This window comes from Flavobacterium sp. HJ-32-4, from assembly GCF_022532105.1.
Classification (GTDB): Bacteria; Bacteroidota; Bacteroidia; order Flavobacteriales; family Flavobacteriaceae; genus Flavobacterium.
The window spans coordinates 57,672-173,014 of sequence record NZ_CP092832.1; the positions used below are offsets into that span (position 1 = coordinate 57,672).

Annotated in this window: 101 protein-coding genes, 2 tRNA genes, 1 pseudogene and 1 riboswitch (2 of these 105 cut by a window edge); of the genes and pseudogenes, 37 read left to right on the forward strand and 67 right to left on the reverse strand. The window is 50.4% G+C overall.

Going from position 1 to position 115,343, the window contains the following annotated elements; translation table 11 throughout:
• A protein-coding gene (locus tag MKO97_RS00100; protein ID WP_241104043.1) for an Ig-like domain-containing protein crosses the window boundary here: on the reverse strand, positions 1-8,490 show its 5' portion. 33,741 nt of this gene lie to the left of the window's left edge; 8,490 of the gene's 42,231 nt are visible here — the first part of the coding sequence; its start codon is at positions 8,488-8,490; the stop codon falls past the left edge of the window.
• Between the two features lie 360 nt (positions 8,491-8,850).
• Between MKO97_RS00100 and MKO97_RS00105 the strand changes: the two genes are divergently transcribed.
• The 3 genes from MKO97_RS00105 (at position 8,851) to MKO97_RS00115 (ending at position 11,613) form a co-directional block, all read left to right on the forward strand.
• Positions 8,851-10,440, forward strand: a complete 1,590-nt coding sequence (locus MKO97_RS00105) for a peptide chain release factor 3 (protein WP_241104044.1) — start codon at positions 8,851-8,853, stop codon at positions 10,438-10,440.
• A 163-nt stretch (positions 10,441-10,603) separates the two neighbouring features.
• Positions 10,604-10,819: a hypothetical protein gene (locus tag MKO97_RS00110; protein WP_241104045.1), complete on the forward strand. Its 216-nt coding sequence runs from the start codon at positions 10,604-10,606 to the stop codon at positions 10,817-10,819.
• A gap of 53 nt (positions 10,820-10,872) precedes the next feature.
• Complete coding sequence (locus MKO97_RS00115) at positions 10,873-11,613, forward strand: tyrosine-protein phosphatase (protein WP_241104046.1); 741 nt, start codon at positions 10,873-10,875, stop codon at positions 11,611-11,613.
• On the opposite strand, the gene MKO97_RS00120 is transcribed toward MKO97_RS00115, so the two are convergent.
• The 37 genes from MKO97_RS00120 to recR form a co-directional block, all read right to left on the reverse strand.
• Positions 11,610-14,021: a tyrosine-protein kinase gene (locus MKO97_RS00120; RefSeq protein WP_241104047.1), complete on the reverse strand. Its 2,412-nt coding sequence runs from the start codon at positions 14,019-14,021 to the stop codon at positions 11,610-11,612. The two genes, MKO97_RS00115 and MKO97_RS00120, sit on opposite strands and share 4 nt — an antisense overlap.
• Entirely contained in the window at positions 14,021-14,788 is a 768-nt protein-coding gene (locus tag MKO97_RS00125; protein ID WP_241104048.1) for a polysaccharide biosynthesis/export family protein, read from the reverse strand. The genes MKO97_RS00120 and MKO97_RS00125 overlap by 1 nt, the downstream gene beginning before the upstream one ends.
• A 33-nt stretch (positions 14,789-14,821) precedes the next feature.
• Positions 14,822-16,747: a nucleoside-diphosphate sugar epimerase/dehydratase gene (locus tag MKO97_RS00130; RefSeq protein WP_241104049.1), complete on the reverse strand. Its 1,926-nt coding sequence runs from the start codon at positions 16,745-16,747 to the stop codon at positions 14,822-14,824.
• Positions 16,748-16,829: 82 nt separating this feature from the next.
• A complete protein-coding gene (locus MKO97_RS00135) occupies positions 16,830-17,981 on the reverse strand; it encodes a DegT/DnrJ/EryC1/StrS aminotransferase family protein (protein WP_241104050.1) in 1,152 nt (383 codons plus the stop codon).
• 23 nt (positions 17,982-18,004) lie between these two features.
• Positions 18,005-18,637, reverse strand: a complete 633-nt coding sequence (locus MKO97_RS00140; RefSeq protein WP_241104051.1) for a sugar transferase — start codon at positions 18,635-18,637, stop codon at positions 18,005-18,007.
• On the reverse strand, positions 18,634-19,254 hold the full coding sequence (locus tag MKO97_RS00145; RefSeq protein ID WP_241104052.1) for an MBL fold metallo-hydrolase: 621 nt from the start codon (positions 19,252-19,254) through the stop codon (positions 18,634-18,636). Before MKO97_RS00145 ends, MKO97_RS00140 begins: the two co-directional genes overlap by 4 nt.
• 1 nt (position 19,255) lies before the next feature.
• Positions 19,256-20,641 carry an AMP-binding protein gene (locus MKO97_RS00150; protein WP_241104053.1) on the reverse strand — a complete coding sequence of 462 codons (1,386 nt, stop codon included), beginning with the start codon at positions 20,639-20,641 and terminating at the stop codon, positions 19,256-19,258.
• Positions 20,641-21,372 (reverse strand): SDR family NAD(P)-dependent oxidoreductase, encoded by a 732-nt coding sequence (locus MKO97_RS00155; RefSeq protein ID WP_241104054.1) that lies wholly within the window; start codon positions 21,370-21,372, stop codon positions 20,641-20,643. Before MKO97_RS00155 ends, MKO97_RS00150 begins: the two co-directional genes overlap by 1 nt.
• Positions 21,372-21,611, reverse strand: coding sequence for an acyl carrier protein (locus MKO97_RS00160; RefSeq protein WP_241104055.1), 240 nt, complete (start codon positions 21,609-21,611; stop codon positions 21,372-21,374). The genes MKO97_RS00155 and MKO97_RS00160 overlap by 1 nt, the downstream gene beginning before the upstream one ends.
• Before the next feature lie 46 nt (positions 21,612-21,657).
• Positions 21,658-22,740 (reverse strand): 3-oxoacyl-ACP synthase III family protein, encoded by a 1,083-nt coding sequence (locus tag MKO97_RS00165; protein WP_241104056.1) that lies wholly within the window; start codon positions 22,738-22,740, stop codon positions 21,658-21,660.
• An 11-nt stretch (positions 22,741-22,751) separates the two neighbouring features.
• The gene (locus MKO97_RS00170; RefSeq protein WP_241104057.1) at positions 22,752-23,732 is read right to left on the reverse strand and encodes a hypothetical protein; all 981 of its coding nucleotides are present in this window, start codon (positions 23,730-23,732) and stop codon (positions 22,752-22,754) included.
• A gap of 17 nt (positions 23,733-23,749) precedes the next feature.
• Positions 23,750-24,382, reverse strand: a complete 633-nt coding sequence (locus tag MKO97_RS00175; protein WP_241104058.1) for a NeuD/PglB/VioB family sugar acetyltransferase — start codon at positions 24,380-24,382, stop codon at positions 23,750-23,752.
• 4 nt (positions 24,383-24,386) lie between these two features.
• Entirely contained in the window at positions 24,387-25,130 is a 744-nt protein-coding gene (locus MKO97_RS00180; protein WP_241104059.1) for an SDR family NAD(P)-dependent oxidoreductase, read from the reverse strand.
• Positions 25,131-25,139: 9 nt separating this feature from the next.
• Positions 25,140-25,367, reverse strand: coding sequence for an acyl carrier protein (locus tag MKO97_RS00185; protein ID WP_241104060.1), 228 nt, complete (start codon positions 25,365-25,367; stop codon positions 25,140-25,142).
• A 48-nt stretch (positions 25,368-25,415) separates the two neighbouring features.
• Positions 25,416-26,036, reverse strand: a complete 621-nt coding sequence (locus MKO97_RS00190) for a sugar transferase (RefSeq protein ID WP_241104061.1) — start codon at positions 26,034-26,036, stop codon at positions 25,416-25,418.
• Positions 26,036-27,175 carry a glycosyltransferase family 4 protein gene (locus MKO97_RS00195; protein WP_241104062.1) on the reverse strand — a complete coding sequence of 380 codons (1,140 nt, stop codon included), beginning with the start codon at positions 27,173-27,175 and terminating at the stop codon, positions 26,036-26,038. The genes MKO97_RS00190 and MKO97_RS00195 overlap by 1 nt, the downstream gene beginning before the upstream one ends.
• Before the next feature lie 46 nt (positions 27,176-27,221).
• Positions 27,222-28,157 (reverse strand): hypothetical protein, encoded by a 936-nt coding sequence (locus MKO97_RS00200; protein ID WP_241104063.1) that lies wholly within the window; start codon positions 28,155-28,157, stop codon positions 27,222-27,224.
• Complete coding sequence (locus MKO97_RS00205; protein WP_241104064.1) at positions 28,154-29,236, reverse strand: glycosyltransferase; 1,083 nt, start codon at positions 29,234-29,236, stop codon at positions 28,154-28,156. The genes MKO97_RS00200 and MKO97_RS00205 overlap by 4 nt, the downstream gene beginning before the upstream one ends.
• Complete coding sequence (locus MKO97_RS00210) at positions 29,220-30,335, reverse strand: hypothetical protein (protein WP_241104065.1); 1,116 nt, start codon at positions 30,333-30,335, stop codon at positions 29,220-29,222. Before MKO97_RS00210 ends, MKO97_RS00205 begins: the two co-directional genes overlap by 17 nt.
• The gene (locus tag MKO97_RS00215) at positions 30,332-31,465 is read right to left on the reverse strand and encodes a hypothetical protein (RefSeq protein WP_241104066.1); all 1,134 of its coding nucleotides are present in this window, start codon (positions 31,463-31,465) and stop codon (positions 30,332-30,334) included. The genes MKO97_RS00210 and MKO97_RS00215 overlap by 4 nt, the downstream gene beginning before the upstream one ends.
• Positions 31,462-32,001: a DapH/DapD/GlmU-related protein gene (locus MKO97_RS00220; protein WP_241104067.1), complete on the reverse strand. Its 540-nt coding sequence runs from the start codon at positions 31,999-32,001 to the stop codon at positions 31,462-31,464. The genes MKO97_RS00215 and MKO97_RS00220 overlap by 4 nt, the downstream gene beginning before the upstream one ends.
• Before the next feature lie 9 nt (positions 32,002-32,010).
• Positions 32,011-33,243 carry an EpsG family protein gene (locus MKO97_RS00225; protein WP_241104068.1) on the reverse strand — a complete coding sequence of 411 codons (1,233 nt, stop codon included), beginning with the start codon at positions 33,241-33,243 and terminating at the stop codon, positions 32,011-32,013.
• A 3-nt stretch (positions 33,244-33,246) separates the two neighbouring features.
• Positions 33,247-34,437: a glycosyltransferase family 4 protein gene (locus tag MKO97_RS00230; RefSeq protein ID WP_241104069.1), complete on the reverse strand. Its 1,191-nt coding sequence runs from the start codon at positions 34,435-34,437 to the stop codon at positions 33,247-33,249.
• Between the two features lie 5 nt (positions 34,438-34,442).
• The gene (gene murB / locus MKO97_RS00235; protein ID WP_241104070.1) at positions 34,443-35,297 is read right to left on the reverse strand and encodes a UDP-N-acetylmuramate dehydrogenase; all 855 of its coding nucleotides are present in this window, start codon (positions 35,295-35,297) and stop codon (positions 34,443-34,445) included.
• The gene (locus tag MKO97_RS00240; RefSeq protein WP_241104071.1) at positions 35,294-36,586 is read right to left on the reverse strand and encodes a polysaccharide biosynthesis C-terminal domain-containing protein; all 1,293 of its coding nucleotides are present in this window, start codon (positions 36,584-36,586) and stop codon (positions 35,294-35,296) included. The genes murB and MKO97_RS00240 overlap by 4 nt, the downstream gene beginning before the upstream one ends.
• Positions 36,583-37,107: a serine O-acetyltransferase gene (locus MKO97_RS00245; RefSeq protein ID WP_241104072.1), complete on the reverse strand. Its 525-nt coding sequence runs from the start codon at positions 37,105-37,107 to the stop codon at positions 36,583-36,585. Before MKO97_RS00245 ends, MKO97_RS00240 begins: the two co-directional genes overlap by 4 nt.
• Positions 37,107-38,345 carry a UDP-N-acetylglucosamine 1-carboxyvinyltransferase gene (locus tag MKO97_RS00250; protein WP_241104073.1) on the reverse strand — a complete coding sequence of 413 codons (1,239 nt, stop codon included), beginning with the start codon at positions 38,343-38,345 and terminating at the stop codon, positions 37,107-37,109. Before MKO97_RS00250 ends, MKO97_RS00245 begins: the two co-directional genes overlap by 1 nt.
• Positions 38,346-38,357: 12 nt before the next feature.
• Positions 38,358-39,425, reverse strand: coding sequence for a hypothetical protein (locus tag MKO97_RS00255; RefSeq protein ID WP_241104074.1), 1,068 nt, complete (start codon positions 39,423-39,425; stop codon positions 38,358-38,360).
• A 4-nt stretch (positions 39,426-39,429) separates the two neighbouring features.
• Positions 39,430-40,866 carry an MBOAT family protein gene (locus MKO97_RS00260; RefSeq protein WP_241104075.1) on the reverse strand — a complete coding sequence of 479 codons (1,437 nt, stop codon included), beginning with the start codon at positions 40,864-40,866 and terminating at the stop codon, positions 39,430-39,432.
• A 78-nt stretch (positions 40,867-40,944) separates the two neighbouring features.
• Positions 40,945-41,958 (reverse strand): NAD-dependent epimerase, encoded by a 1,014-nt coding sequence (locus MKO97_RS00265; protein WP_241104076.1) that lies wholly within the window; start codon positions 41,956-41,958, stop codon positions 40,945-40,947.
• Complete coding sequence (gene rfbB / locus MKO97_RS00270) at positions 41,955-43,004, reverse strand: dTDP-glucose 4,6-dehydratase (protein WP_241104077.1); 1,050 nt, start codon at positions 43,002-43,004, stop codon at positions 41,955-41,957. Before rfbB ends, MKO97_RS00265 begins: the two co-directional genes overlap by 4 nt.
• A 1-nt stretch (position 43,005) precedes the next feature.
• A complete protein-coding gene (locus tag MKO97_RS00275) occupies positions 43,006-44,406 on the reverse strand; it encodes a UDP-glucose 6-dehydrogenase (RefSeq protein ID WP_241104078.1) in 1,401 nt (466 codons plus the stop codon).
• A gap of 6 nt (positions 44,407-44,412) precedes the next feature.
• Positions 44,413-45,687 (reverse strand): nucleotide sugar dehydrogenase, encoded by a 1,275-nt coding sequence (locus MKO97_RS00280; protein WP_241104079.1) that lies wholly within the window; start codon positions 45,685-45,687, stop codon positions 44,413-44,415.
• Positions 45,688-45,697: 10 nt separating this feature from the next.
• Positions 45,698-46,669: an SDR family oxidoreductase gene (locus MKO97_RS00285; RefSeq protein ID WP_241104080.1), complete on the reverse strand. Its 972-nt coding sequence runs from the start codon at positions 46,667-46,669 to the stop codon at positions 45,698-45,700.
• Between the two features lie 92 nt (positions 46,670-46,761).
• Positions 46,762-49,233, reverse strand: coding sequence for an exopolysaccharide transport family protein (locus MKO97_RS00290; RefSeq protein WP_241104081.1), 2,472 nt, complete (start codon positions 49,231-49,233; stop codon positions 46,762-46,764).
• A gap of 10 nt (positions 49,234-49,243) precedes the next feature.
• Positions 49,244-50,035: a polysaccharide biosynthesis/export family protein gene (locus tag MKO97_RS00295; RefSeq protein WP_241104082.1), complete on the reverse strand. Its 792-nt coding sequence runs from the start codon at positions 50,033-50,035 to the stop codon at positions 49,244-49,246.
• Positions 50,036-50,092: 57 nt separating this feature from the next.
• Positions 50,093-50,713: a recombination mediator RecR gene (recR, locus tag MKO97_RS00300; protein ID WP_241104083.1), complete on the reverse strand. Its 621-nt coding sequence runs from the start codon at positions 50,711-50,713 to the stop codon at positions 50,093-50,095.
• Between the two features lie 166 nt (positions 50,714-50,879).
• Between recR and MKO97_RS00305 the strand changes: the two genes are divergently transcribed.
• The 5 genes from MKO97_RS00305 (at position 50,880) to rplT (ending at position 54,536) form a co-directional block, all read left to right on the forward strand.
• Entirely contained in the window at positions 50,880-51,116 is a 237-nt protein-coding gene (locus tag MKO97_RS00305) for a hypothetical protein (RefSeq protein ID WP_241104084.1), read from the forward strand.
• 71 nt (positions 51,117-51,187) lie between these two features.
• Positions 51,188-53,140 (forward strand): threonine--tRNA ligase, encoded by a 1,953-nt coding sequence (thrS, locus tag MKO97_RS00310; RefSeq protein ID WP_241104085.1) that lies wholly within the window; start codon positions 51,188-51,190, stop codon positions 53,138-53,140.
• A 19-nt stretch (positions 53,141-53,159) separates the two neighbouring features.
• The gene (infC, locus tag MKO97_RS00315) at positions 53,160-53,720 is read left to right on the forward strand and encodes a translation initiation factor IF-3 (RefSeq protein WP_256463655.1); all 561 of its coding nucleotides are present in this window, start codon (positions 53,160-53,162) and stop codon (positions 53,718-53,720) included.
• Between the two features lie 122 nt (positions 53,721-53,842).
• On the forward strand, positions 53,843-54,040 hold the full coding sequence (gene rpmI / locus MKO97_RS00320; RefSeq protein ID WP_014164268.1) for a 50S ribosomal protein L35: 198 nt from the start codon (positions 53,843-53,845) through the stop codon (positions 54,038-54,040).
• Between the two features lie 151 nt (positions 54,041-54,191).
• Entirely contained in the window at positions 54,192-54,536 is a 345-nt protein-coding gene (gene rplT / locus MKO97_RS00325; protein ID WP_241104086.1) for a 50S ribosomal protein L20, read from the forward strand.
• A 342-nt stretch (positions 54,537-54,878) separates the two neighbouring features.
• Here rplT and MKO97_RS00330 read toward each other — a convergent pair whose 3' ends face one another.
• Positions 54,879-55,373, reverse strand: a complete 495-nt coding sequence (locus MKO97_RS00330) for a YkgJ family cysteine cluster protein (RefSeq protein ID WP_241104087.1) — start codon at positions 55,371-55,373, stop codon at positions 54,879-54,881.
• A 26-nt stretch (positions 55,374-55,399) separates the two neighbouring features.
• Between MKO97_RS00330 and MKO97_RS00335 the strand changes: the two genes are divergently transcribed.
• Both MKO97_RS00335 and MKO97_RS00340 read left to right on the forward strand, forming a co-directional pair.
• Positions 55,400-56,113, forward strand: a complete 714-nt coding sequence (locus MKO97_RS00335; RefSeq protein WP_241104088.1) for a bifunctional 2-polyprenyl-6-hydroxyphenol methylase/3-demethylubiquinol 3-O-methyltransferase UbiG — start codon at positions 55,400-55,402, stop codon at positions 56,111-56,113.
• Between the two features lie 31 nt (positions 56,114-56,144).
• Positions 56,145-56,903 (forward strand): membrane metalloprotease, encoded by a 759-nt coding sequence (locus tag MKO97_RS00340; protein WP_241104089.1) that lies wholly within the window; start codon positions 56,145-56,147, stop codon positions 56,901-56,903.
• Between the two features lie 44 nt (positions 56,904-56,947).
• Here the strand turns inward: MKO97_RS00340 and MKO97_RS00345 are convergent, their stop codons facing one another.
• Complete coding sequence (locus MKO97_RS00345) at positions 56,948-58,183, reverse strand: M43 family zinc metalloprotease (protein WP_241104090.1); 1,236 nt, start codon at positions 58,181-58,183, stop codon at positions 56,948-56,950.
• Between the two features lie 224 nt (positions 58,184-58,407).
• On the opposite strand from MKO97_RS00345, the gene MKO97_RS00350 reads away from it, so the two are divergent.
• Together MKO97_RS00350 and MKO97_RS00355 are read left to right on the forward strand one after the other, a co-directional pair.
• Entirely contained in the window at positions 58,408-59,718 is a 1,311-nt protein-coding gene (locus MKO97_RS00350) for a serine hydrolase (protein WP_241104091.1), read from the forward strand.
• A gap of 83 nt (positions 59,719-59,801) precedes the next feature.
• A tRNA-Val gene (locus MKO97_RS00355) sits at positions 59,802-59,876 on the forward strand.
• A gap of 50 nt (positions 59,877-59,926) precedes the next feature.
• Here MKO97_RS00355 and MKO97_RS00360 read toward each other — a convergent pair.
• Entirely contained in the window at positions 59,927-60,619 is a 693-nt protein-coding gene (locus MKO97_RS00360) for a Bax inhibitor-1 family protein (protein ID WP_241104092.1), read from the reverse strand.
• Between the two features lie 95 nt (positions 60,620-60,714).
• Positions 60,715-61,293: an NUMOD4 domain-containing protein gene (locus MKO97_RS00365; RefSeq protein WP_241104093.1), complete on the reverse strand. Its 579-nt coding sequence runs from the start codon at positions 61,291-61,293 to the stop codon at positions 60,715-60,717.
• A gap of 173 nt (positions 61,294-61,466) precedes the next feature.
• Between MKO97_RS00365 and MKO97_RS00370 the strand changes: the two genes are divergently transcribed.
• From MKO97_RS00370 to MKO97_RS00390, 5 genes are all read left to right on the forward strand, one after another.
• Positions 61,467-61,539: transfer RNA gene (locus MKO97_RS00370), tRNA-Met, on the forward strand.
• A gap of 124 nt (positions 61,540-61,663) precedes the next feature.
• Positions 61,664-62,302 carry a hypothetical protein gene (locus MKO97_RS00375; protein ID WP_241104094.1) on the forward strand — a complete coding sequence of 213 codons (639 nt, stop codon included), beginning with the start codon at positions 61,664-61,666 and terminating at the stop codon, positions 62,300-62,302.
• Between the two features lie 27 nt (positions 62,303-62,329).
• Positions 62,330-63,211 carry a GTPase Era gene (gene era, locus MKO97_RS00380; protein WP_241104095.1) on the forward strand — a complete coding sequence of 294 codons (882 nt, stop codon included), beginning with the start codon at positions 62,330-62,332 and terminating at the stop codon, positions 63,209-63,211.
• A 68-nt stretch (positions 63,212-63,279) separates the two neighbouring features.
• Positions 63,280-64,545, forward strand: coding sequence for a kynureninase (gene kynU / locus MKO97_RS00385; RefSeq protein ID WP_241104096.1), 1,266 nt, complete (start codon positions 63,280-63,282; stop codon positions 64,543-64,545).
• 36 nt (positions 64,546-64,581) lie between these two features.
• The gene (locus MKO97_RS00390; RefSeq protein ID WP_241104097.1) at positions 64,582-66,954 is read left to right on the forward strand and encodes a penicillin acylase family protein; all 2,373 of its coding nucleotides are present in this window, start codon (positions 64,582-64,584) and stop codon (positions 66,952-66,954) included.
• Between the two features lie 3 nt (positions 66,955-66,957).
• Here MKO97_RS00390 and MKO97_RS00395 read toward each other — a convergent pair whose 3' ends face one another.
• Positions 66,958-67,116 (reverse strand): DUF2256 domain-containing protein, encoded by a 159-nt coding sequence (locus tag MKO97_RS00395; RefSeq protein ID WP_241104098.1) that lies wholly within the window; start codon positions 67,114-67,116, stop codon positions 66,958-66,960.
• Between the two features lie 95 nt (positions 67,117-67,211).
• Between MKO97_RS00395 and MKO97_RS00400 the strand changes: the two are divergent.
• Positions 67,212-68,562: pseudogene (locus MKO97_RS00400) on the forward strand (FAD-dependent oxidoreductase).
• Here the strand turns inward: MKO97_RS00400 and MKO97_RS00405 are convergent.
• Positions 68,533-69,828, reverse strand: a complete 1,296-nt coding sequence (locus tag MKO97_RS00405; RefSeq protein ID WP_241104099.1) for an NAD(P)/FAD-dependent oxidoreductase — start codon at positions 69,826-69,828, stop codon at positions 68,533-68,535. The pseudogene MKO97_RS00400 and the gene MKO97_RS00405 sit on opposite strands and share 30 nt — an antisense overlap.
• Before the next feature lie 69 nt (positions 69,829-69,897).
• Complete coding sequence (locus MKO97_RS00410) at positions 69,898-70,266, reverse strand: DMT family protein (protein ID WP_241104100.1); 369 nt, start codon at positions 70,264-70,266, stop codon at positions 69,898-69,900.
• 394 nt (positions 70,267-70,660) lie between these two features.
• Here MKO97_RS00410 and MKO97_RS00415 point away from each other — a divergent pair, with 394 nt between their 5' ends.
• From MKO97_RS00415 to MKO97_RS00445, 7 genes are all read left to right on the forward strand, one after another.
• On the forward strand, positions 70,661-71,500 hold the full coding sequence (locus MKO97_RS00415; RefSeq protein ID WP_241104101.1) for a MotA/TolQ/ExbB proton channel family protein: 840 nt from the start codon (positions 70,661-70,663) through the stop codon (positions 71,498-71,500).
• A gap of 26 nt (positions 71,501-71,526) precedes the next feature.
• Positions 71,527-72,141 carry a biopolymer transporter ExbD gene (locus tag MKO97_RS00420; protein ID WP_241104102.1) on the forward strand — a complete coding sequence of 205 codons (615 nt, stop codon included), beginning with the start codon at positions 71,527-71,529 and terminating at the stop codon, positions 72,139-72,141.
• Positions 72,142-72,152: 11 nt separating this feature from the next.
• Entirely contained in the window at positions 72,153-72,713 is a 561-nt protein-coding gene (locus MKO97_RS00425; protein ID WP_241104103.1) for a biopolymer transporter ExbD, read from the forward strand.
• 16 nt (positions 72,714-72,729) lie between these two features.
• The gene (locus MKO97_RS00430) at positions 72,730-73,530 is read left to right on the forward strand and encodes an energy transducer TonB (RefSeq protein ID WP_241104104.1); all 801 of its coding nucleotides are present in this window, start codon (positions 72,730-72,732) and stop codon (positions 73,528-73,530) included.
• A 233-nt stretch (positions 73,531-73,763) separates the two neighbouring features.
• Complete coding sequence (locus tag MKO97_RS00435; RefSeq protein ID WP_241104105.1) at positions 73,764-74,672, forward strand: PstS family phosphate ABC transporter substrate-binding protein; 909 nt, start codon at positions 73,764-73,766, stop codon at positions 74,670-74,672.
• Positions 74,673-74,680: 8 nt separating this feature from the next.
• Positions 74,681-76,384, forward strand: coding sequence for a hypothetical protein (locus tag MKO97_RS00440; RefSeq protein WP_241104106.1), 1,704 nt, complete (start codon positions 74,681-74,683; stop codon positions 76,382-76,384).
• Between the two features lie 103 nt (positions 76,385-76,487).
• On the forward strand, positions 76,488-77,117 hold the full coding sequence (locus MKO97_RS00445) for a 7-carboxy-7-deazaguanine synthase QueE (protein ID WP_241104107.1): 630 nt from the start codon (positions 76,488-76,490) through the stop codon (positions 77,115-77,117).
• 42 nt (positions 77,118-77,159) lie between these two features.
• Here the strand turns inward: MKO97_RS00445 and MKO97_RS00450 are convergent, their stop codons facing one another.
• Both MKO97_RS00450 and MKO97_RS00455 read right to left on the reverse strand, forming a co-directional pair.
• A complete protein-coding gene (locus MKO97_RS00450) occupies positions 77,160-77,591 on the reverse strand; it encodes a YMGG-like glycine zipper-containing protein (RefSeq protein ID WP_241104108.1) in 432 nt (143 codons plus the stop codon).
• A gap of 88 nt (positions 77,592-77,679) precedes the next feature.
• Positions 77,680-78,240 (reverse strand): 2'-5' RNA ligase family protein, encoded by a 561-nt coding sequence (locus MKO97_RS00455; RefSeq protein WP_241104109.1) that lies wholly within the window; start codon positions 78,238-78,240, stop codon positions 77,680-77,682.
• Between the two features lie 108 nt (positions 78,241-78,348).
• On the opposite strand from MKO97_RS00455, the gene MKO97_RS00460 reads away from it, so the two are divergent.
• Together MKO97_RS00460 and MKO97_RS00465 are read left to right on the forward strand one after the other, a co-directional pair.
• On the forward strand, positions 78,349-79,110 hold the full coding sequence (locus tag MKO97_RS00460) for a helix-turn-helix domain-containing protein (protein WP_241104110.1): 762 nt from the start codon (positions 78,349-78,351) through the stop codon (positions 79,108-79,110).
• Between the two features lie 107 nt (positions 79,111-79,217).
• Complete coding sequence (locus MKO97_RS00465) at positions 79,218-79,520, forward strand: hypothetical protein (protein ID WP_241104111.1); 303 nt, start codon at positions 79,218-79,220, stop codon at positions 79,518-79,520.
• Between the two features lie 51 nt (positions 79,521-79,571).
• Here the strand turns inward: MKO97_RS00465 and queA are convergent, their stop codons facing one another.
• The 10 genes from queA to MKO97_RS00515 all read right to left on the reverse strand — a co-directional run bounded on the left by queA (position 79,572) and on the right by MKO97_RS00515 (position 90,049).
• Positions 79,572-80,621 (reverse strand): tRNA preQ1(34) S-adenosylmethionine ribosyltransferase-isomerase QueA, encoded by a 1,050-nt coding sequence (gene queA, locus MKO97_RS00470; protein WP_241104112.1) that lies wholly within the window; start codon positions 80,619-80,621, stop codon positions 79,572-79,574.
• A 78-nt stretch (positions 80,622-80,699) separates the two neighbouring features.
• Positions 80,700-81,926, reverse strand: coding sequence for a 3-phosphoshikimate 1-carboxyvinyltransferase (locus MKO97_RS00475; RefSeq protein WP_241104113.1), 1,227 nt, complete (start codon positions 81,924-81,926; stop codon positions 80,700-80,702).
• 4 nt (positions 81,927-81,930) lie between these two features.
• Entirely contained in the window at positions 81,931-82,257 is a 327-nt protein-coding gene (locus tag MKO97_RS00480; protein WP_241104114.1) for a nucleotide pyrophosphohydrolase, read from the reverse strand.
• 140 nt (positions 82,258-82,397) lie between these two features.
• Positions 82,398-84,308 (reverse strand): DUF3857 domain-containing protein, encoded by a 1,911-nt coding sequence (locus MKO97_RS00485; RefSeq protein ID WP_241104115.1) that lies wholly within the window; start codon positions 84,306-84,308, stop codon positions 82,398-82,400.
• A gap of 1 nt (position 84,309) precedes the next feature.
• On the reverse strand, positions 84,310-86,220 hold the full coding sequence (locus tag MKO97_RS00490; protein ID WP_241104116.1) for a DUF3857 and transglutaminase domain-containing protein: 1,911 nt from the start codon (positions 86,218-86,220) through the stop codon (positions 84,310-84,312).
• A gap of 53 nt (positions 86,221-86,273) precedes the next feature.
• A complete protein-coding gene (dtd, locus tag MKO97_RS00495; RefSeq protein ID WP_241104117.1) occupies positions 86,274-86,726 on the reverse strand; it encodes a D-aminoacyl-tRNA deacylase in 453 nt (150 codons plus the stop codon).
• Positions 86,727-87,683 (reverse strand): ribosome small subunit-dependent GTPase A, encoded by a 957-nt coding sequence (gene rsgA, locus MKO97_RS00500; protein WP_241104118.1) that lies wholly within the window; start codon positions 87,681-87,683, stop codon positions 86,727-86,729.
• 84 nt (positions 87,684-87,767) lie between these two features.
• Positions 87,768-88,289, reverse strand: coding sequence for a hypothetical protein (locus tag MKO97_RS00505; protein WP_241104119.1), 522 nt, complete (start codon positions 88,287-88,289; stop codon positions 87,768-87,770).
• Between the two features lie 59 nt (positions 88,290-88,348).
• Positions 88,349-89,437 carry a bifunctional 3-deoxy-7-phosphoheptulonate synthase/chorismate mutase type II gene (locus tag MKO97_RS00510; protein WP_241104120.1) on the reverse strand — a complete coding sequence of 363 codons (1,089 nt, stop codon included), beginning with the start codon at positions 89,435-89,437 and terminating at the stop codon, positions 88,349-88,351.
• Positions 89,438-89,629: 192 nt separating this feature from the next.
• Entirely contained in the window at positions 89,630-90,049 is a 420-nt protein-coding gene (locus MKO97_RS00515) for a lipocalin family protein (RefSeq protein ID WP_241104121.1), read from the reverse strand.
• A 95-nt stretch (positions 90,050-90,144) separates the two neighbouring features.
• Here MKO97_RS00515 and gldA point away from each other — a divergent pair, with 95 nt between their 5' ends.
• On the forward strand, positions 90,145-91,044 hold the full coding sequence (gene gldA, locus MKO97_RS00520; protein ID WP_241104122.1) for a gliding motility-associated ABC transporter ATP-binding subunit GldA: 900 nt from the start codon (positions 90,145-90,147) through the stop codon (positions 91,042-91,044).
• Between the two features lies 1 nt (position 91,045).
• A complete protein-coding gene (locus MKO97_RS00525; RefSeq protein ID WP_241104123.1) occupies positions 91,046-91,471 on the forward strand; it encodes a DUF1801 domain-containing protein in 426 nt (141 codons plus the stop codon).
• 3 nt (positions 91,472-91,474) lie between these two features.
• Here the strand turns inward: MKO97_RS00525 and metF are convergent, their stop codons facing one another.
• The 4 genes from metF to MKO97_RS00545 form a co-directional block, all read right to left on the reverse strand.
• Complete coding sequence (gene metF, locus MKO97_RS00530; RefSeq protein ID WP_241104124.1) at positions 91,475-92,428, reverse strand: methylenetetrahydrofolate reductase [NAD(P)H]; 954 nt, start codon at positions 92,426-92,428, stop codon at positions 91,475-91,477.
• A gap of 32 nt (positions 92,429-92,460) precedes the next feature.
• Positions 92,461-92,820 carry a four helix bundle protein gene (locus MKO97_RS00535; RefSeq protein WP_241104125.1) on the reverse strand — a complete coding sequence of 120 codons (360 nt, stop codon included), beginning with the start codon at positions 92,818-92,820 and terminating at the stop codon, positions 92,461-92,463.
• 104 nt (positions 92,821-92,924) lie between these two features.
• On the reverse strand, positions 92,925-95,639 hold the full coding sequence (gene metH, locus MKO97_RS00540; protein ID WP_241104126.1) for a methionine synthase: 2,715 nt from the start codon (positions 95,637-95,639) through the stop codon (positions 92,925-92,927).
• 3 nt (positions 95,640-95,642) lie between these two features.
• Positions 95,643-96,638 carry a homocysteine S-methyltransferase family protein gene (locus MKO97_RS00545; protein ID WP_241104127.1) on the reverse strand — a complete coding sequence of 332 codons (996 nt, stop codon included), beginning with the start codon at positions 96,636-96,638 and terminating at the stop codon, positions 95,643-95,645.
• Positions 96,639-96,743: 105 nt separating this feature from the next.
• Positions 96,744-96,850, reverse strand: a riboswitch (SAM riboswitch).
• Between the two features lie 330 nt (positions 96,851-97,180).
• On the opposite strand from MKO97_RS00545, the gene metK reads away from it, so the two are divergent.
• Entirely contained in the window at positions 97,181-98,431 is a 1,251-nt protein-coding gene (gene metK, locus MKO97_RS00550; RefSeq protein WP_241104128.1) for a methionine adenosyltransferase, read from the forward strand.
• Positions 98,432-98,496: 65 nt separating this feature from the next.
• On the opposite strand, the gene MKO97_RS00555 is transcribed toward metK, so the two are convergent.
• The gene (locus MKO97_RS00555) at positions 98,497-101,193 is read right to left on the reverse strand and encodes a carboxypeptidase regulatory-like domain-containing protein (RefSeq protein WP_241104129.1); all 2,697 of its coding nucleotides are present in this window, start codon (positions 101,191-101,193) and stop codon (positions 98,497-98,499) included.
• 17 nt (positions 101,194-101,210) lie between these two features.
• Positions 101,211-102,107, reverse strand: a complete 897-nt coding sequence (locus MKO97_RS00560; RefSeq protein WP_241104130.1) for a GLPGLI family protein — start codon at positions 102,105-102,107, stop codon at positions 101,211-101,213.
• Positions 102,108-102,236: 129 nt separating this feature from the next.
• On the opposite strand from MKO97_RS00560, the gene MKO97_RS00565 reads away from it, so the two are divergent.
• Positions 102,237-103,004 (forward strand): hypothetical protein, encoded by a 768-nt coding sequence (locus MKO97_RS00565; RefSeq protein WP_241104131.1) that lies wholly within the window; start codon positions 102,237-102,239, stop codon positions 103,002-103,004.
• Positions 103,004-103,618 carry a deoxynucleoside kinase gene (locus MKO97_RS00570; RefSeq protein ID WP_241104132.1) on the forward strand — a complete coding sequence of 205 codons (615 nt, stop codon included), beginning with the start codon at positions 103,004-103,006 and terminating at the stop codon, positions 103,616-103,618. The genes MKO97_RS00565 and MKO97_RS00570 overlap by 1 nt, the downstream gene beginning before the upstream one ends.
• A gap of 414 nt (positions 103,619-104,032) precedes the next feature.
• Here the strand turns inward: MKO97_RS00570 and MKO97_RS00575 are convergent, their stop codons facing one another.
• The 4 genes from MKO97_RS00575 to MKO97_RS00590 form a co-directional block, all read right to left on the reverse strand.
• Positions 104,033-106,396, reverse strand: coding sequence for a sodium-translocating pyrophosphatase (locus MKO97_RS00575; protein ID WP_241104133.1), 2,364 nt, complete (start codon positions 106,394-106,396; stop codon positions 104,033-104,035).
• Between the two features lie 112 nt (positions 106,397-106,508).
• Positions 106,509-107,108: a DNA-3-methyladenine glycosylase gene (locus tag MKO97_RS00580; RefSeq protein WP_241104134.1), complete on the reverse strand. Its 600-nt coding sequence runs from the start codon at positions 107,106-107,108 to the stop codon at positions 106,509-106,511.
• A gap of 23 nt (positions 107,109-107,131) precedes the next feature.
• Entirely contained in the window at positions 107,132-109,615 is a 2,484-nt protein-coding gene (locus MKO97_RS00585) for a DUF5686 and carboxypeptidase-like regulatory domain-containing protein (protein WP_241104135.1), read from the reverse strand.
• A gap of 129 nt (positions 109,616-109,744) precedes the next feature.
• Complete coding sequence (locus MKO97_RS00590) at positions 109,745-110,728, reverse strand: pyruvate dehydrogenase complex E1 component subunit beta (protein WP_241104136.1); 984 nt, start codon at positions 110,726-110,728, stop codon at positions 109,745-109,747.
• A gap of 275 nt (positions 110,729-111,003) precedes the next feature.
• On the opposite strand from MKO97_RS00590, the gene MKO97_RS00595 reads away from it, so the two are divergent.
• The 5 genes from MKO97_RS00595 to MKO97_RS00615 form a co-directional block, all read left to right on the forward strand.
• On the forward strand, positions 111,004-111,750 hold the full coding sequence (locus MKO97_RS00595; protein ID WP_241104137.1) for an electron transfer flavoprotein subunit beta/FixA family protein: 747 nt from the start codon (positions 111,004-111,006) through the stop codon (positions 111,748-111,750).
• A gap of 121 nt (positions 111,751-111,871) precedes the next feature.
• The gene (locus MKO97_RS00600) at positions 111,872-112,837 is read left to right on the forward strand and encodes an electron transfer flavoprotein subunit alpha/FixB family protein (protein ID WP_241104138.1); all 966 of its coding nucleotides are present in this window, start codon (positions 111,872-111,874) and stop codon (positions 112,835-112,837) included.
• Between the two features lie 183 nt (positions 112,838-113,020).
• Entirely contained in the window at positions 113,021-113,647 is a 627-nt protein-coding gene (locus MKO97_RS00605; RefSeq protein WP_241104139.1) for a bifunctional nuclease family protein, read from the forward strand.
• A 114-nt stretch (positions 113,648-113,761) separates the two neighbouring features.
• Positions 113,762-114,586 (forward strand): thymidylate synthase, encoded by an 825-nt coding sequence (locus tag MKO97_RS00610; protein WP_241104140.1) that lies wholly within the window; start codon positions 113,762-113,764, stop codon positions 114,584-114,586.
• Between the two features lie 61 nt (positions 114,587-114,647).
• On the forward strand, positions 114,648-115,343 hold the beginning of the coding sequence (locus tag MKO97_RS00615; protein ID WP_241104141.1) for a reprolysin-like metallopeptidase. The gene runs 3,915 nt beyond the window's last position; the window shows 696 of its 4,611 coding nt (coding positions 1-696); its start codon is at positions 114,648-114,650; its stop codon lies off the right edge, out of view.

Below are 115,343 nucleotides of genomic sequence, written 5' to 3' on the forward strand. Positions count from 1 at the left end.
ATTGTTGCCCGGAACATCATCCGGTGGTGTAGTCGAAGTAAGGGACGCCGTGTTGGCATATGTTCCTGAACCAAGTACCGTCGCTACGATATCGAGTGTAGCGCTTGCACCTGCATTCAGGTTACCGATGGTCCATAGACCCGTGCCGCTGTTGTAGCTACCTACCGATGGCGTCGAGCTTACAAAGGCGTAACCTGATGGAAGAAGATCCGTAACCGTTACACCTGTTGCATTCGTGTAACCGGCTGCGTTGGCCGCTGTGATTGTAAAGGTCACATTCGTACCTACGTTTGGTGTAGCATTGTCAACACCTTTGGTAACGGAGATTTCCGAACGTGGTGACGGTGTTGGCGTGCTGCCACCTGTATTGTTGCCCGGTACATCATCCGGTGGTGTAGTCGAAGTAAGGGACGCCGTGTTGGCATATGTTCCTGAACCAAGTACCGTCGCTACGATATCGAGTGTAGCGCTTGCACCTGCATTCAGGTTACCGATGGTCCATAGACCCGTGCCGCTGTTGTAGCTACCTACCGATGGCGTCGAGCTTACAAAGGCGTAACCTGATGGAAGAAGATCCGTCACCGTTACACCTGTTGCATTCGTATAACCTGTTGCGTTGGCCGCTGTGATTGTAAAGGTCACATTCGTACCTACGTTTGGTGTCGCATTGTCAACACCTTTGGTAACGGAGATTTCCGAACGTGGTGACGGTGTTGGCGTGCTGCCACCTGTATTGTTACCCGGAACATCATCCGGTGGTGTAGTCGAAGTAAGGGAAGCGGTGTTGGCATATGTTCCTGAACCAAGTACCGTCGCTACGATATCGAGTGTAGCGCTTGTACCGGCATTCAGGTTACCGATGGTCCATAGACCCGTGCCGCTGTTGTAGCTACCTACCGATGGTGTCGAGCTTACAAAGGCGTAACCTGATGGAAGAAGATCCGTAACCGTTACACCTGTTGCATTCGTGTAACCGGCTGCGTTGGCCGCTGTGATTGTAAAGGTCACATTCGTACCTACGTTTGGTGTAGCATTGTCAACACCTTTGGTAACGGAGATTTCCGAACGTGGAGATGGTGTTGGCGTGCTGCCACCTGTATTGTTGCCCGGAACATCATCCGGTGGTGTAGTCGAAGTAAGGGACGCCGTGTTGGCATATGTTCCTGAACCAAGTACCGTCGCTACGATATCGAGTGTAGCGCTTGCACCTGCATTCAGGTTACCGATGGTCCATAGACCCGTGCCGCTGTTGTAGCTACCTACCGATGGCGTCGAGCTTACAAAGGCGTAACCTGATGGAAGAAGATCCGTAACCGTTACACCTGTTGCATTCGTGTAACCGGCTGCGTTGGCCGCTGTGATTGTAAAGGTCACATTCGTACCTACGTTTGGTGTAGCATTGTCAACACCTTTGGTAACGGAGATTTCCGAACGTGGTGACGGTGTTGGCGTGCTGCCACCTGTATTGTTACCCGGAACATCATCCGGTGGTGTAGTCGAAGTAAGGGAAGCGGTGTTGGCATATGTTCCTGAACCCAGAACAGTCGCTACGATATCGAGTGTAGCGCTTGTACCGGCATTCAGGTTACCGATGGTCCATAGACCCGTGCCGCTGTTGTAGCTACCTACCGATGGCGTCGAGCTTACAAAGGCGTAACCTGATGGAAGAAGATCCGTAACCGTTACACCTGTTGCATTCGTGTAACCGGCTGCGTTGGCCGCTGTGATTGTAAAGGTCACATTCGTACCTACGTTTGGTGTAGCATTGTCAACACCTTTGGTAACGGAGATTTCCGAACGTGGTGACGGTGTTGGCGTGCTGCCACCTGTATTGTTACCCGGAACATCATCCGGTGGTGTAGTTGAAGTAAGGGACGCCGTGTTGGCATATGTTCCTGAACCAAGTACCGTTGCTACAATATCAAGTGTGGCGCTTGCACCTGCATTCAGGTTACCGATGGTCCATAGACCCGTGCCGCTGTTGTAGCTACCTACCGATGGCGTCGAGCTTACAAAGGCGTAACCTGATGGAAGAAGATCCGTAACCGTTACACCTGTTGCATTCGTGTAACCGGCTGCGTTGGCCGCTGTGATTGTAAAGGTCACATTCGTACCTACGTTTGGTGTAGCATTGTCAACACCTTTGGTAACGGAGATTTCCGAACGTGGTGACGGTGTTGGCGTGCTGCCACCTGTATTGTTACCCGGTACATCATCCGGTGGTGTAGTCGAAGTAAGGGACGCCGTGTTGGCATATGTTCCTGAACCAAGTACCGTCGCTACGATATCGAGTGTAGCGCTTGTACCGGCATTCAGGTTACCGATGGTCCATAGACCCGTGCCGCTGTTGTAGCTACCTACCGATGGCGTCGAGCTTACAAAAGCGTAACCTGATGGAAGAAGATCCGTAACCGTTACACCTGTTGCATTCGTGTAACCGGCTGCGTTGGCCGCTGTGATTGTAAAGGTCACATTCGTACCTACGTTTGGTGTCGCATTGTCAACACCTTTGGTAACGGAGATTTCCGAACGTGGAGATGGTGTTGGCGTGCTGCCACCTGTATTGTTGCCCGGAACATCATCCGGTGGTGTAGTCGAAGTAAGGGACGCCGTGTTGGCATATGTTCCTGAACCAAGTACCGTCGCTACGATATCGAGTGTAGCGCTTGCACCTGCATTCAGGTTACCGATGGTCCATAGACCCGTGCCGCTGTTGTAGCTACCTACCGATGGCGTCGAGCTTACAAAGGCGTAACCTGATGGAAGAAGATCCGTAACCGTTACACCTGTTGCATTCGTATAACCCGCTGCGTTGGCCGCTGTAATCGTAAACGTTACATTGGTACCAACAGCAGGCGTTGAATTATTTACAACTTTAGTGATCGCTATCTCACTGCGAGGAGATGGAGTTGGTGTATTCGTTGACGTGTTGTTGCCAGGAACGTCATCCTGTGGTGTCGTGGTCGTAAGGGAGGCCGTGTTTGCGTACGTTCCTGAGCCCAATACCGTAGCTACAATTTGAAGCGAGGCACTGGCTCCCGCGTTAAGGTTTCCAATGTTCCAGATTCCCGTACCATTACTGTACGTACCTGTAGACGGAGTGGCGCTTACAAAGGCGTAACCTGATGGAAGAAGATCTGTAACTGTTACACCCGTAGCATTGCTGAATCCAGCCGCGTTAGCCGCAGAGATCGTGAACGTCACATTTGTGCCGACAACCGGCGTTGAATTGTTAACATTCTTAGTGACCGCGATTTCACTACGAGGAGATGGAGTCGGTGTATTTGTTGACGTATTGTTACCAGGAACATCATCCTGTGGTGCCGTGGTCGTAAGAGAGGCCGTGTTGGCATATGTACCTGTCGCCAAAACCGTCGCCACTACCTGGAGCGTAGCACTTGAACCCGCGTTAAGGTTACCGATATTCCAGACTCCCGTACCATTATTATAAGTACCTGCAGACGGTGTCGCACTAACGAATACATATCCGGATGGTAGCAGATCCGTTACCGTTACACCGGTTGCATCGCTATAGTTCACGTTATTAGCAGCCGTGATCGTAAACGTCACGTTGGTACCCACGTTAGGGGTATTATTAGATGCTACCTTATTGATGGAAATTTCAGAACGTGAAGTAGGCGTTGTTGTGCTGGTGCCGGTATTATTTCCATTATTTGCATCCGGCGGTGTAACAGCGGAGAGCGAAGCGCTGTTCAAATAGGATCCGCTTCCTCTTACAGTCGCCACAATCTGGAGTGTTGCGCTGCTTCCTGCATTGAGGTTGCCAATGTTCCAAACACCCGTACCACTGTTGTATGTACCGACCGAAGGCGTCGAACTAACGAAATTGTAGCCCGCCGGCAAGAGGTCCGTAATTTGTACGCCAGTAGCATTCGTATACGCGATATTGTTTGCAGCAGTAACCGTAAACGTTACGTTCGTGCCGACAACCGGAGTGGCGTTATCCACGATTTTTGTTACGCTAATCTCTGACTGAGTTACCGGAACCGGTGTATTAATGGCGGTATTGTTGCCCGTAGATGGATCAAACTCAGTGCCCGATATCGTCGCCGTATTCGCATAGGTACCCGAACCACGTACCGTTGCGATGATGGTCAAGGTACGACTCTGCGCGTTTGCCAAATTACCGATCGTCCAAATACCCGTTCCGGTACTGTATGAACCCGAAGAAGGAGAGGCAGACACCAGCGTATATCCAGACGGAAGAAGATCGGTGACCGACACATTTGTTGCCGCGCCAGGACCGTTGTTCGTAGCCGTAACAGTAAAAGTCACATTCGCTCCCACGTTCGGTGTGGAATTGTTAACCGTTTTAGTAACTGCCAAATCGGTAGAAACGGCCAATCCAAAAAGTTTCGAACACGAAGCGGCACCAGCACCGGTGAAAGAAACTGGATACAAGGTTGGAGAAGACAACTGCACATAACCATTCGACAATGGCGTCGCCAATCGAACTGTGTAGGCAGCGGCCGTGTAGTTGGTGAAAGCAACCTGAACGTTGTCGAAGGTCACCGTGTCCGTAGCATCGCCCGAAGTACAAATAAATCGGATGGTAGTAGTCGGACTGATAAAGGCACTAATATCGTGGCTACCTGTGCCTGGGGTCGTACTGGTACTCGTAATCGTATTAAGCGTGGTAAACGGTCCGCCTGCCGATGTGGCGACCTGTACGGCAATCGCGTCACCTGCTTCCAGAGAAGCAGTGGTATAAGCATAGGTAAGTGTTGCCACTTCGAAGCCCGTCATGTTCATCGAGCGAGCCGCCCCTTTGTTTACGTTACGAACACGAAGGCCCGCCGCTACGACTTGTATGTCTCCCGCACCAAAGCCATCGGCTTCGCCTGTTTCCTGCCACGCTGCGGCAAAGTTGTTGGTACCGTTATTGGTGGTACCGTTGCCCGCTGTGTTGAAGTTATCGAGGAACGTTCCGTTGGTGGAAGGCGGTGTAATATTGAATTGGTAACCTCCTCCAACAGAAGATGCCACCGTTTGCACAATCGCGTCGGCACCATCAATTGCGCCGTTCGAGTTGGCATCACTATAGAGGTTAACGGAAACACCCTGAATACCGGGTTCGCCCAAATTCTGTGCGCCGTTGAAGTTAGTGTCGTTGTATACCAAACCGGCCACGACATTTTGATTGGCGACAGAGGTACAGGCAACAGACAAGGTGACAGTTGCCGTCGAGCACACCGTAGCGTCATCTGCACTACATACATTATATTGGAAAGAGTCGGGCCCGTTATAACCTGTATTTGGTGTGTAGGTAATGGTACCATTCGGATTGACCGTCACGGTGCCATTGGTTGGGTTAGAAATAATGGTTACGCTGGATGGGTTTGGTAAACCTGGTGTATCATTCGCTAAGACATTAAGTGTCTGTGGAACATCCGTTACTATATTAAAGGAGTCCGCAACCGCAGTAAGGTTCGCGAGTACACCGAGGAAATTGTTCTTGAAACAGTTTCCGAGTCCTGAAGTCGTAACTGCATAAGAGTTCAGATTTGAATTCGAGAAACGTCCACCCAAACCACTTACATTTTGGCGAACGATGTAACAGGCGTTGTTAACCGCATAGGTTACCTGGACGTCGTCAATATAGAAGAAGTCGGCAGCATCATTCAAGTTGGTAGACGTGAACGCAATCGTATTTACCCCATTCGCATTGAAATTCGCAGGCGGAATAATAATGGTCGCATTCTGATAGGCGGTGTCGGTCGTAACCAATCGGTTGATGGTCAAAAGCGTGGTACCATTGACTGCTACCGTTAAGCTCTCGGTGTTCTCCAATGCTACCCTGCGGTACCGGAAGGAGAGCGTAGCCTGAGTTGCATTTGAGAAGGTAACCGTCCGCGTTGCCGTTTTGTTGGCGCCGTTCATGATTAGGACGTTGTTGCCTCCTAACGGATCCGGACCAATACTGGTAGGTGACGCTGTCAGGTCATTCGGTGCTGTTCCCGACTCGACCCAGTTGGACGTCCAGTTAATGGTACCGTCATTACCTGTGGCTACCGCCGGTTCAAAATCGTCTTTAGCATAAAAACCGGGAACTACGCTAAACTCGTAGTTTCCGGAAAGATCTGAAGTAGTCGTTTGCAACAGGATATCGTTGCCAGGATTTATGGTCCCGTTACAGTTTGCGTCAAAATAGAGTTCGACAGGTATATCTTCGATCAACTTCTCTCCTACTGTGTAGGCCGAATCGTCCGGAAGTTGTTCTACGAACACTTTACCTACAATGAGATCCTCTGTCGGACGCGCGTTACACGTCGTTACGCGAATGGTGACCAAAGCGTCATCACATGTCGCACCGAACTCAATTGCGCATACCTGGTACCTAAACGTATCAATACCGTTAAAGCCGGAATTAGGTGTATACGTAATGGTTCCATTCGCATTGACAGTCACTGATCCGTTGGTCGGTTGCGTAATGACCGCCACCGATGATGGATTGATTGTACAAAGGAATTGAGAATCATTCTCCAATACTCCTACTATAATAGGTGTATTGGGTTCGGTCACTTCCTGGTCGTCGTTCGCGATGATTAGGTTGGTCAAACACTTCGGCTGCATCACCGTACCAACGTCAAGGGCAGGCGAACCTGTAGTGGCCACACTGGCATCCTCACCATAGACGGCAGCAAAGCGGGTGCCGTCGCACGTATAAAGTGCGAGCCCCCCCTGGTTACCACTTGGGTTGAAAATCCGTTGTGCCTGCAGGGCGTTCAAGGTGAATGAAACATCAAAAGGCACATTACACGGGCTGGTAGACGGTCCGGTTGCGCTCAGGTTACCATCATATTTGGCATAGATGGTGGTGTTGGCAAGCGGCGTCACCCATATAGGGTTGTAGTTGGTGCCCGCTGCGTTATTCAGGGAGCCCGGTGCCCATGCGATACTGGTGAAGTTCGTAAGTCGCTCGGCGGCAATCAATGAGATGGCCCAGTCATAATTCGACCCCCCTGCATCGTCATCCATAATCTGGATGGCTGTGAAAGCACTTCCGTCTGTACTGGCAAAACGATAACCCGTTGCGAGGTCAGTTAAGCTGACGACCGCCGAACCCTTTGCAGGAACTACGATTGACGCAGGCGTGGGGGTCGTACCACTGGAATAATTGACGGTAATAGCAGTATTCAGCGGGTTGTACATGTGCACTCTCGTAGGTGCAGTACGCGGTGGGCCGTCGTTAAGTGTCTCGGAAACCGGCGTGTAGTATTCGTCGCCATAAAACAGCGATTGGAAAATATTGATATTACGGGTTCCGTAATTATCTAACCCTCCGAACAATACATCGACACCTACCGGGTTATTGGACGTAACGGTCGCACCGGCCCGAATATCGCCCGTTTGATTAATGTTAGCGGTTTTCTGAACATCGGTATCCCCCACAGAATTACCACCTACACCATCATAAAACCAAACCTCGCCTTCGTTAAGCGTCTGCGTAGCATCGATAGTGCCGTTTCCATCTGTATCCAGACTTACGATCGTTCCGTTTTGCTGCGCACGCACAAAAAGCGCAGTATACCGGAATACGGTTGACACCGGCGTAGCCCCCGCCGCGAGATTCTCCCCGAAGCCGATAACAAATAGGGTACCAAAACGGGTAGTGTCATAAACATCCGATTTTGCCAATTGCAAGGCAAACTGCGCATTGTCGCCCGTCACCTTCGAAATCGCAATGTCGTTGGTACTATATACCTTATCCTTACCATCATACCGAATGTCGGTTATCGGCGCTACATTACCCCGTGTCGCTCCATATGCAAAGGTGTCGTCGAGAACGATACTGGCTCCACCCGGAAGAATATCCGTCGGATATCCCGGAGCTACACCGTTATTTAAATTACCGTCACCCCAGATTTGCGTCGTCGACTGTGTAGGATACGTAATATCGGCTTCGTAGCCGTCCTCCCAATGGTCATACGTGATTACAACACCTGGGTACGGACTCTTGATACTAGTAATGTTCCGAACTGCGTTTACAAGGTTGTTGTCGCCTCCATCGTTCGAAGCCCTGCGGAAGGCATCCCACAGGTTTGCTTCCGGGAAGGGCATATAAAAGGTCTTCGCACGGTTCGCCTCCAAACACGGATCCTGGAACGTTGGATTCACCGTAATGTTCACGTCCGCCGTATCACAGTTCGGAATAGGAACTGTGTTATCACACACCTGATACGTAAATTGATCTGCACCTATGTAGTTCCCGTTAGGAAGGTAGGTGATGTTTCCATTGGCCCCGACTTGCAACGTACCCGCAGCAGGCTGCACCAAAATGACAATGGAAGCCGCATTCGGGTTCCCCGTGTCATTGGTCAGTATGTTGAAGGCAATGGGCTTACCCTGTGACGTTGTGACAGTGTCGTCGTTCGCCGTAATCTGGGCCTGAGCGGCAGCGCCCATCAAAAGGAAAGCGGCGGATACCAAAGAAAAAATTACGCTTCTGGAGTGTATTTTTTTTTGCATGATCTAGTTGTATAGGTCTTTTAAATGCGAAAAGCCTTTCAGACGTTATTAACACTCGGGTGTTAAAAACGCCTATCGGCAAAATTAATCCAAAAAATGGATGCACGTCGTAACATGTTGTCTTTTTCGATGTTCACAACAAATCATCGACGAAATGCATTATTAGGCAACAAAATATTAGATTTTGCTTAAGTTGGTATTTTCTTACAAACCATTTCTTAAAGAATTCGTAACAGGGAGACATCAAAAAGTTATACGATTTTTTTTCAACAAGGACAAAAAACGTCGGATGACGCATCGAAGAGGATAAAAACCACGACGCAATAAATGTGTACTTTTGCAGCCAACTTATCTTTAGCAATGGATTTCAGAAAAGAAATAGAACGCCGCCGGACCTTTGGCATCATTTCCCACCCGGATGCCGGAAAAACCACGCTCACCGAAAAGCTCCTTCTCTTTGGAGGTGCAATACAGGAGGCGGGCGCCGTAAAAAGCAACAAAATAAAAAAAGGCGCTACATCTGACTTTATGGAGATTGAACGCCAACGCGGGATATCGGTCTCTACGTCCGTACTGGCCTTTCATTATAAGGATAAGAAAATCAATATCCTGGATACACCGGGCCACAAAGACTTTGCCGAAGACACTTTCCGCACCCTGACGGCCGTCGACAGCGTCATTGTGGTAATCGACGTAGCCAAAGGTGTCGAAGAACAAACCGAGAAACTCGTTTCGGTATGCCGGATGCGACACATCCCTATCATTGTGTTCATCAACAAGCTTGACCGCGAAGGGAAAGACGCGTTTGACCTGATGGACGAAGTGGAAAAGAAGCTGGGTTTATCCGTAACACCCCTCTCCTTCCCGATCGGAATGGGATACGATTTCCAGGGCATCTACAATATCTGGGAAAAGAACATCAACCTTTTCAGCGGCGACAGCCGTAAGAACATCGAAGAGACCATCGCTATCTCCGACCTCAATCACCCTGACCTTGACCAACTGATCGGCGCGGCACCGGCATCCCGACTGCGGGAGGAACTTGACCTCATCCAGGAGGTCTATCCGCCGTTCGATCGCGACGCCTATCTGGAAGGACGACTTCAACCCGTATTTTTCGGATCAGCGCTCAACAATTTTGGTGTGCGGGAATTGCTAGACTGCTTCATCGACATCGCCCCGCCGCCCCGACCGAAAGAATCGGATACCCGGGTGGTAGATCCACAGGAAGGAAAAATGACCGGTTTCGTATTTAAGATCCACGCGAACATGGACCCAAAACATCGCGACCGACTGGCCTTCGTTAAAATCGTATCGGGAACATTCGAACGCAACCGTCCTTACATACACGTTCGACAGCAGAAGGCGCTCAAATTTTCCAGCCCAAATGCGTTCTTCGCCGAAAAGAAAGAAGTAGTGGATGTCTCTTACGCCGGAGACATCGTGGGACTTCACGATACGGGAAACTTCAAGATAGGCGACACACTTACAGAAGGCGAACAACTCAACTTCCGGGGCATCCCGAGCTTCTCACCGGAACATTTCCGATACATCAACAATGCGGACCCCCTCAAAGCGAAACAGCTTGAGAAAGGAATCGACCAATTGATGGACGAGGGAGTGGCACAGTTGTTCACCCTCGAAATGAACGGGCGAAAAGTGATCGGGACTGTGGGCGCGCTGCAATACGAGGTAATCCAATACCGCCTGGAGCACGAATACGGCGCCAAATGTACCTATGAGAACTTCCCGGCCTACAAAGCCTGTTGGGTAAAAGCCGATGATCCTAAAAATGAAGAGTTTAAAGAGTTTTCGCGCATCAAACACAAGTTTTTGGCGACCGACAAATTCGGCCAGCTCGTATTTTTGGCTGATTCCGCCTTCAGCGTACAAATGACACAGGATAAATACCCATCAGTGAAATTGCGATTTACGTCGGAAGAAATATAAATTCCTTCCATTTAGCGCGGAAATCACATCAAAAACATGATTTAACCCCTATAGATTTAACATAACGAGCTTTTTTCTGCAAAAAAAATTAAGAATCCATTGGCAATTTGAAATAAAATGCTACTTTTACCAAAAGTTTGAAATCTTAAAATCCTATAGTGCCATGAAATTTAATTACGCGAAATTCTTTCTGACTGTAGCACTACTGGCAATGAATTTTGCCGTATCTGCTCAGCTTCCGGATCCAAATGACGGCGATACCGGGGGATCTGACCCACCAGCCACACCAGTCAATACACAAATCATTTATTTGGGAATTGTTGCAATCGCATTTGCCTATTACCAAATTCGCACATCCCGGAAAAAGGCGCAAGCCTAAGAGTTCCGATTTGACTATTAATAATGCACCAGTGGGTGCATTTTTTTTTGCCTATGTTGTTTTTCAAAAAGAAACGCTTCCCGCTTCGAACCTTTCTCGAAAACGGGTATGTAGACATACACTCACACCTCGTCTTCGGCATTGATGACGGGGCTTCCTCCTTTGACGATTCGCTTACATTGGTTCGACAGATGCAGGAATTGGGCGTTCAGCGATTCATTACAACGCCACACACCATCGCCTATGTATGGGACAATACGAAGGAGATAATAGAAACGCGCGGTGCGGAAACGGCTTCGCGACTGCGAGAAGCTGGTATTGAAAGCCCGTTTTCGGTAGCATCCGAATACATGATGGATGAGACGCTGCTTCGAAGGATGCAGCAAGAACCTCTGCTTACGCTAAAAGACCTATATGTATTGGTAGAAATGTCATATATAAGTCCGCCGATGCAGTTATTCGACATCATCTTCGAACTGCGCCTGGCGGGCTACAAGCCCGTGCTGGCGCATCCGGAACGGTATCTCTTTTACCACGGACAGATGCCTGCCTACGAAAAGCTCAAGAGGGCCGGATGTCTTTTCCAATTAAACCTGCTCTCGGTCACCGGTTACTATGGTGGAGGGGTTGTGCGTATGGCAAAAGAGTTGATTAAAGCCGGCATGATTGACCTCACGGGATCAGACGTTCACCACCAACGACACCTCGACGCCTTCGCATCGGAATGCGTGCTTACCCAAGAGGAAGCCGTACTATTCCGAAACGCCATCACGGCTAATGAGATGTTTCGTTAGTCTTTCTTACGAGACAGTCGGTTCCAAAGTTCTACATACCATGGTTGCTTCGGTGTCTGTACGCCATAGCCGTAGCCATATCCGTAACCGTAACCATAACCGTAGCCATATCCGTAACCATAACCATAGCCGTAACCATAGCCTTTTGAGGCCTCGGTGTCGTTCAGTACGATACCCATGTTTGGCAACTTGTTGTCTTTATAGAGCTGGCCTGGTATATTCAGCATGCGTTTATCAAGGTAGTTCGCCCGCACCACATACAGAACAGAATCTGCATACTTGGCTACCAACAGCGTATCGGTCACAAGGCTAACAGGAGCCGTATCCACCACGATATAATCGTATTCCTTCTTGACCTTTTCGAACAAAGCCGCTACCTTATCGCTAAGAAGCAATTCTGCAGGGTTTGGTGGGATGACCCCGGCAGGCAATACGTAGAATTCCGGATAACCGTCGATTTTCACGATATAATCCTCTAATCGGCCATCCTTAGACGAAAGGAAATTGGTAATCCCCTTTTCAGGCACTGGAAGGTATTCTTCGAGTTTCGGATTTCGGATGTCCAAACCAATCAAAAGCACACGTTTTCCCGACAATGCGAAGGTACCGGCCAGGTTGACCGAAACGAACGTCTTTCCTTCCTTAGGGAATGTAGACGTAAGGAAGATGGTCTTCGCCTCAGACGTGTCGACCCCGTTCAACATGAAATCGAGGTTCGTACGTAATATACGCATGGCCTCTGCGGCACTGCTTCGGCTATTTGCCTGGATGATTTCGAGATTGGTCTCTGACTTCGGCACATCTCCCACAAACGGCACCGATATTTTCTCTTCGATATCCTGACGGCTTTTCACTTTGTTGTCAAAGAAGTCGCGCAGGTAGAGAATCGAAAACGGCACACCAAGACCCGCAATGATACCAAAGAGGTATACGAGACTATTGACGGGCGACACCGGTATAGGGTTGACATAGGCTGAGTCAATGATTTTCGAGTTCGGGGCGGCCACGGCTAGGGAAATGGCGTTTTCCTCACGCTTCTGGAGAAGATACAGGTAGAGTTGTTCCTTCACCTGTTGTTGCCGTTCGATAACGCGGTATTCACGCGCCTGACGCGGCACTTCATTGATTTTCCCGCCCAGAAAACGCTCCTGCTTTTTCAGGTCGTTGGCTTTGATGGCCAGCGTAGACTTTAAGTTCCGGAGACTTTCCAACACGCCGGTTTTAAGTCCGGTAAGCTGCCTGTCCAGATTCTGTACCACCGGGCTCGCCGCAGGATTTTTCATTGCCAATCGGTTGCGCTCCAACACGAGATTGTTGTATTGACTGATCAACGTGGAAGCATCGTTATCTTCCGGAATCACATTGATTGGAATCACTTCGTCGATGCCAATCTTCGTTACGTGGTCGATAAGGTAATTTACGACTTCTGCTTCCGTTTGGGTCTTAACCGATTCGGTTTGATAAGATCCGGATGTAGTGAGGAAAAGCGAGGCTTCCGATACGATGTCTGTTAGCTTTTCACTTCGCTTATACCGTTCGGCCCTAATCTCGACACTATCCAATTCAAGGGTAATCGAGTCGATCCGTTGCTTCAGGAAGGCGGCTGTCTTTTGTGCGACTTTGTTGTTGTCGTCGATTGCATCCTTATTATAGTTCTCGATTACCTTATCAAGGAAATCAACACCGCGTTGTTTAATCTCATCCACAATCGAAAGCGTAATGACGCTACTCGTCATTTTGTCCGCTTTGTCCACTTGGAGACGATTACGATAGGAAGTCGTCAGGTTTTCCAAATTCTTGATTTGGATAAGAAACGGTTTTGAACTCATTTTTTCGCGTACGCCAAACGAGTTCGTGACCACCATCTTCCCATACGCGTAGCCAATCACATTCCCGAAGAAATGCGTCCCGCGCTCGGTCCCGTTGCTGTCGTACAAACGGAATTGCCGCTCGGAAAGTGGCACGATGGTAAAAGCAGTGTCGCGTTTGTAAAAAGCATCCGACACATCGGAAAACGTAACCTGTACCGGGAAATCCTTATAGCCTTGTGAGGCCTTAAGACGTCCTTCCTGTACATATTGGATGTTCAATCCGAGGTCGACGATCGATTTCTTGATGATCTGGCGGGAACGAACGACTTCGATCTCATTGTCAACGTTACTTTTGACCGTCAGGCCCAAATCGCTGAACATGTTCGCTTCAGACGGCAGCCCCCCTTTTTTGTCGTCTTTTATCAATACGGTCGCCGAGGCACTGTAGCGCGGCGTCGAATAGCGAAGGTAGAGAAACGAGCAGGTGAGAAAAAAGGCGATTGACACGACATACCACGTCCAGTATGCCAACTGCTTAAAAAAGATATCCCGAAGGTTAATCTCGAAATGCGCCCCTGTTTTGATACGTTCTTCCATTATCTCAATATTAGGGCTGCGACGGTAATCAAAAGTGACAGCGCCGTCAAACCAACGGTAATGTTAGGACCAACCGCTGAAGAGTTGACCTTTGTCTTATTCGGTTCCACATAAATGACATCATTCTGTGAAAGGTAGTATAGATCGGAATTCATGAACGAGGTGTTGGTGATATCCACCTTGTGGATGGTCTTCACTCCTTCGATATCGCGAATGATCTTAATATTTTTTCGATCCCCATAGATGGTCATATCCCCGGCCAGCGCTAAAGCTTCCGGAAGTGATATACGTTCTGAATTCACGGTAAAGGTGCCCGGACGCAATACTTCGCCCGTTACCGAAATGCGGTAATTCAGTATACGAAGGTTGATGATGGGATTGTTGACATAGCGTTTTACTTCCTGCTTCAGCTTGTCGACGGCTTCCGCTTTCGTAAGGCCTCCGAGTTTCAAGGTGCCGATAATCGGAAACTCGATCTCCCCTTTTTTGTCAACGAGATACGATTGGTATTCAAGTAACTGTGGGTTGACATTCTGACCAGAGCCGGTGGAGAGGGCGTAGGATGCCTGAAGGTTGAAAGGAAGTGTGGCCGCGTCGTTGTCGGGTGAAAGTACCGTAATCATCAATAAGTCATCCGATTTGATTCGGGACTCATACGACGAATTCGACTCCTGGGCGCCCGCATTGTAATACACGATTTTCTCTTTTGGGGCACAAGACACACACAAGAGAAGGGCCGTGACACCCAGTATTAATCGTTTGATCATCCTACTTTTTAATTTACTGCCCAAAGATACTATTTAATCCAGCATTTCGAAATAAGAGTTCATGCTTCGATATTCGGGCACGAGGGCCTTCATCCTTGACACAATCTCGGTACTTGACAAGGAAGGTGCCGTTTCTACCAACTCCTCTATCGCGGTAACTACCGACCCCGTCGATTCCTTCTCTTCTTTCGCGATCATGATTTTCTCATGGTGGGTCGGCATGGTGAGCGCTTTGTCATTCAACAATTCCTCAAACATTTTCTCTCCCGGTCGCAAGCCAACGATCTCAATCTTGATCTCTTTACCCGGAACATATCCGGCCAAGCGGATCATTTTGTGTGCGAGATCAATAATCTTAACTGGCTTACCCATGTCAAATATGAAGATCTCGCCACCATTCCCCATGGCACCTGCTTCCAAAACCAATTGGCACGCCTCCTGGATGGTCATGAAATAACGGATGATCTCAGGGTGTGTAATCGTAAGAGGGCCACCCTTCGCGATCTGCTCGGTAAACAACGGCACGACCGAGCCATTCGACCCTAATACGTTTCCGAATCGGGTAGTGATGAAACGCGTTGCGCGTCCGTCTCCGGCATCAGGTGTGTGGTGGAGTGCCTGCACATACTTCTCGGCGATGCGTTTGCTCGCGCCCATTACATTACTTGGGTTGACGGCCTTATCGGTGGACACCATCACGAAGCTTTCCGCACGGAACCGATAGGCCATGTCCGCGATATTCTTCGTCCCCATCACATTTACCAACACGGCCTGCGCCGGATTGTCTTCCATAAGCGGAACGTGCTTGTAGGCCGCCGCGTGGAACACCACATCGGGTTGGTGCAATTCAAAGAGTGTCGTCAACGTCGCCCTGTCGCGGATATCCGCAATCGCCGGGATAATATCGCACTGCCAATCGTTCTTGCGTATCTCTAATAATAAGTTGTGCAAAGGCGTCTCGGCCTGGTCGAGCAGCACCACCTTACGGGGTTCAAAACTCAGTACCTGGCGCACGATTTCACTTCCGATGGAACCCGCGGCGCCCGAAATAAGCACAGTCTTACCGTTCAGGTGATGCGATATAAGTTTATTATCCAACACGATTGGCGTCCGTTCCAGCAAATCCTGTATTTGGAAATTCTTGACCTTCTTGGAAATTTCTTTACTATCGGCCCAGTCGGAAATCAACGGCACGGTATAGACCTTGTAGTTGTATTCGAGACATTCGTCTACGATAGCCAGCTGCTCTTCCTTCGTAATACTCTTATCGGCAATGATGAGCGCTTCGGCCTCAATCGACCGCATGATCACCGGAATGCGCTTGCTGACATTGAGAATCGGGAGGTTCAATACGCGTTTGTAGGCGTTCTGTCCGTGTCGATCGGCAAAACCCACAATGCGGAAGCGCACCGGCTTCTCCGATTTGAGGGCATTGGCAACGGCAATCGCGTTGGCATCCGAACCATAGATCAATGCACGTATCAGTTCATCGGCACGAACTTCCGAAAAGTAGATTTCGAAGGTCTGCTTGACGACAATACGGTAGACGAATAAGGCGCAGAAGGTAAAGATGAAATTGATGAACAGGGCGGCATTCATGAACAGCTTATGCCCTTCCAACCAATAGAAAATCTCGTTGATGATGATAAGCGTAAACGTGTTTAGGAACAACGCCACGAAAATCTTGACGGCGTCAATGTAGGAGGAGTGTCGGATGATCCCCGAATACGTCCGGAACAACCAGAAAAAAGCAAGGGTGGAAAACACGAAAAGAAACGCGACCACATGCCGAAGCGGGCCGTGATATGCGATCAGGCCCATTTCGCCGAGCATCTTCGACGTAACAATCGCCGAAAATATCGTGATAGACATATCGATCGCGAGGATAATCCATCGCGGCAAATAACTCAGGTTTTTGGGGATTTCGGTCGCCCTAAATCGTTTCAATAAGCGAAACATATGTGTTTTTTTTGCCTTACTATTCTGGCACGGTTAAGTTGCTATTTCACAAAAATAACGTAAAAATCCGTTTATTCTCTATTTAATGTGACAACTGTAGGCCCAGAGCTGCTAAAGCCGCTACAATGCGTTCCTTCTCGAATTCCCCCAAATTCGAACCCGAAGGCAGGCACAATCCGTTTTCGAAGAGGGATTCGCTTACGCTTCCTCCGTACGCCGGGCAGGATGCAAAGACGGGCTGCAGGTGCATCGGCTTCCAGAGCGGCCTTGTTTCAATGTCGAGGTCGGCCAGCGACAACCGGATGCTCTCGCGATCCAACCCACCTGTTTTCGAAGGGTCCACCAGGATGGACGTAAGCCAGAAATTGGAAAAGAAATCACCGTCGGGCTCCGTTTGCATCGAGATACCCGCCTGGTCTTCGAAGAGTGAACGATAGAAAGCATTCATCCCTCTACGGGCCTGCACACGGTCGTCGACCACTTCCATCTGTCCGCGACCGATGCCCGCACAGATATTACTCATCCGGTAATTATACCCGATTTCACTGTGTTGGTAATGCGGTGCGTCATCACGTGCCTGCGTAGAGAGAAATACAACTTTATTTTTATCTGCCATCGAGCGCGTCACGAGCGCGCCACCACCCGATGTGGTAATGATTTTATTGCCATTGAAGGAAAGCGCAGCGAAATGCCCGAACGTGCCACATGCGCGGTCTTTATAACGACTGCCAAGTGCTTCTGCGGCATCCTCCACTACGGGAATGTCATACTCATTCGCGACCGCCATGATTTCATCCATCTTGCATGGCATTCCATAAAGGTGCACCGGAATAATGGCTTTCGGTTTCTTGCCTTTGGCCATCCGGTCCATAATCGCTTCCCTGAGCAGCTCCGGATCCATGTTCCAGGTATCTTCTTCACTGTCTACAAAGACGGGCGTAGCGCCTAAGTACGCAATGGGGTTCGCCGAAGCCGAAAACGTGAAGCTTTGGCAGATGACCTCATCGCCGGCACCCACGCCCAACATCACCAGGGCAAGATGCAGTGCCGCCGTGCCCGAACTCAGTGCCGCTACCTCAATATCGGCTGAAAGATACTGTTTAAGGTCTTGCTCAAAACCCGATACGTTCGGGCCCAGTGGAGCGACCCAATTGGAGGCAAAAGCCTCGTTCACAAAACGCTGCTCACTTCCACCCATGTGGGGAGATGACAGCCAAATCTTAGAATTGCTCATGTTCGCAGTTTGAGATGGTCAAATTAAGAAATCGAATCGGATTTTTGCCTATTCCAGCCAAATAAATGCCCGGTATACTGAAACAATACCGAAATATAGCGCCCTACAGAAAACGCCTGCACCAGTTCGATATCCATCTGGCATTTTACAGGCACCAGGTAGTCTTCATAAAAAGCCGTGGGATTCGCTTGTTGGTCGAGTATTTCCTCTTCATTGCCAAATTGTATGGCGGCGGGACTCAAAAGCCCGGGTTTTTCTTTCAGGATATCCTCGTAATAGATACGGAAACGTTCGGCGTAATAGGGGACTTGCGGCCTTGAGCCCACCAGCGACATATCGCCTACGAGGATGTTCACGAACTGGGGCAGTTCATCGAGTTTGTACTTCCGCAGGAAATAACCGGGTCGCGTGATACGTTCATCGTGAAGTCCACGGGTCAAACCACTGGCATCTTCCGAATTCGGCTTCATCGTCCGGAATTTGTAAATCCGAAACGGACGGAAACCCCGACCGGAACGCACTTGCGAGAAAAAAACCGGGGATCCATGAAGCAGAAAAAGGACCGGAATGGCAACGAGAAAAAAGGGCGCTAACAATACCAACGCGGTCAGCGAGAAGCCGATGTCCAATAGCCGTATAATGCCGCGTACGATCATAAGACCCAGTGTGAAAAATCAGTGAACGGAAAAGGACTGCCGTGTCCGGGAAAAATGGTCATTCCGGGCTTCAATACGCCCTCCAATTTTGCGAGCGACCGGACATAATCCGTTTTACTACTATGGGGAAAGGAGAGCGGCGTGCGTTTCCCTTCCAGCAACGTATCGCCTGAGAAGAAAAGGGTGTTAGAGTGGAAGCAAATCCCCCCGGGACTGTGACCGGGTGTCGTGGTAAAAACAAACTCACGCCCGCCAATCTCCATCTGTGCGCCGTCGTGTATGTCTACATGGTCGACCTCAACCGTGAAGGTTTCGACCTCCTCCATATAATGTGAAAAGTTCTGCCGGCTGTCTGCCATATTCTGTGCGCATTTGCTGCTGCAGTAGACAGTCGGCCCGTATCGCTCCAACACAGCCGCAAGGCCCATGCAATGATCCGAATGTTCGTGCGTAATTATCGCGGCCACCAGACGCCGTTGTTGCGAAGTAAGCCACTGCTCGAGTAATTGCGGATTAAAATTACCCACATCTACAATCAGCGCCTGGTCCTTTTCCAGAGGAACCACAAAACTGTTGGCGTTCCGGTGTGGACTGACGATTTGATGTGGTGTCCCCAATTTACTGATATAAGGTTTTACCGGCCTGGTTTCGTTTGATTTCGTCGACCACCACGACTTCGAACGCGCGGTGGAAAAGTCCGGTTTTGGTCACCATGAAATCAAGCACTTCTTTCTGGATATCGGGATTGGTTACATGGATGCGCATTTGCTGGTCATTACCGGTGCACATACAATCGGTATCGAACGCGCCCCGTACCAGTTGCTCGGTTTCATCCAGACTGACACGCGTGCCGTATAATTTGAGGAAGCGGCTCAACCGGCCTGTAATGTAATAACATCCGTCTGCATCGCGACGGGCGATGTCTCCGGTCGGAAGGACGCCTTTCCGTTCATCTCCCAATGTAAGATCGGAACGGTTATAGGCATAACCCATGGTCACATTGGGCCCTTCATACACCATTTCGCCTGGCGTATCCGGCGTCTCGATTTCATTTCCCTGCTCGTCCAGAAGCCGCAGCGTACCTTCCGGAATAGCCCGTCCGATACTGCCGGTTTTTACGGTCGCCAGTTCGGGTGGCAGGAAGGCCATACGCGCTGTTCCTTCGGTCTGTCCATAGGTCGCGATAAAACGCTTATTATGCTGGACGGCAAAAGCGGCATAGTCCTGGAACAACGTTTCATTGAGTTTGCCCCCACCCTGTGCCAACAACTCCAGATCGGGTAAATCCATACGGAAGAAGCGCAGTTTCGAAAGGATCTCAAAACTGTAGGGAACTCCCGTAAAACTGGTGGCGCGATGGGTTTTAATGAACTGCCAGAAACCGCCGTCGGTAAGGCTTTGGTCGGTCAGCAATACGGTAGCGCCGGCGTGTAAATGGCTGGTGATGACCGACAAGCCCATGGTGTAATGCATCGGCAAGGCCGCAATGGCCCGGTCAGATGGTTTGAGCCCGAAGAAAGCCGCTACATTGCGCGCACTGGCTTCCAGGTTATCGTAGCTGTGACGCACAAGCTTCGGACTGCCGGTTGAACCGGAGGTCGGCAACAAAAGCGCCAGGTTTTGGTGCAGCGGCGTAGGGCCAAAAGGCGTTTTGAAAAGGTGGAAACCCTGATAGGAAAGAACCGAAGGAAGGGGATTTTCTCCCGGCGTCTCTTCGGCCCAGATGTAAGCGGGCTGATACTCGTCATAGAGTCGTTCCAGCAGTTCCGGATCGGTATCGGCTGCCAGTAAAACCGGCACAGCACCCGATAGCGCCGATGCTACAAAACCTGAGAAAGCGCCTACTGTATTTTTGGATAGGATGAAAAGCAGCGCACGGGGTTCGATCGCGTTTTCGAAATCGACCGAAAACCGCCGCAGTTTGTCATAGGTGCACGTCGCGCCGTGGGCATCAATAGCCGCTACGTGATTACCCGGATGTGTGTCGAGTCGGAAAAGTGCCATCAGATAACTGTGCTGCCGTTTACGCCTATTATTTCTCCCGTTACATAACTTGAAAGGTCAGACGCCAGAAAAACGCAGGTGTTCGCGATTTCCTCCGGGGTCGCCAGGCGCCCCATGCCTACCTGCTGTATCCTGTCGCTGAAATTCTTTTCGAATACTTCGGTGAACCGTTCGGTGCCTACCATACCTGGCGCTACCGCATTGACCCGTATATTTTGGGCCGCGAATTCCTTGGCAGCCGACTTGGTAGCGGCAATCACCGCTCCTTTTGTAGCGGCATATGACAATTGCCCTTTTGCGCCCTTATCCCCTACGATACTCGCCATGTTGATGATGGAACCGGACTGTTGGCGTGTCATCAGACGTGTGGCCAATTGCATCAACTGGATGGTACCCACCACGTTTACTTCAAACATTTGCCGGAACGTATCCATGTTGACCATGCCGAGCATTTCATAGGTGACCATGCCAGCGTTGTTGACCAATACATCGAGGCGTTGTTGCTCCGACTTGATCTTCATGACGGCTTCTTTGGCCCCCTGGGCATCGGTTACGTCGAAATACAGTGGGTGTAGGTTGGGATGGTTCGAAACCAGTTCATCCAGCGAACCTTCGGCTCGGGCATTGGCGTATACAATCGCTCCTTCCGCTGCAAAGCGACCGGCGATAGCACGACCGATTCCTTTATTGGCACCGGTTACGAGGCATACCTTATTATCCAGCAATCCCATCAGATGGCAACGCCGTATTTGGCGACAATCGTCTTCCCTTCTTCAAATGATTTGAAGTTAAGGATGTCTTCGGTGTCCAACATTATATCGAACGTATCCTCCATTTCCGTCACCAGGCTCAATTGCGTGATGGAATCCCAGGTATCAACGGATGACGAGGTAAATTCAGGCCCCACCTGGGCAGGGTCTACGTTAAAAACAGTAACAAATGCGCCTACGTACTTTTCTAAATTGCTCATAATTGTGGATATAACGGCTACAAAAATACGTCTTTTGGATCGAACATCACGCCAATAACTGCGCTTCGGTTGCAAACGCATCGGTAATATGAAGCGGCAATATGACGTCGGTATCAATGGTCACGTCGGCGCAGGCCCATGACAAACCCGCCCCAAAACCGGCCATCAGCGTACGTATCGACCGCCCGGATTCGGTTCCGAAATGATCGGCCAGCACCAATGGAACGGAGTTACTCGAGTTGTTGCCAAACCGGTCAAGGGAAACCGGTATTTTCTCGAATGGGAGCTTCACCTTACGCGATATCTGTTTCAGGATGTACATATTGGCCTGGTGCAGCGTGAAATAATCGTAGGTATCTGGTTGCGTCTGGGTTTCATTGAGGAAGTCCTGCAGCAACTGTGGTACGTCTTTTATGGAAAAGCCAAATACCTCCATACCCTTCATGTGGGTATCGAAATCGGATCGTTTGATACCGTCGGTCCACTCGACCCGCTCGGTTGGTGACTCGACATTTCGGTAGGCGCCGGACGGAGTGATGATGCTTTTGAAGCGCGAACCATCGCTGCGCATCCCGATCGAAATCGGTGGTGCCCCCACCTGTTTTTCGAGCACGACCGCCGAACCACTGTCGCCGAACAGCATTACCATGGTGCGGTCTTCAGGTGCTAGGGTCTTGATAGACGTGTCTGCAGTGATCAGGAGGGCTTTTTTCGCGTCCGACGCCTGCAGCATCGATAATGTCGTCTGGAGGCCGTAAACGAAGCCAGAGCAAGCCAGGTTGATATCAAAACAGGAACAGGAGGCCGGAAGTCCCAATCGTTTGTGCAACAGGAAAGCCGTAGAAGGCGAACGATAATCGGGTTTTTGGCTGACAAAAACCAACATGCCGATTTCGGATGGGTCGATGTCGGACTTTGAGAAGAGGTTGTGCGCGGCTTCATATCCTAAATCAGACGCTGTCTGTTCGGGAACGGCCCGGCATACGCTCGACACACCCGTCATTTCCGTAAACTTCGCGACTACGTCTGCGCCGAATGCATCGTGATAATTCTCGACGCCATACCGCTTGCTGGGCACCGCTACCGATACGCCTGCAACCCGGATATCCTTAAAATTTCCCAGTACCATAGTCTCTTTTTTTAGCTTGGCATTTCATGTGTGACAAAGCCGTTATCGAAATACGCATCGGTTTCCAGCCAGTCGAGGTAGGCATCCGCTTCAAGCGTCAGGTCGGCAAAAGCCCACGAGATACCTTCCCCGTGCACCACTACCAACGCACGCCCCTCACCTGATTGCACCAGGGCCCACGTAGCGGTACTTCCCGTTGCTTCTGGCACCTCGGCCCACTTTTCTTCTAAAATGCCCGCTGCGTCCTTAATTTTCGCTTTCAGCCCGTCTGGCAGGGTCGAAGCCGCGAAGTGTGTGAAATCTGCCTGCGACAATCCCCGTGCGTCCAGGAACTGGGCAAGGGTGTCGGGTAGGCGATTATGTAAAATCGTGTTATAAGCCTGTTTATCTTCTTTTATGAACTGTCCCGCCGACTTCCGAAGCGGAAGGTTGTCGGTTGCTGTGGGATCGTCTTTACGAAAACCACCTTCCGGAATCATCCAACTGGTAAAACCCTGGCTGTCGGCAAATGTCTGGACGACAATCGGACGGCTGCCCGGTACTTTACGGAGCAGGATGGCGGTTGCGGCATCATTGTGCCCTTGCCCCTTCTGGTCAGGTGCCAATTGCCGGTTTACGGTATCGGCTACAAAAACAAGAGCGTAGGAGGTTGTAAGACTTTCGAGTAGGGAACATCCTACCTGCAGCCCATATACAAAACCCGCACCGCCCAGGTTGATGTCGAACGCAAGGCAATCAACCGGTATCCCGAGTCGTCCCTGCAGCACGATGGACGTGGCCGGACTCCGGTAATCGGGTGTGCGTGTCAGAAACAGTACTGCCCCTATTTCAGAAGGCGCTACTCCTTTTTCCGACAGCAACTTTACCGCAGCCTCGTATCCCAGATCCGACGCCGTCTGTTGGGGCGATGAAATCCGGGCGCCGTCGGATGCTTTGGGTACCGCCAGTACCATTCCGTCAAGTCGGACACCGGAAAAAGAGAAGGTTGCCATGAGCTAGATTTTGGGGATTACAAGTTTATTTGCTTGGCGGGGACACCAAATACGGTCGTTCCGCGTTTGACTTTACGCAACACCACACTGCCCACCCCCACAACGGCGTCCTCTTCTACGACCACATTCTGGATCAGCTTGGCACCGGCATTGACAGAGGAACGGTCGTGCACTTGCGCATAACCGGCAAAAAAGGCGAACGAATTGACCTGGCAGAAACGGCCGATCGACACGTCGTGCCCCATGATGACGGAACTTTGCAGGAAAGAAAAATCGCCGATGCTGACATCACTCGCCAACACACAGAAGGCTTTGATGCCGACTCCGACCCCCAGTTTCACACTGGGTGAAATGACAGCGGTAGGATGAATCAGGTTGATAAAAACGCCCCCTTTTTCCTGGATGATTGTCACCGTTTTCTGGCGGTCGGAAACCTTCCCGATGGCACAGAAAAACACGTCTTCCGGTTGCGGTTCGTAGGCCGCTACGGTCGACAAGACAGGCGGATACCCGAGTTCTTCGATATTAGACGGACCGTCGCTCAAGAATCCCCGGACAGAGAAGGATGGGTCGTGACCGAAACAGACATTTGCCAGGTCGTACATCTCCCTCGCAAATCCGCCGGCCCCTATTATAACCAGTTTTTTCATGTGACTATAGTGAGTATCCACCATCGATTGGCAGCAGGCTTCCCGTCATCCAGGAAGACTCATCGGCGAGCAGGTAGAGGGCAAGGTGTGCCACATCCTCTGGTCGACCAAAACGCCCGATGGGATACTTTTTTTGATGGATGGCCAATTGTTCAGCCGAAATACTGCTTTCTTCCAGGATGTTGGTTTCCACAAACCCCGGCATGATGACATTCGAACGGATGCCTTTGGGTGCCATCTCCAATGCCAAGGCTTTGGCGAAGGAATTCACGGCGCCTTTCGTGGCGCTGTACATGGCATTTCCCAACGTTATCTTTTGGGTCGCAATCGACGATATGAAGCATATGCTTCCACCCGATGCGATCTTCTTTTTCTTCAATAGCTTTTGTACCAACTGCATCGACCCCTGTATGTTCACAGCGAACATATACTGGATATCTTCCTGGGTCATAAACCGAACGGGCACTGTTTTGACCATGCCCGCGTTCAGCACGACGCCATTCAGTTCGGGCAGCTGATCGGTCAGGGCCTCCAAATCGGCTACATTTCCGAGATCCGCCGAAAAAATCCGGTGCCCGTCACCATTGAGTGTCGCTTTCGCTGCCTCCAGTTTGGCGGTATCGCGCGCGGTCAGGCATACAGAAGCGCCCTGGGCAGCGGCGACTGTGGCGATGGCTTTCCCAATTCCGGAAGACGCGCCGGTAACGAGAATGTTTTTGGTATCGAGACGAAAAGGTGCTGCTGTCATCACAAATGACTAGGCCATTCGTTTCTTCACTTCCTCCATTAACTGGCCGACCGTCTGGATGGCGGTGAAGTCACCCGATTCGATATGCACGCCGAACTCTTCATCAAGCATCGCGATCACCGAAAGACTGGCAAGGGAGTCCCATGTGTCGTAATCGCGAAACGTGTCATCAAGGTTGATTTCGTCAGGCTGAAGTTCGAGGATGTCGCCAAAAGCAGTGAGAAATTGTTGTTCCATGTTATGTTATTAATTTATGCTAAGGTAGCAATTATCGCGCACAATTCGTCACGATTTAGGGTCTGGCGCGTTGCCGGTGAATCGCTGCATGGTGTGGGTCGCCGAATTGTCGATCCCATCCCGTTGCACGACCTTGGCGAAACTCATCCAGAAGATTTTCATATCGGTGGCAAACGATATGTTGTCGACGTACCAGACGTCATAACGGAACTTTTCGTCCCAAGACAACGAGTTACGTCCCTTTATCTGGGCCCATCCCGTAATGCCGGGTTTTACTTCATGCCGACGGGCCTGTTCAGGGGAGTACAACGGGAGGTAACTTACCAATAGCGGACGCGGACCGATGATCGCCATATCTCCTTTCAAAACATTGAATAGCTGCGGAAATTCATCCAACGAAAAGCCCCGGACGAACGCGCCCACTTTTGTAATCCGTTCTTTATCGGGCAGTGGTGTTCCATCCGGATGAAACGCATCCCGCATCGTTTTGAATTTAATCAACTTGAACAGCTTTCCGTCTTTCCCGGGGCGATCCTGCAAAAAGAACGGCTTCCCCCTGTTGCTGATGGCCAGCAGCAGCGTAAGTAATAAAATGACGGGGGAAAGGATAAGGGCAATGACCAATGCCAACAAGAATTCCCAAACCGGCTTGATAAAATCCCTATACATCAGCGTTTTTTATAAAGTTCATCCATTCCATTCCAAATAATTGCGTTGTCGAAATTGCGGGCCCATTCAAGTCCATTCCGACCCATTTGCAGGCGCAGGTCACGATCAGCATACAATCTCTCCATCGCTGCTGCCAATCCAACCTCATCTTTGGGTTCGACCAACAGGCCGTTGAAGTCGTGGGAAACCGCATCGCGGCTACCCGTACCCGTCGTACTGATAACCGGAACGCCCACAGCCGCCGCCTGCACCAACACATTGCCGAAGCCTTCCCACCAGGCCGGAAGCACGAATACATCGCAGAGGCTGATATACAGCGGCACGTCTTTCTGGGGTCCGACAAAGTGGATGTTTGGGGTGTCCTGCATGCGTTTCAGCATGGTTTTGTCGGCAATCTGCACCTCTTCCACTCCACCCACAATCAATAACTCAAGGTCGGGATATTTCGCGGATAAGGCACTGAACGCCTCGAAAAGTTCACGAATCCCTTTCCTGTCGACGATACGCCCGACAAAGCCATAAACGAACTTGCCAGTGAATCCGAGTGTTTCGGCCAGTTTCTTTTTGGCTTCAGGATCAACCGCATCCGGATGGAACCGTCGGAGGTCGAATCCGTTGCTGCTTCCTTTGTTGATCACATGTGCCTTTTCGGGACTGAATAAGCGGTTCTTAAGGCCGAATTCGCGCACCGATGGACTTATACAGATGATCTCATGCGCCAGCTTTGATGTCAACTTTTCCATCCCGACCAAAATGCGGCGTTTCATGCCGTGTTCGTGCTCGAAACGGTAGCCGCGACAGGTGTATATCCGGTTGCGGATGCCCAGCAGGTAGCCTGCCATCATCCCCAACAACGATACTTTGGGCGTTCCGAGGTTGATGATGTCCGGTTTCACGCGGCGGAAGATCCGAATAATGGCAATAAGGGTCTTTATATCGCGAAAAAGTGAAATCTCCCGCTCAATCACGATGGGAAGGAGCGTACAACCTTCCCGCTCGCAAAACTCGCGGCAGCGATCGCTAACCGGCGCCAGCAAATAGGTTTCGTAGCCAAGGTCGGTAAAATGCCGCATCTGGCCGGGTAGTAATATCACCGATCCCTCGAACGAGATGCCTACGATTAGTTTTCTCTTTTTCATTTTTGCATTTCCTTGTTTGGCAGCATTACCGCGCGGGTTGCTGGTTCTATTTCGGGCGATACATCGTAAGATCCAGTTCGTAGCGCGCGCATATCTGGGCTAACTGTACGTCGTTTCCTCCGCCGTGCGAATTATCGGCCACCAGTTTGACGCGTTGGGTGTGTCCGGTGGTGAGCAGGTCGCGGGTGAAAAACGGTGTCGTCGCCACTTTGTAACCATTGCGCAAAGTGGCCACTTTCAGCCAAAGGTCGTCGGCCATGAAACAAATCGCACGAAAGGTCGCTTCGTCAAAAATATCGTGATGGTAAGAACCGGGCGGATATAACACCCCTCCTACCCCCGTGGGCACAAGAAGTGCGGAAGGGATACGCGGCTTGTCGTTATGGCGCCACTGCCGATAGGGTTTTAGTCCGGCATCGTTAAACGTCATGGTATGGGCGCGGTTCGCGATGACGCAGTCCGGATGTTGGGCGAACGCATCTGCGAGGTACTTCAGCGTATTTTTTGGATAATAGACATCGTCGTCTACCGTGATGATGGCCGCTTCCGGAAAGCGCTGGAAGGCGTAAAAGTATTTTTTATGTGACCGGATATCGCCCGGTACAAACTCGATCGTGAGGCCCCGCGCCACCAATTTCGTCAGCGACTCGGGCACGTGCCGGTCGGGAAACTGTTCTTCCGACAGCCAAAGGATGAGGGCGTCCGGTTTATACGACTGCCGCAACAGGGTTTCCACGGTAATCCACACCTCATCGATGCGGGCCGGAAATGAGGTCATCGAAACGATGAAGGGAACGGCGCGTGGTGTTTCGTTTAAGCCGCTACCTGCTTCCGAAGCCGTACGTCGAAGCTCCGCCGGGACGAATGCATCGAGCACGCGCTTGGTTACGAACGCCAGTATACGATCGATGGCCTTGCTTCCTTTTCCCAGAAATTGGAGGCGTGGCAAACCGAAATACAGTTGGTATAGTAGGTGCATCATATCCCCATAAAATTTAGAAACTCGGCGCCGATGGCTTCTTTCTTCCGTCGTTTGGCGTTCTCTTTCGCCTTCTCTCCCATGCGTACCCTTTTTTCCGGATCCGCCATCAATTCCTGCAACCGCAGCGCCATGGCGTCGAGGTCACCGTCTGGAATCACAATGCCGCTTTCGTCGGGTTCCAGGATGTCTTCAAACGGAATACTGTCGAAACACAGGCAGGGCAAACCCGCGGCCATCGCTTCGCAGAGCGCATTGGGAAAACCTTCCAAAACCGACGGTATCACGTAGATCGATGACGACGACATCAGCGCATCGACATCTTCTACTTTGCCCAGAAATTCAATGGAAGAGTCGACCTTGAGTTCGACGGCGAGTTGCTTCATTTTCTCCCAAAGCGGACCGTCGCCGGCCATTGTCAGTTTCCAGTTTCCTCTTTCGGAAATACGGGCGAAGGCACGGATCAGGCGTTCCGGACCTTTTTCCCAGGCAAATCGGCCCACATACAGGATTGAAGGTACTTTGGGCACATCAGATACGACGACATCGCGGATGGCATTCGGAATGATCCGGATGCGCAGGCGATCGCCGAACTGTCGTATTTTGTAATCGGCCGCACGTCGGGTTTGGGCAATAAAGCCCGCGCTTTGCGGATACAGCCATTTCTTTCCGAACTGCACGGCTGCCGGGAAGTTATAGTCGGGACTCGTGCGATCGGAGATATAGGTCGGTATTCCTAATCCTTTCACGGCCAATAATACCAGCGGATTGAAGAAATCGCCGAAAGTCAGGATGACGTCCGGACGAATATCCCGCACGTTCCGGCGGATGAACCGCAGCAGAAAGGGGTAAAACGTCAGTTTGTTTACGATAGACGACGAACGGGTTTTCTGCGGTTCCCGAACGTGTATACCGGTGTTCATTCGGTAAAACGGCTGTCCTTTCAGGCAGGAAATATAGTAGACTTCATAGCCCTCGTCGTCGAAGTAATTCGCCAGTACGGACAACGCCCGTTCGATGCCTCCCATTTTTCGGGAGGGTGCTACGATGCAAATCCGTGCTTTTTTAGGCTCTTTTTCCATACTGTTGGGCAAGGGTGGCGGAATGCACGAATTGTACATCCGGCCATTTTTTCTGTACCGACCGAAGCAAACGTCCCAGTTTGTCGAGATTTTCATCCCGCAGTGAACGGTCGATCCGACCGGCAAAATTGATTCTGTGTGTGCCTATCACGGCGGGTTTCCCCCATGCAAAGGCAATACCGATGCTTTCCATCGCTTTGGCTACCCAATCGGTGTTGCGGTTCAGCGAAGGCTCAAAAAGGCCGTTTCGGCTCAAATAGGTCTGGCCTGCGGCATTGTGCTGGCCATTGTAGTGGTAAATACGTTGGAATTCAGTGGCGCCGGGCTGAGGCGAAAACTGGAACTTCGAACCCTGAAGCGTTGAAACACCGTTCTGTTGCATGACCGTTTCCACTCCGCTGTCCCACACATAACAAGGCGCAATGGCAGAGGCAGATGGGAAGCCGAAAACGCGTTCGAACAGTTCGAGTCCGTCGGCAATCGACCGTTCCACGAACTGCCGGTCTTCCGGTGCGTAGCAATCGAAAGCCGCCATGAGGTTCGCCCGGCGATTCGCAGCGTTCTTATAGTCGATAGAAAAACACTTTAGGTCAAAAGCCTGACGAAAGGCCGTATTTCCCTCCTGCAACAACCGCATCCACAGGGGCACGTTCAGGTGTTCGCGGGCATGGAACTGCGGAAAAAGCGTTCCTTCCTTAATGCCCTCCTGAAAATGGCTGAAAGCTTGATGCTCCCCATACTGTTCATAAGTGGTATCGAAGCGTTGGTAGTGGTAGTCGCGAAAGTCGGTGCCCTGAATGGCCTCAAAGTCGGGGTTCGCCATCACCGTGTTCGCGGTTAGTACGGCAGGACGTCCCTGAAGGTCGCGAACGGAAGTAAGTACCTCGCGAAGGCGAAGGAAATCGTCTGCCGTTTCAAGCGTATCGTAGCGCGAAAACGGATCAGAAGCGGAAATCAGTCCTTTTCGCAAAAGAGCGGTCTGCTGCTCAGGTCCGGGAATGCGGATACTGCCCCAGTCGTCTGACTCGAGTACCAGAAACCGTCCGGACAAACGCGGTCCTTTGACATTGACGATATGCTTCTTCAGTTTTCCGATCATTTCGGACGCGTTTCGAGTATGTGCGCACCCAACTGGGCACTGTTCATGAATTCGACATTAGGCCAGCGTTTGGTGACGGCCTTCAGGATGTCATCGAGCAGGCGCAGGGTGTTGTCGCGGTTTTCTACGCTGATTCCTCCCGAGTAATTGACGCGGTGGGAATTGAGCACGGCCGGCTTACCCCAGCGGAACGCGGTCTCGATGCTGGCGATACACGAAGATACCCAGTCTTCATTCGGGTTCCGGCTCGGTTCAAACATGACGTTTCGTCTCCAGAACGTGATGCCGTCGGCCTGGTCACCCCAAAATTTGTGGATCAATTTGCTATTGCCGTCATTTTTGGGCAGGAAGTAGCGTCCGCATTGATTGAACCGAACGCCACTTCCGTAGAGCACCGGGTTCATGTGGTCGCCCATAACGGAACTGGAGGCTACAAATGAGAGCGAACGGAAGCCGAATACCTGCTCAAAGAGGTCGAGTCCGTCGCGCGTGATGTCTTCTATTTCTTTCTGGTGTACCTTATCCTCATAATCAAACGCCGCCATATACGAGGGCACATGATCGTTGTCGCCCGGAACGCGCAGGTTCAGTAATGCTTTGTTTTCAAATGCAAGGTCTTCCGCGGGTGATCCGGCGTTGAGGGCGTGCATCCATTTCCGGACGTTGACGTGCTCGCGTCCGTGGTATTGCGGATAGAGCATATTCTCACCTATCCCGTGTTTCTTCCACAGCGCCATTACCTTGTTGTGGTTAGGATAGGATTTGTAGGTTTCGGTAATGGGTTCGTAAAAATATGACTGGCGCCCGCTCTCGGCGATGCGTGCAAAGTCAGGATTTGCGACCACGGCATCGGCGGTAATCACAGCCGGATTTCCGTTGCAGTCGCGGTTGGATGACAACACGCCGAACAGCAGTTCAAGGTCGTCGTTGCTTTCGAGGCAGTCGTTTTTGACGAAGTAATGGTCTTTGACAGGAAGGCCTGCTTTTACGAATTTCTCGAACACCTCTTTTGACGGCGTGCGGATGGAGCCCCAATCATCGGATTCGATGACCAGGATCCGTTTTTTGGTTGACCATCCCCTGTAGTTGATGTAATTGGAAATGAGGGATCTTTTGAGGCCTGCGATCATGTTGTTTCGATTCGGGATTTAATAAGTCGGGCAGGGTTTCCGCCGACGATACTGTATGCTGGAAATTCTTTTGTCAGGACGGCACCTGCGGCAATGATGGTTCCCTTGCGAATGGTGATGCCGGGCATGATGTAAGCGCCGCTGCCGATCCAAACGTCGTCTTCGATGACGGTGGGGCCATACTTCCGGTAGCCTTGTTTGCGCATCGGGATGTCGGTGCGGGAAAACTCGTGGTTGGAACTGAAAATCGTCACGTTGAGTCCCATCATCACATCCTTCCCAATGACGATATTATCCGGCACTTTGGCATTGATTCCAATACTGGAGTTGTCGCCGATGCAGATATTGCGTCCATTCCCAAAACGGGCGCCCTGTCCTACATTCACATTCGTGCCGCATTCCTTAAACATCCGGCGCGCGGCGAGGTAGCGGATTTTCTCCGATAACGGTCCAAAAAAAGGCACCGTCGAATGGGGCAACCCCCGAAGGAAGATGTAGTACGAGTAAAGGGCAAGATTTCGAATGATCTTTTTCATATCGTTCAATTAAGAACCTCCGATCGGAACCGGACCGGAGAAGTGGTTCAAAAGTACGGTGAAAGGATATAAAAGCCACGTGTTAATGTAGCCTTCAAGCATCTTAATCGTTACCAATTTGTAAAAAATGAAAGCTGCGGCAGTCACGTAGAACAGCACGGTAGTGGGCCTCCGTGGATTGGTTGCGAAGAGGTAAAACAACAGCATTATCATCAGCCCCATGAGGATATTCCGGAAACGGTCACCGAACGACGGTACGTTGATGGTAAATGCGTTGATCGCCCATAGCAACAAGATAAAGAAATACATGTTGTGTGCTTTCTCGTCGAAATCGAACGCCCGTTTGAACCTTGAAAAGAGAAGGGTGGCCACTAAACTGTAGAATAAAAGTGGCGTACGAAGTTCGACGAACCATTGGCGCGTCCGTTCCATCTGGCCTTCGATGTAGTGGTCGGTCGTGTAGGCAGAGAAGTGGTCTTCAAAGTCCCCCCCGATACGCGACAGGTAGTCATTTACCACCGCTATACCCGTTTCGGAAAAGATCGTACCGGCAATGATGAGCACAAATAATACATATTCGGCACGTTTGATACGGAATACAGGCTTCAACACATTGAAGAGCACGCCCAGGATATTCAGGAAGAGAAAGGCCTGGTGGATGAAAATGGTCGAAAACAGCAGCCAGTGGTACTTCAGCTTGCGCTCGGCGACGATTTTATAGTAGGCATAGGTGAACACCCAATACGCCAGGTAAAAGCGCCCGTTGATGACGCGGAAGAAGATGACATAAATGCCAAAAAAAACGAGGAACACGAGTGCCTTGAAATTCCGTTCTTCCTGGTTGTGCTCATCGTATACCTTCAATAACGTCAGGATGATGGCGCGCCATACTATAAAATAGACTGCTGCGGTTACACAGTAGCAGACGGCAACGTCTGTGGTGAAGCGGCTAACCAGAAACACGTTGAGGTTGAAGAAAATCTCGAGTCCGCTAATGCCACTGAGCGCGATTCCGCCCATAAACTCATTGAAAAACTGCATCCCTGTCACACCGCGAAGGTGATCCATACGGGCCTGGTAGAGTGCGATGTCGCCCTCGTCGTACGGCACGATTATGTAGGCCCCCAACATAATGAAGGCAAAAATCACGACCTGGTATTGCCACTGCCGGATTTTACGCGCGGCTACAACCGTCGAAAGCAACGGAAACGCGAAAAAGAAAAGAAGTAGCAGTACAAGCATCGGTTATGGTTGCGGTACCCGTTTGGCGAGTATGCGATAAGAATTCAAGTAATATACGATAGGAAGAAGGTTTTTCCAAACCAATCCTCGTGGCGATTTCTCCATCTCCCGATGGTAGATCGACCAGTATTTTTCTTTGATGGCATCGGTGATGAGGAAGTGTTCTTCTGCCATTTTCCGCGCGAATTGCCTGGCTTCCGCCAGAAAATCAGGATCGTTCACCAATTTTGACGCGGTCGCCACGATAGCCTCTTCCGTTTTGCCTTCGACCTTACCCCGCGGCGAAAAATTCCGTTCGAACAGCGCCGGAAGCGTTTCCGCATCAATCAAAACAGGCAACACCATATCACTCAGCGGTGCGAATACCGGGAGTCGGGCTGACATGGCTTCCATGGTGCCCCTACCGGTGCCAATCACCGCATCGGCTGCATACAGGAAGCGCGAGGCTTCCCTGGTATACTCAGGTGTGTTGTATAATTCGAGGGTTACATTCGCGTCCTGGGCGGCTTTGCGAATCGTCTCTACATACGATTCTTCTTCCACCACCCCGATTACGATGAATTTTACCTTTCGATTGGTTTCAAGTCGTCGTATCAGTTCGATACCCTGTAAAATCGAGCCGCTGTACGATTTGCCGATACGGGCCGTCCTCATGAACGTGAACGTGTCGGGATCTTTCTTCAGGAGGGCTTCCAGTGCCTTTGTATCATGCTCACGCTCAAATACCCGATTGGGAATCAGGTGCAGGTCAGACTGGGCAAAACGCGGGTTCTTCTGGAAGGACGCCAGGTTTTCACGACTGAACAAAATCACCGTACGCAGCACCTGGGCTACGGAAAAACGTTCATTGGCGCCCCCGCATCGGGTGTGGATGATACGGGTGTTGCGGAAAATCGGAAGCATCATCATCAGCAGCGCGGTTCCGCCGTCGTAGCAATGAACGACATCCGGACGCGTTCCTTTCAAAATCTTACGCAGCTTGCGGTCTAGTGAAAGAAAGGCGTACCATTTGAATTCGAGGTTGCCGAGGAACCGCGGGTGGTCTTTCAAAATCGGACTCGTCACGTTCCCGATCGATACAATATCGATGTCAATGTCTTTATAGCCGTGAAGCGCGCGGGTAATATTGTTCAGCGAATGAAAATGTCCGCCCGAGCCTTTCCCGAAACCGCTAAGCATACAGAGTACCTTCATAGCCATCAGATAATGCGTTGTTCTACTTCGAGGTCGACGCCAAATTTGTCTAATACACGGGCCTTTACTTCTTTAATGATCGCGATGATATCGGCTCCTGTGGCGTTTCCGACATTGATGATGAAACCACTGTGTTTTTCCGACACCTCGGCGCCGCCGATGCGAAAACCTTTCAATCCGAGTTCATCGATCATCGGGCCTACGAAACGACCCGGAGGACGTTTGAACACGCTGCCGCAATTCGGGTAGGTCCGCGGTTGCTTGGCCCATCGTTTTTCCTTTATATCTTCCATCTTGTCGCGGATCGCCTGCGGGTCGCCTTTTGCCAGACGCAATTCGGCTTCAAGCACGACGGTATCGCGATTGTCCTGAAAATAGCTGTTGCGGTAGATGAAGCCCATGTCCTCCTTTTGCATCGTACGGATGGTTTGGGACGGGATGTGGAAGTAGGTGACGTTCACCAGAACATCCTTGATTTCTTCGCCACTGGCGCCTGCATTCATGGCAACGGCACCGCCCAATGAACTGGGAATATCCCAAAACACTTCCATTCCGGTGAGGCTATGGTCGCGGGCCAGTTCACTGATGCGCTCGAGTGTGGCACCGGCCTCGGCTTTTATGGTTTCGCCTTCGATGTTGATGGCATCGAAATTGCCGTTGAACACCACGAACTCGTCGTCATATACTGATTTGGAGAGCAATAAGTTATGACCACTTCCGATTACAATCCGCTGGGGCTGACCTTCTCCGAACAGTGAGGCCACGTCGGCGCCCGATTGCGGGAAATAGGCCCGTCGGCACACGGCCTTCACGCGGTAGGCGTTGTATTCGGTAAGGTCGAAATTGTCTTTTACAATCATTTCTTTCTTTTATTGAGCAACTGGCCAAAAATGGCAAAGTCGCTTTTTTTGTAGGTAAGGATGGTCTTTACAGGGACATTGACCGTTTTGCTATAGAAATGCAGGAACAGCAATGCCAGGATCGAGTAACTGATCGTCGATGAGATCGCCGCCCCGACGGCACCATACCGCGGAATCAGGTAGAGGTTACACAGGACGTTGATGACCAACCCCGGCACCATCGCCCAAAGCGACGTACTCGGACGACCTTTTCCGGCCAAATCCATGTTCATTACTTTGAAAATGGTCAGCAAGAGCACGCCGGGCGCCAACAGGCGAAGAACGGGTGCACTTCCGGCGAACTGTGGACCGAACAACAGCGAGACGATCAGATCGGAAAACACTACCAATATCAAGGCCGCGAAGCCTATGAAGATGAACGACAAGCGAAGCAACTGTGCGACTTTTAATGAAAAGCCCGCATCGTTCTTTGAAACGGCGCTTCGTACGAATACGATGGTACTGAGCAGCATCGGAATCTGCCAAAGTGCCTGGATGAAATTCGCGCCCTTGGTATAGATCCCCAATTCCTGTTTGGTGCCAAGCCGCTCCAGCATGATGACGTCGAACCGATAGTTGAGGTTGATCACGAAAAGGGCGATGGCGTAGGTGAGTCCGAGTCGCAACAGTCCTTTTACAATTACCCAATTGACATCGAGGCTGATCGCATCGACAAGCTTGTTCTTTGGAATCAGCAGGGCGAACATAAACAAAGGTCCTCCGATCATGGCGATCAGGTAGCCCATGATGCCCATATGGAACACGATGAGCAATACGGCCGTCAGCAACAACGTGATGACACCGGGCACCCAGTTGATCCGGTTGAACTTGGCAATTTCATTCTTGCCGAGAAAGAAACCGGCATTATAGGTCGTAAACAGCGTAAACGGAATTTGCAGCAGGGCCATGATGACGTAAAGCGTATTATCGCCCGAGCTGGTAAAAAACGTAATCAGCAGGTAACAGGTGACAAGGGAAAAGAGCGAACTGAAGATCCAGATCTGGGCGACCGCCTTTTTGATATCCCGCTCATCGTAGACCCCTTTTCCCATAAAGTACGTCGTCGATTGCTGGATGCCGAGCGAGCCGATACTGATGAAAAGACCCGGGTAGACCAGCAGGGAGGCGATGATACCGTTTTTCTCAGGATCCATCCAACGGGCGGTCACGATGGTCGTCAAGATGCCTGAAAAGAGCACGACGCCTCGCGACACTCCGACCTGGAAGAGATCCTTTAAAAATGCTTTCATTTCTTCTTATTAATAATCTTACACGGTATACCCGCTGCGATGCAGTCGTCGGGCACATCGATATTTACCACGGCATTTGCAGCTACTACCGCGTCCTTCCCTACTGTAATCCCTCCGATGATGATCGCGCCGGCATACAGTCGGGCTCCGTCACCGATGGTGGGATAATCTTTATCACCGTCGCGTCCGTGGCTGCCGAGTGTAACATTCTGCCAAATCCGGACGTTATTGCCAATTACGGAATGGGTGCCGACTACGATTCCTATGGGATGAAGGAATTTCACGCCCGTCCCGATCTTCGCGGAGTAGGCGATATCGCAACTCCATCGGTACATCTGCCGGTTCTTCAACCAGCGGCTGTAGAGGCGTAGCAGCGGATTCGGACTTCTGCGGAACCGTTGACCCAACCGGATATTGACCATGATCTTGAAGGGTTGGTCAAACAGCAGGCTCAGTATAAGTCCGCTGAACGTCCTTCTGCCGCGTGGCAATTCGTTCCAGATGGTTTTCAGTATCCCCATTATCGTACAATCAGCGCATCGAGTTTTTGTTGCAGGTTTTCGTAGCCACGTCCTATCTGCCACGCGTTTTCGATCGTTGTCGTTCCTTCGGCCGTGAGTCCTGCCAACAGGAGGGAGATTCCCGCACGCAGGTCAAGCGCATTCACGCGGGCGCCCTGCAGCGGTGTTCCGCCATCGATGACGAGCATGTCGCCTTCCACGCGGTATTTCATTCCCATCTTCGCCAATTCCTCGGCATAGCCGTAACGGCCCGGGAAACGAAGGTCTACGATTTTTGATTCGCCACGTGACATCGCTCCGTATACGGCGAAAAGCGGTTGCATATCCGAGTTGATACCTGGGTACGGACCCGTGCTGATTTCGACGGGATAAGCGCTTCCGCCGCGTACGATCAGGCTGTCGGATCCGCGGAAAAACTTCATGCCGCTTTCCCGAAGGTAGACCATTGGAACTTCAAGGTGTTCAAAAGGGAAGTTCTTTATTTCCACTTCCCCACCTGTGATGACCGATCCGATCGCCCAGGTAAGGGCTTCCATATTATCCGGAATGACGGAATGGCGCACCGACGTCAACTTCTCAACGCCTTCTATGACGATGCATTTTTGTCCGAAGACTTCAATCTTCGCACCCATTTTGCCCATCATGTCGATCAAATCCATGATTTCAGGACGGATGTGCGGATTCCAGAGTGTCGTGGTTCCTTTTGCCAGACTCGCCGCGATGATGGAGTTCTCGGTCGCGCCGGTTGAGCGCATCGGAAGTACGATATCGGCACCTTTGAGTCGGCCTTCCGACTTGGCACACAGATAGCCGTCTTCTTCCCAAACGCGGGCACCCAGGTTTTCGAGCAGCATCACGTGGAGGTCGTATTTACGCTCACCCAGCTTACATCCACCTGGCAGCGGCACACGACCTTCGCCGAAGCGGGTGGTCAGGGCCCCGAGAATCAGGAGTGTATTGCGGATCGAGCGTTCGTTCCATACGAGTATATTCTTCGGATTCGCGGTTTCGGTGATCTTCACATAGTCGCCGTGGCTCGCATACTCCTTCCCCAACACCTTCAACATGTCAAGGTGTACCTGGACGTCGAGAAGTCCGTTCGGAAAGTTGTAGAGTTCAACATCGCCGTCTGTCAATAACGACGCGGCCAGTAGCCGGAGTGAACTGTTTTTTGCACCACTGACGGTTACCTCGCCTACGAGTTTTCCTTTACTGACATTCATTACCTGGTCCGACATACTAATTTGCTTTTATTTACTTCTTTTTTCTACTTCGCCGGCTTTGGTATCCGACAAGAACGACTGACAAAAATACCGTACATACAATTGCGCGCCTTTCTCGCTGAGGTGGTGCGCATCGAATGACGTGCGGGCTTCCCAAAGATCAGGGTACCGGGCCGGATCGACCAACATGATCATCCGATCGCCCAGGGCCTTTTTCAACGGTATAAGACTGCGATAGGATTCCGACCGCGGGTGTACGACAAATCGCAGTTCGATTCCTTTTTTCTTCGACAATGCCGCGAGCTCCTCGAGTTTGGCGAGGTGTGCTTTGTTGAGTGTTTTGGGTTTATAGCCTGCGAATTCTTTGGCTACTTTTTCTTTCAGGGTCGTCAGCTCAAGCGTATCGGCCTCAAACGCCTTGCGAAGCGCCACCAGTTTCTCATGTTGGTCAGGGTCGTGTGTACGTTCCGTTTCTTCCTCCTGCCCGATGTAGCCGTCGTGGTTAGGGCCTATCCAAATGTCGGCATCGGCATCATCGCGTACGAGCGGTGGCAGGTAATTGAATCCGAAATACTTGATAGCCGTGGCAATCGGGAAATAGGCGTAGGTGAGTTTGCTTTTGAAACTCATGCCTTCTCCTTCGATGTGGTCGTAGAGTGCATTTCCGTTCTTCAGGCTGACCCAATAGGAACTTTTGCGCGCGAAGAGGTTATTCCGCGTAAGCGGACTCATCGTATTGACTTCGAGAAAGGCATACCGAACCGGACTTGAACCCGGCTGGTAGTTATCGAGGAAAAACTCGTATTGCGCGTAGGTTTCGTAGGACTTGTTGGCGGGTGTGCCGAAGTTGAAACTGTGCGTCTCAAGTCCCGCCGCGCGATTGATTGAATCGAAGTTCGCCGGATTGAGGTGGCGGAGCGTCCGGCTGGTGCCAAAAAACACCGTGTTGTAGTCGTTCTTGTGGGATTGGAAATAATCGTATCGCACGGCAAAACGGTCATCCTGCACCTCTTCTGGCAACACCAAGTTGAGGATCAGGTTCATCAGCAGGACGAACACCACAAAGCCTATCGTTTTTTTAAATAGCTTCCTCATCGCGTTAGAATTGGAAATAGATAAACTCCTGTTCATTGCTGCCAAACGCAAACACCATCGCCAACAGCACGAAATAGAACGTCCACCGGAGTGGCGTCGCCGTCTTCAATGCAAAGCGTTCGAGCGCGTAGTTGTTTTCGCGTCCGAGCCATTCGATGACCACGAAAGCCGCTATCAGGGCAAACAACGCAGCGGATGTATGGGTCGGTACGGTAAACAACGAGGCGGAAAAAATGCCTTTTATGTACGAGAACGCGTGTGAGAGTGATTCTGCACGGAAGAAAATCCAGGCGAAAACTGCCAGTGCAAACGTGGTAATCAACTGGAAGGTCTCACGCAGCGACGGCAGCAGGCGCCCTTTCGCCACGATCTCGATATTGTTTCGATTCGTTTTTCGGATGATCGACGGCATGATGAACAAGGCGTTCAGGCCACCCCATACGATAAACGTCCAGTTGGCACCATGCCAGAAGCCGCTTACCAGAAAGATGATGAAGGTGTTCCGGATGCGCATCCAGTTACCTCCCTTACTACCTCCTAAAGGAATGTATAGGTAATCTTTGAACCAGCTTGAGAGCGAGATGTGCCAACGTCTCCAGAACTCCGCGATATCCCTTGAGAAATACGGGAAGTTGAAGTTCTTCAAAAGTTCGAATCCGAGCAGGCGGGCGCTTCCCAACGCAATATCCGAGTAGCCTGAAAAGTCGCCATAGATCTGGAAGGTGAAAAATAACGCACCCAGTACCAGGTCACTTCCGGACTGGTGGGCACTGTCATTGAAAATGATATTCGCGAAATGCGCACAACTGTCGGCAATCACGATTTTTTTGAAAAGACCCCATAAAATCTGCCGTAATCCATCCACCATCTTCTCATATTGGAAGACCCGCGGCTTTTCGATCTGGGGCAGGAGGTGCGTGGCGCGTTCGATGGGACCTGCTACCAAAAGCGGAAAGAAGCTCACGAACAGCGTATAGTTCACCAGGTTTCGCGTGGGTTTTATCCGATCATTGTAGATGTCGAATACGTAGGACAGTCCGTGAAAGGTATAAAAGGAAATACCCACTGGCAGGATAATCTTCAGTATGAAAAGGTCGGGCTTATAGCCGAACTTCTCCATGAGATCCGCGAACGACGAAACAAAGAAATTGTAGTATTTGAAGAAGCCCAGGAAGCCCAGGTTGATGCCCACACTGATGATCAGCCACATTCGCTTGATGGCTTTCGTCTGCGATCTGTGCACCATGATACCCGAGTAAAAGTCGAGCAGGGTCGAAAACCCGAGAAGGAAAAGAAAACGCCAATCCCAGAATCCGTAAAAGATGTAGCTGGCGACCAGCAACATGATATTCTGCCACGTCAGTGACTTTTTGGTGACGAACCAATACAGCCAAAAGACGACGGGCAGGAATAACGCATACGAGATGGAGTTAAATAACATGGACCGTTTTTAGTTTATAATCCGTCGGGATAACAAAGTACGGAAATTTTTAGTTAACATTTTTTAACATTTGACGGATTAGATATGATAGAAGTCGCGGTACCAGTTGACAAACTGCGACACGCCAAACGTAATGTCGGTCGACGGTGCGTAACCATAGTCGCGCTTCAGGTCATCGACATCCGCCCACGTACGGGTTACATCGCCCGGTTGCATCGGCAGGAAGTTCTTTTGCGCGGTTTTGCCGGTGGCCTTTTCAATACCCGAAATGAAATCAAGTAACGCGACCGGACGGCTATTCCCGATATTGTAAACACGGTATCGGGGCGCATCGGCTACTTCCTGTAAAAGGGTTGCCGCCACACCGGCGACGATATCGTCTATGTAGGTAAAATCACGGGCCAGTTCGCCGTTGTTGAACACGTCGATGGGACGGTCATTAAGGATGGCATCGGTGAAGAGAAACATGGCCATATCAGGGCGGCCCCACGGACCATAGACAGTAAAGAACCGAAGTCCGATGGTTTCGATTCCAAACAGATGGCTGTATGTGTGCGCCATCAATTCGTTGCTTTTTTTGGTGGCAGCGTAGAGGCTAATCGGATGATCAACGGTATCGTCGGTGGCAAAAGGCACTTTCTCATTCGTGCCATATACGCTTGAACTACTGGCATACACCAGCTTCCGTACGTTGTAATGCCTGCACGCTTCCAGTATATTGACAAAACCCACCAGATTCGCATCCACATAGGCAAACGGATTCTCAAGTGAATACCGAACTCCGGCTTGTGCGGCCAGGTTACAAACGATGTCGAAGCCTTCTTCTTCAAACAGTTTTGGCAGCGCCTCGCGGTCTTCGATGGCCAGTTTCACGAATCGGAAACCCGCATGGGTAGAACTGGTAAAACGGCTACCGAAAGCGGCATCGACTGAACAGGTGACGCCCAGTTGCGCCAACCGCTGTGTTTTAAGGGTAGGGTCATAATAGTCGTTGAGGTTATCGATTCCGACAACCTCATGGCCCAGCTTCAACAACGATGCGCTCAGGTGAAATCCGATGAATCCGGCTGCTCCGGTAACCAATATCTTCATGATGCAATGACGTTTCGTTTTCGATACGCACCCGACTTGATATCCTCTAGCCATTGGGTGTTGGCCAGGTACCAGTCGATGGTCTTTTCAAGCCCCTGTTCAAACGTAACGGACGGTTCCCAACCCAATTCGCGGTTGATCTTGGTGGCGTCGATGGCATAGCGTAGGTCATGTCCGGGACGGTCGGTCACAAACGAAATGAGTTGTGCCGAATCGCCAGGTTCACGACCGAGCTTTTCATCCATCAAACGACATAGCAACCGAACCAAATCGATATTCTGCCATTCGTTGAAGCCCCCGATATTAAAGGTCTCACCGCGTTGGCCCTTGTGGAATACGAGGTCAATGGCGGCGGCGTGGTCTTCGACATACAACCAATCACGGGTGTTTTTTCCATCGCCATAGACCGGAAGCGCCTTGCGGTCAATGATATTCTGTATGAACAACGGAATGAGCTTCTCCGGAAACTGGTTAGGCCCGTAGTTATTCGAACAATTCGTGATAATGTAAGGCATCTTATACGTTTCACCGTACGCCCTCACAAAATGATCGGATGAGGCTTTCGATGCCGAATAAGGCGAATTCGGGTCATAGGCGGTTTCCTCAGTAAAGAGACCGGTATCACCCAATGTGCCGTAAACTTCGTCGGTGCTGATGTGGTAGAACAGTTTGCCATCCCAATCGGACTGTGCGACCGCGCGGAAGGCATTCAACAGGTTGACGGTACCCAGCACGTTGGTCTTCACGAAGGCTACCGGATCGGAAATCGAACGATCAACATGTGATTCCGCCGCAAGGTGGATGACCGCATCAAAACGCTCCGAACGAAAGAGTTCGTCCATCGCGGTGGCGTCGTTGATGTCGGCGTGGATAAAACGGTAGTTGGGTTCAGATGCCACATCCGCCAAGTTATCGGGGTTGCCGGCATACGTCAGTGCATCCAGGTTGTAGATCGTATAGGAAGGATACGTCCGCACAAAACGACGCACCACGTGCGATCCGATGAATCCGCTGCCTCCCGTAATAAGAATCCTCAAATTCCGCATCTTAACTGCCGATCGCGTTGAACGTAAATCCTATCGCCGTCATCTTTTCTTTGTCGAGGATATTACGTCCGTCGAAAAGGAAGGCCGGCTTCTGCATATTGTCGTAAATCCGTTGCCAATCCAACGTGCGGAACTCATCCCACTCTGTAAGAACGGCAATGGCATGGGCTCCTTTACAGGCATCATACGAATCTTTTTGGCTTGTGAGTAAGGCCGCGTTTTCGTCGGCACTTCTGGTCCCCAGATAGTCGACATCCGTCAGCATCTGTTGCAGTTTCACCTGCGGATCGTAGACCACTACTTTCGCCTGTTCATTCAACAGGTAATCGGCTACGTAGATTGCGGCCGATTCGCGGGTATCGTTGGTATCCTTCTTGAAGGCCCATCCGAGGAAGGCGATTTTCTTGTCGGAAACCGTATTATACAGCGTTTTCACAATACGCGTCGCGAAGCGTTTTTTCTGGTGGTCATTGAGGATGATGACCTGCTCCCAATAATCCGCAACCGCATGTAATCCGTAGGATTTGGCGATGTATACGAGGTTAAGGATGTCTTTCTGGAAACACGATCCCCCGAAGCCTACGGACGATTTGAGGAACTTGCTTCCGATACGCGAATCCATTCCGATGGCACGGGCGACTTCATTTACATTGGCGCCGGTACTTTCACACAATTCGGAAATCGCATTGATAGACGATACACGTTGCGCGAGGAAGGCATTTGCGGTCAATTTCGAAAGCTCCGAACTCCAAACGTTGGTGGTAAGGATGCGCTCTGACGGCACCCAATTGCGGTACACATCGGCAAGTGCCTGAACGGCAGCCTTCCCAGAGAGCGTTTCATCCCCTCCGATCAAAACGCGATCCGGTTGGTGAAGGTCTTCGATGGCCGTTCCTTCCGCAAGAAACTCGGGATTGGAAAGAATCTCGAATGACACGCCGTTTCCGGTAAAGTCGAGTATGCTTTTGATCGCCTCGGCAGTACGCACCGGAAGCGTTGACTTTTCCACCACGATTTTATCGGATGTCGCCACCCTTGCAATCTGGCGGGCGCACAGTTCGATGTATTTGAGATCGGCTGCCTGTCCTTTCCCCACTCCGTAGGTCTTGGTCGGCGTATTGACCGAAATGAAAATCATCTGTGACTCGGCAATCGCTTTGTCAACATCGGTAGAAAAGAAGAGGTTACGTCCACGTGCTTCCTGTACGGCCTTGTCGAGACCTGGCTCATACACGGGAAGGTTATCCGTATTCGGATCGTTCCAGGCATCGATACGGGCCTTGTTCAGGTCGACGACCGTTACTTTAATATGCGGACATTTCTGTGCGATGACCGCCATGGTCGGGCCGCCTACGTAACCCGCCCCGATACAACAAATGGACGTAATGGATGGAATGCTCATGTTCAATTATAGTTTGGCATCGGCTTTGTCGCCGAGAATCCCTTTAATATCATACAAAACGCTCTCTTTACGGAGCAATTGGTCATAATCGATGGTCGTGAATTCTTTGTGGGCAACGCCTACTACGGCCGCGTCGAACGGTCCGTCCGGAAGTTGTGCCGCCATGTCGAGGCCATACTCGTGACGTACTTCGGCTACCCCTGCCCACGGGTCGTATACTGTAACCTCAATACCGTATTCGGTAAGGTGATGGATGACGTCTACAATCTTCGTATTACGGACATCCGGGCAATTTTCTTTAAATGTAATGCCCAACATCAGCAAACGGGCTCCTTTGACAGCGACCCCTTTTCGGATCATCAGCTTGACCACCTGCGAAGCGACGTATTCGCCCATGCTGTCGTTCAGTCGACGGCCTGCCAGGATGATTTCGGGATGGTAACCGGCTTCCTGTGCTTTTTGTGCGAGGTAATACGGGTCAACCCCGATGCAGTGCCCGCCTACGAGCCCGGGGCGGAAAGGAAGGAAATTCCATTTCGTCCCCGCCGCTTCGAGTACAGCATTGGTATCGATTCCGAGCATATTGAAGATTTTCGCCAGTTCGTTTACGAAGGCGATATTGATGTCGCGTTGCGAATTCTCGATGACTTTAGCGGCTTCCGCCACTTTTATTGTTGGTGCCAAATGCGTTCCGGCGGTGATGACCGACCGATACAAGTCGTTTACTTTTACGCCTATTTCCGGAGTGGAACCGGCCGTGACTTTTAGTATCTTCTCCACGGTGTGTTCTTTATCTCCCGGGTTGATGCGCTCAGGAGAATATCCGGCAAAAAAGTCGGTGTTGAAGCGTAATCCGCTGATGCGTTCCAGCACGGGCACGCACTCGTCTTCTGTTACGCCGGGGTATACGGTCGACTCGTAAATGACGATATCATCCTTTTTCAACACCTTCCCCACGGTTTCACTCGCTTTGTAAAGGGGGGTGAGGTCAGGTCGGTTGTTCTTGTCGACAGGGGTAGGAACGGTGACCACGAAATAGGTACAGTCTTTAATGTCATCGAGGTTATACGAGCAAAAAAGCCCGGGACCTTCCTGAGAAGCAGCCGACTTCAACACCGAGCGAAGCAGTTCTTCTTCCACTTCAAGGGTGTGGTCGACACCTGTGTTTACTTCGGAGACACGCGCTTGGTTGATGTCAAATCCGACGACGTCGTACTTCGTGGCAAACAATCGTGCCAGGGGCAATCCAACATAACCGAGTCCAATGACCGCAATTTTCATACGTTATTTTTTATTGAAGATGTTGCCAATACCAGTTAACCGCTTGTTCGAGTCCTTGTCGCATCGAGAATTGCGGGTCATAACCCAACAATCGACGTGCTTTGTCGATACTGGCCAGGGAGTGCGGTATGTCTCCTGCCCGTTCCGGCCCATATATGATCGGCACATCCGCGATGGCAGGATCATAGGCCGACAGGAATTCTTTTAGGTACGCGACAAGATCGTTAAGCGTCGTGCGCTCGCCGAATGCGGTGTTGTAGACCGTGTTGGCCGCCTCTGGATGATCGGCCAGGATGGCGCGTTCGTTCATCTGGACGACGTTGTCGATATAGGTAAAATCACGGGAATAGTCGCCGGTGCCATTGATGACAGGACTTTCGTGCTTCATCAGTTGCATGACGAATTTCGGGATTACTGCGGCATACGCCCCGTTAGGATCCTGACGTCGTCCGAAAACATTGAAATAGCGCAAACCGATGGTTTCGATACCATAGGCCCTGCTGAAAATCTCGGCATACAGTTCGTTCACGTATTTGGTAATCGCGTACGGTGATAACGGCTTTCCGATGATGTGCTCGACTTTTGGCATGTTGGTGGAGTCGCCATAAGTAGAAGAACTCGCGGCATATACAAACCGTTTGACACCTGCGTCGCGGGCTGCGGTAAGCATGTTGAGAAAACCGCTGACGTTTACGTCGTTACTGGTAATCGGGTCTTTTAATGACCGCGGAACAGATCCCAGCGCAGCCTGATGGAGTACGAAATCGGCCCCTTCGACCGCCGCGCGGCAATCGTCCATATTGCGAATATCGCCCTCAATGAGCGTAAAACGCCCACTGGCATGGAGATGTTCAATATTCTTTCGATGTCCGGTGGCGAAGTTGTCCAGACAGATCACGCGACACCCTTTTGACACAAAATGGTCGCAAAGATTGGAGCCTATAAAGCCCGCTCCACCCGTAATCGTTATGTTATAGTCCATGCTTTTATTTGTGCGGCAAAGATATTACTATAATCCGAAACCGAGTCCGGGTTGCGAAAAATACGTATTACTACGTAGGGACCAACGACCGCTTAACGCTTCCTTTTCAGGTCGCCTGCCATCTTTTTAACTCTGCCGAGCCAATTAGTGGAAGGCTCCTTTTCATGATATCCGTTTGAGTAATTGCCATAACCGTAACCGTAGCCATAGTTATAGCCGTAGCCATAGCCGTAGCGCGCCTTTACCTCGAAGCCATTGAGCACGATACTCACATTTCGCAGTTCCTCACGGCTATAGCGATTATTGAGCAACGTGATCATGTCCTTCTTAGTGAAATTCTGTCGTACGATGTAAAGTGTGACGTCGGCAAAATGCGCCAACTCGAGGGCATCGGACACCAATCCGACCGGAGGGGTATCAAGAATGATATAATCATAGGCCGCCTTCAGTTCTTCCATCAGGGTAAACATCCGGTCGCTCATGATGAGCTCGGCTGGATTCGGCGGAACCGCTCCCGAGGTGATGACGTCAAGATACGGCACGTGCGTTTGTTGCACGACGCTCTTTAGTTCCTTCTCACCCGATAAATAGTCAACCACTCCCACTTCGTTCGTAATATCGAAGTCGTTGAAGATTTTCGGCTTTCTAAGGTCAAAACCAAGTATGATGGTTTTCTTTTCGCTCATGGCGAATACGGTGGCAAGGTTAATCGAGCAGAACGTCTTGCCTTCCCCTCCGACCGACGATGTCACCATCAGCACGCGGGCACCACCGTGGTCTTGCTTGCGGAACAAGAACTGCAACGACGACCGTATGGCCCGAAAGGACTCTGACAGGGCCGACTTCGGACGCTCAAAAACAGCGAGGTTACTTTCCGTGTGTTTCTTGCCCACAATACCGATCAGTGGCAGACTGGTGAGCTTGGCGAGGTCTTCTGTATTTTGAATGGCATTGTTGGCGAAGAAGATTCCAAATACAACAAGCAACGGAATGATAAATCCTAAGAACAGGGCCATGATATAGTTCACGCCTGTTTTTGGACCAATCAGTCCACCCCCGGTATCTTTTGCCGCATCGATGAATTTGATATCCGATACGTTGGCCGCCTTTACGATATTGGCTTCCGCCCGTTTTTGAAGGAAGTTGCTGTATATCTCGTTGTTGAGATTGTATTTTCGCTGTATTTTCAGGTAATCCTGTTGCTCTTCCGGCAGGCTTTTGACCTGGCCTTCCGCCTGGCGCATCCGATCGACCAACTGGTTCTGCTCGGCTATGAGACCCACTTTCGCCGCAGCAATGTTCTCGAGGAGTACGTTCTTAACCGCTTCCATTCGGCTGTCGAAATCCTGGAAGAGTTTACTGCTTTTTACGGCATACTTCATGCGGGCCCTTTCCGCCGACATCGAAATCAGGTTACTGACATTCAGAATGATATTAGGATCATCCACGCCCGCGACGGACGGAGCAGGTAGTTCCGAGAAATCATTCTTTTCGTTCAGGTATTTTCGAAGTTGGTTGTAGTAGGCAATCTTTCGCTTTACCGCATCCAATTTTTCGTCCATATCCATCAGGCGGTCGTTGATTTCACCTCCCCCATTCTCAATCTGTCCGATATTCTTATTGCGTAAAAAAGACTTTAGCTCGTCGCCTGCACCTTTCAGTTTGTCTTCCATGCTACGCAATTGCTCGTCAATAAAATCGACCGTATTGGTGGCAAACTGGTTTTTGGCTGCAAGTTGATTGTCGCGCAAAACCCGGACGGTTGTGTTCAGATATTTAACGATACGTGCTTTATTGGTACCCGCCAATGACAGTCGAAGGATTGCAGGTGCTTTGGGGTCAATATCCACATTGATGCCCTGGTAATAGCTCACCACACCATCGAGCGGACGGAACCGCACGAAATACTCGTTACCGGTGTAATAGCCCGGTTCTTCGGTGAGCACCAAACGCCAGCTCAGAAAAGGCAACTGCACTTTTTGCCCTACGCGGAATACCTTTTTGAAGGTCCCGATGGGCACCGTGACGTCCTGTGCGGCATTATCGGCATAGCGAATTGTGGGTGCCATATTGCTTTCGAAGACGACACTGATTTCGTAGCGATCGGCGTCCAGGAATTTTATTTTAATTGGAATGTTCGCTATTTGCCGTCTTTTCTTATCTAGTTCCACCTCGAAAGGGACCGCTCCGTACGAGTCGATCAGGTTGTATTTGCCTTGCGTGAGGTATTCGGTATAAAACGAAAGGGTATCAACCACAAGCTCGTTGTGCGACCGCGACTTAAGCGTTGACGCGATGTTCTGCACTTTATCGGATGTACCTCCCCAGTTAAACACCAGGCTGGTGTTAGACGTAAAAAGCGGATTATTCTCTTCAGTGACCGATATCGTCGTTTCGAGGGAATAAATCTTTTCCTTCCGTATGTTGATCTGGTAGGCAATGGTGAATGCAATCGCCCATGTCAAGAGAAACCACTTCCAATAACTAAAGGTTTTGATCAGGAAACCTTTGAAATCAAACGTATTCTGGGATTCGAAAAAAGAGAAATCTTTTGTGTCGAGCATACGGCTGGCGCTAGTTATTCCGTAGTAAAATGAGTCCGGTTGTCGCCAAAGACAACAACATAACCACCGTAGAAATCGATTCTATACCGGTGCGACCCGTTCCCCAGGACTTTTGTTTTAAAGGCTTAACATACACATAATCATTGGGCTGTAATTCGAAATAAGGAGACGACAGAGAGGCCTTATCCGTCAGATCGATTTCGTACATCTCGGTGCCGTGAGGCAACTTCCGAATGATGGATACGTGCTTGCGATCTCCGGTAGTCGGGATATCACCTGCGTTCGCTATGGCCTCAAGAACGTTCACCTTTTCCTGGAACAACGTCTTAGTTCCGGGCACGTTCACCTCGCCGTTCACCGTAAACCGGAAGCCCGTCAGCTTAACCGTAACAAAAATATTGGCATCCTTCGTGAAATAGGTCTCCAACAAACGATCTTCTATTCGCTTTCGAACCTCATCAACAGTAAATCCCAGCACATTCAGTTCACCCAAAATCGGAATCCGGATGTTACCGTGATCATCTACGGCGTACCCGTTGAAGTACAGTCCTTCCTGGCTAATGGCCGTGGCAGCCGCGCTCTCAGTGCTGTTGAACATGGCCACAAACTGCGGATCTAATGACTTAATGGCGATATACAGGTTGTCACTCGTCTGCAGTCGGTAAGGTTTGGAAGGTACTTCATGTACGCCCATATTGTCCGCTTCCTGTTTTTTCTGCAGGTAAATCAAATCCTCGTTGGGAATGCAGGAAGTCATCATCCCTGCAAAAAAAACCAACAGAAACAGCGCGCGATACTTCATGAGGCAGTACAATTAGTGGACAAATATAGACTTTCCGTGCTAAAATCAAAAAGAGCGTTATGAGGTCCCAAACGACCGCTCGAAAGGAACGCGCTGTAAGATACTTCTTCCCAATGTCACTTCATCGGCAAACTCCAGCTCATCCCCTACGGAGATCCCCCGCGCGATGGTGGAGAATACGATGGGATACTCGCTCAACTGCCGGTAAATATAAAAATTCGTAGTATCGCCTTCCATAGTCGGGCTGAGGGCGAAAATGACCTCGCTTACACTTCCGGAACGCACCTTTTCTACCAACGATTGTATCTTAAGTTGTCCGGGGCCTACCCCGTCGACCGGGGAAATGCGGCCACCCAGCACATGATAGATGCCCTTGAACTGACGGGTGTTCTCAACCGCCATCACATCGCGTATGTCTTCAACCACACAAACCATCGAATGGTCACGCCGTTCATTGGCGCAGATATCGCACTGCTCCGTGTCCGAAATGTTGTGGCAACTGTTGCAATACCGTATGTCTTCCCGCATCCGTGACAGCGCCGCCGACAGGAATTCGGTACGCTCGGCAGGCTGGCGAAGGAGGTGAAGCACCAGGCGAAGCGCCGTCCGACGTCCTATCCCCGGAAGTTGGGCCATTTCGTTGACGGCATTCTCAAGCAGTTTCGACGAAAATTCCATAGTGCAAAAATAGGTGTTACCTACCGAAGGCCAATGCGGTATTTGGGGATATCATGCCAGGCAACTTCATATTATCTGACAGTACGGAAAAAAAGACGGAAGAAAACACCCATTCGCTTTGGCAAACGTACCCGTTTTTCTATTTTCGTGACGAGAACGGTTTTTTATGCTTACTGTACAAAAGAAAATCAAGGCACTTACCCGACGCTATGAACTTGCTTTTGAAGCACAACTCGTCCGGGGTCCGCGACATGCTAATGAACTTCTTCTTCGTTTTCGCCAGGAGTTAGCCGATGTCGTATCGGGTCGGATGTACGAAATACCGGAACAGGCCGAGGAGCTCGTTGCCATCGCTGACGAAGCAATCGACCAACTGGAAAGCACACTCCGGAAATCGCGATAGTGAAGGGCCGCCACTCCGGCTTGTTTCGACGGCGTTAATCCGCTATCTTTGCGCTTCCAAATTTTAGGACAATGATCAAAATTACCTTGCCCGACGGATCGGTACGGGAATTCGAAAGCGGCGCGACTCCGATGGACGTCGCGAAGAGTATCAGTGAAGGTTTGGCGCGGAACGTGATTTCCGCCGCATTCAACGGCACGACTGTTGAAACCGAAACACCGCTCACCACCGACGGTTCGCTGGTTCTCTATACCTGGAACGACAAGGAAGGTAAAAAGGCGTTCTGGCATTCGACATCACACGTGATGGCACAGGCCCTGCAGGAACTGTATCCGGGCGTTAAGCTTACCATTGGCCCTGCCATCGAGAATGGCTTCTATTATGACGTTGATTTCGGCGACCAGAAAATTTCGGACGCCGACTTCAAGAAAATCGAAGACCGCGTGCTCGAGATCGCCCGTGAAAAACACGAGTTCAAAATGCGCGCGGCAAGCAAAGCCGACGCGCTGGCCTTCTACAAAAAAGAAAACAACCCCTATAAAATCGAGCTGATCGAAAACCTGGAAGACGGAACGATCACCTTTTGTGACCACGCCACGTTCACAGACCTTTGTCGTGGCGGACACATCCCGAACACCGGACTCATCAAAGCCATGAAAATCATGAGCGTAGCCGGTGCGTATTGGCGTGGTGACGAGAAAAACAAACAATTGACCCGGGTCTACGGCGTGTCTTTCCCAAAACAAAAAGACCTCACCGATTACCTGGAATTGCTGGAAGAAGCGAAACGCCGCGACCACCGGAAACTCGGAAAAGAATTGGAGCTTTTTGCGTTTTCGCAGAAAGTCGGACAGGGACTTCCCCTCTGGCTGCCAAAAGGCGCCGCCCTTCGCGACCGTCTCGAGCAATTCCTGAAAAAGGCACAGAAAAAAGCGGGTTACGAACAGGTAGTGACGCCACACATCGGCCAAAAAGAGTTGTATGTGACGTCCGGACATTACGCGAAATATGGCGCGGATTCGTTCCAACCTATCCACACGCCTGCGGAAGGAGAGGAATTCCTTCTCAAGCCCATGAACTGTCCGCACCACTGTGAAATATACAACAACAAACCGTGGTCGTATAAGGATCTTCCGAAACGCTATGCCGAATTTGGCACCGTGTATCGATACGAACAATCCGGCGAGCTTCACGGCCTGACCCGGGTACGCGGTTTTACACAGGACGATGCCCACATCTTCTGTACGCCTGAACAATTGGATGACGAGTTCAAGAAGGTAATCGATCTGGTACTCTACGTTTTCGGCTCGCTCGGATTCGAAAACTTCACCGCGCAGATTTCACTCCGCGACCAGGAGAACCGCGACAAGTATATCGGCTCAGACGAAAACTGGGAGAAAGCAGAAAACGCCATTATCAATGCAGCACGCGACAAAGGACTCAACACGGTGGTCGAATATGGCGAAGCCGCATTCTACGGCCCGAAGCTCGACTTCATGGTGAAGGACGCACTGGGTCGCCAGTGGCAGTTGGGTACCATCCAGGTAGATTATAACCTGCCAGAGCGTTTCGAACTGACCTATAAGGGATCTGATAACGAACTGCACCGTCCGGTCATGATCCACCGCGCGCCATTCGGGTCAATGGAGCGCTTCATCGCCATCCTGCTCGAACACACCGCCGGCAACTTCCCTTTGTGGCTCATGCCTGAGCAAGCTATCATCTTGTCTCTCAGTGAGAAGTATGAAAATTATGCGAAAAAAGTTTTAGATTTACTTGAAAATCACGAAATTCGCGCCCTAATTGACAACCGCAACGAGACAATCGGAAAGAAAATCCGGGAGGCTGAAACGAAGAAATTCCCGTTTATGCTGATTGTGGGAGAAGAGGAAGAGAAGAACGGTACGGTTTCGGTCCGTCGTCACGGACAGGAAGGACGCGGCAACGCCAGCTACTCGATTGACGATTTCGCTGCGCTCGTACAAGAGGAAGTTGCCAAGACATTGAAAACATTCGAAGTTTAACGCTAAATACTGAATAGCCATAGCATTAAGAAGCAATAACAGGGGCCCTGCCCGTGTAGAAAAAAAAGATCCGCACCGGATCAACCAATTCATCCGCGTACCGGAAGTACGTCTTGTAGGTGAGGGCATTGAGCCTGGTATCTACAAAACCTCGCAAGCGTTGGCCATCGCCGACGAGCAGGGCCTTGACCTCGTCGAGATCTCGCCGAACGCTGAACCACCGGTATGTAAAATAATGGACTACAAGAAGTTTCTTTACGAACAAAAGAAACGCGACAAAGCCCTAAAAGCGAAGTCGGCCCAGGTAGTCATCAAAGAAATTCGTTTCGGCCCACAGACCGATGAGCACGATTACGAGTTCAAGAAAAAGAATGCCGAGAAGTTCCTGAAAGAGGGATCCAAACTCAAGGCATTCGTGTTTTTCAAAGGACGGTCGATCATCTATAAGGAGCAAGGCCAAATCCTCCTCCTTCGCCTGGCGCAAGACCTGGAAGAATTCGGAAAGGTAGAATCCATGCCGGTACTGGAAGGAAAACGGATGATTATGTTCATCGCGCCGAAAAAGAAGCCGGTCAAGTAAGGAGAAGTCGAAAGTTGAAAGTCGAAAGTGGGAAGAGGTTGAAACAAACGACGACTTCAGACTTTAGACTCCAGACTTCAGACTAAAAAAAGAGTAAGTCGAACCACAATAAGTTAGGAATTATGCCTAAAATGAAAACCAAATCCAGCGCCAAGAAACGCTTTAAAGTGACGGGCTCTGGTAAAATCAAGAGGAAGCACGCTTTCAAGAGCCACATCCTCACCAAGAAATCGAAGAAACGCAAACTGGCGTTGACGCATTCCGCACTGGTTCACCAGTCTGACGTGAAGAGCGTAAAAGAGCAACTTAGAATTATCTAAGAGGTTATCGGTTTTTGGAAATTGGTTTCTGGACCTATATCCAGCCACCAAGCGCCAAGTACCCACAACCACGCTCACAGGTTTAACATTTAATAACCCTGTTGTCAGGCTTCAAAGACCGAAAGGCGCCTGCAGCAAAAAAAAGTAAAGTATGCCAAGATCAGTAAACTCAGTTGCCAAAAGGGCACGTAGAAAAAAAGTATTGAAGCAAGCCAAAGGTTTCTTTGGACGTCGTAAAAACGTTTGGACAGTAGCGAAAAACGCCGTTGAAAAAGCAATGCAGTATGCATACCGCGACCGCAAGGCGAAAAAACGTAACTTCCGTGCATTGTGGATCCAGCGTATCAACGCAGGTGCCCGCCTGGAAGGAATGTCCTACTCAAAATTCATCGGAGCAGTAAAGAAAAACGGTATCGAACTGAACCGTAAAGTACTCGCTGACCTCGCGATGAACCATCCGGAGGCTTTCAAAGCCATCGTGAAAAAAGTAAAATAAACGTTTTTATAAACCGGAACGACTTACTCAAAAAACCCGCTTTCACGAGCGGGTTTTTTAATGGGAAAAATTCATCGCCGTGCCGTGAAATCTTCCCCACGTGCCATCTCCCGAACTTCCGAACTTCCCTATGGCGTGCCCCTTCGGCATCCAACCAGTACTATCCGGAATGCCCTGAATCTGCCGAAGGGTCGGGCTCTCCGCACTCGCTTTTTTGCTTCGTTCCTCCGCAAAAAGAGCTCAGACAATGCGCCGATCCCTCACGCGGCTTCTTCCCTAACCGCGACTTCCCACTTTCAACTTCCCACCTTCAACTTTCGACTTTCAACTTTCGACTTTCAACTACAAAGGCATCCTTCGTTTCATCTCCTCGACGATATTGAACGCCGCCGGGCACATTGCTACATTTTTCAACGTAAGGTGCGTAATCTGCTGGAACTTCTTCCGGTCGGTATGCGGATACTCCCGACAGGCCTTGGGACGCACCTCATAGATCAGGCAATAATTCTCGGCATCCAGAAACGTGCAGGGCACCGACTGCAATACCCGATCACCGTCCTCATCGACCCGCAGATAGGTGTCGATGAACTGCTGCGGCTTCAAGCGGAGGTGTTTGGCAATCCGCTCGATATCGGCTTCCGTAAAAAGCGGCCCGGTCGTCTTACAACAATTGGCGCAGGACAGACAGTCGGTCCGTTGAAACTCGGCATCGTGCAGTTCCTGCATCACATAATCGAGGTTGCGCGGCGGCTTCTTTCGCAATTTCTCGAAGTACTTCCTGTTTTCGTTATGCTTATCTTTGGCAAGGCCAGGCAACTGTTGCAAATCGGGTTTCATACCACAAAAGTATATCCTTTCCCTACATGAACGACCTTTTCGGTAAAGCCATTCTTGACTATCAAACCGGCAACGCTCCGGAAGACCTTATCACCGAGACCGATATCTCGGAACCAGATGAAATGCCCGTGGCCTACCTGTTTCGCGGCTTTGACGAAATGCCGGTCATCGAACAAACCGCACTCCGTCTGGCCAACGGCCGTGTACTGGATATCGGATGCGGTGCGGGCAGTCACTCCCTTTACCTCCAAAACAAACGACAACTCGACGTAACGGCGATCGATGTATCGGAAGGTGCTGTCGAAACATGCCGCCTAAGGGGTGTTCATAAGGCGCTACATAAAGATGTCATGCACCTCGAAAACGAACAATTCGACACGCTGCTGCTGCTCATGAACGGTACGGGTATTTTCGGCACGATGGCGCGGGTGTCGTCTTCTCTGCAACAATTGAAAAAACTCCTGTCACCGAACGGACAGATATTGATTGACAGTTCCGACATCCTCTATATGTTCGACTCAGATGACGAGGGCGCTCATTGGATTCCGGCCGACCACTACTACGGCGAACTCACCTTCACGGTTTCCTATAAAGGGCAAACCGATCCGCCATTTCCATGGCTGTATCTCGACTTCAACACCTTGCAGACGGCCGCGCATCACAACGGATTGGCGTGTGAATTGGTGGTTGAAGGTGCACATCATGATTACCTGGCGCGACTTACCATTATGTCATCGTAAGACGTTTTTAGTATCTTTAAATAAAAATTGTATGAAAAGACTTGTCTTATTGGGCTTACTCACCCTTGCCTTTAGCTGTTCGTCTGATGATAGCGGATCGATGGTGGAAGACGGCGTCAACCCACGTCCGAACCAACAACCCGCCGGCAGTAGCGCCCATGATTTCCTTTCGGCGGATGACTATCAGAAACTGACTGTAGAGATTCTCTACATCGGGCAATACAAGCCTTCCGATGTGGCAGTGGCTTCACTCCAGGCCTTTCTGGAAGCCCGACTCAACAAACCGGACGGTGTCTTCATCACGCAGCGACAGATTGAGAGCCCGGGCACCTCACCTTATACCACTTCTGAAATCAGGAAACTCGAGACGGATAACCGTACCGCTTACAACAATGTGGGTGAGTTGGCATTGTGCATCCTGTTCGTAGATGGCCGTTCGGCCAGTGACACGGCCACGGGCGCTGTTTTGGGAACCGCTTACTTAAATACGTCTTGCGTCATATATGAAAACACCATTTGGGCGTTCAGCAATGCGGTCAACCAACCACCGCGGCCCATCATGGAAAGCACCGTGTTGCAGCACGAACTGTGTCACCTGCTTGGGCTAGTCGATTTCGGCACCGAAATGGTCACAGACCACCAAGATCCCGACCACATCCGCCACTGCGATAACAACCAATGTCTCATGTTTTGGGCCAGCCAGAACCGCGTGATGAATATGCAAACGTCAGCGGTGCCGCAATTAGACGCCGCCTGTATTGCCGACCTGCAAGCCAATGGAGGGAAATAAAAAAGTCCCGGTTTGTCCGGGACTTTCTCTAGTTTAGCGAGTCGTTATTTCTTGATAAGACGCTTCGTTTTGAGGTACTTCTGTCCTTCCCCATAAAAACGGATGAAGTACACACCTGACTGGAGGTCTTGTACACTAACCGTGGTGTTGCCATTAAGTGACACTTCTTTTACTTTCTGCCCCAGACTATTCATGATTTCAAGGCGCTCCACCGTCTTGGTCGAAGTAATGGTAAAGTAGTCAGAAGCCGGATTCGGTGCAATTGACATCTTCTTCGATTCAACCTCATCCAAGCTAAGAGGTGTTGCACCCAGTGAGGTTTGCAACAACACCCGCGGACCATTCAAAGCGGTTGTCACCCGCGTTTTTTGACCCGTGGTGAAAAACGCCATACAGGCATCATTGACATAATCCATAAAGTTCATGAACATCGACCCGTTCGCTGTAGTCGTACACGCATAGGTATTGTCTGGGAAGGTCGGACATTCATAATAAGGGTCGCTTGTAGCAGGGGTATCGGCTACGCCGTCGCTGTTATTACCTGAACCGCAAGCGCTGCCATCGTTACCCCATGGGTGTTTGAGGTTAAAATAGTGGCCGATTTCGTGGGTTGCGGTGCGGCCTTTGTTATAGGGGGCCGTAGCGGTTCCGGTCGTGCCGAAATAGCGATAATCGATACAGAGTCCGTCAAACTCTGGTAGGTTGGTAGAGGGCAAATAGGCAAAACCTAGTAATTGCAGTGCATCATCAAACTTACCTACCCAAATGTTCAGGTAGCTGTAGGGATCCCACGCCGGAAGTCCCGACCCTGTATAATAGTTGTTGTAAAAATCAAAACTGCTCGCTACCGACTTGCGCTCTATACCTGTTGTCGGTTCGTCATCGGGCGTACGTACGGCCAGCGTAAAGTTAAGTTCCATATCGGCTCCGAATGATTGGAAAACGGCAGGGACAACAGTAGAGAAATCGGCATTCAATTTGCGATAGTCAGCATTCAAAACGGCAATCTGCGAGGCAATCTGTGCATCTGAAATGTTCTGGACTGCCGACTTGTATAACACGTGAACGACAACAGGAATCGTAACAACCACCGTTGGACTCTGCGTGCTGAACGTGGTGTTCTGCATCGAGGCCTCCATCTGCTCCTGTGCCTGGATATAGCCGGCAGCTAAAGTGGGGTTACTTAAAACGCGATCCATTGCGGCTTGCATACCACAGCGCTGCTGTCCGAACGACATGCTGGCTGCAAGGCCAACAACAAAAAGTAAATATCTATTCATAATATGGGGATTTAACCCTCCAAACTTACGAAAAAAGACGAAAGTGACGCTAAAATTCGGTAAACTACTCAAATTCGTCGGTCAAAAAAGGACCGCCAAAGACATCGGTTGTTACGAAAACGTTTTCCATTGTACACAATTGGTAATAAACCAATTACCAAAAACAAAGCCGTTTTTAATCCTATCCGACGTGAAAATTGTACCTTCGGAAAAACAATATCCTTATGAAGTCACGGCTACTTATTATATTATATGTACTGCTAACCGGCGTCGCTTCTGCACAAACGGTCGATCGCGCGAAACTCGATGCCTATTTTGATGCACTCGAGAAGAACGACCGATGGATGGGCAGTGTAGCTATCCTTAAAGATGGCCAATTAGTCTATACACGCGCCATCGGGTATTCCGATGTCGAAAAGGAAACCAAGGCAACGCCCTCAACACGCTACCGCATCGGATCGATTTCGAAAACCTTCACCTCGGCACTGACTTTCAAGGCTATTGAAGAGAAAAAACTGAAACTGACCGACAAACTGTCCAAGTGGTTTCCTTCCATCACAAATGCCAGTCAAATTTCCATTGACGACCTTTTGTCACACCGATCCGGCATCCACAACTTCACGAACGATGACGATTTCACCCAATGGTGTACACAGGCCAAAACCGAAGCCGAAATGACCGAGATCATTCGCAAAGGAGGCAGTGATTTCGAACCCGGCAGTAAGTCAGAATACAGTAATTCCAACTTTGTACTCCTTACCTACATTCTTGAAAAAATATACGGAACAAGCTATGTCCGTTTGTTAGCGGACCGGATCACAACGCCGCTCCGTTTAAACGGAATCGTGGCGGAAGGGCGAATCGACGGAAAAGTAGCCGCACATTCCTACGGCTACATCGGTAAATGGGAGAAAGCCCCCGAAACCGATCTTTCTGTGCCTTCGGGTGCAGGTGCCGTCGTCGCGGATGCCACACAACTAGCCGGTTTTTACGATGCACTTTTCGACGGGAAGGTCGTTTCGGAAGCCAGTCTTACACAAATGAAAACGTTACAGGAAGGCTATGGAAAAGGGCTTTTCACGTTTCCTTTTAACGGACGGAAAGGCTTTGGGCATACGGGTGGAATTGACGCCTTTACTTCCATCGCTGCACATTTTGACGACGGCGATGTGACGATAGTGCGCCTCTCAAACGGCGCCAACATCGAAGAAAATGACATTTCGATTGTGTTACTTTCGGCAGCTTATGGACTACCCTTTGACATTCCATCCTTCGAAAAACGTCCTGTTTCAGAGACCCCAAAAGGACATGCCGGTGTCTACGCAACACCCACACTCCCTATAAAAATTACGATTTCGGAGCGAGCGGGCACTTTTTATGCCCAGGCAACCGGACAGTCAGAATTTCCGCTGGAAGCACAGGCCGATGGTAGTTTTACATTCGAACCGGCACACATAAAGATCCTCTTTGACCTCGACAAACGGGAAATGACCCTGGTGCAGGGCGGGGCAACTTTATTGTTTACAAAAGAGTAGGGTATCACGCCTTCTCTTTTTTCAAAAATCTTTCGTTTCGACTTGCAAAAGCGAAAGCAAGATGTAACTTTGCAGTCCCTATCGGGCGATTAGCTCAGCTGGTTCAGAGCACTACCTCGACAAGGTAGGGGTCACTGGTTCGAACCCAGTATCGCCCACAAAAAAAGCAGGCTTCACGCCTGCTTTTTGTATTGTATGCCCTAGCTAGTTAGTTTCTCCTACTCAGGAAGATCCGCAACACATAATAGAAAAGAAGCATCACGGAAGAGAAGAGTTGCAACGCAGCGCCCACGAACATATCGGTGGTGTAGTAATCCTTAATACGGCTGGTTTGGTATAGGATAGCCGCTGAAGCCAACACACACATCCCTACGGAAAACCACAAGCCGAGGTTAAATCCGAACAGCGCGCCTCCAATAACGCATCCCAACGCAATGAATCCACCGATAATGATACCGGTGCGCAGAAAGGAAAAATCAGCATTAGTGGTAAACACCACCGCGGTCAATCCACTAAACATCAGCAACGTAACTGTAGCGGCCTGTGCTATTACCTGCGGACCGGCATAGTACATCGCGATGTAGATAAGCGGCAGGAAAATGAATGCCTCTATCACCACATACAGGGCTAGTCCGAGATACTGGGTCTGGCGAGAGGCAGCAACCGACATACGTTCCGACACGAAACTTCCGAGCCAAAAGAGGCCGATGAACCCGAGCCAGGCGCCGCGACCCAAACTAAAGAGGCTTGCCATTGCCTCGTCTGAGACGACGGTTAGTAAAAGTGATTCCACGAGGATAAACGCCAATACGGCACCCGCCACATGCAGGTAGGTTTTCTTGAAAAAAGCGGCGCGTTCTAAGTCCGTCGCTTCTGCGACAAATAACTTATGGTCTTCCATGTTTTTGTTTTTTGTGGGAAATATACTGAATTGAACCGTAATCGCATAAAAAAAACGTCCGCGGTGCGGACGTTTTGGTAAGGATAATAAAAGAATCACACCTTGATGTGACCCCAGTTCTCGCCGCGTTTGATGCGATACAACTGCATCTCACTGATGTTGAATTGTTTTGCCAACATCTTCAAACGCGTTTTCCGATTGGGGTTTGCCAGCTCTTTTTTCAACCGGATCACCTGTGTGGTTGTAAGCTTCGCTCCATCAGACGCAATGTTGTGCGCGATGGTACGCTGCCGTGCTGAAATGACGTGAGGACTTTTTTTCGCGTGCTCAATCATCTCGTCCTTCGTGGCCCATTTGAGATTAGACGCACGATCGTTGTCTCGTTGGTAATCAAGGTGCAGCACATACGTCTGATCCGGATGATCTTTCGGAATGAAATACTCCGCCACCAACTTCGCAACAAAAAAACTTTTAGATCGCCAGGTGTCATTGTACTTGAACTTGTAGCGTAAGGTTACATAGCCTTCCGACCTTCCGCCTTTGATGACCTGACCATTTTCCATTTTATCAGTATAACTGATAATACGCCCGTAGTTAGAAACGGCGTAGCGTTTCTGCAACGGCGCGTCAAGAGGCACTTCAACGAAGCGCTCTGAAGCATACAGTCGCAACATGTACTTATTATTTAAAGGGGTTCACGCAAATATATAGAAAAAAAACAAATTATCGCTCTTTATGCGCTATTTAATGTGGTATGAGTGAAAAATTAGGAATTTCAATCGTTTTTTCTAAAATTTTCTTAAAACGCTTGCGCTGCGCGAAAAACCGTCTATCTTTGCATCTATATCGCGGGATAGAGCAGTAGGCAGCTCGTCGGGCTCATAACCCGAAGGTCACAGGTTCGAGTCCTGTTCCCGCTACTACAAAACCGGAATCACTTACACCAGTGGTTCCGGTTTTTTGCTTACAGAAACCCTGCAACCGGATCCAGTGTTGACAGACTTCCTAAAAAAAGTGTAGCTTGCAACACCTAACCCCCGCAACATGAATATTCGCGCAAAACTTAGGCAATTGTTTTTTCCGGAACGACCACTCCATGAACGCATCGACACCTTTTGGGTACAAAAGGTAGCCAAACACAGCGTTCAGGATCGGTTCCTTTTTTTTGAAAACGCCTGCAGGAATAAAAAGGTCATCCATTTTGGCTGTAACGACTACCCGATCTTTAACCCTTCGTATAACCTTCATATTCACCTTTCGAAACATACGGAGGTGCTTCACGGCTTCGATATCGATCTGGAAGGCATAGAGGAATTACGGAAATATGTTGACCAGGAGTACTTTTCCCAATTTTCGGAATTGGAGGGAAGGACGTACGATATTTGCCTGGTGCCGGAAACCATCGAACACGTAGATAACGTTCGCTCTTTCCTGGAAGGCATCGCCTCTGTGGATGCAACTACCTTTTACATTACCGCCCCCAATTGCTTTGCCCAAAAGCACATGAAACGCAATCACGAAACGACCGATCAGTTCATCGAAATCGTACACCCAGACCACAACTACTGGTTCAGCCCGTACACGCTCAAAAATGTGATCCAAAAGTATACGAATCTTGAGGTGACAGAAGTAATACTGCTCGAAAATGACACCATGGTCTGCTGCAAAGCAATCAAGAAATAAACTTATTACACACTTACTCTCTCTTCCATGCACAAAGCCGGATTCGTCAATATCATAGGAAACCCGAACGTCGGGAAATCGACACTCATGAATGCACTGGTAGGGGAACGTCTTTCCATCATCACGTCGAAAGCACAGACCACCCGGCACCGCATCCTCGGCATCGTCAATGGTGACGACTTCCAAGTAGTGTTTTCAGACACGCCCGGCATCATCAAACCGGCCTATGAGATGCAGGAATCGATGATGAAGTTTGTCAAATCAGCCTTCGAAGACGCCGACGTATTACTATATATGGTCGAAACGGGCGAAAAAGCCCTGAAAGACGAGGATTTCTTCCGCAAAATCGTCAATGCCAAGATTCCAGTATTGCTGCTGCTTAATAAAATCGACAAAACCAACCAGGAAGACCTTGAAGCGCAGGTCGCGCATTGGAAAGAACTCGTGCCGAACGCCGAAATCATCCCCTTGTCAGCGCTCGAGAACTTCAACGTCCAGGAGGTATTCACACGAATTCTGGAACTGTTACCCGAATCGCCTCCGTACTACCCAAAAGACGCCCTGACCGACAAGCCAGAGCGGTTTTTTGTCAATGAAACCATCCGCGAAAAAATCCTATTGTACTACGATAAGGAAATCCCGTATGCGGTGGAAGTGGAAACGGAGGAATTCCAGGAAGATGAAAACATCATCCGGATCCGCGCGGTCATCATGGTCGAACGAGACACCCAGAAGGGCATTATCATTGGCCATAAAGGTGCCGCTATCAAAAAAGTCGGAGTGGCCGCACGCGCCGACCTGGAAAAGTTTTTCGGGAAGCAAATCCACATCGAGTTTTTTGTAAAAGTCAACAAAGACTGGCGTTCCGATAAGCGGCAACTGCGCCGTTTTGGCTACGATCTGGGATAGAAAACGGCCCTTTTTCAATAGCGTGGTTTCCTACTTCTCACTACCTTTACGCTTCCAAAAGCAGCCACATGTTTGAAAATACGCTCGATTACGCGCGCACACTCGATGCGCAGGACGACCTCGCTCCGTACCGAAACGAATTCCTTTTTCCGCAACACCATGGCCAGGATGTCATTTACTTTGTAGGAAACTCATTAGGACTTCAGCCCAAACGCACCCAAGCCTACGTCGACGAAATCATGCACGATTGGGCGTCGATGGCCGTAGAAGGGCACTTCTATGCAGAAAAACCCTGGTGGGACTACCACGAAAGACTCGCGCGTCCCCTTGCAAAAATAGTCGGCGCCAAACCGTCGGAAATAACGGTCATGAATACGCTGACGGTCAACCTCCACTTACTGATGGTATCCTTTTACCGTCCTACCCCCGACCGGTATAAGATTATCTGTGAGGAAAAAGCATTTCCTTCCGACCAATATATGCTACAAAGCCAGGTGAAATTCCATGGTTTTGACCCGTCAGATGCCATCGTTGAAATCAAACGCCGCCCCGGCGAACAAAATATCCGCCTCGAAGATGTGTTGGAGACCATCCGTACAATCGGTGAGCGGACGGCATTGGTGCTGATCGGGGGCGTGAACTATTATACCGGACAGGTGTTTGACATGGAAACCATTACACGCGCGGGACACGAAAAGGGTGCCTACGTCGGATGGGATCTCGCCCACGCCGCCGGAAACGTCGAACTCGCCCTGCACGAATGGGATGTGGACTTCGCCGCCTGGTGTTCCTATAAGTATATGAACTCCGGTCCCGGCAACGCTTCAGGCTGCTTCATCCACGAAAAACACCACCACGACACCTCACTTCACCGCTTCGCCGGATGGTATGGGCATAACAAAGAACGACGGTTCAAGATGGAACCGGTGTTCGATCCTGTCAATGGCGCCGATGGCTGGCAAGTCAGCAACCTTCCGGTGTTGTCGCTGGCACCTTATCTGGCGTCACTCGAAATGTTCGAAGAAGTCGGAATGGAACGCCTCATCGCCAAACGGGATCGCATTACTTCCTACCTCGAATTCATCCTTACCGAAATCGGACGCGAAACAAACGGCAATTTCGAAGTAATAACACCCGCCGAACGCGGCTGCCAGTTGTCTGTCTTCCTTCATGGCGAAGGACGCAGCCTGTTTGAGTACCTGATGGCCAATGGCGTCATCACCGACTGGCGCGAACCAAATGTCATCCGCCTTGCGCCTGTTCCTTTTTACACCCGATTCGAAGATATGTACCGGTTCGGACAGATCTTGAAAAGCGGAATTACGGCGCGTTAGAAACTTTCGTACCTTGTCCGGGTAACCTAACCGGATATGAAACGTCGAACGAAAATACTAGGGGCACTGTTGGCCGTCCTGGTCAGCATTGCCCTCTTTATTTATGTATACTGCCAGTCACTGGCGCCTGATTATGAAGGAGATGCCTCAATAAAGGGGTTGTCGCATACCACCGACGTCTACTTCGATGACTACGGCATCCCCCACATTTTTGCCGAAAACGAAACCGATGCACAACGCGTGCTGGGCTACGTGCACGCCCAGGACCGCCTGTGGCAGATGGAAATCCTACGCCGGATTGCGCCGGGCCGACTGTCGGAACTATTCGGTAGCAAGTTGCTGAAAACCGACCGCTTTTTTGCCGCGACCGGTATTGCGGAATACTCCAAAAAGTCAGTAGCGGAACTCGACCCCAACTCCGAATCCTACCGTTTGGCGATGGCCTATGTAGACGGCATCAACCAATATATGGAACAGGGCGACACACCCATTGAGTTCACGCTTCTGGGTATCGAAAAGAAACCGTTCACGCTGGAAGACGTTTACAACGTTTTTGGATTTATGTCGTTCAGTTTCGCGATGGCGCAAAAAACAGACCCACTTCTGACCGACATCCGCAACCGCTATGGCATGTCGTACTTAGACGATTTTGGCCTCGACGGAAGCAGCCACATCACCCGGCTTAAAACATCGAAGGGAAAAGCCCTTGAATTCGCCGCCATCTCCCGTTCGGTATCCTCGCTGCTTGAGACCTCACCCGCCCCGGCCTTTATCGGCAGCAACTCATGGGTAATAGGCGGCTCGAAAACCGCATCGGGGAAGGTCATCTTTGAAAATGACCCGCATATTGGTTTCTCCCAACCGGCCACCTGGTACGAAGCCCATATTCACACGCCCGGTCATGAGATGTACGGATTTTACCTCGCCGGAACCCCTTTCCCCCTTCTCGGTCATAACCATTCCTATGCGTATGGTTTGACGATGTTTGAAAACGACGACCTCGATCTCTTCCACGAAAAGGAAAACGCCAACGGGCAATACCTGACGCCGGAAGGGTACAAAAACTACACGACACGCATCGAAACAATCAAGGTAAAAGACAGCGCCGACGTAACACTAAAAGTGAAGATATCCAGGCATGGACCTTTGGTAAACGGCGTGCTCGACGGCGTGAAAAAAGAAACGCCTGTGGCCCTATCGTGGGTGTATACCCAACACCCGAATAAGTTATTGGAAGCGACCTACCGGATTTCACATGCCCGCAACCAAAACGATTTCGCGACCGGCGTTTCGCTCATTCACGCACCCGGACTCAACGTGATGTATGGCGATGCCCGTGGAAACATTGCCTGGATCGCCGCCGGAAAGCTCTACAAACAGAAACCGTCCGTGAACCCGAACTTTATCCTGAAAGGGGAAGGCGATGACGATTGGAAGGAATACCTCGATTTTGCCAAAAATCCGGGCGCCGTTAATCCGGAAAGCGGTTTCGTCTATTCCGCCAACAACCAACACGAGGCCGTCGACGGTTACCTGTATCCGGGTTATTACCTGCCCCACGACCGGGCCTCCCGAATCGAATCCCTTCTCAATGCCAAAAACAACTGGACGGCAGCCGATGTCGAACGCATGACCCTTGACCATACATCCGTATCCGCTCTACCCAACCTTCGACAAATGCTGGCCTCGTTGTCGGGTATCCGCGAGGAGCGTGACAAAGAAGCCATCACGCTGCTACGGCATTGGAAAGGCACCAATGCTACTGCTGAGGCCGCGCCAGTGCTGTATAACAAATGGCTGTTCTTCTATCTGAAGAACACTCTGGAAGACGAACTTGGAAAGGAAAATTTCGATCTGTTGATCGGCACGCATGTGGTCAAGCAAATGATCGAACGACAGTTAGCCAACCCGGCATCACCCTGGTGGGATGATATCAGGACGAAAAAGCGGGAAAACCGCAGTGAGATCCTGACGCGTTCCTTCCATGATGCGATGGCCAGCCTCACCACCCAACTGGGCCCTGAACTAGACGGATGGAAATGGGGTGACGTCCACCAACTCGAACACCCGCACCCCTTAGGCGCCGTCGCCCTCTTTCGACCTTTCTTCAATGTGGGACCTACGCCTGTCTCAGGATCGAATGAAGTGATCAACAACCAACTGTTCCTGTATTCCGACGACGCAAAACACACCATAAAAGCCGGCCCCTCGACCCGTCGGATTATCGACTTTTCGAACATCGAAAACAGCCGTGCGGTGCTACCTACCGGGGAATCCGGTGTGTTTACAAGTCCGCATTATGACGATCAGGCAGCGTTATATGTAGAAGGGAAATTCAGGCCGATGCTATTGAATGAAGCGAAAATCAGGTCACTTCGGCAAAAGATGCAGTTTTCGCCGAAACGATAAGGGTCAGGATCCGGAAGCAGTCTCTTTTTTTCCTGACCGGCACCGATCCGAACAATACCGCACCTGCTCCCAGTCGCGTTCCCATTTTTTCCGCCATGTGAACGGCCGGCCACAGGTGACACATATCTTGGTTGGCAAATCCTGTTTACGTACGCCCCGCATACTGCAAATATAGCCTCACACCCTTAATATATCGGCTCCATTCAGGAATGTTTAGGCGATTAATGATTACTTTTACACACTTTTCGAACGGAGTGATGCAAAAACCCCAAAAAATCGCGGTTGTTGGTTCCGGATTGGTCGGTTCGCTTTTGGCCATTTACCTGCGCCGCCACGGACATACCGTACATGTTTTCGACCGAAGCGCAGACATCCGAACCGTCAATTTTACCGGCCGATCCATCAACCTTGCTATGTCCGATCGCGGATGGAAAGCCCTTGATGGTGTAGGTATTGGGGAGGAAGTGCGAAAGATCGCCATCCCAATGGACAAACGCGCCATTCACCTCAAAGACCGCATGACCTACCAGCCGTATGGTTTTGCACGGGGAGGCGATTTACTCGATCTCGCGCGGCGTACTGAATCGGAAGATGATCGACCTGGCAGAAGAGGCTGGCGCAACCTTCTTTTTCAACCACCGCATTTGGGATGTGACGCTGGCCGATGCTACGCTGCATATGGGGGAAACGGAACAGGGTGCCTGGACCGATCTCCCGTACGACAAAGTGTTTGGCGCCGATGGGGCCTTCTCGCGGATCCGCCACCGGATGCAACGCCAGAATATGTACAATTATTCACAGGAATTCCTAGCAACCGGATACAAAGAACTAAACATCCCGCCCAACGCGGACGGTTCGCACAAACTCGATAAGAATTCATTCCACATCTGGCCTCGCGGTGACTATATGCTGATCGCCCTGCCCAATTTGGATGGCAGCTTTACCTGCACCCTTTTCATGCCGTTTGAAGGCGACAATTCGTTTGCCTCTCTCGTGAATCGCGAGTCGGTCGAGCGGTTCTTTGAAGAGAATTTCCCTGATTCAGTGGAAGTGATTCCGGAACTCGCCAATGATTTCTTTAAAAACCCGACGAGTTCATTGGTTACGATGAAGTGTTTCCCGTGGACCTCCACCGATAAAGTGGCGCTCATCGGCGATGCCTGCCATGCCATCGTGCCTTTTTACGGTCAGGGCATGAATGCAGGGTTCGAAGACATCACCATCCTCAACGAAATGATCGAAGCGTATGGGGATGATTGGCAGAAAGTATTTTCGGAATATGAAAAATCCCGGAAACCGAATGCCGACGCCATTGCTGAGCTGTCCTACCGTAACTTTATGGAAATGAGTTCGAAGACAGCGGATGACCGGTTCCTCTTACAAAAGAAAATCGAGAAACGCTTCGCCGAACGCCATCCGGATAAATGGCTGCCGTTGTATAGCCGCGTCACGTTTTCCCACCGCCCCTATGCCGAAGCGCTTGAATTAGGTAACTTCCAGAATGCCATTATGGATAAGGTGATGGATATGGACGATATCGAAAACCAATGGGACAGCGAAGCCGTTGAGCAACGCATCCTACACCTCCTGGCGAACGGTCTCGGATAAGGGCAGCACGGCTTTCTTGCTGGCCGGTTTCAATAAAATCCGAAGCGTACTGTCGTTGTTCAGGTAGCTGTACATCCATGTGATGAAGATGACAATCTTATTCTTCACACTCAAAATGAGCATGAGGTGAACGAACATCCAGGTCAACCACGCAAGCCGGCCTTGAAAACTGAAATTGGGTAGGTCGACCACCGCTTTGCGTTTACCGACCGTCGCCATTGAACCTTTGTCACGGTATTCAAAATCCGGTAGCGTTTCCTGTTTCAGCATCCGTTTGAAATTGCGGGCCAAATGCTGTCCCTGCTGAATCGCAACGGCCGCCAACTGCGGATGTCCATGCGGATACTTCGGCGTTTCCATATACGCGATGTCACCTAATGCAAACACGCCTTCCATCCCAACAATCCTGTTCTGTCTATCGGTACGAAGACGGCGCCCGCGCGCGAGGGCTTCTGCCGGGATGCCCTCCAGGCTATTCCCAATGACACCCGCCGCCCAGATGACGTTTCGCGCCGGAATCGTTTCACCTGACTGGAAGGTGACAATTCTACCATCGAAATTGCTGACCAAAGTGTTGGTTCGGACGATTACACCCAACTTCTCGAGATACTCCTGCGACTTGTTCTGCGAAGCCGCACTCATCGGGTTCAAAGTGTGCGGGGAACTTTCTACGAGGTAAATCGTCAGTCGCGAAAAATCCTTATCGGGATAATCTTTCGGCAGTACATTGACCTTCATTTCGGCCAATGCCCCGGCGAGTTCCACTCCGGTTGGGCCGCCGCCGACGATAACGAAGTTGAGCATGGCCTGAAGTTCCTCCTCGGATGCCCCGAGCGTATCTTCGAAGGTCTGCAATATACGGTTGCGAAGTTGCAGCGCTTCCGGCACCGATTTCATGGGAAACGCATGTGCTTCCACCTCAGCATTTCCGAAGTAATTCGTCGTACACCCCTGGGCCAAAACGAGATAGTCGTAGGAAAATGACCCGATAGAGGTGTCGAGGATGTGCTTGTCCGCCTGCACACGCGTGACTTCTGCAATCCGGATCCGCACGTTTTTGGTGTGATGGAAGACTTTCCGTAACGGAAATGATATACTCGCCGGTTCCAGGCGCGCAGTGGCCACCTGATACATGAGCGGTTGAAATTGGTGGAAGTTATACTTATCGATCAGCAACACTTCATAGGGTGTTCCTTCGAGATCCTGTGCAAGTCGGAGACCGGCAAATCCGGCGCCGACGATGATGATACGTTTTTGACGTTCCATGATGTGAATTTGGCACCTTAAAGGTACCAAATAACCCCCAACCGAACAGGCAGATTAACGTTTTGTAAGCTATTTACGGAACATAAAATACACCGCCAGCACGAGGCATACACAACCAAGGATATGGTTCCAGCGAAACGTCTCGCCCTTGAAGAAAAGGATCGAAAAGACTACGAAAACCACGAGCGTTATAACTTCCTGTAAGACTTTTAATTGCAACAGGCTGAAAGGCCCTCCGTTACCGGAATACCCTATCCGGTTGGCCGGTACCTGGAAACAATATTCGAAGAAAGCAAGTCCCCAACTGATAAGGATGATGGTGATGATACCCGCATTCTCAAACCACTTCATTTCGCGAAAACGAAGGTGGCCGTACCATGCCAATGTCATAAATACATTTGAAATAATTAGCAATACTAAGGTCAGGGCGGTCTTCATAGGAAACAACATTTACGGCAAAAATAGCGGCTCACGGCGGGATTTGACCTTGTCTCCTAATATTAAATTAAGGTTAAGTCGGAACTTTAACAGGACGGTTACAACCCTGCGTCACGGTTGCAGCATCCTCAACACAAAAGCCCCCAAGCCGCGAATCAGGCTAAAGATTTTTAAAAAAAACACCAAACAGAAACATTATTATCAATTATGAAAAAAATGCACCCCCGTAGCCCACCCTGAAAACGTTTGCGATTAGGCGTTAAGGGGTTTCTAAAAAAGCCGGTTTAATTTTTTTTTATCACCTAAAAATATAAATTTGTCGGTCTGTTAAAGAATAATTGTAATTTAACTAACCAAAAAAATCCCTTAAATTAAAATCTAAAATCTTAAGAAAATGGCAAAAGCAGCAAACGCTCCTGTAGCAAAAAAAGACGGAGGTTCGAATGGAGGCAATATCTTCTCCACCCTGGTGATCGTAGGATGTATCGTGATCGGATGGCTGGTGTGGCAATTCATCATGGGAGCCGGCTCCAACTTTGAAGGCGGCACGAACGAAGGCCACCCAAAACCAGGTAACTATCTTGCGATGGTATACAAGGGAGGACCGATTGTACCGGTGCTTATGGGACTTCTCCTGATGGTGGTTTCTTTCTCCATCGAGCGTTTCTTCGTGATTTCGAAAGCTGCTGGAAAAGGCCCTCTCGATAAGTTCATGGCGAACGTACAAGGCAACATCAAAAACGGAAACATCGAAGCTGCGATTGCGGATTGTGACCGTCAACAAGGATCAGTAGCCAACGCTATCAAAGCGGCACTCGTTAAGTATCAGGAAGTGAAGCAGGAAGGTTTCGACAGCGAAACGGCTGCTGAGACACTCCACAAAGAAATCGAAGAGGCTACCTCACTGGAAATGCCGATGCTCGAGAAAAACCTGACCATCCTTTCGACACTTGTTTCTCTCGGAACACTGGCAGGTCTCCTCGGAACGGTAACCGGTATGATCAAGGCCTTCGGCGCCCTTGCAACAGCAGGAACCCCAGACCAGGCCATGCTTGCAAACGGTATCTCTGAAGCACTTATCAACACGGCTACGGGAATCTCAACCTCTGCGTTGGCGATCATCACGTACAACCTGTTTACCTCTAAAATCGATACCCTGACCTACTCTATCGACGAGGCTGGATCTACGATCGTGAACACGTACCGCAAATTCCGCGGAGCACAAAAAGGATAATCCAATCCTAAAACGAAACCGAAGAAATGGCTAAAGTAAAAATGTCAAAGAAAGCGACGTCCATCGACATGACAGCGATGTGTGACGTAGCGTTTCTACTCCTGACGTTCTTTATCCTTACTGCGACTGCCAAAATGCCGGAACCGCTTCCGGTCGACACCCCGAATTCGACGGTGCAGACCAAATTGCCGGATACCGACCTGAGCACGATCACAGTAGGAGATGGAAAGGTGTTTTTTGGCGTAACCGACAGGGAAGTACGCAAAAAGACGCTGGAACTCATGGGAGATCAATTCAACATAAAGTTCAACGACGACGACAAGGCGAAATTCGCACTGATCGAAACCTTCGGCGTCCCGGTGAACCAGGTAAAAAGTCTGTTGGCGCTTAAAGCGTCTGACCGGAATAAAGCAGGGATTCAACCTGGCATTCCGCATGACTCACTCGACAACCAACTGAAAGAATGGATATTGAACGCCCGTCGGGCCAACGATGAAATCCGTGGCAATCAGTTGAACTTCGCTATCAAAGGCGATATGAAGGAAGATTATCCGGAAATCAAGAAGATCATGGATATCTTACAGGACCAGAACGTCAACAAGTTCAACCTGGTGACGGGTCTGCGAAACGAAAACTTCTAATATAAAAGAACATGGCAGAATTAAATACCGGCGACGGTGGCGGCGGCAAGAAAGGCAGTAAGAAGGTACGCAGTAAGAAAAGCAATGCAAAGGTAGACCTCACCGCGATGGTGGACCTGGCGTTCCTCCTCATCACCTTCTTCATGCTGACTACGTCGCTGTCAAAACCTCAGTCGATGGACTTGGGGATGCCGGATAAAAACAAAGAAGACGAGCCGAAGGACGAAATCAAAGTAGCCGACGACCGTACCATGACCATTTTGGTGGGTGGCGACAACAAACTGATGGCCTATACAGGTCAGTTCGACACGCCGCTGATCGCACCGAAAGAATATGCCTATGGCAAAAACGGCATCCGTAAATTGATCCTTCAGGAAGAAGAGCGCCTTACCAGAACGTACGGCGATCCTAAAACCTCTAAAAAAGGCATCATCGTCATCATTAAGCCGAGCAAGAAGTCCAAGTATAAAAATATCGTGGACATCCTCGACGAAATGGCGATTACGAAAGTACCGACCTATGCCATCGTGGACATCGAGCCGAAAGAGTTGGCATTGTTAGAAAACAAATAGACCCTAAAAGACACGTATGAAACTAGATATTTTCAAGAAAGACTGGCTTGACATCGTCTTCGAGGGCAGAAACAAAAGCTACGGCGCCTACGAACTTCGCAAAGAAAACCCAAAGACGACACTGATCGCCCTGTTGATCGGCGGCGCCATCTTTGCGACAACGATGGTCCTCCCGATGATTGACTTCGGTGGCCTTAGCGACGATGACCAGGAAAAAGTAACGATGGTGGATATGGCGAAATTGGCGCCACCACCTGAAGAGAAAAAGCCTTTGGTACCGCCACCGCCACCGCCACCACCTGCCCCGAAAATCGACGAAGTAAAATTCGTGAAACCGGTGGTCGTGAAAAAAGAGGAAGTGGTTGAGGAAATCAAGACCATCGAGGAACTGAAAGACAAGAACGTCGGCGACAAAGACATCAAGGGTCGTGAAGACGGCCAAGCCGTTATCATCGACGAAGCCGGTGAAGGTGATAAGAATGCAACCGTAGTAGAAGACACCAACCAGATTTACCAATCGGTGGAAGTGCAGCCCGAATTCCCTGGTGGTATGCAGGCATTCTACAAGTGGGTGCAGAACAATTACCACACACCGGAAGATGCCGCTGACCTCAAAGGACGTATCATTGTGACGTTCGTTGTAGAGAAAGACGGAAGCCTTACCGACATCCGCGTACTTCGTGACCTCGGATACGGAACAGGTAAAGAAGCCGAACGCATGCTACGCAAGTCTCCTAAATGGAAAGCGGGTGTACAAAACGGCCGGAGTGTTCGGGTACAGTATTCACTACCTATCATGATCACGCCACAGAACTAAATGTCAAACCTCCATCATACGGATGAACGACTACAGAAATCGCCAAAACGGCGATTTCTGTCTATTATAGGCGGGGCACTGCTGTTGCTTTGTACCGCCATGGGGCTGTTGATTATCTTCTGGGATAAACTCCCGTTGGAAAATCTTGGAAGATATCGCACCCCCTTCGGAATTCTTATTATTGTGTACGGATGGCTGCGATTCCCCCGACTGATCTGGAGGAAATGATTGTTATGAAAAGAACCGTTTTTTTTGCTTTTATAATAGGCTTTGTTTTGTTGGGATGCAAGCAGGATCCCGAAGAACAGACTATCCTGAAAGGGCACGCCCGAATCATCGTTGACGAAGAGGTTTTTCCGATCGTGGAAGATGCCTACTGGGTATTTAAAACGCAGTACCCGGCTGAACTCACGCTTGACAGCTTACCTGAATCGGAAAGCGTAAATGCCCTTTTGTCGGGTAAAGCCGAAATCGCGGTACTGACACGGAAGCTGACGAAAAAAGAAGAAGGCAAATTCAGGTCGGAAGGCATCCAACCGCGGATCACGCCCTTCGCTAAGGACGCCGTCGTGTTTCTCACCAATGTGGCCTCCCGTGACACGGTAATCAATCTTTCGGACGTCATTTCATTCCTAAGGGGTGAGTCCTCCCCTATCAAGAAATTGGTGTTCGAAAACCCCAACTCAGGCAGCGTCCGTTTGCTCGATTCGTTGGCCGGACTCAATAAAAGCCCTAAGAAAAACGTTTATTCTTTAGACTCACACGAATCGGTACTGAAGTACATCGCCGAAAATGAAAATGTTATTGCCGTAACGGCCCTGAATCCGATACTGCAACCCTATGAAAAATGGGAACCGTATATGAAGAAAGTGAAGGTAATGGGCGTACGGAATGTTAAAAGTGCAAAAAAAGACGACACCTATTACAAACCCAACCAAACCAATCTGGCGTTGGGAACCTACCCACTTATCCGAACACTTTACCTGTTAAATTATCAGGGGAAAGCGGGCCTGGGTACGGGTTTTGCTTCTTATCTTGCGGGTCAGGACGGACAGCGAATCGTTTTGAAATCCGGTTTGCTTCCAGAGCGTACGCCGTCCCGGATCATCAACATTAGAAAAGAAATAAATACAACTAAATAATTCAAGTTATGAGAAAGCACATCGTATTAAGCATCACTTTCCTTGCTGCGGCCACTGCCCTTCAGGCGCAGGATCTGGATGCTGCCAAAAAGGCCATCGATGCGGAACAATATGCAAAGGCGAAAGGCATCCTGAAAAGCCTTACCGCCTCAAAACCCGATGAAGGGAAAAACTATTTCATCCTCGGAAATCTCTACCTCACAGAAAAAGTAGAGGACTCGGCCACATGGGCGTACCAAAAAGGCCTGACCGCCAAAATAAACGCCCACTTCAATAACATTGGTTTGGGCCAGATCGCGCTACAAGACGGTAACAACGGTGACGCGGAAGGCAAATTTGCGTTGGCGTTGACCAATACCAAAAAGAAGGATTACGAAGAACTGCTCTATATCGGACGCGCCTATCTCAATCCGGAAAAACCGAACTACAAAAAAGCCATTGAGTTTCTTACGAAGGCCAAAACCGTTGCCCCCAATAATGCCCAGGTATTGCTCTCGTTGGGAGATGCCTACTATGGCGACAAAAATGTGAACGAGGCCTACTCGGCTTATCGTAATGCGTATGACGCCGACAACACCGTGCTTCGCGCCAAAATTCAATTGGGTGTAATTACAAAGTATTCCAAAGCGTTTGCGGAAGCGAAAGCCGAATTTGAAAAGGTACTGACTGCGAATCCGAATTACGGACCGGCGTATCGCGAATTAGCGGAAACGTATTACCTGTGGGCGTTGAACGATAAGGCGAAATATGCCGATTACAACAAAACGGCCATCAGCTACTACGAAAAGTATATGTCGCTGACGGATTATTCACTGGCATCCCGTATGCGTCATGCCGACTTCCTCATCCTGACCAAAGACTACAAAGCCCTTGAGGCGGAAGCCAATGCGATGGAGAAATTGGATAAAGTAAATCCACGTATCCTACGCTACCTCGGGTATGCAGCGTATGAAAACGGCAATATTGACCGTGCGATCAGCGCTTTGAATTCTTTCCTTTCGAAAAGCAACGCCAAAATCATTGGCCGTGACTACCTATACCTTGGTTTCGCCAAAGCGATGAAAGCACTTACGGTGACGAAGGACGCAGAAGGAAAACAGAGCGGCACGGTTGATGCTGCGTTGTTTGCCGACGCCATTACCAACATTCGCAAAGGTGTTGAACTGGATGCAACAATGGCCAACGAATTGAACGAATTCGGCAAAAAGTTCTTTGACCTGAAGTTGTATAAGGAAGCTGCTGCTATCTATGAAATTGCGGTGAGCATCCCGAATACGCGCAACAACCTGTATGACAACTTCTATCTCGGCTATTCACTGTATTTTGAAAATGCACGCCTTGAGCCTTCAAAAGTAGACGTGGCCGCCGTACAGAAAGCGAATACAGCGTTTGACAATGTTATCAAAGCGTCACCTACCACACAGGACGCCTACATCTATAAAGCCCGTCTTAACTCGCTGTTGCAAAGCGATGCCGTTGCACAACAGGAGATGGTAAAGTATTACCAGGAATACATCCGGGTTGTAACGGAAAAAGGCGAAGCGGAACTTGCCAAGGAAGCCAACAAGAAGAAATTTGTTGAGGCGTATGACAACATCGGTATTTTCTATTTCGATACCGATAAGGCAAAAGCGAAAGAGAATTTCCAGAAGGCACTCGCGATCAATCCAGAGGACGAAACTGCCAAACAGTATATGGCCAAAATAAAATAAGGTCTTTTTACCAAACATCAAAAAGCCGGTGCTCTGTCGCCGGCTTTTTCGTTTCTAGTACTTCCACAGGAAATGCGTAACTTTGCAGCCCACAAAAGATAGCATGACCGACGAGATCCGATCCGCAGTTGACCAAGGCCTTTCCCTTCCCCTTATGGAAGCCTTTTACACCATCCAGGGTGAAGGTTATCACACGGGTACCTCCGCCTATTTCATTCGCGTAGGAGGCTGTGACGTGGGTTGTCATTGGTGTGATGTAAAGGAAAGCTGGAATGCGGATTTACATCCCCCCACACCCATCCAGTCAATCGTGGCAGAAGCGAAAGCCTATAGCGATACCATTGTCGTGACGGGAGGCGAACCGCTGACCTGGGATATGGCACCGCTTACCAGAATGCTTCATGAGTCAGGATGCAAAGTCCATATTGAAACGTCGGGCGCCTACGAAGTTACCGGTGAATGGGATTGGTTCTGTTTATCTCCTAAAAAGACCAAGTTGCCGGTTCAGGGTGCGTATGACCGTGCCCACGAACTGAAGGTCATCATCTATAACAAGCACGATTTTATCTTTGCGGAAGAGCAGGCGGCACGGGTAAATCCGGATGCGATTCTTTTCTTGCAACCCGAGTGGAGTCGCCGGGAGGAAGTAACGCCCCTTATCGTCGAGTATGTCATGCAACATCCCAAGTGGAGAGTATCCTTGCAAACGCATAAATATCTCAACATCCCATAAAAAAACCCGGAATGATCCGGGTTTCTTTTTCAGGCTGTAGTATTACTGCTTCTTTTTCTTGTCATCTATAATGGCTCCGGTTCCGGCACCAACTGCGGCACCTGCCAATCCACCGATAATAGCGCCTTCCCCTTTTTTCTTGGAAACGGCGGCTCCGGTTATCGCTCCGGCTCCGGCACCGATCAGGGCACCTTTCGCTGCAGAACTCATTCCTTTACGTTGGGTGGTCGTAGTGGTCGTTGTACTGGTAGTCGTGTGAGACGCTACCGAACGTGCTGCTGCTTCTCTCTGGATGGTTACGGCGTTCATCGAGTCGATGATACGCTGTCTTTCCGCTTCGCGTTGTTGTTGTTCTACTGCTACTTTCAGGGAATCGATAGACCGCTCCTGTTGTATTCTGGCCTGTTCTGCGGCTTTGTCTTTACAGCCGACCGTCATAACGGCTACGGCACAAATCAGCATCAACTTTCTCATAAGATTTCGTTTTATATGGGTATAGGCCAAAGGTATACCCACCGAAGTCCTGCCGCGTTACAACCTGCGATCCGATTCTTACATCTTCTTACTCGAAAAAAGACAACTGCCTTGCTCCGTTCGGGGACGATGAAAATACGAAATCTTTCACCCTTCGGTATTGCTGGCGATACGGATCGAATTTACGAAGTGTGATCCTGTCGCATTCGAAATCCATCTTTACTTCCGACGACAGCAGTCTTCGTGCCTGCGAGAGGCGGTCGGCCGTGAGCTGGCGCGCGATGGAAATGTGGGGGTCATATGTTTTGTGTGCGCGCACGGGAAAAGACTTATTAAGAAGTGCCATCATTTCTTTCAAGCGCGTAGCGGATGCATCGTCAGGCGTCAGAAACAAGGTCTGTGCATGGGTGCCACCGGAACGAACCGATACCGGTTCAGGCTTCGTCTTACGGGCAAAGGCTTCCAAATACGACATGATATTCTCTAACTGGGTAGCATCAGCGGTAAATACATTCACCGTAAGCTGTCCATCCGCTCCCGCACCCGGATACCATCCGATGGCCTCCTTTAGTGTTTCCTGCATCTCCCTTATGGCCTGCTGGCATTCCTCTGAAGGATAAAAAGCCACTGAATATAAACTTGTCATCATAGTCTGTCTACATTTGGTTTGTACTCAATCTATTATCTTTCACGAAGGTAGTACGTTACATATCTATTTTATTTATATTTGTTGGTACAAATTGTAACAATTTACAGTATGTCCATTTTTTCCGACAATCTCCGCCACCTGCGACTGGGTCGTTCTTTCTCCCAACAGAAACTCGCCAACGACCTCATCATCACCCGCGAACGCCTTGCCAAGTATGAGGAAGGCCGATCGGAGCCTCCGTTTGAAATCCTTCGTCGCATCGCGCTTTTCTTTAATGTCAGCATCGATCTGCTGTTGTCGGTCGATATCCGGAAAGTGGAGATTGACCGATTATTGAAAACGGCGGATAATCGCATCCTCCTGCCGATTACAGTCGATGCCAGCGGTAATGATACGATTGAGATCATTCCGTATAAGGCGCGGGCGGGCTACACGACAGGATACGCTGATCCGGAGTTCATCGAAAACCTGCAGCGCATTTCCCTGCCGTTCCTAACGAATGGCAAATTCCGGGCATTTCCTGTGGAAGGTGATTCGATGCCGCCGCATCGCGAGGGGTCTTTCATCATCGGAAAATATGTCGAGAACCTCGGTGACGTGCGCGACGGTAAGACCTATATCGTCCTGACGCGCAACGACGGCATCGTTTACAAACGACTGAATCGCAACGGCAAGAACAGCCTTATGCTGCATTCGGACAATGCGGTTTACCGTCCGTATGAGATAAAAGCATCCGAGATACTTGAGATTTGGGAATTCGCCTGCAGTCTTTCGACTAAAGAAGCCGAACCTGAGGACCTTTCCAACGAAAACATCCGCGATATCCTACAGGAGCTCCGGAAAGACATCCGTAGACTGAAAGAGAATTAAACCGCCAAAGTGCAACATTCCGCCCGTTTGGTGTAAACCGTAGGGGTTTCGGCATTTCTATCTTTGAAATACTACCCCAGTAACGTACTACATTAAACTCTTACACTATGGAAACTTCCAACAACCGCGGCGCCTTCCAAAATCAGGGAAACCGCAACGATGAAGCTATGAACGAACGCAACGACTCACGTATGTCAGGCCAGGACGGTAATGGCCGTATGGGACAGTCTGAAGGCACTGAAGAAGGCTTCGACATCGACCGTGATACGCGTGACACAGAACAACAGGACCGGGAAGACGGTATGGAGACCGACCTGAACGAAGGCAACGAAAATGACGATCTGGGGTATACCTCAGACGACGAAGCCCCAGACGACCGGTCTACTTCCCAACCGGGTCGTGGCCTCTAAAAAAGAAAGGCGATACAGTTGTATCGCCTTTTCTTTTTATGGATTTACTCCTTACAGAATGAGCATCGCGTCGCCATACGAGTAGAATCGGTAGCCTTCTTTAATGGCCTCTTCGTATGCTTTCTTCATGAGATCGTGGCCCATGAACGCAGAGATCATCATTAGCAATGTCGACTTTGGTGTATGGAAATTGGTGATCATACAGTCGGCGATACTGAAATCGTAGGGCGGGAAAATGAACTTGTTCGTCCAGCCTTCATACGGATTCAGGTTGCGGGACGAGGACACCGAGCTTTCGATGGCGCGCATTGTGGTGGTGCCTACCGCGCATACCTTTTTCTTTTCGTCTTTGGCTTTGTTGACGATATCACATGCTTCCTGGGTAATGCGAAGTTCTTCCGAATCCATCTTGTGCTTGGAAAGATCTTCGACCTCAACCGGATTGAAGGTTCCTAGTCCGACGTGCAGCGTAATCTCAGCAAAATTCACGCCTTTGATTTCCATCCGTTTCAGCAGGTGCTTCGAAAAGTGCAACCCTGCGGTCGGCGCGGCTACCGCTCCTTCTTCCTTCGCATAAATCGTCTGGTAGCGCTCGGCATCTTCCGGTACCACTTCGCGGTTGATATACTTTGGGATTGGCGTTTCACCCAACTCTGTCAACTTATTGCGGAACTCATCATACGAACCGTCATACAGGAACCGCAGCGTTCGCCCACGGGAAGTCGTATTATCGATTACTTCCGCCACAAGCGAATCGTCATCTCCAAAATACAACTTATTGCCAATACGGATTTTACGTGCCGGATCGACCAATACATCCCAAAGGCGTTGTTCCGCATTCAGTTCCCGAAGGAGGAACACCTCGATACGGGCGCCGGTTTTCTCTTTGTTTCCGTAGAGACGGGCCGGGAAGACTTTTGTATTGTTGAGGATGAAAACGTCGCCTTCATCGAAGTAATCGATCAGGTCTTTAAACATCTTATGTTCGATTGTCTTCGTCTTGCGGTCGATGACCATTAGGCGCGACTCATCGCGGTTTTCAACGGGGTATTCGGCAAGTAGTTCTTTCGGAAGGTTGAAATTGAAGTTGGATAATTTCATTTACAGTTTTTTAGCGGGCAAATATACGATGGCGCCGGAGGCGTTGTCAAGTGTTTTGGGTATTTTTTGGAAACTGTTTTAGGCGATCTCGGAAATAGTGAACCCTACGTGTGCCAAATCGTTCCAGAATGTCGGATAGGATTTCGACACCACCCCGGCGTCCTGTATCACCACATCTGTCCGCAACGCCAGTGGTGCAAAGGAAAGCGCCATGCGATGGTCGTGATAAGTGGCTACGTGAATCATGTCCGGAAGTGGCCCTGATGCATCGAGATGGAAGCTTGCGTCCGTTACCCGAACCGAAGCACCCGTTGCCGCCAATTCGTGGCGGAGCGCTTCGAGACGATCGGTTTCCTTTATTTTCAAGGTGTGTAATCCATAGAGATCACAACGTATACCCAGTCCACGGCAGGTAACCGCGATGGTTTGCGCGATATCCGGCGTATTTGACAGGTCCAATTCCAGGCTTGATTCGGCATCCCCCACTTTCGATAAGACAATGCGCCCGTCTTCGTGAAACGTGGTTTCGACCCCGAACCGCTGGTATAGGTCGGCGACGGCCCGATCGCCCTGTCGGCTATCCTTACGAAAAGACGATAACGCGAGTCGTGTCCCTTTTGGTGATAGCGCGACTATCGAATGGAAATACGACGCCGAGGACCAGTCCGATTCAACGGTAATATTAATTGGCTGAATAGGAGCCGGGAATATGCGAATCGTTTGGTTGTCAAATGCCACCCTTACACCCACCCTTTCGAGTAGAGACAGCGTCATCATGAGATAGGAAGCGGAAGTGAGCGTTCCCTCCAAGCGGATTTCGATACCGTTCGCCAGTGCCGGCGCTACCAATGCCAGTGCGGAAAGATATTGGCTACTGACATCCGCCCTAACGACCGTTTGATAGCGATCAATCTGCCGACCCAGGATGCGAAGCGGGGGAAAGCCCTCTTCTCCTTCGTAGTGGATATCCGCTCCGAGTTGACGGAGGGCATCGACCAGGATGCCGATCGGGCGTTGTTTCATCCTTGGGGAGCCCGTCAGGATGACATCGATGCCCGGGGTTACGGCGTAAAAGGCGGTGAGGAAACGCATGGCTGTTCCGGCATGTCCGACATCGACCGTGCCGCTGGTTTGGGCGATACCATTGCGCATGGCGAAGGAATCGTCGGAATCCGATGCGTTATCGATTTGTAGGGAGGGACATAAGGCCTGTAGCAGCAGCAAACGATTGGTTTCCGATTTGGAGCCCGCAATCCGGACGGTGGTGCCGGATGACAGTTGTGCGGCCGATAGGCGGAGATCCATTGGATCAGCGGAGTTTTTCGTTGCCGTGGTGCCGGTCGTGGTCGCGTTTCGTCTTGACGTCCATTTTGCGGTCGAACGCCGCTTGTAGGTCCACGCCGGTTTGATTCGCCAGGCACAATACCACGAATACCACATCGGCCAGTTCTTCCCCGAGGTCTTTGTTCCGGTCGCTTTCCTTCTCAGACTGCTCCCCGTATCGTCGGGCGATGATGCGGGCCACCTCGCCTACTTCCTCCGTAAGCTGGGCCATATTGGTCAGTTCATTGAAATACCGGACCCCGTGGGTCTTGATCCAGTTGTCAACGTCCAACTGGGCGTTCCGTATATCCATGTCAGGCTTTTTTGAGGACGATCTTCTGCTGTTGGCTGACAATCATCCGTGACTAAATCTCCTGCAATATCGGATAAAAATCAGCGGTTAGCAAGGCCCGCTTTTACGATCCTGAACCTATACCGAAACAATCGTATTTACTATGCTTTTTTCAGGATAATCTTCTCTTTCTCTTTGTCGATCATACTTTGGAAAAACGTCTTCAGGATACCATAATGATCCGCGACGACAAAAGGTTTACTCATCGTCGTGGTCACCATAATCTGGAGTTTAGTTCCCTGTGCGGAGACCACAAACTTGAAAACTCCCAGTTCTTCATCCGCGACCATGCTTACATTGGACGGCACACTTTCCACCACATACCCTTCCGGCAGGTTCACACTCAGAATCATACGCTTCTCGAATGGAAATCCAAAATTAACGGGATAGGAACGGGTTTCGGATTTAAATGGACTCTCGTCCATGGTTAGGAAAAACAGGGGAGACACATAGAGTTTATCGCCAATTTTTTCGGCGGCGGCTGTCTTACGGAAATCGTATCCTTCAGACGCCGGTTTGGAAAGTTCTGCCGCGTCTGATGCGTAATTACTGATTTCGATACCATTCATTTCCTTTTCAAGACGTTCGAGATACCTGTCCTCTTTTTCATTCTTCCGGTCTTCGCGAAAACGGCGCGCCCATTGTTCGGTCATCGTATGACGCAGCTGTCCCTGCAACGCACCATCAGTCGACAGGGATGCAGTCATCGAAACATTATCCCTCGAAAAGGTCGAAGGGATGACATCAATTATCTCATACGCACCATCATCCTTCAGCCGATAGCCTTGCCAGTTCAAGGTCCTAAAAGGCAATACGCCGGGCGACGAGAACTCATCGGAAGCATCCAGCAATGTAAAGGTTTCTCCTTCCTTTACACTGGCCAAAACGTAGTCGAACGTACCGCGACTGGGGAAAAACGCTACTCCATTATCCCTTGTGCTGATCAACACCGGCGCCGCGTCTAACCCTGCATGCCGCAGCATGGCCGTAAGTATCAGGTTAATTTCCGAAATGTTACCGATTTTGTCTTTATAGGCTTTTTTGACGCCGTTATCGCAGAATATACCCGTCTCTTCGTTCCACTTTATCTTCCCTTTGACAAAGGCCAGGATGGCCTCTATCTTGTCTTTCGGGGTCAGCCGGTTGGCGAGGACGGGGGCCAGTTCTTCTTCAAAGTAGCCTTTTTTCTTAAGTTCACCGCCAAAGTCTTCGTGCTTCGCGATGGACCTCAGGAGCGACCCCCATGTAAGGCGGTACTTATCCGTCGTATATCCCGGGAAGTTGACATCTGACATTTCATACTGTACACTGGAGGCGTAATTGTCAATATTGTCTACATACTGTTCCTCCAACAGTGCCGGCACATCTCTTAGCATAAAAACGACTTTGTCGTAAGGTTCGGCAAAGCGGGTGATGGTTTCCCGGGTAGTTTCCGGGGCGATAAACCCTTTGAAATTGGGTGAATATATCAGTTCGCGAGGCGTCACCAGTGTGAACTGCGAGAAATTAACCGGAATCTCATCCTGGAAACTCCAGCTAGGTATTGAAACAAACTCCGACGTCGTATATACGTATTCATACTCGATAATAGAGCCCTCGCGTACCGCGGGAAAGGTGAATTTTTTTCGGCTCACATACTTGCTCACTTTTTCGATGAGTTCGTTCTCTTTTTTGAGTTTGGTCTTGACAATCTGTCCGTTTTCCAGATTATAGGTCACCGCGTCGCTCACTCGTACGGATTCTCCCACATAAAAAGGTACGGAAACATCCGCCTGGTCGTAACCTTCTTTTTTATAGATTTTTATGCGTTTCTGGACGGTATACGTCAATTCGAGCCCATTATTATAGTCGACCGAAGCATGGCCTTTTGCAAACAATACTTCCGCAGCGGCATTGGGTTCCTTGGCGCTGCTTGTGGACTTGAGTTCTTCGATTGTTACCTTACCCAACTCAAAGTTTTGAGCGGAAAGGAAATAGCTCGTGAAAAACAGAAAAAAAAGAAAACGCTTCATACTACGACTTTTTACTCATTACTATTTTGACGGCATCGTATTGGGCGACCTGCTCGCGAAACAACCGATACGCTTCGTATTCACTGCGATCATAAACACCTTCGTTCAAAGAGAACCGCCTTTGGTATACCAATGTCCCATTGGCCCCCTTGCTCACCTTGGCATGGTAGGCCCCGAACTTCCCTACCAATTCATACGGTTCGGGCAGGGTTTCTATTGTATAGCCCTCAGGAATAGCGATGGTGAACTCGTCTTCATCCTGGTATCCCCTGGTAATCTCAAATGGAAGGACGCGGCTCCGATAGCGGCGTAACCCTGTTTCTTTCTGGTCAAATGCATTCACCGGGAATAGAAAAGCGCCCCCTGAAGACGTGGCATAGTACGGTACGGTCAGGGATATATCTTCATTAAAAACCACGCTGTCCGGATCATTTGTGTGTTTGATTTCGTCGAGGTGGACGCCATTCAACTTACTAAAACGCTCCTTGTAGAAGCGTTCCTGTTCTAACTTGGGTAGTGTCGCTACCTGATAGATCTGATCGTACATAAGTCCGGTTGACGTAACCCGTAACGTCCCTTTCAAATTACCTTCTGCGTCAAGGCTATATTGTGCTTGGGTTTTGGATTTGTTGTCCTCGACTTTGTAACGACGGGTTCTTACGAGTTCGCCGCCCTCTGGTTTTACGATCAGTACCGTCCGGTCATCGGTAAAACCGCCCTGGAATCCGAAGGGTATCGACTGGTTGGTGCATTCAAGCCATAACAACGTATCATTTGTGGGAAGCGCCAGTATAATGTGATTTCCCTGCACCGAAGCAAAGTCGTCCATGAGGCTGTACTTCGAAGCTGCGTCGGCGTGTACGATGGTATAGTACGATTCGATCCCGACTGCCTTCAGAAGTGCCCGCGTGTAATTCGATAATGCCTTACAATCCCCATATCCCAATCGATCTACGTCTTTTGCGGCAACCGGTTTGAAACCACCCAGACCAACGGCGATATTGACATACCTTGTGTGATCCTGGACGTAGCGGTAAATTTTTCGGGCGATGACCAAAGGATCGGTCTCGTTGGCGACGAGGGCTTTCGTCCGGGCTACGGTTTCGGGTGTCAACACGTCCGAACCTTCCAACATAGTGGTATACATAAACCTGCCGAAATCGTGCCAATCGCCGGCCTCTCCGTCAACCCCTTCCAAACTGAACTTTTTCACTTTAGAATGCACGGTCGGAGCAAATATGTCAAATTCGGGTGCTGCATCCTCATAGCGGATCGCCTTCAAATTCGAAGCGGTATATAGGCTTTCGCCCGTCTTAGCGTGTTTCGTAATAAGGTAGGAGGGTCCAAAATTGACTTCTTTTTGCTCAAACCCCAGTTGTGTGTCATACACTACCCGAAAAGAGGCTTGTTCGGTGCTAACCATATACGCTTTCAACGGACTCCATTCCGGAATAACGGCAGTATTGGATGTCGTAACGTCCGATTCAAACTCCATCGTAAACGGATAAGACGCCGGTGTAAAAGGAAGATACATAACACGGTCATCTGTATAAAGGGAAAAACCGTCGGCTCTGCTGTGGTCCCGGAAGTCCTTTTTTCTATATGATTTGACTTCCTTGCCCTCACTGTCGTACAGTGTTGCTTCTATTGACGTAATGTGATACGATTTCGAGTAGGCCTCAACCGGAAGTCCAAATCGAAGTCCCTCCTCATTTAAAACCGTTACCACCCACCGCCTGTGAATCGTCATGCTCCGCTGTGATGACACCATAATGTCCCACCCTTCGTAGCGAATGACGGCATTGGCGTTGTCTTTCAACTCCGCTGGCAGTGAAGCGACATCTTTTTTGATTTCCTGGGCCTGGCAATAACCTACTGCAAGTAGGCAGAAAAGAAATAAGAATCGGTACATAAGGTCACTAGGAATACACTTTCGTAAGGCCTAAAGTAGGAAAAAAAGTATAACTACTCTTTATTTTTTGTATCCATCACAATCGTAACGGGCCCATCGTTTAAAAGGCGTACTTTCATATCGGCTCCGAAAATACCCGTAAAGACCTCACAACCCGATTGTTTCCTGACTTCCGAAACAAACGACTCATACAGCGGGATAGCCGTTTCCGGTCGGGCGGCCCGTATATAGGAAGGGCGATTCCCTTTCTTGGTCTGGGCGTGGAGGGTAAACTGGCTTACCACGATAATAGCGCCCGCAACGTCAATTACCGAGCGGTTCATGACGCCATTGTCGTCATTGAATATGCGAAGTTGCGCGATTTTTGCGGCCAACCATGTGACATCTTCCTGTTGGTCAGCTTCTTCAACGCCGAGCAGCACCAACAATCCGGTGCCGATGTTGGCTACTACTGTACCTTCTACGGTGACAGATGCTTCCGAAACCCGCTGTATAACGCTTCTCATTTAGTCGCCTTCCTGTTCCTGCTCTTTAGTGCGGTACGTTTCTTCATCGCCGTCCAGCAATTGTGTGTAACTTTTATAGCGCGACCAGGCAACCTCATCGCGTTCGAGTGCTCCCTTTACGGCGCAACCCGGTTCTTCGCGGTGGAGGCAGTTGTTGAAGCGACATGCTTCCTTGAGGCGGAAAAACTCGGGAAAGTAGTCGCCGATTTCGTCTTTTTCCATATCCACGATGCCGAATCCGCGGATGCCGGGCGTATCGATAATTCGGGCGCCAAACCCAAGATCGAACATCTCAGCAAAGGTGGTGGTATGTTGACCCTGTGCATGCTGCTCCGACAACTCCTTGGTGCGGAGGTTGAGTCCGGGTTCGAGCGCATTCACCAACGTTGACTTGCCCACTCCGGAGTGCCCCGAGAACATGCTCGTTTTGCCCGTCATTTTCTCTTTGAGCCCGTCGATTCCGGCACCCGTTGTAGCAGAAACGCGTAAACACGTATACCCAATCTGCGAATAGATGTATTGCAGGAACAACTTTTCGTCGAGGGCGTCTCCGTCGAGGGTATCGATTTTATTGAAAACCAGCACGGCTTCGATTCCGTAGGCTTCCGCTGTAACCAGAAACCGGTCGATAAAACTAGTCGTGGTAACCGGATTGTCGATCGTGACCAACAAAAACAAGGTATCGACGTTACAGGCAATGATGTGTACTTGTTTGGAAAGATTTACCGACTTACGAACGATATAGTTATCCCGGTCGTGAATGTGATAAATCACGCCCCGCACCACGTCGCCGGCGTCTTCCCACTCAAAATCGACGCGGTCGCCCACTGCAACTGGGTTGGTACTTTTGATTCCTTTGATGCGGAACTTGCCTTTTATACGGCATTCATGGAACTGACCGTCATCGGTTTTGACTACATACCAGCTTCCGGTAGACTTATAAACAGTTCCTGTCATGCCGCAAAGGTACGACTTCGCTTATTTCAAACAATAAAAAAAGGGCTACCAGACGGCAACCCTTTTGCTTTGATAATGCGTTTCTTAGTAACGATACGCGACACCTGTCTTGATGTTCTGCGAACCACCCAGCGAGTTGGAGCTGGCACCTACTGTCGCCTTATCCGCTGTAAGAAGCACAAACGGACAGCCCAGTTTGGCAGCGTCCATTTTCAGTTTTTTAGCGGCTTTCTTGTCGCCGGTATTTCCTGTCTGGAAGTTGATTAGACCTGTCTTACCGCGTACTTCGCCTTGCTTTTTCAATCCGGCGATATAGGCTTTATCTTCAAGGATTACAACCTTCTCCCAGTCGTCTTCGCCTTTCACGACAATTTTGTCGGTAACTTGCTCTACACGTCCGCTTTTTCCATAAACGATTTTTTCGATGGCATACTTACTTACGACGTTTTCGGCGTCTTCTCCATCATAAATAAACGTGATGGTGTACTCCTCCAGACGCACTACTTTTCCTTTAAGAACCGAACCGTCATGTTTGTACACCTGATCAGCCTGTGCAGACACCATGCCTGCCACAAGCAGCAACATCGCTGCAAATAGTTTTCTCATTTTTTATTTTGTTTTGTATTAAGATGTGCAAATCTATCAAAATTCCCCATGCTCAGCACTTATTTTGGAGAATTGATGATTTTTTCCTGATGGGCAATACTCTCATCGTGGATGGCGCGGAAGATGGTCAGGATAAAGTCGCTGCCCAAACCATGCAACGCTCCATCGGTTGTCATGCGTTCCAGCACTTCCATCCAGCGTTTGTTCTGGAGTACGGCTACGTTTCGGGATTTCTTCAGCGCACCGATTTCCTCGGCTATTTTCATACGATGTCCGAGTATCTGTAGCAACTCGCTGTCGGCCCGGTCAATCCGTTCCCGAAGTAAATCCATCGTTTGGTTGAAGTGATCGTCATCGGTTGAGACTTCCTTCACCTTAAGGTTTTTCAGTATTTCCTTTAGCACCGATGGTGTCACTTGTTGGGCCGCGTCACTCCACGCATGTTCCGGATCGATATGCGTCTCGATCATAAGCCCGTCGTAATTCAGGTCGAGCATCTGCTGCGATACTTCGGCAATCAGGGCCCGTCGACCGGTAATGTGGGAAGGATCACCTATGAGGGGAAGATCCGGAAAACGGTTTTGCAATTCAATTGGAATCTGCCATTCGGGGCTATTTCGGTATTTGACCTTCTGGTAGGTGGAAAAACCGCGGTGCACGACGCCTAACTTACGGATACCCGCGTGATACAGGCGCTCGACACCGCCCAGCCAAAGGGCCAGATCGGGGTTTACCGGATTCTTTACAAGTACGATGCGGTCCGTATCCCGAAGCGCGTCGGCAATTTCCTGCACGGCGAAGGGGTTTACGGTGGTGCGGGCGCCAATCCACAACACATCGATATCGTGATCGAGTGCGAGTTTCACGTGGTGCGCGTTCGCCACTTCGGTTGCCATGAGTAATCCGGTTTCCTGTTTGGCTTTCTGCAGCCATTTCAGTCCGATTTGCCCTACTCCCTCAAAACCACCGGGCCGGGTGCGGGGTTTCCAGATACCGGCGCGGTAGATACTGACGTCGGATTCACGTAGTTCCTCCGCGATCTGCATGACCTGCGTTTCCGTTTCAGCGCTACACGGACCGGCGATCACCAAGGGGTGTTCCAATTTGAAAGCGTCAAGCCAATGGCGGAAGGTAGGATTGTTTTCCATCACAAAAAAAGAGTTGCAAACCGTTGGGATATATCCATAAAAAATCCCGATTTACACCGGGACTGATCATCTGAATTAACAATTAACCGTGCGGCGGCTATTTCCTTCGTCCATCTTCTTACTATATAAAGCCTTCGCACCACGCTAAGATACGAACTTTTACGAAGGCCGTCAAGCGGAAAACGGAAAAAGTCAGTTCGCGCGCTCGAGATAATAGAATATAATTGTGGAAGTACCATCAGCAGCCGGGATTTCCTCCCGAAGCCAGAGCTCGTTTGCGTTATAATTGTCGACGGTGAAGGTACCGTCGAGGTAGGCTGCCGGATCCAGGTCGAGTACCTGAATCGTCTTTCCCTGGCGGCTCCAGTGTCCGGACTCGGAGACGAACGGTTCGCAGTCACTGCCATAGAGCGTGGTGCCATAGGTTCCATCCGCGCCAAAAACATATAAATCGTTGGCAGAACTGCAGTCTTCGTTATAGGCCGCGTATGTACCATTGACCTTTTTCCCGGCCATATGCCAGGTTCCGATGATATTTGTGGCATCCACCCCTGCTTTTTCATCGGAACACGACACTGCTGCCAATGCCGCTAAAAATAATAATCGTCTCATTTCGTTTTGTTTCGGGGCGCTAAGATAATCATACTGACGAAAACCACCTATATTTCATACTTTTGCCCATACGGCTACGACCACAATAACCCACTATGTCTATTACGGTTCAAAATATCACCAAGCAGTACGGCGCCCAAAAAGCGCTGGACGATGTATCCTTCGAAGTGCGAAAAGGCGAGATTGTAGGTTTCCTCGGCCCGAATGGCGCGGGGAAGTCGACGTTGATGAAAATCCTCACGACGTATCTCGATGCCGACACGGGCACGGCGACCGTCAACGGTTTCGACGTGGTGTCGGAAGCCCGCAATGCCCAGCGTTCTGTAGGGTACCTTCCCGAGCACAACCCTCTTTACACCGAGCTTTATATCCGCGAGTACCTGGCGTTCAATGCCGATGTATACGGCGTGCCGAAGTCGCGTATTGAGGAAGTGATCGCGCTCACCGGCCTCACGCCGGAGCGTCATAAGAAAATCGGACAGCTGTCAAAAGGCTATCGCCAGCGGGTGGGTCTTGCGAACGCCTTGCTGCACGATCCGGAGGTGTTGATTTTGGATGAGCCGACTACCGGACTCGACCCGAACCAATTGGTTGAAATCCGGAATGTGATACGCAACGCCGGGAAGAATAAGACCGTATTCCTGTCGACCCACATCATGCAGGAAGTGGAAGCGATTTGCGACCGCATCCTGATCATCGACAAAGGGCGCATCGTAAAAGACATCCAACTCGACCAAAAAGAACCGCAGCCCGAACAGTTTATTACCGTTGAGTTTGACCAACCAGTGGCGGAAGAAGCATTGGCTACTCTACCCTACCTTACCTCGTATCGAAACGAGAGCGGCAACCAGTGGGAACTGGTGTTTTCAACAGAGGAAGACATGCGCACAGCCGTGTTTGATTTTGCAACGACACAGGGCGTTCGTACGCTGCAATTAAACCGTAAGGAGCGTGATCTGGAAACCGTCTTCCGCGAAGCCACAAAAAAGAAGTGATATGGCCGAAACGAAAACCAAACCTACCGAGATCAAGGTCGCTGATTTTTTGAATGCCCTTGACAATGAACAGAAAAAGCAGGATGCCTTTCGCCTGGTCGAGATCCTGAAAGAGATCACCGGATGTGAGCCTTACATGTGGGGCGGCAGCATCGTAGGGTTCGGCAACTACCACTATAAGTACGACTCGGGCCATGAGGGCGACGCACCGGTTTTGGCATTCTCACCGCGGAAGGCGGAGTTTTCGCTTTACATCTATGCGCAGGGTTCAGAAAGTGAGGCGCTACTGGACAAGCTTGGAAAGTTCAAGATGGGCAAGGCATGTATCTACATGAAAAAACTGGCCGACCTTGACGAAGCGGTACTCCGCAACATTGCGGTCAACACGGTGCGGTTTATCTCCGAAAAGTACGAACGCACCGCGTAATCCCTAAAAAATTTCCTTGGCAATCGCCTTGATGTTCTCCGCTTTTCCCATCGAATAGTAGTGTAAGACTGGAATGCCCGCCTGCACCAATTCACGGCTTTGGGCGATACACCATTCAATCCCCACCTGTTTTACCGCGGCATCGTCCTTTGCCTTCACAACCGCCATGATGAGGTCGTCGGGAAGGTCAACCTTGAAGCGGTGTGGAATCAGGTTCAATTGCTTCTTGGTCGCGATAGGCTTCAGTCCGGGAATAATCGGTACCGTAATACCCTCGGCGCGGCATTTATCTACAAACTCAAAGAATTTCTGGTTGTCGAAGAACATCTGCGTGATGATGTAATGCGCCCCATTGGCGATTTTTTGCTTCAGGAAGTAAATGTCGCTGTCCAGACTCGGTGCCTCCATATGTTTTTCAGGGTAGCCCGCGACGCCGATACAGAAATCGGTTTGGTGGGTGTTCTGGAGGTCTTCATCAAGGTAAACCCCTTTATTGAGGTTGTCGATCTGGCTTACCAATTCGGATGCATAGGCATGACCTTCGCGTTCGGGCCGGAAATAAATCTCACTTTTGATGGCATCTCCGCGCAGGGCGACGACATTCTCGATTCCCAAAAAGTCAATGTCGATGAGAAAGTTCTCGGTGTCTTCCTTCGTAAACCCACCACAGAGGATGTGCGGAATGGCGTCGACGTGGTATTTGTTCTGGATGGCCGCACAGATACCCACGGTTCCGGGCCGCTTTTTCACGATTTTCTTTTGAAGCAAACCACTGGGTAGTTCCTTGAACTCGTATTCTTCACGGTGGTAGGTGACATCGATAAAAGGCGGGTTGAATTCCATCAATGGGTCGATGCTGTCAAAAATTGACTGGATGTTCTGCCCTTTCAATGGCGGTAATATTTCAAAAGAGAAAAGGGTCTTTTCGGCGTTTTGGATATGTTCGGTGACTTTCATGGATTAGGTCGTTGGTATTGGGTCGTTGGACATTAGGAGATTTTGACGGCATAAAATCGTATTAGACCGTTCAGTAAACGTTTGCAACTTTGGATGGTTTCAAAAACGTGCTGGAAGTGACTTTCGTCGATATACCGTCTGTCAAAGGAAAGATAACAATGCGTCTCAAGTTCGAATAGTGAACCCCTGGCGATATGCCAGAACCGCAGTGCATCCCGCAGGCTTTGTCTGCCGCAGCCCTCGGCTATATTGGCGGGTACAGATACAGCCGCGCGCCGCATCTGGTCGCATAACCCGAAGGACTCTTCTTTCGGGAAGACCATTAAAAGGTCGTAAATTTCGTTAGTAAGTTGTCGTGCTGATTGCCAAGCCTCGAATTTGGTATAGTCCATTCGCGATTTTTGATGCAATATGGATAAACCCGACGACTCGATAGTACGGTTTTCCCGCACTTTTGTACCAATGTCCAGCCACCTTTTACCAACTACCTCCATACTTACGCGATATTAGGACCTAACCATCTCAAAGCCTGTTCCGTCGAAATTCCGCGTCGGTTGGCGTAATCGGCAACCTGGTCGTGTTTGATTTTGCCGAGTCCGAAATACTTACTTTGCGGATGGGCAAAGTAGTAACCGGAGACGGAAGACGCCGGCCACATCGCCATGCTTTCCGTCAGGCGGACGCCAATCCGGTTTTCCACATCGAGCAATTGCCAGATCGTGGGCTTTTCGAGATGGTCCGGACAGGCCGGATAACCTGGTGCAGGCCGGATGCCCTGATAGGCTTCCGAAATCAGGTCTTGGTTTGTAAGCGATTCATCGGCGGCGTATCCCCAGATTTCTTTGCGGACGCGCTCGTGCAGGTATTCGGCAAACGCTTCTGCGAGACGGTCTCCGAGGGCTTTTACGAGAATGGAGTTGTAATCATCATGGTCGGCTTCGAACTCTTTGGCCTTCTCATCAACGCCAAAGCCCGTCGTGACGCAAAAACAACCGATATAGTCCGGCGTGCCTTCCGGCGCAACGAAATCGGCCAACGCCAGGTTGGGCGCACCGGCCGTCTTACGGGATTGCTGCCGCAGGGTCAGAAAACGGGCGCTTTCGTTTCCGTCTGCATCCCAAATGGCAATATCGTCGTCGTTGACCTGGTTGGCCGGAAAGATGCCTATGATGCCTTTTGCCGACAACCATTGCTCGTCGAGTATTTTTTGGAGCATGACTTTCGCATCCACAAAAAGCGCGGTAGCCTGCTCGCCCACAACCTCATCCGTTAAGATTGCCGGGTATTTCCCATACAATTCCCACGACTGGAAAAACGGCGTCCAGTCGATATAAGCGACCAGGTCCGACAAGGCTACTTCGATTTCCTTCACGCCGATGAAATTCGGGCGTACAGGGGCGAAATCGAGCGCTAACTTGTTTTTCCGGGCTTCCTCCAACGTCAGGAATTCCTTTTCCCGGCCGCGGCTCAGGTAGCCTTCCCGCAATTGGTCGTATTCGGTTCGCAGCGAGGCTACATAGGCTTCTTTGGTATCGGGTTGCAGCAAACTACTGGCGACCGTCACGGCGCGCGAAGCGTCGTTTACGTGCACGACCGCTCCACCGTACTCGGGTGCGATCTTCACGGCGGTGTGGGCACGCGAGGTGGTCGCGCCCCCTATCATGACCGGAATTTTAATGTTGAGGCGATCGAGTTCCCTGGCGAGGTACACCATCTCGTCGAGTGAAGGCGTGATGAGTCCGGACAACCCGATCACGTCAACACTTTCTCTCACTGCCGTCTCAATGATTTTTTCAGGCGGCACCATAACCCCCAAATCAATGATTTCGAAGTTATTACATGCTAAAACAACCGATACGATATTTTTACCGATATCGTGCACGTCGCCTTTCACGGTTGCCATCAGGATCCGTCCGGCGCCCCTTGTTTCTTCCGTGCCGGTTTTCTGGGCTTCTATAAACGGTAACAGATAGGCTACGGCCTTCTTCATCACCCGGGCCGATTTCACGACCTGGGGCAGAAACATCTTCCCGCTTCCGAAAAGGTCGCCCACCACATTCATGCCGTCCATCAGGTGCTGTTCGATCACTTCGATGGGTTTGGCGACCGAAAGCCGGGCTTCTTCGACATCAATTTCGATGAACTCATCAATACCCTTCACGAGCGAATGCGTGAGCCGTTCGCGTACCGTGCCGTTGCGCCATTCCTGGGTTTGTTTTTCGACTTGGGCGTTGTTTCCCCTTACCGTTTCGGCGTAGGCCAGCAGTCGTTCGGTAGCATCGTCACGACGGTCCAGCAGCACGTCTTCCACATACTCCAGCAGTTCTTTGTCGATTTCGTCATAGATTTCCAACATCTCCGGATTTACGATACCCATGGTCATGCCGTGGCGAATCGCGTGGTAGAGGAAGGCTGAGTGCATCGCTTCCCGCACACGGTCATTGCCGCGGAAGGAAAAGGATACGTTACTGACCCCGCCACTCACATGGGCGTAGGGCAGGTTCTTCCGTATCCATTGGGTGGCGCGGAAGAAGTCGAGGGCGTTGCGGCGGTGTTCGTCCATACCCGTCGCCACAGGGAAGATATTGGGGTCGAAGATGATATCTTCCGGCGGAAAACCAACGGTTCCGACCAAAAGGTCATACGATCGTTTGCAGATTTCGATGCGTCGTTCGAAGGTGTCGGCCTGGCCCGCTTCGTCGAAGGCCATCACGATCACCGCGGCGCCATATCGACGGATTTTGCGGGCGTGGTCGAGGAAAGCCGCTTCGCCTTCCTTCAGTGAAATCGAATTGACGACCCCTTTTCCCTGGATGACTTTCAGTCCGGCTTCGATGATTTCCCATTTCGAGCTGTCGATCATGACCGGCACCCGTGCGATATCCGGCTCGGCCGCAATCAGGTTAAGGAAACGGGTCATGGCCTGCACGCCATCGAGCATCCCCTCGTCCATATTGACATCAATGATCTGCGCGCCACCTTCTACCTGGGCCCGTGCGATGTCGAGTGCTTCCTCATAGTTCTCTTCCCGGATAAGACGCAGAAACTTACGGGATCCGGTGACATTGGTGCGTTCGCCTACGTTGACGAAGTTCGTTTCCGGCGTAACGATCAGCGGCTCGAGGCCGGATAGCGTCAGGTAACGCGGAAGCGCAGTAGTGGCACTGTCGGTGAAGTCGGAGGCGTTCGTAGGGCTGTAGGGCGTGTTCATGGCTTATATCGTTACGGCTTCGGGACGTTTTCTGGGTTCAAATTCAGCAGCCACCGAGGCAATCAGGCGAATGTGTTCGGGCGTCGTGCCGCAACAGCCGCCTATTATATTGACAAGATTTTCATTTAGGTATTCCCGAATCAATGCCTGCATTTCCTCAGGTGTCTGGTCATACTGCCCGAAAGCATTGGGCAATCCGGCGTTCGGATGCGCGGAAATGTTCAGTGACGTCCGGAGTCCGAGTCGCTTCAGGTACGGCTTGAGTTGGTCGGCTCCCAAAGCACAATTGAATCCGACGCTGAGCAGCGGAATATGTGAGATAGAGATGAGGAACGCTTCGACCGTCTGGCCTGAGAGCGTGCGACCCGACGCATCGGTGATGGTACCCGACACCATAACCGGAATATCGAGGTGACGCGCTTCCTTCACTTCTTCGATGGCGAAAAGAGCGGCTTTGGCGTTTAGGGTATCGAAAATCGTCTCAACGAGAAGCAGATCAACACCACCGTCGATAAGGGCTTCGACCTGTTCTTTGTAGGCGATGCGGAGTTCATCGAAGGTGACCGCGCGGAATCCGGGATCGTTGACATCGGGCGACATGCTTGCGGTGCGGTTGGTCGGACCTATCGATCCGGCAACAAAACGCGGCCGATCGGTGAACTCATCGGCCACGGCGCGTGCGATTCGGGCTGATTCATAGTTCAGTTCACACACGAGGCTTTCCAGATGGTAGTCGGCCATTCCGATGGTCGTGCCCGAAAACGTATTGGTTTCCACAATATCGGCGCCGGCCTCGAAATACGCCCGGTGCACCGATTTCACTGCTTCGGGTTGGGTGATCGAGAGCAAATCGTTGTTGCCTTTAAGGGGATGCGGGAAATCACGGAACCGCTCACCGCGAAAATCCGCCTCTTCGAATCGGTGGCGTTGCAACATCGTCCCCATGGCCCCGTCTAAGACGAGGATGCGTTTTTCTAATTCTTTTCGGATATCAGCCATCTTTCAATCAATAGTACCAATGAAATGTCCAGCACCACCGCGTCCCGTGTTTCGGGCGGGGCGTTCTGCTTGTAAAGGTTATCATGAAAGAGAGGGAATAATCCCGGGTTATCTTTCCCCATCAACGATTAGGGTAGAATGCAGCACCTTCTGCGGGAGCAGGGTTGCTAAGGCGTCACCGGGTCTAGTCCCTCGGCCTTTCGTGATAACAAACACTAAATATATGAACGCTGCAAAGGTCGGCAATGGGTTTGGATTTCGCAAACAAATCGTCGCAAACGATTGAGAAAGTAGACGGTGGTCAGTAGCCAGTAGTCTGTAGGGGTCGACCCGACCACAGACTACCAACCACTGACTACCAACTACTGACAACTGACTACTAACAACTTTTGCACTTCCGAACTTTTCCCCTATCTTTGCAACCGAAAATCCCGGGAGGAAAAATTTGCCTGATTGCAACCTCGCTAAAAAATGCTAAAGCAGTGATCCTCTTTAGCCCCGCGACGTCTTCACGAATCTCCTCCCGCCATAAAAAAATAACTATGGCCTATCTTTTTACGTCGGAATCTGTCAGTGAAGGACATCCCGACAAAGTTGCCGACCAGATTTCGGACGCGCTCATCGATCATTTCCTCGCCTTCGACCCCGAGTCGAAAGTAGCCTGCGAAACGCTTGTCACCACCGGACAGGTCATCCTGGCGGGCGAAGTGAAATCGAACACTTACCTTGACGTACAACAAATCGCACGTGATGTCATCCGTAAGATCGGATACACGAAAAGCGAATATATGTTCGAAGCCAACTCGTGTGGCATCCTGTCGGCCATCCACGAACAATCGGCGGATATCAACCAGGGCGTTGACCGTGCCAATAAAGAAGAGCAAGGCGCCGGCGACCAGGGCATGATGTTCGGATACGCCACCAATGAAACGGCCGACTATATGCCATTGGCGCTCAACCTATCGCACAAGTTGCTGCAGGAATTGGCAGAACTGCGTCGCGAGAACAAAGAGATTACCTACCTCCGCCCGGACGCCAAGTCACAGGTAACATTAGAATACGACGACAACAACAAACCGGTACGGATCGACGCGATCGTGATCTCTACCCAACACGACGACTTCGACCAGGAAGCCGCGATGTTGGCCAAGATCAAAAAAGATATTATCGAAATCCTCATTCCGCGCATCATCGCGAAGAATCCGGAATACGCACACTTGTTTAACGACGCCATCCACTACCACATCAATCCTACAGGGAAATTTGTGATTGGCGGGCCTCACGGCGATACCGGACTCACGGGCCGTAAGATCATCGTGGATACCTACGGTGGAAAAGGCGCACACGGAGGCGGGGCTTTCTCAGGAAAAGATCCGTCGAAAGTAGACCGTTCCGCTGCCTACGCTACCCGTCACATCGCGAAAAACCTCGTGGCTGCCGGTATAGCAGATGAAATCCTCGTGCAGGTTTCCTACGCAATCGGCGTAGCCAAACCGATGGGTATTTATATTAACACATACGGAACGGCAAAAGTCGGACTGAGTGACGGTGAAATCGCGAAGAAAGTAGAAGCGCTGTTTGATATGCGCCCGTACTTCATCGAGCAACGCCTGAAGCTGCGTAACCCGATTTATTCAGAAACGGCGGCATACGGTCACATGGGCCGCACACCGGAAACCGTCACTAAGAAATTCCGTTCGCCCGATGGTTCTGAGAAAGCCGTAACAGTCGAACTGTTTACATGGGAAAAACTCGACTATGTTGACGCTGTGAAAAGCGCTTTCGGACTCTAACAATTCCATCCCTACATAGAAAAAGCCCGTCATTTGAACGGGCTTTTTTATGTTTGGGCAGTTCCTTACAAATTGTACTTCATCGAGAAGATCAGGTAACGCGGCTGGACCCGGTATTGTTGGGTGCTTGTAATGAATTGGGAAAAACTGTCACTGTTGAGTGTCGTCGTATTCAAAAGGTTGGTGGCCGAGAATTTATACTCCCACTTGCTGTCTTTCTTCTGGTAAATCAGGCTGGCCGAAAGGAAGTCGTACTCGTTATCGACGGTATTATCCGCATCGTGGTAATGGTTGTATTGGTAGTCCGCGCTAAACGAAAAGGCATCCAGGAAATAGTAGTCCAATCGCACAAACGGACTCTCATTGGTAAACGTATTCTGGTCGTAGTAATTCATCGTCAGCGTATACCCCACTTCCAGGTTCGGGAACTTCCGGTAGTTGGTGGAGGCCGTCACCGTGTAATTCTGCGAGAAACTTTCCCGCGTGTCACGTTGGCCCACGAAGAGGTTGTTTGATTTATTCCAGTTAAGTCCGGCGCTGAGGGACGCTTTGTAATACCGGAGAAAGGAACGCCCATACATCCCATTCCCCGAAAGCGATTCATCCGCATAGAAAAGGTTCAACGGCCGGGAAAACTGGTTGATACCGTCGAAAATCGAATTCGATTTTACGCCATCAACGGTCTTGACATAAGAAAGGTTACCGAAGATGTTTTCCTGGTTGAACATGTTGAATTTGAAATACCGAAGCGAATGCGTCTGAACGGTCGAGCTTCCCAGGAACGGGTTGCCCGTAGAGAGGCTCCGGTAACTATTGAACAAGAGTCCGGTGATCAGCTGGTTGACATCCGTAAAGTTGTTGCTGATGGAAAAGTTATAGGTAAGCGTCTCCGACTTCTTGATTTGCCACAAAGCGTAAAAATCGGGCAACAGCCGCACGAAACTATTCGAGAAGTCGACGGTCGGCTGGATGTTGTGCATATCATAGTAATGTACGCTAAAACCCGGATTGAAGGTAAATTTCCCCGTCAGGATTTTATAATGGAAGGCGGCAAAGACATCTTCATACCGATAATCGACGTCGTTCAGTGCCGTTGACGGCGTGGCAGTCTGCGATCCGTTGTCGAGCACCTGGTAAAAACGCGAATCAAACGACTGGCGCGAATAGGTATTCCCGATCGTCACGTTGATGTTGCTTTTCGGTGTCGCCACGAAGTAGTAGTCGACCTTGGCATCGGCTTTATGGGTTTTCACAAAGCGATACTGATTGAGATCGTACCGTCCGGACGCTTCGTCTACGATGCCGAGGTTACCCGTCGGGAACGGATTGTTGCCTAGATTCGCCGTATAGAGCGGATCCTCCTCCTGATACAGGTGCTGGAATTCGAATGCAAAGATGTGGCGTTCGCTCTTCGTCCAGTAGGCACTCAGGTTCTGGTTGATCGAAAAGGGCTTCTGCTGTTTATCGGTCAGGATTTGCTGTCCGCTGCTGGTACCATCGGCGAGTCGGGTCGTTTGGAAGAGGTCTGTGACTTCCCCTTGGTCCGATCCTTTAATTAACGCATCGTAATCGAACTGGAAATTGGCGCTGGGTTTGTAATTCGCGCTCAACTTCGCCATGGCCAACCGGGTCTCCTGAAGCGCCTTTTCCGTGGTTTCCTGGGTGGTATTTGTTTGCAATACCGTGCTTCGTGAGGCGGTTTCGACCTCATTTGTAGAAGAGGAGAAAATACCGAATCCGCTTAGCGTCCAGGCCTTTGACGGACTCCAGCTCGCGTTCGCCGCCCCGAAACGGGTTTCGATTTCCTTCGCCCGGTTGTTCCGGAGGGTAAGCAAACCGATATCATTTGATGACACATTGAAATTGCTGTTGCTCTTTCGCATCATCGCCCGAAACCCGCCGGTAAACTTGAAGTAATCCTGCATGGTGAGCGGCAACTCGCCGATGTTATTGAAATTGGTGATCAGGTTGACGCTATACTCCGGGTTGTAGTAAAACACCTTGGGGTTGACGATATAGCGACTCTCCTTATGGCCCACACCCGATCCGGCCGTCATGTCGCCGAACCAGAAGTTCTTCTTCCCGTCTTTGAGTTTGATGTTCATCGCCACGCTTTCCTCGTTGTTTTCAACGGGCTTCAGTTGACTGATTTCGTTGTAATTCCGCAACACCTGTACTTTGTCAACCGCATCCGCAGGGATATTCTTGACCCCGAGTTTGGTGTCGCCGTCGAAGAAATCTTTCCCTTCGACCATCAGTTTACTCACCTTCTTCCCCTCCACTTCCACCTCGCCGTCGGCATTGACCTGCACGCCGGGGAGCTTTTTCAACACATCCTCAAGTTTTCGTTCAGTTCCGGTTTTAAATGAATCGGCGTTGTACACAATGGTATCCCCACTGATGGACACCGGCATTTCGTTGACGATCTCCACCCCTTCCAGTTCGATGCCACCCTCTTCCATGACGATTTCCTGCCGCATGTCAGAGCTGCCCGTGTTGATGGTCAGTTCTTTGGGTTTGAATCCGAGGAAACTCAACTTGACCGTGTAGGCCGTATTGGGTTTCAGGTTTAGGTAAAAGCGTCCTTTGTCGTTGGTGATGGCATAGGCATCCATGGCTTTGGTAGCCTGGTTGATGGCCATCACGTTGGCCATTTCAAGTGGTGCTTTTTTGTCGTCGGTGACGGTTCCGTCCAGACGAATGGTTTGCGACCGTGCGGTAAGTGCCGTCACGAGTGCCAGCAGGGCAAAAAGTGGCTTCATGGTAACCTTTCCCGGGATCAACGTCCCATTCGTATTTGCATCCGGTTATTGCCGCCAGGTCCCATACCCTGTTCCTTTAGTTCCTCCATCTTCTTGACCACAATGTCGTCGTATTCTTTCTGGCTGACGACCTTGCCGGAAGACGGCTCTTTGATGTCGGCTTTTTCCTTGACATTCAACACCACCTTCGAACACAGGATCACCGTTTTTCCATCCGATACCTCCAAAATCAAACCCGGAAGCCCCCAATAGTCGCCCGGGCCCTGGTTGATGGGGATATCCGGGGTGTACCACGCTGTGATCGTGATTTCTTTCTGCATTTCAAATTGATCAGTGAAGTTGGTCGACTTCTTTTCGTCTTTCTCCTCTTTCTTCTCCTCTGGCTTCCCCTTGAAACGGAAGTTCCGGAAATCGGCCGGAGAGGCAGGACGTACCGCCGTAGCTTTGTAGCAGGTGTATCCGCCTATTTGCCGTGTTTCCCCTTCGAGTTTCCACTCTAATTTCGGGAGTGAATCTTTTACGAGGAACTCTTTCCCCATGAACTCTTTATCAACGACGTAGCGTTTCTCTTTTACATTTTTATAATAGGTGCCGCCACCACCCATGAATGACATCATCATCCGGCGACCGCCCCCCATGCCGTCGCCGCCGGGAGTGTCGAGTTTTTCCTCTTCTTTATAAATCGAGGCACTGCGGTCAAAATTCAGGATGAAAGTCTTTTCGAACATCGCTTTCATCCGATCTTCGATCATCTTTCGCATTTCAGGCGTGATCTCGCGGTTGCCGCCCATGGCCGAATTGAAATCGGCGGTGCTGGTCTTTGATTCGTAAACAGCCATGCCCTGGAAGTCTTTCTGGGCGACAGCGGAAGCTGACACCAGAAAAAGGGCCATAAAATAGTGGAGGTGTTTCATTGGGAGGAATTTAATCTCGGCAAATATGACAAAAAGCGAAGGCGAATGTTACGAAAACTGTGTTAATTTATGGGGTCCTGTGTAAAAAAACACCCCTGTTGCCCAAGTGGTTTTTTGTACCTTCGGAACATGAAAAAGTGGTTGCTTTTACTTTGGATTTCAGCCGGATGGTGCCAGACACCTGCAAAAGACAGCGCTTCCATTCCCTTCGACGCCGATGTGTTCTGCGGGCGGGACGCGTCGGGTGCCCTATATGGCATCCTCGACAATACCTTTTTCCGGCAAACCGGCGCGGATCGGGTGGAATACCGAAACGTGTCGCTCGGCCATCTGCTGCGGGTCGACCTTCGAAACCCGTTACGGATGGTGCTGTTCTACAGCGACTTCAACACGGCGGTTTTGTTGGACAATCAATTGAACGAAATCCAGCGCATACCGTTTGCGGAGAAAGACCCGGCGTTGCTGGTGACCGCGTGTGGACTCGCCTCGCAAAACCGGATTTGGCTATACGACAGCCTGACGTTGCGACTGGGGCTTTACGACCTGAACTCGGGTAAAACAACCTTCATTACACAACCGATTCCACGACCCGTGACCTATGCCTCCGATTTCAACGACTTCTACTGGATCGACGAAAAAGGGATTTACTACACCTGCAATGTCTTCGGACGGATGGTGACGGTCGGACGGGTGGCCACCGGCGACGGCCTGCAACTGGAAAACGGTCGGATATGGCGCGTTGACGGCACCTCCATCCGGTTTTTTCCCGACGGTTCAGGCGTGGAAAAAACGGTATTGGACGCCGGAAAAAGCATTAAAAATTTCGCGGTCTCCGACGGAATTTTAAGTATTTTTACCGACCACGAAATTACGAACTACAAAATCCCATTACGCTGATGCACATCGCGATTGCCGGAAACATCGGTGCCGGAAAAACGACCCTGACCCGCCTTTTGGCCAAGCACTTCAACTGGGAACCGCATTATGAGGATGTGGTCGACAATCCGTATCTCGACGACTTTTACCACCAGATGGAACGTTGGTCGTTCAACCTGCAGATTTACTTCCTGAACAGTCGTTTCCGCCAGATTCTGCAGTTTCGTGAAAGTGGTAAGAAAATCATACAGGACCGTACTATTTACGAGGATGCGCACATTTTTGCGCCTAACCTCCACGCGATGGGGCTCATGACCAATCGCGACTTCCAGAACTACACCATGCTGTTCGAATTGATGGAAAGTCTGGTCAGTTCACCGGATATGTTGATTTATCTGCGCAGTTCGATTCCCAACCTGGTATCGCAGATCCATAAAAGAGGGCGGGATTACGAAAACTCGATCTCCATCGATTACCTCAGTCGCCTTAACGAACGCTATGAAGCCTGGATCCAGAAATACGACAAAGGCAAACTGCTGATCATCGACGTCGATAAAATTGACTTCGTCAACAACCCTGAAGACTTGGGGAATGTGATCAACCGGATTAATGCGGAGTTGAACGGGTTGTTTTAGTGGAGTAACTGAGTAAATGAGTAAATGAGTAACTGAGTAACTGAGTAACTGAGTAACTGAGTAACTGAGTAACTGAGTAACTGAGTACAAATTTACGGGGTACTGGGAAGGCGTCCCATTTTCCCTTCTTTTTTTCGTTGCATTTTTTAACAAAATAGGTGGTTTTCCCGTACCGCTGTTTTCCGCATTTCGGGTACCTTTCAGACCTCAAAGGTTTTGAAAACCTTTGAGGTCTGGGGGCTCCTCCACTTCAAAAAATTCTCGACCGCCTCCGCGGGTTTTACTGAGCGCGTCTTCGCAACATACGCTCCATCCCAAATCCCACCGCCGATACGCACTAGCTGCATCACACCCTAAACCATAAATAAAAAAACCTCCCGATTAGGAGGTTTTTCTTTATCTGTGTAAGAACGCTTAGTTCTCTGTCGCTTCTGTTTCTTCAGCTGCAGGTTCAACAGCAGCAGGTGCAGCAGGCGCAGCGGTTTCGGCCCCTACACGGTGCTCGCAAGACGCATTGGTGCAGCCTTTTGCTTTGCACTCTTCTGCGCTCATCGACTGGCATTTGCCCGAATCAACCGAACAACAAGAAGCCGTTTGCACACCTTCTTTTACGGTTGTGGCATGATGACCACCTAGGATCGGCGCAATCACAAGTCCAACAAGACACGTAAGCTTGATCAGGATGTTCATAGACGGACCTGATGTATCTTTAAACGGATCACCCACAGTATCACCTGTTACAGCCGCTTTGTGTGCATCCGAACCTTTATAGGTCATTTCGCCGTTGATCATAACACCGGCTTCGAACGATTTCTTCGCATTATCCCAAGCACCACCGGCGTTGTTCTGGAAAATCGCCCAAAGAACGCCTGAAACGCACACACCGGCCATATAACCACCCAAGGCCTCAGCCCCCATGAAAATCCCCACAAGGATTGGAACGGTGATGGTGATGGCGCCCGGAAGCATCATCTCGCGCAGCGCAGCACGGGTAGAGATATCCACACACTTACCGTAGTCAGGTTTGCCGGTTCCTTCCATGATACCCGGAATTTCGCGGAACTGACGACGTACTTCGTTCACCATATCCATAGCTGCCTTACCTACCGATTGCATCGCAAGGGCCGAGAAAACAACTGGAATCATACCACCGATGAACAGCGCCGACAATACATCAGCCTTGAAGATGTTGATACCGTCGATGCCGGTAAATGTTACATACGCTGCAAAAAGCGCCAGTGCCGTAAGGGCAGCAGATGCAATTGCAAAACCTTTACCAACGGCCGCTGTGGTGTTACCCACTGAGTCAAGAACGTCGGTACGCTGACGTACTTCTTTCGGAAGCTCGCTCATTTCAGCTACACCACCTGCGTTATCCGCAATCGGGCCAAACGCGTCAATTGCCAACTGCATAGCCGTAGTCGCCATCATGGCCGACGCGGCAATCGCTACACCGTAGAAACCCGCGAGTGCATACGATCCCCAGATCGCCGCAGCGAAAAGGAGTACGGATGAGAACGTCGACTTCATACCGGTAGCTAAACCTGCAATGATGTTGGTAGCGGCACCGGTTGACGAGTTCTGCACGATGTTCAACACCGGCTTTTTGCCAAGGGCCGTATAGAATTCAGTGAATGCCGAAATCAATAGTCCTACTGCCAAGCCTACCAGGGTGGCATAGAATACGTTCATCTTCGGAATGGTCACCATGCCTTCACCGAAGAACTTCATCTGGATCTCAGCTGGCAACATATAATCAATCAGGAAGTAACAAGCGACTACCGTAAGCCCAAGCGACACATAATTCCCCAGGTTAAGGGCACCCTGCACCTGTGCTTCTTTGGCGTCATTGTTTTTGATACGGACGAAGAAGGTTCCGATGATAGAAGAAAGGATACCTACACCGGCAATAACCAGCGGAAGTACGATCGGTCCCATATTATTGAATTTGTCGGTGAACTGTGCGCCACCAGCTTCTGTCATGTCTTTGATAATGTAGTTACCCAACACCATTGAGGCGAGTACGGTAGCCACATACGAACCGAAAAGGTCAGCACCCATACCGGCTACGTCACCAACGTTATCACCTACGTTATCGGCAATCGTGGCAGGGTTACGCGGGTCATCCTCAGGGATTCCGGCTTCAACTTTACCCACGAGGTCAGCACCTACGTCAGCTGCTTTTGTATAGATACCTCCACCCACACGGGCGAAGAGTGCAATCGATTCAGCACCCAGTGAGAACCCGGCAAGGGTTTCCAGCACCAGGGTCATCTGTGTGTAAAAGTCACCGCCTTCGGTCACAAATTGTGATACGAAGAACAGGAAGAAAAGGGAGAGGCCCAATACGGCAAGACCGGCAACACCCAGACCCATAACCGTTCCGCCACCGAAGGAAACCTTAAGGGCGTCAGGAAGGCTGGTACGAGCGGCCTGTGTAGTACGGACATTTGATTTCGTTGCAATACGCATCCCGATGTTACCGGCAAGCGCTGAAAACACGGCGCCGAAAACAAAGGCTACGACAATCATCCAGTGCGATGTCTCAACTAGTTGGGATACAGCGAAGAGCGCACCTCCTGCCAATACGACGAAAATACCCAGAATGCGGTACTCGGCGTTAAGGAACGCAAGAGCGCCCTCTGCAATGGCTTTCGAAATGCCTTGCATTTTCTCATCACCTGCAGGCTGTTTGTTTACCCACATCGCCTTGACCAGCATGAACGCAAGTCCGATAACCGCCATAGCGACAGGAACATAAACGATAAATTTCTCCATAAGTTCTTAGTCTTTTATTAACGGGTGCAAAAATAACAAATTTTTAAGATGCGGAAGGGGTTTTCGCCGGAAATAAAAGCCGCCTTTTCCCGTCGCTGGCCAAACGGCCGTTTTACATATCAAAACGACCTCTGCTGCGAAGATAATGATGCCACAACAGGTACGCCGCCGCTGTGCGATACGGCTTCCAGGTTGCCGCTTTCGCTTCCCTTTCGGCAGCCGACAGGTCGGGCCAGAATTCTTTCATGGTGTTGACGATGGCGATGTCGCCCAGCGGCAGTATATCTTCTGATTGCAGGCAAAACATGAGGTAGACATCAATCGACCAGTGCCCGACGCCTTTTATTTGAAGCAGTTCGGCCCGCACCTCAGCTTCCGTCTTAGCTGACAGACTTTCAAAGTAGAGGATGCCTGACACTACCCGTTGCGCCATGTCACGGATATACGCCGTTTTCTGTCGCGATACGCCGGCTTCGCGGAATACCTCATCCGGCGCAGCCAGGCTTTTTTCAGGGGTCACCGATTCCAGGGCGAGTTCGAGTTTCCGATAGGTGGCCTTCGCCGATGCAATCGACACCTGTTGCTCCAGGATGATGTGCACCATGGCCGCGAAACCGGGTGCGCGCAATTGAGGTGTGGGATAACCGTAGGTGGCCACTATTTCATGGAAAGTAACATCTGCCGCGGTAAGGTGGTCGAACGCATGTTTCATGAAAATGGGATTTGGCGTACCCGCTAGAAATAAAACCCAAACGATCCCTTCACCCCGAAGTTGTTGGAAGTCGGACTGATATAGGATCCCCTCCAGGCGAACTCAATACGGAACACCTTGAAGATGTTTCCGATACCGGCATTCCACTCCCAATAGAAGTTTTCCGGCGCACGGTATTCGAGTCCGGAGGGGATATTAATCAGCTTGTTCTTATCACTGATCGTCCCCACCACGCCCTTGAAGCCAATCGTTTCACGCCAGTTGAGTTTGCGCAACGGACCGATCCGCGAGAAAATGCGCCCACCGAAATTGTGCTGCAACTGCAACGTAGCATAGGTATCAGCGGCGAACTCGTAGAAGTCAAGCAGGTTAAACGTGTTCTCAATCGTAAAGTACGTTTGGTTACCCGGCACAATCGTCATGAGGCCCAGCGGAATGTAACTATAGGTCTTCCCCAACTCCGTAATGACATCCAGACGGCCCAGCCCCCCGATGTTCAGCGGCTGTTTGTAATACAACTGGAAGCGCTCGTAATCGAAGTCGCTGTCGAAGACGCCTTTGAAGCCCTGGCTGTAGTTAAGGAACAGGCGTGTATACGGACTGTCGACGATGTTGCGCTCGACGCCATACCCGACGGTTTTACGCTTCGGCGTCCAGTCGAGCTGTATACTCATTTCCGACTGCCGGATATTGCTCTTCACTTCCTGTTGCGTAAGATCGGTGTAATACGCAAGGCTGAACGTAGGCGAGGCCGACTCCAGCGTTCGATAGGAAAAACCACCCTGGAAGGTCAGGTTCTTCACCGGCTCGATTTCCAACGACACCGAACTCAGGCTAATGGTCGTCAGTTTGCCATTACTGCCGTTGGTGAACAACGCCGATGAAGCGAAACTCCGGCCCAGGATATCATTCGTCGTCGTAAGGCTCGCACCAATCTGTTCTACATCGCGTCGATGACCACCTGTCAGTATGAGACGCTTGTTCTTATCGAGCAACCACCGGCCCGACACGCCATATTTTACTTTATCGTCCTTAAAACCATACGCCAGGTAGCCCTGGAGACGCCACGGGTCGTTCTGGCCGAAATACGTACGCCCGCCCGCCCGAATCCGCAGGCCTTCCACTTCATTAAATCCGAAAGTAGAGAAAATCGGGCCGTAATCGAAATGCCCGAACTGCACGTAGCCACTTCCGAGGATCGACACCAAATCGTATAATCGCTGGAACTTCCGGTTGTGCTGCAGGCTGTCGAGCATGTTGTAAACACCCTTTTCGTCTTTATTGAGTTCCTCGAAGCGGTTCTCCGCCCAGAAATCGTCGTCGCGCTTGTAGACCGATTCATCAAACGAGTTCACCTCCGGCCGGTAGAATTCCTCCGGATGTTCCTTATTGAACACGTGATTGCGGAAAAGTGTCGTCCGCTTCCCATAAATCCCTTTTGATTTCTCCTTCTTGTTCAGGGCGAAATCGGTCATCATATAGTCGCGCGTCAGCAAAAACACCGAATCGTTCACCACGTCAAACTCCTGCTCAATATAGATGTCTTTCACCCAGTTGATGTTCGCGCTTTTCGTCGCCGCCATACTGATTGACTTGATGGCAAAGGTCGTGTCGGCCACCCAGAAGTCGCCTTTGAATGTCAACTCGCCCTTTCGTCGGGGGTAAAACACAATATTATAACACCACTTTTTATCCACAAAGGCACTATCGGCCAACACATAGTTATAGACATCAATACCGGTGCGCGACAACGGACTTGTGAAGGCCTTGTCAAAAAACTTCAGGTAGTTGTCGTAAATATCGTATTCAGCATACAGGTCTTTGATGAAGGCCAGGATCTGTTGGTTCGAACTGAAACCGGAGTTCTTGTTCGCCTTCAGCACCTCCTTGACTTTACTGCGTACGTTGTCGCCATACACATTCGAAAGCGCTTCGTTAATGAAGATAGGCAGGTAGGTCTTACCGGTGATGCTCGAGGTATCCATGTAGGTAAAAACGAACTCCATCCCTTTGAACAGCTTACTCTTCATCATGGCACTGTCAATGGTGTTCATGTCGAACTCCACCTTCTCATACTTCTCCATTTCATACTGCTTGAACATCTTCAAGCCGTTCTTGCGACGTCGCGCCCAGATTTTCCGAAGGATATCAAGCGCGGGGTTGTTCTTTTTCGACGTCTTACCCGTATACACCTTCACCTCTTTCAGCTCCTGTCCATCCGGAAGTGTCACTTTCATATTATAGCTGACGCTCTTGGTCAGGTCGACCTCCACTGTCTGGTAGCCCACGAACGATACCACCAGCAATTTGCGATTGTAAGGCGACTCAAGGTAAAAGTGGCCGTCTTCGTTCGTCACCACCCCTTCGGTGGTTCCTTTGAACGACACATTGGCGAAGCCTACCGGGAGTCCCTGGCTGTCAACCACGACACCAGACACCTTCGTCTGGCCCATGGCGGTAATCGATAGAAGAAAAAGGAAAAACGGAAGTAGTAATCGGTAATTCATAAAATAAAAAGGCTCCTCGTTAGCAGAGGAGCCCAAAGATACCGTATTAATTGAAAATGGGTAAAGGGTGGGGCGAAATTTACAACACAACCGCCTGTCCCCCAATTCTCAATTATCAATTGTCAATTATCAATTCTTCTTATACGCCACTTTGCGAACCGCCTTAATCACGTCGTCCGCATTCGGCAACCATTCTTTCAGCAACACCGGAGAATACGGCGCAGGTGTGTCAGCCGTCGTAATACGTTGGATCGGCGCATCGAGGTAGTCAAAAGCACGCTCCTGCACGATATACGTAATCTCGCCCGCCACGCTCGCAAACGGCCAGGCCTCTTCCAGCACAACCAGGCGATTGGTTTTCTTCACCGAGTTCAGGATCGCGTCATAATCCATCGGACGCACGGTGCGCAGGTCGATTACTTCGCAGGAAATGCCTTCCGCAGCCAATGTTTCAGCCGCAGCCAACGCTTCCTTGATGATTTTTCCGAACGACACGATAGTCACATCCGAACCCTCACGTTTGATATCGGCCACACCAAGTGGAATCGTGTATTCCTCTTCCGGCACTTCGCCTTTGTCGCCATACATCTGCTCCGACTCCATGAAAATCACCGGATCGTTGTCGCGGATCGCCGATTTCAGCAAGCCTTTCGCATCATACGGCGTCGACGGCACCACCACCTTCAGTCCAGGTGTATTGGCAAACCAGTTCTCGAACGCCTGCGAGTGCGTTGCCGCCAACTGTCCGGCGGAAGCCGTAGGACCGCGGAACACCATCGGCATCGGGAACTGCCCGGCCGACATCTGGCGCATTTTCGCTGCGTTGTTGATGATCTGGTCGATACCGACGAGCGAGAAGTTAAAGGTCATGAATTCCACGATCGGACGACAGCCGTTCATGGCCGAACCTACCGCGATACCGGCAAAACCCAATTCGGCAATCGGCGTGTCGATCACGCGCTTCGGCCCGAACTCGTCGAGCATCCCTTTCGACGCTTTGTAGGCGCCGTTATACTCGGCCACTTCCTCACCCATCAAATACACCGCTTCGTCGCGGCGCATCTCTTCACTCATCGCTTCGGCTATGGCCTCACGGAACTGTATCGTTCTCATATATACGTGTTATCAGATTTTCGGATAGCAAAAATAGGGATTTTGTATGATTTGGGAAGTGGTTTCGGCGTTTTTGATAAGGGCGGACAATTCCGGCTGTCCGCTCTATCTTTCGCCGCGAACCCCGCGGCAAAAGGATGCCGCTTCCATCCGGGCCGCAATCCATGCTCCGAAATCGATATAATAGTGAAATTTAATATGCATGCATAGTAGTTTTTAGGGAAATACTTCGTACTTTCGCATCCGGAAAACTTCCCCTTTTAATCTGTGATTACATGAAAATATTAGTCTGCATCAGCCACGTGCCTGATACAACATCCAAAATCAATTTCACGGACGGTGACACCAAGTTCGACACCAACGGCGTGCAGTTCGTCATCAACCCGAACGATGAATTCGGGCTCACACGCGCCATTTGGTTCCAGGAGCAGCAAGGTGCTACGGTAACCGTGGTAAACGTCGGCGGACCCGACACCGAGCCTACCCTGCGCAAGGCGTTAGCAATCGGTGCCAACGAAGGTATCCGCGTGAACGCACAACCCACCGACGGCTTCTTCGTCGCCACGCAACTGGCGGAAGTGGTCAAACAAGGTGGCTACGACCTCGTCATCTGCGGCAAAGAGTCACTCGACTACAACGGCGGTATGGTGCCCGGTATGCTGGCAGCCCTAACGGGTATGAACTTCGTCAACTCCTGCATCGGCCTGACCGTTGACGGCACGACCGCGAAAGCCGTACGCGAAATCGACGGCGGAAAAGAAACGCTGTCGGCTTCCCTGCCGCTTATCGTAGGCGGACAAAAAGGCATCGTCGAAGAGAAAGACCTTCGTATCCCGAACATGCGCGGTATCATGACGGCCCGTACAAAAGCCATCAACGTACTCGAACCGGTGGGTGTGACCGTGGAAACCAAGGCCGTGAAGTTCGAGCGCCCGGCACCGAAATCAGCCGTGAAGCTCTTCACCGTCGACAACCTCGACGAATTGGTGAACGCGTTGCATACGGAAGCGAAGGTGATTTAAGTTGAAAGTCTGAAAGTCGAAAGTCTGAAAGTCAGGAAGACCGAAAGACTTGGACACTGCAAATAAACATTCATTTCTTCCGGAACCTGTTGCACACGTTCCGGACTAAAACAAAAAATATATGTCCATTTTAGTATACGCAGAATCTGCGGAAGGCAAATTCAAGAAAGTCGCTTTCGAATTGGCTTCCTACGCCAAAAAGGTCGCTTCTGACCTGGGTACCACCGTAACAGCGGTAACCGTAAACGCCGGCGACGTGTCCGAACTCGGAAAATACGGCGTCGACAAAGTGCTGACCGTCAGCGACGACCGTCTGAAAAACTTCAACGCCAAAGCCTATGCCGACCTCCTCAAACAGGCAGCACAGAAAGAAGGCGCGAGACTGGTCGTGTTGTCTTCGACTACCGACAGCCTTTACATGGCGCCGCTGGTAGCTGTGGGATTGGGTGCAGCCTACGCTTCTAACGTAGTCGGACTGCCACTCAGCACAGCTCCGTTCCAGGTGAAGCGCACCGCGTTCTCGAACAAAGGCTTCCAGGTAACCGAACTGGCTACCGACGTGAAAGTTATCGGACTCGCGAAGAACTCCTACGGCATCAAAGAAGAAAGCGCGGCAGCGGCTTCAGAAGCCTTCTCACCTTCTTTGAACGACGCCGACTTCGGTATCAAAACCGAATCGGTTGAAAAAGGATCCGGTAAAGTAACCATCGCCGATGCTGACATCGTGGTGTCTGGCGGCCGTGGACTCAAAGGTCCTGAAAACTGGGGCATCCTCGAAGATATGGCGTCGGTTCTGGGTGCTGCGACTGCCTGCTCAAAACCGGTATCTGACCTCGGTTGGAGACCCCACAGCGAGCACGTAGGCCAAACCGGGAAACCGGTAGCGACCAACCTGTATATCGCGATCGGTATTTCAGGTGCGATCCAGCATATTGCCGGCATCAACTCATCGAAAGTAAAACTCGTCATCAACTCCGACGCCGATGCACCGTTCTTTAAGGTAGCAGACTACGGGGTGGTAGGCGATGCCTTCGAAATCGTACCGAAACTGACGGAAAAACTCCGTGCGTTCAAAGCGAACAACTAAAACGTTCGTTTTCAACCGCGACGGCTCATAACTTTAGCAAAATGTGTGTAGCCGTTCGCGCATCAGAGTAAAATTTTTAGTTAATTTGCCCATACAAGGCTGCCCGAAATAGTCGTTTTTGGCAGCCTTTTTTACTAATAAACGACACTTGCCCCAATCGTTAAACGATTGTACCTTTGCCGTATGAGTTTAGTCAAGTTGACCATAAAAGGGATTTCGTATAGCCAAACGCAAAATGGCGCTTACGCACTGATCCTCAACGAAGTGGATGGCGACCGCAAGCTGCCGATTGTCATCGGTGCCTTTGAGGCGCAGTCGATTGCCATCGCGCTTGAAAAAGAGATCCGCCCACCGCGTCCGCTGACGCACGACCTTTTCAAAAACTTCGCCGACCGGTTCGATATCGTGGTGAAGCAGGTCATCATCCATAAACTCGTCGACGGTGTCTTCTACTCGAGCATCATCTGCGAACGCGATAAGATCGAAGAGATCATAGACGCCCGCACCTCCGACGCCATCGCGCTGGCACTTCGTTTTTCGGCTCCGATCTTTACTTACAAGAACATCCTGGACAAGGCGGGTATCTACCTGAAAGCCAATCCGGCCGATGACCGCGAAACACCGGAAAACGACGACGTACTTTCGAGCCCGGAAACCTTCGGCCTCGAAGAAACCAACCAGGCACCTTCTGATACGTATGCCGCCAACAGCCTCTCCGAATTGTACGAGTTGCTGGAGGGAGCAGTCGAAAATGAAGATTATGAGAAAGCGGCGAAGATCCGCGATGAAATCTCAAGACGGGAATCCTAATATGTTGGGCGCGGTACCGGTTTAACGGAAATCGCCCCTTATTGATACAGTTTTTTTGGCCAGGAAACGGATGGCATCCATCCCAACCCGGCCTCAAAACCCAAAAGTTGTAAAGTGAAGCAGTACCACGACCTTGTCCGCCACGTACTCGAAAACGGCAGCCAGAAAGGCGATCGCACCGGCACGGGCACCATCAGCGTTTTCGGTTACCAGATGCGTTTCGACCTCAGCGAGGGGTTCCCATTGGTAACGACCAAAAAACTGCACGTCAAATCGATCATACACGAATTGCTATGGTTCCTGAAAGGCGAAACCAATATTGGTTACCTGAAGGAAAACGGTGTGCGGATCTGGGACGAATGGGCGGATGATAACGGCGACCTCGGACCCATCTACGGTTTCCAATGGCGCAACTGGGACGGCACCAACCTCGACCAGATCGCCGAAGTGGTCGAGACGCTCAAAACCAACCCCAACAGCCGCCGGATGCTGGTATCGGCCTGGAACCCGTCGGTATTACCCGATACGACCCAATCGTTTGCCGAGAACGTCGCCAACGGCAAAGCGGCCCTTCCACCCTGTCATGCCTTTTTCCAGTTTTACGTGGCCGACGGTAAACTCTCTTGCCAGCTCTACCAGCGCAGTGCGGATATTTTCCTCGGTGTACCTTTCAATATTGCATCCTACGCGTTGTTCACCATGATGGTCGCGCAGGTAGTCGGATTACAACCCGGCGACTTCATCCATACGTTCGGCGATGCGCATATCTACAACAACCACATCGAACAATTGCAGCTGCAACTGTCGCGCGAACCACGCCCGTTGCCGAAAATGTTGATCAATCCCGACATAACCGACATCTTTGGTTTCACCTTCGATGACTTCACCTTGGTCGACTACGATCCGCATCCGCACATTAAGGGAATAGTGGCAGTTTGACGACGTTTTTTTAACAATTTTCCTCTTTTTTTCATACTTTTCGAGCCCCTACTCGAAGAACATGAAAAAATTCGCCTCCTTCTGCCTCCTGTTATGTTCGGTTTTCGCTTTGGCGCAAACCTCGGCCATGTGGACCCGCGTCTCTTCTGCAAAAGAACTTTCGGCGCCGAAGGTGAACCGCAGTTCGTTTCCGTCCGCATACACCCTGTTTAAACTTGACCTTCAAGCCTTTAAACAGCAGTTGGCGGGTGTTCCGGTGCGAGGCGATGGCCAACCCCGGGGCCTTCATACCATCTTCTTACCCGGTGCCGATGGCACCCTGGCCGCTTACGACGTGATCGAAACGCCCATAATGGAGCCGGAGCTACAGCGCAAGTTCCCGGATATCCGATCATATGCTGCTCAAGGCCTTAACGACCCGACGGCCGTAGCCCGTTTCAGCGTGACGCAGTTTGGCTTGCACAGTATGACCCTGTCGTCGGGCAACAGTACGGTTTTCATCGATCCCTATACAGAAGACCGGAAGACCTATATAGTATATGAAAAAGCGGCCTTGTCGGTAGCCGACCTGGGCTTCTCGTGTACGACAGAGGAAGCCGACGCAGGAACGCGCGCCAACCGGGAGTTCCGTCTTGATTCCAACGACAAAAAATTACGCACCTATCGCCTCGCGCTCAGTTGCAATGGCGAGTATGCAACGCTCTTCAAAGGCACCGGCACCGTTGCGCAACAAAAGGCGAACGTGCAGGCCCAGATG

Excerpts from the sequence above, each read along its gene's own strand:
- MKO97_RS00275 (WP_241104078.1), bottom strand. The coding sequence starts at position 44,406 with ATGAGCATTCCATCCATTACGTCCATTTGTTGTATCGGGGCGGGTTAC.
- MKO97_RS00410 (WP_241104100.1), bottom strand. The coding sequence starts at position 70,266 with ATGAAGACCGCCCTGACCTTAGTATTGCTAATTATTTCAAATGTATTT.
- MKO97_RS00450 (WP_241104108.1), bottom strand. The coding sequence starts at position 77,591 with ATGAGAAAGTTGATGCTGATTTGTGCCGTAGCCGTTATGACGGTCGGC.
- MKO97_RS00225 (WP_241104068.1), bottom strand. The coding sequence starts at position 33,243 with ATGCTTGTACTGCTACTTCTTTTCTTTTTCGCGTTTCCGTTGCTTTCG.
- era (WP_241104095.1), top strand. The coding sequence starts at position 62,330 with ATGCACAAAGCCGGATTCGTCAATATCATAGGAAACCCGAACGTCGGG.
- MKO97_RS00465 (WP_241104111.1), top strand. The coding sequence starts at position 79,218 with ATGGAAACTTCCAACAACCGCGGCGCCTTCCAAAATCAGGGAAACCGC.
- MKO97_RS00440 (WP_241104106.1), top strand. The coding sequence starts at position 74,681 with ATGAGAAAGCACATCGTATTAAGCATCACTTTCCTTGCTGCGGCCACT.
- MKO97_RS00585 (WP_241104135.1), bottom strand. The coding sequence starts at position 109,615 with ATGAATTACCGATTACTACTTCCGTTTTTCCTTTTTCTTCTATCGATT.
- MKO97_RS00220 (WP_241104067.1), bottom strand. The coding sequence starts at position 32,001 with ATGAAAAAGATCATTCGAAATCTTGCCCTTTACTCGTACTACATCTTC.
- MKO97_RS00205 (WP_241104064.1), bottom strand. The coding sequence starts at position 29,236 with ATGGAAAAAGAGCCTAAAAAAGCACGGATTTGCATCGTAGCACCCTCC.
- MKO97_RS00215 (WP_241104066.1), bottom strand. The coding sequence starts at position 31,465 with ATGATCGCAGGCCTCAAAAGATCCCTCATTTCCAATTACATCAACTAC.
- rfbB (WP_241104077.1), bottom strand. The coding sequence starts at position 43,004 with ATGCGGAATTTGAGGATTCTTATTACGGGAGGCAGCGGATTCATCGGA.
- MKO97_RS00565 (WP_241104131.1), top strand. The coding sequence starts at position 102,237 with ATGAAAAAGTGGTTGCTTTTACTTTGGATTTCAGCCGGATGGTGCCAG.
- MKO97_RS00330 (WP_241104087.1), bottom strand. The coding sequence starts at position 55,373 with ATGAAACCCGATTTGCAACAGTTGCCTGGCCTTGCCAAAGATAAGCAT.
- MKO97_RS00365 (WP_241104093.1), bottom strand. The coding sequence starts at position 61,293 with ATGTTGCGACTGTATGCTTCAGAGCGCTTCGTTGAAGTGCCTCTTGAC.
- MKO97_RS00140 (WP_241104051.1), bottom strand. The coding sequence starts at position 18,637 with ATGATCGTACGCGGCATTATACGGCTATTGGACATCGGCTTCTCGCTG.
- MKO97_RS00250 (WP_241104073.1), bottom strand. The coding sequence starts at position 38,345 with ATGTCGGACCAGGTAATGAATGTCAGTAAAGGAAAACTCGTAGGCGAG.
- metH (WP_241104126.1), bottom strand. The coding sequence starts at position 95,639 with ATGAACACGCCCTACAGCCCTACGAACGCCTCCGACTTCACCGACAGT.
- metK (WP_241104128.1), top strand. The coding sequence starts at position 97,181 with ATGGCCTATCTTTTTACGTCGGAATCTGTCAGTGAAGGACATCCCGAC.
- MKO97_RS00510 (WP_241104120.1), bottom strand. The coding sequence starts at position 89,437 with ATGGAAAACAATCCTACCTTCCGCCATTGGCTTGACGCTTTCAAATTG.
- MKO97_RS00485 (WP_241104115.1), bottom strand. The coding sequence starts at position 84,308 with ATGAAGCGTTTTCTTTTTTTTCTGTTTTTCACGAGCTATTTCCTTTCC.
- MKO97_RS00120 (WP_241104047.1), bottom strand. The coding sequence starts at position 14,021 with ATGGAAGAACGTATCAAAACAGGGGCGCATTTCGAGATTAACCTTCGG.
- MKO97_RS00560 (WP_241104130.1), bottom strand. The coding sequence starts at position 102,107 with ATGAAACACCTCCACTATTTTATGGCCCTTTTTCTGGTGTCAGCTTCC.
- MKO97_RS00535 (WP_241104125.1), bottom strand. The coding sequence starts at position 92,820 with ATGGACTATACCAAATTCGAGGCTTGGCAATCAGCACGACAACTTACT.
- MKO97_RS00285 (WP_241104080.1), bottom strand. The coding sequence starts at position 46,669 with ATGGACTATAACATAACGATTACGGGTGGAGCGGGCTTTATAGGCTCC.
- MKO97_RS00360 (WP_241104092.1), bottom strand. The coding sequence starts at position 60,619 with ATGGAAGACCATAAGTTATTTGTCGCAGAAGCGACGGACTTAGAACGC.
- MKO97_RS00195 (WP_241104062.1), bottom strand. The coding sequence starts at position 27,175 with ATGAAAAAGAGAAAACTAATCGTAGGCATCTCGTTCGAGGGATCGGTG.
- dtd (WP_241104117.1), bottom strand. The coding sequence starts at position 86,726 with ATGAGAAGCGTTATACAGCGGGTTTCGGAAGCATCTGTCACCGTAGAA.
- gldA (WP_241104122.1), top strand. The coding sequence starts at position 90,145 with ATGTCTATTACGGTTCAAAATATCACCAAGCAGTACGGCGCCCAAAAA.
- MKO97_RS00290 (WP_241104081.1), bottom strand. The coding sequence starts at position 49,233 with ATGCTCGACACAAAAGATTTCTCTTTTTTCGAATCCCAGAATACGTTT.
- MKO97_RS00180 (WP_241104059.1), bottom strand. The coding sequence starts at position 25,130 with ATGACAGCAGCACCTTTTCGTCTCGATACCAAAAACATTCTCGTTACC.
- MKO97_RS00125 (WP_241104048.1), bottom strand. The coding sequence starts at position 14,788 with ATGATCAAACGATTAATACTGGGTGTCACGGCCCTTCTCTTGTGTGTG.
- metF (WP_241104124.1), bottom strand. The coding sequence starts at position 92,428 with ATGAAAGTCACCGAACATATCCAAAACGCCGAAAAGACCCTTTTCTCT.
- queA (WP_241104112.1), bottom strand. The coding sequence starts at position 80,621 with ATGAAATTATCCAACTTCAATTTCAACCTTCCGAAAGAACTACTTGCC.
- kynU (WP_241104096.1), top strand. The coding sequence starts at position 63,280 with ATGTTTGAAAATACGCTCGATTACGCGCGCACACTCGATGCGCAGGAC.
- MKO97_RS00435 (WP_241104105.1), top strand. The coding sequence starts at position 73,764 with ATGAAAAGAACCGTTTTTTTTGCTTTTATAATAGGCTTTGTTTTGTTG.
- MKO97_RS00260 (WP_241104075.1), bottom strand. The coding sequence starts at position 40,866 with ATGTTATTTAACTCCATCTCGTATGCGTTATTCCTGCCCGTCGTCTTT.
- MKO97_RS00170 (WP_241104057.1), bottom strand. The coding sequence starts at position 23,732 with ATGGCAACCTTCTCTTTTTCCGGTGTCCGACTTGACGGAATGGTACTG.
- MKO97_RS00335 (WP_241104088.1), top strand. The coding sequence starts at position 55,400 with ATGAACGACCTTTTCGGTAAAGCCATTCTTGACTATCAAACCGGCAAC.
- MKO97_RS00255 (WP_241104074.1), bottom strand. The coding sequence starts at position 39,425 with ATGAGGAAGCTATTTAAAAAAACGATAGGCTTTGTGGTGTTCGTCCTG.
- MKO97_RS00420 (WP_241104102.1), top strand. The coding sequence starts at position 71,527 with ATGGCTAAAGTAAAAATGTCAAAGAAAGCGACGTCCATCGACATGACA.
- thrS (WP_241104085.1), top strand. The coding sequence starts at position 51,188 with ATGATCAAAATTACCTTGCCCGACGGATCGGTACGGGAATTCGAAAGC.
- MKO97_RS00350 (WP_241104091.1), top strand. The coding sequence starts at position 58,408 with ATGAAGTCACGGCTACTTATTATATTATATGTACTGCTAACCGGCGTC.
- MKO97_RS00240 (WP_241104071.1), bottom strand. The coding sequence starts at position 36,586 with ATGAAAGCATTTTTAAAGGATCTCTTCCAGGTCGGAGTGTCGCGAGGC.
- rpmI (WP_014164268.1), top strand. The coding sequence starts at position 53,843 with ATGCCTAAAATGAAAACCAAATCCAGCGCCAAGAAACGCTTTAAAGTG.
- MKO97_RS00110 (WP_241104045.1), top strand. The coding sequence starts at position 10,604 with ATGAAATTTAATTACGCGAAATTCTTTCTGACTGTAGCACTACTGGCA.
- MKO97_RS00200 (WP_241104063.1), bottom strand. The coding sequence starts at position 28,157 with ATGATGCACCTACTATACCAACTGTATTTCGGTTTGCCACGCCTCCAA.
- MKO97_RS00575 (WP_241104133.1), bottom strand. The coding sequence starts at position 106,396 with ATGGAGAAATTTATCGTTTATGTTCCTGTCGCTATGGCGGTTATCGGA.
- MKO97_RS00525 (WP_241104123.1), top strand. The coding sequence starts at position 91,046 with ATGGCCGAAACGAAAACCAAACCTACCGAGATCAAGGTCGCTGATTTT.
- MKO97_RS00600 (WP_241104138.1), top strand. The coding sequence starts at position 111,872 with ATGTCCATTTTAGTATACGCAGAATCTGCGGAAGGCAAATTCAAGAAA.
- MKO97_RS00190 (WP_241104061.1), bottom strand. The coding sequence starts at position 26,036 with ATGTATAGGGATTTTATCAAGCCGGTTTGGGAATTCTTGTTGGCATTG.
- MKO97_RS00155 (WP_241104054.1), bottom strand. The coding sequence starts at position 21,372 with ATGGGATTGCTGGATAATAAGGTATGCCTCGTAACCGGTGCCAATAAA.
- MKO97_RS00580 (WP_241104134.1), bottom strand. The coding sequence starts at position 107,108 with ATGAAACATGCGTTCGACCACCTTACCGCGGCAGATGTTACTTTCCAT.
- MKO97_RS00390 (WP_241104097.1), top strand. The coding sequence starts at position 64,582 with ATGAAACGTCGAACGAAAATACTAGGGGCACTGTTGGCCGTCCTGGTC.
- MKO97_RS00135 (WP_241104050.1), bottom strand. The coding sequence starts at position 17,981 with ATGAGCAATTCTAAGATTTGGCTGTCATCTCCCCACATGGGTGGAAGT.
- recR (WP_241104083.1), bottom strand. The coding sequence starts at position 50,713 with ATGGAATTTTCGTCGAAACTGCTTGAGAATGCCGTCAACGAAATGGCC.
- MKO97_RS00480 (WP_241104114.1), bottom strand. The coding sequence starts at position 82,257 with ATGGATATACGGAACGCCCAGTTGGACGTTGACAACTGGATCAAGACC.
- murB (WP_241104070.1), bottom strand. The coding sequence starts at position 35,297 with ATGATTGTAAAAGACAATTTCGACCTTACCGAATACAACGCCTACCGC.
- MKO97_RS00150 (WP_241104053.1), bottom strand. The coding sequence starts at position 20,641 with ATGGCACTTTTCCGACTCGACACACATCCGGGTAATCACGTAGCGGCT.
- rsgA (WP_241104118.1), bottom strand. The coding sequence starts at position 87,683 with ATGACAGGAACTGTTTATAAGTCTACCGGAAGCTGGTATGTAGTCAAA.
- MKO97_RS00405 (WP_241104099.1), bottom strand. The coding sequence starts at position 69,828 with ATGGAACGTCAAAAACGTATCATCATCGTCGGCGCCGGATTTGCCGGT.
- MKO97_RS00295 (WP_241104082.1), bottom strand. The coding sequence starts at position 50,035 with ATGAAGTATCGCGCGCTGTTTCTGTTGGTTTTTTTTGCAGGGATGATG.
- MKO97_RS00515 (WP_241104121.1), bottom strand. The coding sequence starts at position 90,049 with ATGAGACGATTATTATTTTTAGCGGCATTGGCAGCAGTGTCGTGTTCC.
- MKO97_RS00115 (WP_241104046.1), top strand. The coding sequence starts at position 10,873 with ATGTTGTTTTTCAAAAAGAAACGCTTCCCGCTTCGAACCTTTCTCGAA.
- MKO97_RS00305 (WP_241104084.1), top strand. The coding sequence starts at position 50,880 with ATGCTTACTGTACAAAAGAAAATCAAGGCACTTACCCGACGCTATGAA.
- MKO97_RS00445 (WP_241104107.1), top strand. The coding sequence starts at position 76,488 with ATGACCGACGAGATCCGATCCGCAGTTGACCAAGGCCTTTCCCTTCCC.
- MKO97_RS00545 (WP_241104127.1), bottom strand. The coding sequence starts at position 96,638 with ATGGCTGATATCCGAAAAGAATTAGAAAAACGCATCCTCGTCTTAGAC.
- MKO97_RS00175 (WP_241104058.1), bottom strand. The coding sequence starts at position 24,382 with ATGAAAAAACTGGTTATAATAGGGGCCGGCGGATTTGCGAGGGAGATG.
- MKO97_RS00555 (WP_241104129.1), bottom strand. The coding sequence starts at position 101,193 with ATGAAGCCACTTTTTGCCCTGCTGGCACTCGTGACGGCACTTACCGCA.
- MKO97_RS00130 (WP_241104049.1), bottom strand. The coding sequence starts at position 16,747 with ATGTTTCGCTTATTGAAACGATTTAGGGCGACCGAAATCCCCAAAAAC.
- MKO97_RS00425 (WP_241104103.1), top strand. The coding sequence starts at position 72,153 with ATGGCAGAATTAAATACCGGCGACGGTGGCGGCGGCAAGAAAGGCAGT.
- MKO97_RS00245 (WP_241104072.1), bottom strand. The coding sequence starts at position 37,107 with ATGGGGATACTGAAAACCATCTGGAACGAATTGCCACGCGGCAGAAGG.
- MKO97_RS00280 (WP_241104079.1), bottom strand. The coding sequence starts at position 45,687 with ATGAAAATTGCGGTCATTGGACTCGGTTATGTTGGATTGCCCCTGGCA.
- MKO97_RS00105 (WP_241104044.1), top strand. The coding sequence starts at position 8,851 with ATGGATTTCAGAAAAGAAATAGAACGCCGCCGGACCTTTGGCATCATT.
- rplT (WP_241104086.1), top strand. The coding sequence starts at position 54,192 with ATGCCAAGATCAGTAAACTCAGTTGCCAAAAGGGCACGTAGAAAAAAA.
- MKO97_RS00455 (WP_241104109.1), bottom strand. The coding sequence starts at position 78,240 with ATGATGACAAGTTTATATTCAGTGGCTTTTTATCCTTCAGAGGAATGC.
- MKO97_RS00415 (WP_241104101.1), top strand. The coding sequence starts at position 70,661 with ATGGCAAAAGCAGCAAACGCTCCTGTAGCAAAAAAAGACGGAGGTTCG.
- MKO97_RS00230 (WP_241104069.1), bottom strand. The coding sequence starts at position 34,437 with ATGAAGGTACTCTGTATGCTTAGCGGTTTCGGGAAAGGCTCGGGCGGA.
- MKO97_RS00185 (WP_241104060.1), bottom strand. The coding sequence starts at position 25,367 with ATGGAACAACAATTTCTCACTGCTTTTGGCGACATCCTCGAACTTCAG.
- MKO97_RS00340 (WP_241104089.1), top strand. The coding sequence starts at position 56,145 with ATGAAAAGACTTGTCTTATTGGGCTTACTCACCCTTGCCTTTAGCTGT.
- MKO97_RS00395 (WP_241104098.1), bottom strand. The coding sequence starts at position 67,116 with ATGCGGGGCGTACGTAAACAGGATTTGCCAACCAAGATATGTGTCACC.
- MKO97_RS00165 (WP_241104056.1), bottom strand. The coding sequence starts at position 22,740 with ATGGTACTGGGAAATTTTAAGGATATCCGGGTTGCAGGCGTATCGGTA.
- MKO97_RS00210 (WP_241104065.1), bottom strand. The coding sequence starts at position 30,335 with ATGATCGGAAAACTGAAGAAGCATATCGTCAATGTCAAAGGACCGCGT.
- MKO97_RS00505 (WP_241104119.1), bottom strand. The coding sequence starts at position 88,289 with ATGAGAAAACTATTTGCAGCGATGTTGCTGCTTGTGGCAGGCATGGTG.
- MKO97_RS00590 (WP_241104136.1), bottom strand. The coding sequence starts at position 110,728 with ATGAGAACGATACAGTTCCGTGAGGCCATAGCCGAAGCGATGAGTGAA.
- MKO97_RS00375 (WP_241104094.1), top strand. The coding sequence starts at position 61,664 with ATGAATATTCGCGCAAAACTTAGGCAATTGTTTTTTCCGGAACGACCA.
- MKO97_RS00460 (WP_241104110.1), top strand. The coding sequence starts at position 78,349 with ATGTCCATTTTTTCCGACAATCTCCGCCACCTGCGACTGGGTCGTTCT.
- MKO97_RS00160 (WP_241104055.1), bottom strand. The coding sequence starts at position 21,611 with ATGAGCAATTTAGAAAAGTACGTAGGCGCATTTGTTACTGTTTTTAAC.
- MKO97_RS00265 (WP_241104076.1), bottom strand. The coding sequence starts at position 41,958 with ATGAAGATATTGGTTACCGGAGCAGCCGGATTCATCGGATTTCACCTG.
- MKO97_RS00605 (WP_241104139.1), top strand. The coding sequence starts at position 113,021 with ATGAGTTTAGTCAAGTTGACCATAAAAGGGATTTCGTATAGCCAAACG.
- MKO97_RS00595 (WP_241104137.1), top strand. The coding sequence starts at position 111,004 with ATGAAAATATTAGTCTGCATCAGCCACGTGCCTGATACAACATCCAAA.
- MKO97_RS00490 (WP_241104116.1), bottom strand. The coding sequence starts at position 86,220 with ATGTACCGATTCTTATTTCTTTTCTGCCTACTTGCAGTAGGTTATTGC.
- MKO97_RS00570 (WP_241104132.1), top strand. The coding sequence starts at position 103,004 with ATGCACATCGCGATTGCCGGAAACATCGGTGCCGGAAAAACGACCCTG.
- MKO97_RS00345 (WP_241104090.1), bottom strand. The coding sequence starts at position 58,183 with ATGAATAGATATTTACTTTTTGTTGTTGGCCTTGCAGCCAGCATGTCG.
- MKO97_RS00430 (WP_241104104.1), top strand. The coding sequence starts at position 72,730 with ATGAAACTAGATATTTTCAAGAAAGACTGGCTTGACATCGTCTTCGAG.
- MKO97_RS00475 (WP_241104113.1), bottom strand. The coding sequence starts at position 81,926 with ATGGATCTCCGCCTATCGGCCGCACAACTGTCATCCGGCACCACCGTC.